Origin of the sequence: Amycolatopsis ponsaeliensis (genome assembly GCF_030182635.1) — a bacterium.
Lineage (GTDB): Bacteria > Actinomycetota > Actinomycetes > Mycobacteriales > Pseudonocardiaceae > Amycolatopsis > Amycolatopsis ponsaeliensis.
This window is the reverse complement of sequence record NZ_JAPZLD010000001.1, coordinates 457837-573179: the sequence shown is the minus strand read 5'-3', so window position 1 is coordinate 573179 and position 115343 is coordinate 457837. Positions and strand designations below refer to the sequence as shown.

The following is a 115343-nucleotide window of genomic DNA, read 5'->3' as shown; positions in this document are numbered from 1 at the left end:
CTTCGGGCGACGGAGGGGGCGATCCAGTCGGCGGCGAGAATCAGGCGGAGGGTCGCAGGGGCCGCGCCAACGCGGAACGGCCGCGCGGCGCGCCGGTCGGTCGCGCCGTTCTCCTGTTCGGATGTCGGTGGCACCGGCTCGTCACCCTTCCTTCGACCCGCACGCTTCAGCCAGCGAGCGCATCGCTCACCTGGTGGTAAAGAGCGAGCATCTTGTCCACCCCGGTGGTCTCGAGCGGCCCCACCACCGGCCGGTTCCGGTCGACGACGACGCGCAGCGTCCGGTGACCGGGGACCATCGCGGCACGCGCCGCGGTGTCGAGGAGCACCCGCAGCCCAGGCGAGCCCAGGAAGCTGACCGCGGTCAGGTCGACGATCAGCATCCGGCCGCCGAGCTCGGCGAACGCCCGGTCGACAGCGCCGCGGAGCCGGGCCACCGTCAGGCCGTCCAGCTCCCCCACGAGGGTGATCACCACGGCGTCGTCGTGCTCGCCGACCGACACGGTCAGCAACTGCTCCGGTGCGGGTACGGAAGGCATATCCCTGCCGTCGGCAGGCGTCAGCTCGTCACCGGTGCGGCTCACGGCCGAAATCCTACGCCGCCGAGTGCGGAGGCAAGGTCCGGCTCCGGTGTCATCGCGCACGCAGGTATCGAGGGGCAGGCCGGGGTATCGGCTCCTCGGGCGTGCCCGCCAGCAGCCGCTCCATCGCGTCGAAGTAGGGCGGCGCGGCGACCGTCCCGCCGAACGCCCCGTGACCACAGCTGCCGAGGTGCACCGGCGGGCCGGGGCATACCGTCCGCGGTGTCGGCCCGTCCGCGAACACCAGCGACGACACGGCGTAGTCGCCGACGCCGCCGACGAAGGCGACCGACCTGCTGTCCTGCGTCGTGCCGGTCTTGCCGAAGTCCGGCCGGTCCCACCCGGCGGCCCGGGCCGCCCGCGCCGACGTGCCGGACACGGTGTCCTTGCTCAGCCCGGCCCGCAGCGTGTCGGCCAGTTCCTTCGGGACGACGCGCTCGCAGGGCTGCCGCCGGACCGGGACCGGAGCCCCGTCGCGGTCGGTCACCGCGAGGATCGGCTCCGGCGGGCACCAGGTGCCTCCGCTCATCAGGGTCGCTGAGACGTTCGCCAGCTCCAGCGGGCTCACCGGGCTGGTGCCGAGGGTGAAGGACAGCAACCCGCGGAAGTACTTCGCTTGCGGCTGGCTGTAGCGGGGGTCCTTCGAGCGGACGTCTCCGGGATCGGTGATCGGGGCGCCACCCGCGGCGTTGGCCGCGAGGGTGCGGCGAAGGCCGAGCCGCCGGGCCATGTCGAGCACTGCCGGGACCCCGACGCGCTGTTCGAGGCCGACGAACGCGACGTTGGGCGACGTCGCGAGGGCATCGGCGAGCGTGATCGGATCCGGGTAGGTGCCGAGGTTGGTGACCGGGTAGCAGTCCGTCTGCCGGTCGACGTTCGGTGGGGTGAAGCACGCGCTGTGCGGGTTGGGCAGCGGCGTCCGGAGGCCGGCCTCTCCGGCTTCGAGAGCCGCGGCGGCGGTGAAGATCTTGAACACCGAGCCGGCGCCGAACGGATCGCTGATCCCCCCGACGACGTCCGTGGATCGTTCGCCTTCATCGGCGTCGACTCCGTAGTCGCGGTTCGCGACCATGGCCAGGACTTCGTGCCGCCGCTCCCCCGGCCGGATCACCGCCATCGTGCCGGCAACCCCCGGTTCGCCGGTGCGCACGTTTGCCTCGACCGCCTGCTTGGTCACGTCGGCGACCTTCGGGTCCATGGTGGTGCGGATGGTCAGTCCCGCGGTGGCGAGCCGATCCGCCGTGAAGCCGTGTCGTTCGAGGTAGTCCACCGCGTACGCGCAGAAGAACCCGGCTTCGGGCGTTGCGCTCAGGCAGTTTCCGGCTGGTACCCGGGGGCCGCCCGGGAGCAAGCCCAGCGCGGCGGCCTTGGCCTCGCGCGCAGCGGGGACGGGGAGCGAGCCCGCGTCGGCCATCGCGTCCAGGACGACGTCTCGCCGGGCTTTGGCCGCGGCGGGATGGGCATGGGGGTCGTAGCGCGACGGACTGTTCACCATTCCGGCGAGCAAGGCCGCCTGCGGGACGGTGAGCTTCGCGGCGCTCGTCCCGAAGTACGCCTCGGCCGCGGCGGCGACCCCGTAGACCGTCCCGCTGAACTGCACGACGTTCAGGTACCCGGCCAGGATCTCGTCCTTGGTCATCGTGCGATCGACCCGGACGGCCAGCTTCGCCTCCCGGAGCTTGCGAGCCACCGAGTTCTCCCGATCCCGCTGCTGCGCGGCGGGGTCGCCGCGGTGCACGACGTTGATCAGGAAGTTCTTCACGTACTGCTGCGTGATCGTCGACGCGCCCTGGGTGTCCCCGCCTGCGGCGTTGTTGACCAGGGCCCGGAGCACGCCCCGCGGGTCGACCGCGCCCTCGTCGTAGAACCGCCGGTCTTCGATGGCGATGATGGCCGCTTTTATGGCGGGCGAAATCCCGGCAGCGGTGACCGGCAGCCGGTATTGGTCGTACAGCACGGCGATCGGGTGGCCGTCGCGATCGGTCACAGTCGTCGTCAACGGCGGCTTCTCGGCCGCGAGATCGGCTTCGATCGCCGCGACCGAGTCGCCGACCTCATTGGACAGCAGGCCGGCACCGAGGGCCGGCGGCGCCAGCACCCCGGCCAGCAGGATGCCGGCCACCACGGACAACCCGGCCAGCCGTGCGGGTCGGAATCGCCGCATCCCGGGTCAGGCGCTGCGCTTCATCGGCGCCAGAGCACGCCGGTCTGCCTCTTCCGCGGCGGTCTCGTGCCGGCGGGCCGCTGCGTCGTCGCCAGCTGCCCTGGCGGACTGAGCCGCGGCCCGTTCGTGGTGGGCTTCCGCCCGGCGGATCGCCGCAAAAGACTCCTCGACCAGTCGCATCCACTGTGGAGTGTGACGGGGGTACCGGCGCGCTTCACCGCGGGCTTCGGCCGCCGCAGCAAGCTCCTGGTACGCCATCGCGTGGCAGTCGGCGACGTCCCCGAGCCACCGCTGCATCTTGCCCCGGTAGAGGCCGTCCGGTTCGGCGCCGGTTTCCAGCTCGACCGCGAGGCTGCGGTGCGCTCCCGCCGCTTCCCAGACCCGCTCCGCGTCCAGGCGCAGCCGGCGGACCTCCGGGAGCACCCAGGTTCCGGAGGTCTCCTTCACCGCTACGTCGGTCGTCATGTCGTGGTCACCTTCCTTCTTCCTCGCTCGGATTCCACCCTGACACGGGAAGAAGGAGTTTCAACTGACGACTGCCTTACGATCGCGGCCGCAGCCCGACCAGGGGCAGCTGCCGCGCCATCCGGCGGCGGGCGAGGTCGCTGCCGTCGTAGCGCCACCCCAGCAGCTTCCCCAGCGCGAATCGCACCACCGGGCCAGCCCGTCGGTTGCGGTGCTCGTAGCCCGCGATGACCGCGATGGCCTCGTCTTCGCCGAGGACACGGTGTTCGGCCGGAAAGCGGCACCTTCCGACGACCACCTCGACCGGCGGCCGCGCCTGGATGTTGCGAAACCAGTCGGCTCCCGCGCCCAGCCCGGCGACGACGACGTACTCGTCCCCGTCCACGCCGACGACTTCGAGCACCGTGCGGTACATCCGCCCGGACCGCCGCCCGAGGTGGGTCAGGCACAGGAAACGACGGCCGAGCAGCCACCCGAACCCCTTGTCGTACAACCGGACGGGGGCGCGGAAGACAACCCTGGCGACCCGGTTCACCGCGCGGAACCTGCGGCAGTACGGCGAAGATTCGTGACCACCGCGGTGGACTTGCCCGCGAGCACGGCGGCGACGTAGCGGTCGAGGACCGGAACCCGCGCCAGCCGCAGAGCCGCGCGCCGGATCCCGAGCTGGAGCGGGCTCTCCGGCAGGAACCAGCGAGCACTGCGGCGAGCCACCTGCTGCTTCTCCTCGACCACCGGCCGCATCAGACGCTCGTACTCGGCGAACGCGTCGGTGACCGTCTGGTTCCGCAGCAGTTGTTCACCGAGGACGAAGGCGCCGGCGACGCCGAGCGAGGCGCCTTGCCCGGCGATCAGCGAGACGGCGGAGCAGGCGTCCCCGGCGAGCACGACGCGCCCTTGGCTCCAGCGCGGCATGTCGATCTGGGCGACCTGGTCGTAGTACACGGCCTCACTCGGTGGGCACCGTCGCAGCGCGCGGGGCACCAGCCAGCCCAGCGAACCGTATTCCTCCCGCAGCGCCGCCCTCGTGTCGTCGGGCAGCCGGGGATCATCGGTGCGGTGGACGGCGAAGGCGGCGACCCGGCCGTCGCGCAGGCCGTAGAAACCCATCTGCCGCCCGATGGTGTCGGTGAGGCAGAACCGGTCGCCCACCGCGTGGTGGATCTCGGGGTCGGTGAACACGAACGCCGCGGTGTGGAACCCGAGGTACCGCAGGAACCGGTCGTCTTCGCCGAACACCAGCCGCCGCACCGCGGAGTGGATCCCGTCGGCGCCCACGAGCACGTCCGCCTCGACGACCTGGTCTCCGGCGGTCACCCGCACGCGGTCGCCCAGGTCGTCGACCGCCGTCACTCCGGCGCCGAACCGGAGGTCCACAGTGGATGGCAAGTGCTCACGCAACGCCCGTTCGAGGTCCGGCCGCATGATGCCGCACAAGCGGTCCCGCAGCGTGCGGGCAAAGGTCGTGTACCGCGCCGCCGCGCGGCGACGGCCTCGCTCGTCGAGCAGGCTCGCCTCATCCACCCGGTAGGCCAGCTCCAGGATCCGTGGCAGCACGCCCATGTCCTCGGCGGCGTCGAAACCCGCGCCGAAGAAGTCGATCATGTATCCCTGTTCGCGGGGCGCCGGAGCACGCTCAAGCACCACCACCTCGGCCCCGCCACCCGCGAACTTGTTCGCCACCGCCAGGCCGGTGATCCCGGCTCCGCACACCACGACTTTCACCGTTCTGCCTCCTTCGTTTCAGACGAGCCGCCGCAGGACTCCGGCCACCCCGGCCGGAGTCGCGTCCGGAGCCACCGCGCGGTGCATGAGCAAGCCGTCGATCGCGGCGCCGAGCACCGCCGCCGTGCCGTCGGGGTTCGCGACACCGAACTGCCGGAACCGGTCGCCGAGCACGCCCTGCAGATCGGCAAGGACCGCCGCGATGCCCGCACGCAACGTGTCGTCCCGGGTCGCGGCCAGATAGCCCTCGACGAACAACAGCGACATGGGGTCGGTGCCGGTGTACTGCTGCACCGCCGCCACCATCGCGCCGACCACCTCTTCCGACGTGCTCGCCGCGGCGAGCACGGGGCCGAGCTCGCCCGACACCGCTCGCATCGCCCCCAGCACCGCGTCCACCAGCACGGCTTGCACCGACGAGAAGTGGTAATGCACCACGCTCGGCGTGACATCGGCCCGCTCGGCCAGCACCCGGGTGCTCACCGCAGTCCACCCGCGTTCCGGGATCAGCTCGACGGCAGCGGCGACCAGTCGCTGCCGGACGGCCTCACCCCGTGCGGCGGACGGAGACGGCATCACGACCTCCTCCAGGGCGATCGCCCTGAACACTCGCCCTACACCGACCGGAATAGACTAGCACAACTATTCGTCTATGCAACAATTTGCCTGCTGATAGGATCCGGAGAATGCCGACGCGAGTACTACTCGTCGAAGACGACGTGATGATCAGCGAAGCCCTCAGCCTCGCCCTGGAAGACGAGGACTTCGCCGTGACGACCGCGGCGACCGGCGAAGACGGCTTGGAGCTGCTGGAGTCCACCGCGGTCGACGTGGTGCTGCTCGACCTCATGCTGCCGGGCATCGACGGGCTCACCGTCTGCCGCGCCGTGCGCGAGCGCGGCGACCTCCCGATCATCGTCATCACGGCCCGCACCGATACCCAGGACGTCATCGCGGGCCTCGAAGCGGGCGCCGACGACTACGTCACCAAGCCGCTGGTGGCGGGCGAGCTCGCGGCGCGGATCCGCGCCCTCCTCCGCCGGGCGGCTCCGGAACGGCCCGCCCACTTCACCCTCGGCGGACTCGAAATCCTGCCGGACGAGGAAGCCGTCCACCGCGACGGCATCCCCGTGCACCTGACGCGCACCGAGTTCCGCCTGCTGGCCGAGCTCGCCGCGGCCGACGGCAAGGTCGTCACCCGCGAGCAGTTGCTCCAGCGTGTGTGGGGTCACGACTACTTCGGCGACACGCGGCTGCTCGATGTCCACATCAGACGGTTGCGCCGCAAGGTCGAACCCGCCCCCGACACGCCGAGCCTGGTGCTGACGGTCCGCGGCAGCGGCTACCGCATCGCCCCCGAGCCGTGATCCGGCGGCTTTCGCTGCGCTGGCGGGTCGCGGCGGCCTTCGGCATCGGCCTCGCGCTGGTGATGACCATCCTCGCGGTGGCCACCTGGAACCTCACCACCGGCTACATGCTCGACCAGCGCGAGCAGAGCGTCACCCGCCAGTCCGAGGTCAACGTCCGCCTGGTCACCACCGCCCTGGCCGAACACGCCGACGACCTCGACGAGCTGCTGGCCGGCCTGGCGACCGGCCCGGACTCGTCGATCCTGCTGTCCCGCCCGACCGGCTGGCTCACCAGCGGCCGGCAGCTCGATCCCGGAGTGGTCCCGCGCGGCCTGCTCGACGAGGCCCAGCGCGGGATCACGGCACGCCAGCGGTTCGCCGCCGACGGGATCCCGGTGCTGGGAGTGGCGACACCGGTCGGCCCGGACAGCGTCTACGTCGAGCTGTACCCGCTGCTGGAGCTGGACCGCACCTTCCGCTACCTGAGCACCCTGCTCATCACCGGCACCGTCGCGGCCGCACTCTTCGGCGTGGGACTCGGCGCCTGGGCCGCCCGCCGCGCACTGCGCCCGTTGACCGCCCTGACGACCGCCGCGTCCCGCGTCGCACGCGGCGACCTCGCGACCCGGCTCCCCGATCAATCCGACCCCGACCTGGCCCCGCTCGCCGCGAGCTTCAACACCACCGCCGGGCAGCTGGAACAGCGCGTGCGCCGGGACGCGCGGTTCGCCTCCGACGTCAGCCACGAACTGCGCTCCCCCCTCACCACCATGGTGAACGTGAGCGAGGTGCTGGAACGCCGGCAGGATGCCATGCCGCCGACGGCACAACGGGCCCTGGGGTTGCTGCGAGCGGAACTGCGACGGTTCCAGCGGATGGTCGTCGACCTGCTCGAGATCTCGCGAGCCGACCAGGACGAGGCCGACAGCACCGTCGAGCTGGTCGACCTCGGCGAGCTCGTCCGCAACGTCGTCGAGAGCAGACCCGCTTGCGCGGTGCGGATCGAGACGGACCCCGCCACGCCACTGGTCTCCGCGGACCGCCGCCGGATCGACCGGGTCGTCGCCAACCTGCTCGACAACGCCGACCACTACGGGGGCGGCGCGGTCGCCGTCACCGTCCACCGCCACGAGGGCCGCGCCCGGATCGTCGTCGACGATGCCGGCAGCGGCGTGCCACCCGCTCTGCGCGAGCGCATCTTCGAACGGTTCGCCCGCGGCCTGCACGCCGCCCGCCGCGACCAGCACACCGGCAGCGGCCTCGGACTGGCCATCGTGGCCGACCACGTCCACCGCCACGACGGTCGCGTCTGGGTCGAAGACCGCCCCGGCGGCGGCGCCCGCTTCGTCGTCGAACTTCCGGAGGCCGCGTCATGAAGATCGCTCTCGCACTGCTGGCGGTGCTGTGCCTCGCCGGCTGTGGCGTGACCACCGAGGACGAGCCGGAGCCGATCACCACCCCGGTGCCGACCGCAACCCCGACGGTGACCAGCAGACCCGCTCCACCGACGCCGTGCCCGCCCGAATCGTCAGCCAGTCGTCAGGTGCAGCTCACGCCGTCGCCCACACAATGAGGGCATGACCGTCGAAACCCACCCGGCCGACGACATCACCGACGAGGTCAGCACCTGGCTGACCGGCGAGTTCGCGTCGCTGCTGCCCGCGGCCGACATCGCCGAGATCGTCCGGTCGGCCCGCACCGACCTCGAAGGACAGATCGTGCCCGAGGCCATGGGCGAGATGCTGCACCGGCTGGCCCGGTTCCGCGTCCTGCGCACGCTCGAACACGCATGACGTCGTATCGCCAGCACTGCCCGGTGGCGACCGCGGCCGAAGTGCTCGGCCAGTCGTGGACCCTGCTCGTCGTCCGGGAACTGCTGCACGGCAGCAGCCGAACCAGCGAGATCGCCCGCGGCGTGCCGGGCATGTCGTCCGCGCTGCTGGCCCGGCGGCTCAAGCAGCTCGCCGACGCCGGCGTGGTGACGCGACTGGCGTCCACCGGTGAAGGACGGTTCGCGCTGACCCCGGCCGGGCGCGACCTCGCGCCGGTGATCGAGCACCTGGGTCACTGGGGCCGGCGCTGGATGCCGCCACCCCGCAGCGGTGACCTGAAGCCGAACCTGCTGCTGCTCGACATCTGCCGGAGCATCGACCCTGCCCGGCTGCCCCGGGAGAAGGTCTCCCTGCACCTGAGGTTCGCCGAAACCCCGCCACCCCGCTGGTGGTGGCTGGTCTTGTCCTCCGGGGGTGCGTCGTCCACCGACACCGATCCCCGGCTGCCCATGGTGGCCCGGATCGACTGCACCGTCTCCGCGCTCGCGGGGGTCTGGCTCGGCCACCGGACCTGGAGGGAAGCACTGTCCGAGCACGCGATCCGGTTCGACGGAACCCGCGAGGCAGTCCGCAACACGATCGCCTGGCTCGGCCGCAACCGCTTCACCGAGTCGGCCCTGAAGGTTTCCGCATCGAACAGAATGACGGAACAACAGTTTGACTGAACCATCAGCTTCCGGGATCCGTGTCCCCCAGGGAAGACACCGAACTCCTCTGGAGGCCGACGATGAAGTCCCGGAAGCCGTGGATCGCGCTGTGCGGCGCGCTCGCCCTCGCCGTCACCGCGTGCGCTCCGCCCAACGCCCAGGTCGTGACGGCTCCCCAGGCCCCGGCGGCGACCAGCCAGGCGGCTGCGTCCGCGCCGCCGACGCTGACCGAAGGCAACCTCACCGAGACGCCGTTCGGGCCGATCAGCCCCGCCGGAAGGAAGCTGCTCACCATCGTGGAACAGACCAGCCTCCGCGAGATCACCACGTCGACCTGGGCCCTGCAGCGCTCGGCCAACCCGGCCGTCCAGGAGGCCGCCCGGACGATCATCACCCAGCACAAGGACCTCGAAAACCGCGACACCGACATCAGCACCCGGATGGGCCTGGCCGTTCCGACCCAGCCCGCCTCCGACATGCAGGCCGGGATCGACCGCATGCGCGGCGAATTCGGGGACGAGTTCGACCGGGACTACGTCAACACCCTGCGCAAGGCCCACGCCGAGGCCCTGATTCTGGTGTCCACGGTGCGCGCCGACACGCGCAACACCCTGGTCCGGCCGTTCGCGGACCTCGCGGGCGACTACATCAAGACCCACATCAACCTGCTGGAAAAGACCGGCGACGTCGACTACGCCCAGCTCCCGGTGCCAGGTCTGTGAGGCAGCGGGGTCAGCGGCGGTACGGCGCACCAGGCGCCGGCTGCCGCACCCCGGGCCGCGGCCGGTACGCACCCGGCCTCGCCGCCGGCGGTCGCGGCCGGGCACCCACCTGCACGGGCCTCACCTGCGTCCGCAGTCGCGGTCGCCGGTCAGGCGGCACCGGTACGGGCCGGTTGGCCCACGAATCGAACACGACGACCAAGCCGGCGAAGACCGCGACGATCAGGCCGGCGGGAACGCTGACCATCGCCACCACGATCCCGGCGACGAACAGCATCGGCAGCACAGCAGACAGGCAGTACGGGTCGACCTTGCCGAACATCGGCCGCGACTGTCCCTCACGCGGGCTCATGCGTGCCCCACGGCAAAATGTTTCCTCCACTCATTGTTGCAGTATGCAATACTTTATCGACAGCTGCCAGTGTCTTTGATCACCCGGACATAACAGATCAATCGGGCGGAAGGTGAAGATTTGGCGCGGCTGTTCGGCAGGTCCATGCGCGCGTCGGGCACACTGGTGGCTATGCCTCGGAGCTCCCCTGCCCTCGACGCGACGGACGTCGACGCTGTCACCGACGCGGTGCTGACCGCTTCCCGCCTGCTGGTGGCCGTGTCGGCCCGGTCGATCGCCGCCGCCGGCGACGCGATCACCCTGCCGCAGTTCCGGCTCCTGGTGGTCCTGCAGACCCGGGGCCCGCTCAAGCACGCCGACCTCGCGGAGTACCTGCAGGTCACGCCGTCGACCGCGAGCCGGATGGTCGACCGCCTGGTCACGGTCGGCATGGTCGACCGGCAGCACAGCACCGTCTCCCGCCGGGAGATCGTGCTCGCCTTGACTCGCGAGGGCACCAAGGTGGTCCGTCAGGTGACGGCGCGGCGGCGCAAGGAGATCGCCAAGATCGTCGCCCGGATGCCGGACGAGGCCCGCCACGGCCTGGTCGACGTCCTCACCGCGTTCGCCGAGGCCGGCGGCGAACCGCCCGCGTCGGCCGTCGCTCCCGAAGCCGTCTGGACCTGATCGCCGTCACCGGAATCGCGGCGCGTTCCGGCCGACCGCGTAGCCGGAGAGCAACTCGGTTAGCCCCGGCCCATCGCCGGGCAGCGGTGGAGCCGAGCGACCACCCTTGTGGCGCCCAGCTAGCACGTCGGCGACGAACTCCCTCACCTCGGCCGGGGCCGCGGTCACCCGCGTCCCGAGCCGGGCCACCACCGCCGACGGCTGGTGAGGGGTGTTCTCCAGGCAGACCTTCCAGCCACGCTCGGCGGACCAGATCAGCATGAGGTCGCGCTCGGGATGAGCGGCACAGCGGCCCGGCAGCGCGAGGTACGCCGCCGGGCGGTCGCCGAGTTCCCAGGCCGCGGCCTGCCGGGGCACGCCCACGGCCACGGCGACGGCGCGCACGTAGCCGGCCAGCCCGAACACCTCGCGGGCAGCCTCGTTGTCCAGCATCAGTGCCTCCTTTCCCGGCCGGCGAGCCGGGCGAGCATGGCGTTGTAGGAGCGCAGCGCTTCCTCGTCATCGTCGACCGCCGTGCCTTCGCCGAGGTCCAGGGCGGACCGGCGCGCCGACTCCAGCCAGGATCCGAGATCGTCGCCGCGGTCCATCGCCGACATCCAGCGGCCGATGACGAACACGGCCAGCGCCGCCATCAGGGCGTCGCCACCCACCCACATCGCCGCGCCACCCCAGTGCAGGTCCTCCACCAGGCCGGGACCCCAGTCGCGGACCACGGCCGCGTAAGCCGGAAACGGCTCGGCCGGAGTCATCATCACCACGACGCCGACGACGGCGTCCACGACCATCGCGCCGAACAGCACGACCAGCCGGGCGAGGTGGGACAGCGGCGGCCGGCCCGGCCGCACCCCGACCAGGGGCAGCAGCAAGAGCAGCCCGGAACCGAGGTAGAGCAGCTCCTCCACACCGTGCGCGAGGGGTGAGGTGAGCGCGCTCTGCAGGAACGGCGTCAGGTGGGTCCCGACGACGACCACGACGTAGCCGGCGAAGCCCACAGCCGGATGCGTGGCCACCGCAAGGGGGCGCGCAGCCCGCCCGAGAACCCGTCGCGGCCGACCCTGGACCAGGTCGAGTGGCCGGCCGAGCAGCAGCAGCGCCGGAACCACCATGATCAGCAACAGGTGCTGGGCCATATGCATCGAAAACAGGGCGGCACTATAGGCGTTCACGGCCCCGCCGACCGCGAACACCGCCAGCCCGGTCCCGGCCAGGAACGCGACCGTCCGCCCCCACGGCCAACCGGTCCGCCGGACCGCGGCGGCGACATACCCGACCGCAACCGCCGCGAGCAGGACCACGGCCGGAACCGGCAGGTCCCATTCGGTGAGCAGTGTCGACCACGTCAGCGGAGGCATCGCACCCCGATTCCCAGGCCGTCGTCACTCGAGAGCACAATTGCCATAAGCAACATTTGCATCATGCTAGTGGACGAGGGGAGGCGTTCCGACGATGACGGCATTCTCCCCCGCCCCGCGACGAGCCGAGCTCGCCGTCGGCGGTATGACCTGCGCGGCTTGCGCGGCACGGGTGGAACGGAAGCTCAACAAGCTCGACGGGGTCACCGCGAGTGTCAACTACGCCACCGAGCGGGCCGTCGTGCACACCTCCGTAGCGGACGAGGTTCTCGTGGCGGAGGTGACACGCGCCGGTTACCGGGCCGAGGTCCTCACCCGGGGGCGGCCGGAGAACCGGCCGGCCGGCGAGGTTCGCCGGATCTGGCGGCGCCTGGTGGCCGCTTTGCTGCTGGGCGTTCCCGCCGCGGACCTGTCGTCCACCCTGGCGCTGGTACCGTCGTTGCGCTTTCCCGGCTGGCAGGGGGTCGTCCTGGTCCTGGGGCTGCCGGTGGTCACCTGGTGCGCGTGGCCGTTCCACGCCAAAGCCGCGGCCGCGCTGAGGCAGCGGACGACCTCGATGGACACCCTGGTGTCGAGCGGGATCACCGCCGCCACCCTCTGGTCCGTCTACGCGATGACCCGGCCCGCGGCATCCGCCGTCCCGGACGGTGACTGGGGCCTGCTGTTGCGCCCGTCCGGCTCCCTGTACCTCGACGTCGCGGTCGGAGTGACCATCTTCGTGCTCGCCGGACGGCTCTACGAGGCGAAGGCCAAGCGCACCTCGGGGAACGCTTTGCGCGCGCTGGGCGAACTCGGCGTCAAGGACGTCACCGTGGTCGACGCCGACGGCCAGGAACAGCTCATCTCCGCAGGCGACCTGCGAGTCGACGACCGCTTCGTCGTCCGCCCTGGCGAGATGGTCGCGACCGACGGAGTCGTCGTGTCCGGCTCGTGCGCGGTGGACGGCAGCGCGATGACCGGCGAATCGGTACCCCGCGAGGTGGCGGCAGGCGACGCGGTGCTCGGCGCGACGGTCGCGATCGGCGGCCGGATCGTCGTGCGCGCCACTTCGGTGGGCCAGGACACCCGGCTGGGCCGGCTCACCCGGCTCGTCGAGAACGCGCTGTTCGAGAAGGCGCGGGTCCAGCGGGTCGCCGACCGGATCTCCGCGGTGTTCGTGCCGGTGGTCCTCGCCCTCGCGGCCGGCACTTTCGCGGTCTGGTACGCCGTCGGCGGTGCGGCCGAACCCGCTTTCGGTGCCGGGCTGGCGGTGCTCATCATCGCCTGCCCGTGCGCGCTCGGGCTGGCCACGCCGACCGCGATGCTCGTCGCGTCCGGGCGCGGGGCCCAGCTCGGTGTGTTCCTGAAGGGCCACCAGGCGATCGAGGCAGCGCGAGCCGTCGACACCGTAGTGCTGGACAAGACGGGCACGGTGACGACCGGCCGCATCGCCGTCACGGCAGTCCGTTCCCACGGTGCCGGGCCCGACGAGGTACTTCGCCTCGCGGCCGCTGTCGAGCAGGCGTCCGAACACCTCATCGCCACCGCGATCGTCGGAGAGGCGAACCGGACGATCGGCGCTGTCCCGGCGGTGACGGGCTTCAGCGCATTGGCCGGACTGGGTGCGAGGGGCGACGTCGAGGGACACGATGTGGTCGTCGGTTCGCTTCGGCTGCTCGCCGAATCAGCGGTCACGGTGCCCTCGGCCGTGGCCGCCGAGGCAGCCCGCTGCGAACAGGAAGGCTCCGGAGTCGTCGCGGTCGCTCGCGACGGCGTAGCGATCGGCGTCTTGGCGATCACCGACACCCTCCGGCCCGGCGCGGCCGCGGCAGTGGCCGAACTGCATGCCTTGCGGCTGCGCACGATCCTGCTGACCGGAGACCGCGAGCCGGCTGCCCGCGCGATCGCCGCCGAACTCGAGATTGGTGAGGTGATCGCCGAGGTTCTGCCGGACGAGAAGGCGGCGGTGATCCAGCGCCTGCGCCGGGAGGGCCGGACGGTCGCCATGGTCGGTGACGGGATCAACGACGCGCCCGCGCTGGCCGGCGCCGACCTGGGGTTCGCCCTGGTCACCGGAACCGACGTCGCGGCGAACGCCGCGGACGTCGTGCTCGTCGGCACCGACCTGACCGTGGTCGCCCGGGCCGCCCGGCTGGCCCGGGCGACCCTGCGCACGATCCGCGGGAACCTGTGGTGGGCGTTCGGGTACAACATCGCCGCTATCCCGGTCGCGGCCTCCGGACTGCTGAACCCGATGATCTCGGCCGCCGCGATGGCAGCGTCCTCGCTGTTCGTCGTCTCGAACAGCCTCCGTCTGCGCTCCTTCGACGCGGCTCGGCCTCAGAGCACCGACACCCAGTAGTCCCAGAAGGCCTGGACGATCAGCCCGGCGATGACCGCATACCACAGCGCCAGAAGTCCGGTGTGGACGCGGCGCAGCGCAGCACCGACCCGGGTGCCGTCGAGGTTGTGCAGCGTCGTGTACCAGAAGATCGCGATCGTCACGACCCATACGACCATGCAGTACGGGCACAGGGCGTGGATCCGGTACAGGCTCTGGAAGACCAGCCAGTGCACGAACACGACGCCGAACGTCACCCCGAGCTGCAGCCCCGACCACATCCAGCGCGGCGGTCGGTACCCGGTCAGCAGCGCGACGCCCACCGTCACGACGACGGCGAACGCCGCGATGCCGATGAGCGGGTTGGGGAAGCCGAACGCCGCCGCCTGCGGGCTGTCCATCACCGAACCGCAGGACACGACCGGGTTCAGCGAACAGCTCGGGACGTAGTCCGGGTTCCGGAGCTTCTCGATCTTCTCGATGGTCAGGGTGACCGCGGCGACCAGACCGAAGGCACCTCCGGCGACGTAGAGCCAGGCCAGGCCGAGGTGGGACCGTACCGCGGCGGTCACAGGTCGAGTTCCTTGTCGAGCAGGGTGCGCAGCTCCTGGCTGATCGCGGGATAGGTCGTTCCGGCCGGCCGAAACTCGGTCCCGTTGACGAACAGGGTGGGGGTGCTGGTGACGCCGGCCTTCTGCCCGTCGGCCTTGCCCTGGTCGATCCGCTGCTGGACCGCGGGCGAGGCCATGTCGCGGTGGAAGCGATCGAGGTCGAGTCCGAGGTCCTTCGCGTAGGCGTCGAAGCGAGCTTGTGCCCGCTGTTCGTCGCTGCTGACGTTCTGCCCGTCGGGCTGGACGGCCCACGACCGGTAGTCGCCGTAGAGCTTGTCGTACATCTCGCGGTACTTGCCCTGCAAGGCGGCGGCCTCGGCCGCGCGCGCCGCGGGCACCGCGAGCGGGTGCATGGGCAGCGGGAAGTTCCGGGTGACCAGGGTGATGCGGCCGGAGTAGTCGTTCACCAGCTTGCCGGTGATGTTCTGGTAGTACGCCTCGCACGCCGGGCACTGGTAGTCGATGAACTCGACCACTGTCGCCTTCCCGTCCTTCGCCTCACTCACCGTGTGGCTGTCCGAGTGCCGGAGCACGTCCGCGGCGACCGTGTCTTCACCCGTCGCGGGTGAGTCCTTGTGCTGGAACACCAGGACTCCACCGATCACCAGCACGGCGACCACGAGGACGGCGATCGTGGTCCACGCGTTGGCGGACAGTCCTTTCTTGGCCGTCACCGGGTTTTGCTTGCTTTTCGCCATCGCTCCTCGGTTTCCTATCCGTCGAAAAGAACGCGCCTGGCCGGCGGGGAACAACGTGAAAGCTCCCGCCCAGCGGATCCGGTCAGAGGTCACGCCGACGCGAGCGAGGACAGCACCGCCTGGTGCGTGAGCCAGCCGGTCAGCTGGTGGTCGCCGTCGAGCACCGGCAAACCGGTGCCGGGGGCGTTCGTCAACGCGGTCAAGGCGTCGGCGAGCGACGTCTCGCAGGTGACCAGGGGCGGCAACTCGGCCAGGTCCCCCACGGTGCCGTCGTGGTCGTCGCCCAGCGCCTCGGCGACGGCTTGCGCCGTGACGCAGCCCTGGTAACGGCCTTCTTCGTCGACCACCGGCAAGATGCCGTGCCCGGACACCGCCAGGGCGTGCGCGGCCCGCTCCAGCGGTGTACTGGCCGACAGGGGTTCGGGAAGTGGCTCGGCGACGGTTTCGACCGTCGTGGCGGCGAGCCGGCGTTCCTGCGGGTGCCGGTCGAGGTCTACGCCCCGGCGGCGCAGCTTGAGCGTGTAGATCGTGTCCCGGGAAAGCGCCCGGCTGGTCGCCGTGGCGATCACGATCGCGGTGAGCATCGGCAGGATGATCGTGTACTGGCCGGTCAGCTCGAACAGCACGATCACCGCCGTGATCGGCGCCCGCGCGGCTCCCGCGAACGCGGCCCCCATCCCGATCAGCCCGTAGACGCCCGGCGACGCGGTCAGTGACGGCAGCCACGCGTGCACGACGATCCCGAAGGCCGTCCCGCCCATCGCGCCGATGAACAGCGACGGCGCGAACACCCCGCCCGAGCCGCCGATGCCGATCGTCAGGCCCGTCGCGACGATCTTGCCCACCAGCAACAGCAGCAGGAACCCGATCAGGTACTTGCCTTCGACGGCGTTCTGCAGCACGGGATACCCGACGCCGTACATCTGCGGCAGGACCAGCAGCAGCCCACCGAGGAACACCCCACCGACGGCCGGACGCAGCCATTCCGGCCCGCGCCACACCCAGTCGCAGAAGTCCTCGACCCAGTACAGGACCCGGGTGAACAGCACCCCGCACGCACCCACGACGACCCCGAGCACGACGAAGAGCAGGTATTCGACGGGGTTATGCAGGGTGAAGGGCGGCAGGTCGAGGAACGCAGTGTTCCCGAACGCGGCCCGCCCGACCACGCTCGCGGTCACACTGGCCAGCACCACCGCGCCGAACGACTCCGCGGCGAAGTCGCGCAGGATCAGCTCCATCGCGAAGAACGGGCCGGCCAGCGGCGCGTTGAACGTCGCCGCGATCCCGCCCGCCGCACCGCACGCCACGAGCACCCGCAGGCGGGACTCGGGCAGCCGGGTGAGGCGGCCCAGGGTGGAGCCGAGCGCAGACCCGATCTGCACGATCGGGCCCTCGCGCCCGACCGAACCGCCGGAGCCGATGGTCAACGCCGACGCCAGCGCCTTCACCGCGCTGACCTGCGCGGGAATCCGGCCGCCGCGCTCGGCGACCGCGTACATCACCTCAGGAACGCCGTGGCCGCGCGCCTCCGGCGCGAACTTGTACACCAGCGGCCCGTAGATCAGCCCCGCGACCACCGGCGCGAGCAGCAGGAACCACGGCCCCAGCTCCGGGAGCCACGGGTGGGCGGCTCGACCGGCGTCGGCGTAGTCGGCCTGCCCGGAGAACAGGTGGGTGAACGTCGTGATCAGCCAGCGGAACACGATGGCGCCGAGCCCGGCGCCCGCGCCGATGAGCACGGCCAGCCCGACCAGACCGCTCCGGCTGTCCCGCAGCCATCTCCCGATCGGCTGCCGGACCGGGACCGGGACACGCCTGACCGACATGCTGTTACCTGTAGACACTATTGCATTATGCAACACTTGTTCCGATCACGCGGCGCGGTCCCCCACCTGCGCCTTCGCTCGCTGCCGGTAGGTCAGCACCGCACTGAGCTCGCTCAACCCCAGGAGTAGCACGCTCACGACGAGGTCGGTGACGACAACGCGAGCGAGCTCATACCCCAGCACGAACGGCGCGACGACGAGCCACAGCCCCAGCACGGCATTGACGACGCTGAACGCCGGGAAATCCCGGGGCACCACGGTCCGGACCAGGGCCAGCACGCCGACCACCAGCGCCACCAGCACGTCGATGCCGTTGGCGAGGCCGCCTCGCACCTCGCTGAAGTGCAGCACGTAGGGCGCGAAGCCGAGCCACAGCGCCGCCACGAAGGCCAGCGAACTGGGCAAACTCGGCGTCAACGCGCCTTCGGTGCCCGGTCCGATCCAGAAGTGCTGTTCGACACCACGGGTGACCATGATCCCTCCGGCGTTCCTCGTCGCTTACCGTTGCATACAACAACAGTTTACTCTCCTGACGAAGAACTGTCGCGGCGGCGAGGCACCGCTCTGTACCCCGCCGCCGCGTCATGACGCCGCTTCCGCCCAGGCCGGAGCCTTTCGGCACCCCGGGGTCCGCGCCCCCAAACCCATGACGCGTTCCCTCGCTCACGACGGCCGCTCCGGACCCGCCGGCGCCGGACTCCACTGTCCCGTGGAACTCTCCGGCCGGACCTGACGATTTCCTTGCGATCCTCAGCCGAGTACGAAGTAGCGCAGCCAGAGGTAGGGCGCGGCGATCAGCACCGTCAGCAGCGTGACCTGAGCGCCCTTGCGGGTGAACTCCCAGAACGAGATCGGGCTCCCCGACCGCGCCGCGATGCCGAGCATCACCACGTTGGCGCTCGCGCCGATCGCCGTCATGTTGCCCCCGAAGTCCGCGCCGAGAGCCAGCGACCACCAGAGCGCCTCCGAGTGCGCCGGATCGGGGATGTCCTGGGTGAGCGCCAGCACCAGCGGGCTCATAGTCGCCACGTACGGGATGTTGTCGATCACCCCGGACAGCAGCGCGGACACCACGAGGATCAGCATCACCGCGAGCAGCGCGTTACCGCCGGTGGCGTCGGCGGCCAGCTTGGCGAGGTTCCCGATGACACCGGTCTTGACCAGCGCGCCGATCATCACGAACAGTCCGGCGAAGAAGAGCAGGGTCTCCCACTCGACGCCGGCGAGGTACTGCTCGGGACTCGCGCGGGAGATGAGCACGAGCACTCCCGCGCCCAGCAGCGCGACGATCGAGGGCTCGATGTGGAACAGCGAGTGGCCGACGAAGCCCACGAACACCGCCAGCAGCACGACACCGCACTTGATCAGCAGGCCGCGGTCGTGGATCGCCTCGCGCTCGTTGAGCCGCATCACGTCGGCGACCCGGTCCGGGTCGACTGCGAACGATCCGCGGAACACCCAGCGCAACGCGAACGCGAACGCGACCAGTTCGATGGCGACGATCGGGGCCATGTTGACCAGGAAGTCGTTGAACGTCAGGCCCGCCCGGCTGCCGATGATGATGTTGGGCGGGTCGCCGATCAGCGTCGCCGCGCCGCCGATGTTCGAGGCCAGCACCTCGGCGATGAGGAACGGCGTGGGCTTGATGTCGAGCCGGTCGCAGACCAGCAGCGTGACCGGGGCGACCAGCAGCACGGTCGTGACGTTGTCGAGGAACGCCGACGCGATCGCGGTGATGAGCGCCAGCAGCACCATGATCCGCAGCGGCGAGCCCTTGGCCCGCTTGGCCGCCCAGATGGCGATGTACTCGAAGACGCCGGTGCGGCGCAGCACCCCGACGATGATCATCATCCCGAGCAGCAGGAAGACGACGTTCCAGTCGATGCCGGTGTCATGGGAATAGAACGCGTCGTCGGCTCCGGTCACGCCCAGAGCCAGGACCACCCCGGCCCCGGCCAGCGCCGCGACCATCTTGGGAATCTTCTCGGTGGCGATGAAGACGTAGGCGATGACGAAGACGACAACGGCGAGGATGGTGCTCATCGCACCGTCCCCCGGGTCAGCGGGGCGTCAGCGCCAGCTCCAGCAGCCGCGATGCGGAGATCACGCCCAGCAGCCGCTTGTCCTCCATGACCGCGACCAGCGGGCAGCGCAGGCGGGCCATGATCGCCGCGACCTCCACGATCGTGTCGTCGGCCTGCACCCGTGGCAGCTCCGACGGCTTCTCCGGCAGCAGCGACCGCACCGTCTTGCCGCTCAGCTTGCCCGCGGCCCGGTCGGCCATCGACTCGTCCAGCACCCCGGCCAGCGACGGGTCGTCCTGCACGTACCGCGGTACCAGGAACTGCACGACCTGTGAGGCAGGCAGGATCGAACACGGGCACCCCGACGCATCGGTCACCACGAGGCCCGGCAGCCGCCGCTCCGCCAGTAGCTGCGCCGCGGCCAGCGCGTCGGAGTCCAGGTCCACGACCGGGTAGTCCTCGGCCATCTCCACTGCGTGCATCTGCCCAGCGTACGGCGGGCGGGCCGGTTTCGTGCGGCACTATCCGGCGCTCCTTTCGGGTTCTTGACGGCCGGTAGGCAGGTTGTCCGGTGGCTCGAAGCTCAGCGCCTTCGCGACCGGGACGTCAGTGGAAGAGTGCAGGACGATGGACAACGCGATGGTGACGGTGACCAGGTCGAACACCAGCTCCGCGTCGGGGATGCCGGACTGCAGGGCGAGCAGGCCGTAGACGACCGACGCGAACCCCTTGGGCCCGAACCACGCGGCGGCGGCCCGTTCCCGGCCCGACATCTTCGTGCGCAGCAGCGACAAGGCCATCGCGGCCGGGCGGACCAGAACGATCGCCAGCACGGCGAGCACCCAGCCGCCGACACTCAGATGGGAGAGCCGGTCCGGAGTGACCAGCGCGCCGAACACCAGCAGGGCGGCGAACTTGGTGATCTCCGACAGCAGGTCGCCGAGCGGTTCGAAATGCTCGGCGGCCACCTTGTCCATCGTGGCGAGCGTCGAGCCGGCCGCGAAGGCGGCCAGGTACGGGTTGGCGTGGGTCAGGTGGCACGCGGCGTACAGCATCACCGCGATCGCGAGCGGGCCGAGGGCCTGCAGCCGGGGCTCGGCGGTGAGGACCTTGAGCCGCCAGGCGAGGGTGACCAGCGCGGGGATCGCGATGCCCAGCACCAGGCCGAGCACCAGCTCGATCCCGACCGTGCCCAGGTCGGAGTCCGCGTGGGCGGCGGTGGCCAGGAAGATCAGCACGAACGGCAGGGCGAGCCCGTCGTTGAGCCCCGAATCGACGTTCAGCAGCCGCCGCAGCCGCAGCGGGACGTCGTCGCGGCCGACGATCGCCGCCGCGAACACCGGGTCGGTCGGTGAGAGGATCGCGCCCAGCAGCAGGGCCGTCGGCCAGTCCAGCCCGACCAGGAAGTGCGCCGGCACGGCGATCCCGACCATCGTGAGCGGCATGCCCAGGCCCAGTGCCCGGCCGGAGAGCCGCCAGCCCTCCCGCAGCGCGCGGACGTTGGCGCGCTGGCCATCGGTGAACAGCACCGTGAAGAGCGCGATGTCGGCGAGCGCGGTGACCAGTGGATCGTGCGGAGCAATCTTCACCAGCCCGAAGCCGCCCTGGCCGATCAGCGCGCCGGCGAGCAGGAACAGCAATGCCGTCGACAGCACGGTCCGCGCGGCGACACCGGAGAGGGACACGCTGATGAGCAAGACGACGCCGAACGCCAGTACGAGCGCCATGGAAAATCCGTCCTCGAGTCGCGTCCTCCGTCCGCTTCGAACGAAGGGCCGACCAGACTTCCCGGCACTCCAAGCGTAAAGATGCCGCAAAAATACGCCCGGGGCAAACCGGATACGCATACCGGGCCGCCAGGGTGGGCATGCCCGCACCGCAGGATTTCGCAAAGATCGCGCGTTCCGGCTTGACACGGAGGAAACACGCTTGACCCAGCTGAAGAGCCGGCGCGGACCGGTGACGCCCAGCCGCGCGGTGCTGCTTTTCGCCTTCGCCTTCGCCGTGATGGCCGACCCGGTGTCTTCGGTCGCCTACGCCATCGAAGCCGCGCTGCGGGCGCTGCGCGGCGACCTCGCCCTCCTGCTTCCCACGATGGCGCTCGTCGTCGGGATCGTCGTGCTCGTCATCGTCAACTACCACCAGCTCGTCGCCCGGTACCCCCAGGGCGGCGGTGCGGCCGCCGCGACCGGGGAGGCGTTCGGCGAAGGCACCGCCTTCGTCCCGATCGGCGCGCTGATCGTCGATTTCGTGCTGACGATCGCGATCAGCTCGGCAGCGGGCGCGTCCGCGGTGATCGCGTTCTTCCCGGCCCTCGCTCCGTGGCGGGTCCTGATCGCGGTGCTCCTCGTCGCCGGCGTCGCGGGCGGCACCTGGTTCGGCCACCTGGGTCGCACGGTGTTCGCGCTGATGACGGTGGCGTTCATCGTGCTCACCGTCGTGGTCCTGGTGTCGGCGTTCTTCGTGCCCGCTCGGGCTGCCGCGGCACCCTCGCCCGATCCCGGCCACTCCCCGCTCATCGCGGTCGCACTCGCCTTCCCGGTGGCGATGGCGCTGGCCACCGGGATCGAGGCGCCATCGTCGGCGATCGCCCAGCTCGGGCAGCTCGACGACCGGGGGCGCCGCCGCTTCGGCCGGGTGACCCTCTGGCTGACGCTCGGCGTGGTCGGCACGAGCACCCTGGGCCTGACGGCGCAGGCGGTCCGTCTCGGCGTCGGGGTCCCGCACGAGGACACCACGCAGATCGCCGAGCTCGCGCGGGCCGCGACGTCGACATTGGTCTTCGCGGCTTTCCAGCTCACCACCGCGCTGCTGCTGCTTTCCGCGGCGAGCTCGTCGTTCCAGGCCGGGCCCGGGCTGTTCAAGGCACTCGCCCGGCACCACCACGCCGACGGCACGAGCACGGGCATCCTGCCGGCGTGGCTGGGCCGGACGAACAGCCACCACACGCCGTACTGGGGTGTCGTGGTCTTCATGACCGCGGCGGCTCTGGTCACCGCGGCCGCGGGCGGCCGCGACCAAGAGCTGGTGCTCTTCTACGCCGCCTCGGTGTTCGTCAGCTTCTTCGCCGGCTTGGTGGCGATGGCGCGATTCTCGTGGCGGGAACGCCGGTTCGGGTTCCTGGTGATCAACGTCGCCGGGGCGCTCGCCGTGGCCTTCACCCTGGCGGTGAACCTCACCCGCGGCGACCCGGTCGTCTCGATCGCCGGCGCATTGCTCATCGGCGCCGCCCTGTATGCGCTGTGGGTGCGGTCCGGGCGGCCGCGTGGCATCCGCAACGTCGCCGCCGAAGCCGAAGGGGACGACTGAAACCCAGCTGCCCGGCTCACGCACCGGCGCCCGATCCGTGTGCCGTGCAGGGCTTTCCCGGAGTGTCCTATGTGGCCGGAGACGGCGGTCACCAGGCCGGCGAGTCCGCCTACCGCACCGGCGCGAAGGGCAACCCGGTCGAGCTGAACCCCAGGCAGACCGCGGCAGCCGACATCCAGTTCGTCAACGTGCACAACCACCCCGACGACATCTGCCGGCCGACTCCCGCGCGCGGACTACGCATCTACCTGCCGCAGGAGACCGTGCGTCCAGCCTGACCCGCACCACCTTCGAAGGAGTTCTCGGAGTAACCATGGTCAGGCGTTCGTCCGCGAGTGCCCGACCGTGCACCTGGTCATCGGAGTGATCGGCAACTATTCATCGTCGGTTCGTTCGGCATGCTGCTTGGCGCCGTCGGTCAGGCGCTGTACTTGCACGAGCGGCACCGGCTCAACGGCGCCCGGCCAGCAGCCGGTCTGGCAGCAAGACCGCCTCCGCTGAAGCGCAACCCAAGTCCCCGAAGTCGGCGCTAGACAGTCGCGACGGATGATCCGCCGCGGAGGACAGATGCGATCGACGTCACCGGGTAGGGCGATCGGAGCGCTGATCTTCGTACTGGCCGGGTTCCTGACGATATGACTCTCCGCGGACGCTGCCGGCATCGTGTCGGCTGCCGCGTCACCGGTCGTGCTCCCCGCGCCTGCGGGCCCGGAACACAGCCGCAGCGCCGACCGCCCACGCGACCAGCCACAAAGGTCACTCCACAGGCCGGCGACTCGCTGGTCGAACACATACGGCGACAGCAACAGCCAGACCCCGGCCAGGAAGGCCGTGGCGTGGGTGGCGGCGAACACCACGCTGCACCGCGCCGTCACCGGCTCCGCGCGGCACACATCACCGACGAGAACGCACTCGAACAAGCCGCGATCGCCGACATCGAAGCAGCCCAATTCTCCGTCTCCTCCGACAGCGAACTCGGCGTCGCGCAGGTCCGCCAGGAAGAGCAGGACCACGTTCGTGGCGACGCCGTCGCTGCCATTCAGTGGTTCGTCGATGCGGGCGGTGTGATCGATGACCGTTCCGGTATTGAGTTCGTTGAAGCTACAGAGTCCGTGGTCGAGATCGACGAACGCGGCGTACCGCTCTCGGCCTGGCCTCAATTCGCCGCACTCTTCCCGCTGTGCACCTGCGGCGCGGACACCTGTGATCAATGCAGCGGCTTCCAGGTGACACCACGAACAGCAGTAGCCCTATGGACCGCCGCCGGGGTCCTACCGGATCAGGCCTACGACGATGTGCTCGAACACGGCGACGAGTCCGTCGACGACACTGGCGCCTGGTCCGTGTTCGACGAATTCCCGCGAATTACCTGGCGACAGAACGCCGTCTGGCGCCGACAAGCCGCACGCTCCTTCGACGACATCAGCGACGACCTCGCCGCCGGCAACTGGCCCCGACCCCGCTGCCCAGCCGAAGAAATGGCCCTGCACCTCATCCTGCGCTCCGCTGAAGCCACCGTCGGCGACGACTGGGCCGACTTCACCAAACGCTACGCAGACCTGCCCGAACACGACAACGACCACGACTGGGACATGCTCGCCGAAACACTGCTCCAAGACATCGACATACTCGCGCTCTTCAGCAAGCAACTCGACGGCATCGAAGACCCCGACTCCGAACAAAACCGAGAACTCGGTATCGGCGACTACCGGCCACAAGCCTGGTTCGAGCCGTTCCTCGACATGGACGCACGAGACCCACGACGGCCCTTCCGCCGCTGATCGAGATCAACAGCCGGGGACACCGAACCGCGTGGGGCGTCCACCAAGTACCTTCAGCACATCCGCCGAGCACTCCGCCAGAGTCCTGCCCGCCAATTGCCGGGCAACGCCGAGCCGAGGCGGCCGGACCGAGGTGCGGCACCTGGAACGGTCGATCGACACCCTCGCCGAGACACCGGCACCACCATGATCAACCTGGCCTCGGATCCGGCGCGAGACCTTCCGCAAACGCATGGATCGCTCCATGAGCGACGCTGTCATCTTGACCAACGGATACCGCCGGTCATCGTGCTACGGGGCGTTGATGGCGGTGAGCATGCGGGTGAGCTTCCATGGACGGCGTCCCCAGATCCGGCCTTCTCCTGGTTCACGAAAGCAGTGGGCGGCAGCGCCGCGATGAGCGGAAGCACGCCGCCCTCGACCGCGAGCAGCGCGTGGCGACGCCGCACCGGCCACGGGCGCCCGGCGGCCCTGGCGATGTCATGGCCGTGCATCAGGCATTCCACGAGCAGGTGACACGCCACCGTCGACGGCGGCAGGCGGACACCTTGCAGCCAATCGACGGTGACTGCTCCCGAGCGCGACACGACGTCGTCGAACTCGGTGGCCAGCGCGCCAATGCGATCAGCGAGTGCGGCCGGGTCCCGTTCGCCGTCCTCGGCCAGCAGCTTCGCGTTGACCTCGGCCATTCCCGCCGCCGTCACCACGGCTTCCGGGACCGGTCTTCCGGCGATGGCATCGGTGTCGAAGCGAAAGACATGCGACAGATGGGCGGCGACATCGCTCACCGTCCAGGTGCCGACCGAAACGGAGTCGGCGTCAGGGATGCTGCGCACGCAGTCTGGCGAGGCCGGGGACGATGTCGCGCACCGCCGCGCGGGCCTGGACCAGGGTGTCCGCCATCGGTTCACTTCCGCGGCGGGAGCGCTCTGGCGGTGGTCGTGCCCACGGCGAGCCATCGGGACAGCTGACGCTTGGTGCGCAGATCGTCGCCGTCGATGTGCAGCCAGCCCTGAATCGCTCGACCTTTCATCTCCATCGGCTGTGCGTTGGTGGTCGCGAGGAGACGGTCGGCGCGTGCGGGATCGACCCGCACCAGAAGGCCGCCTTGGCTGCTCGCCGCCACTGCCATCTTGCCGGCGACGAGAAAGGCGAGTCCGCCGAACATCGCCTGTTCGGTCACCGGCGAGCCGTCCGCCAGCAGTTCCCGGACCCGGTCGGCCAGGTGCACGTCGTAGGCCACTACGACTCCCTTGACGTATTCCGCCGGACGTCCCCGCGAGCCGAAGGCGCGAACCGCCAGTCGCGGATCGCCGCCGCGAACTCCCCGGGTGCGTCGGACTGCACGAAATGGCCGGCGCCTTCGACGATGACGGTGTGGTGGTCGGCGAAGAGCCGCTCCCATCGCTGTCGCTCTTTGGCCCGGAAGGCGATGTCGGCGTCGCCCCACACGATGAGCGTCGGGAGGTCCGCGAGATCGGCGAGGCCGGCCTCGACACCGGCGAGAAAGGCGCGGCCGGCGGTGATGTGCCGGGGAAGCACGGCCGAGGCGGCACGTCGCTCGAGAGTGGCGAGAGCCTGCCGGTAGTGGGCCATCTCGCCGGCGGTCGGCTTTCGCAGCCGGTGCCCGGCCGGGATCATCACGTTGACGAACAGGTTGAGCCGCCTTGTCAGTTCGCGTCCGACCGGTCCACCCAGGAGGCGGGAGGCCAGTTCGACGGGCAGATCGCCGTTGAGTGGCCACGCCCAGGTGTTCGCCAGGACAAGGCGATCGAACGTGCCCGGCCGCTGCTGGGCCGCGGACAAGCCGATCGGGCCTCCCCAGTCGTGGGCGACGAGGGTGGCGTCCGACAGGCCCAGGTGGTCGAGGAACGCGACCACCACGGCGGCATGGTCCTCGGGGAGAAAGCGATATCCCGGCCGGGCCGAGGACAGCCCGAAGCCGGGGTAGTCCAGGGCGACGCAGCGGAACCGCCCTCGCAGGGCGCGGATCACGTCGCGGTACACGAACGACCAGGTCGGGTTGCCGTGCAGGAACAGCAGTGTCGGCCCGGACCCTTCGTCCACGTAATGCACCGTGTGCCCGTCGATGGTGACGAAGCGGCTCTCGAAGGGGAACAGCTCGTCGTCCACCCACACCGGCCGTCCCATGACCACGCTCCTCTCGTAGCTCGACTGGATATTGTCAGGCATGCTTGAGATTGTAAAGTGGACGCTATGAGTCGAAGCTACGGCCAGTACTGCGGTCTCGCCCGGGCGCTCGACGTCGTGGGCGACCGGTGGAACCTGCTCATCGTCCGCCAGCTGCTCATCGCTCCCGCCCGCTACCGCGAACTGCTCGACGGGCTCCCCGGCGTGGCCACCAACCTGCTCGCCGACCGGCTCCGCGATCTCGAGACCGCCGGAGTGGTCGAGCGGCGCCTGGCCGACGAGGGCAACGCCATCGTGTACGCGCTTACCCCGTGGGGCGCCGAGCTGCGGGAGCCGGTCGAGGACCTCATCCGCTGGTCCACGCCGCTCATGGCACGCGGGCCGGGCGGCGACCGCTTCCACGCCGAATGGCTCCTCGTCGCCCTCCCGGCCCTGCTCGCCGGCCAGACGCCCGCCCGCCCGGCATCGACGGTGGGAATCGCGGTCGACGGCGAGCTGCTCCAGGTGCGTACAACGCGCTCGGGCATCGAGGTAAGCCGGCATGACGGTCGCGATCTCGACGCCGTCGTGCGCGCCGACCCCTCGATCGTGCTCGGGCTGACAGCGGGCGCGCTCACCCTCGACGACACCCGCGGGCTCGTCGACATCGACGGCGACGAAGCCGCCGTCCGAGCCATCTTCAACACCCGACGCGCCGACGTCGGAGGCTCCGCGCGCCGATGACCACTCACGCCGCATCGGGTCAGGGGACGATGATGAGGAGATGACTGCCGGCTCCCGGGCTCATTCGTTCAACTTGGCTGCTGCCCAGTACGACGCGAGCCGTCCGTCGTATCCGCCCGCGCTCTTCGACTTCATCGAGGAGTGCGCGAGCCGGCCTCTGGCAGGCATCCGCGTCGCCGATGTCGGCGCGGGCACCGGAATCGCGTCGACCCTCCTGCGCCAGCGGGGCGCTGATGTGATCGCCGTCGAGCCTGGGGAGGCGATGGCCACCGCATTTCAGCGGGCGCTCCCGGGCGTGCCGATCGTCCGGGGTGACGGCAACGCCCTCCCCCTCGCCGATTCCTCGCACGACCTCATCACGTATGCACAATCCTGGCAATGGACCGACACCCCCCGTTCCGTCCCGGAGGCGCTACGTGTCCTGCGCCCCGGCGGCGCGCTCGCGATCTGGTGGAACACCACCGCTTTCGACGTGCCATGGATCCGTGCCCAGCACGAGCGCATCGCGCACCACTGCGGAGTGCCCCCGCGTTCCGCGGTGCGTCCCGACGACAGCGAAGCTGTCCGGCTCGCGGGCCTCGCGGGACTGCGGGTCGCGCGTCGACACATCCGCTGGCAGCGAACGGTTCCCCTCGACACGCACCTCGCCAACATCAGCAGCCGCTCGGCCTTCCTGGTCCTCGACCAGACCACAAACCGCGCCTTTCTCGCCGAGGAACGCACGCGACTACGTGAAGCTTTCCCCGACGAGACAGTGGAAGAGACCTATGTCGTTGATCTGCTGGTAGCCGCTCGTCCGTGACTTGGCGCTGTCTCCATGCTCGCCAGGCATCCGGACGGCAGGCCCGGATCGACTTCAACGCGGCGAGATTTCGCCGCACCCAAGTTCCGCCTGTTCACATCACAAGGTGTGTCGTCGCCGACGAATTGACAGCCGTGGAAGTACGTCGCACCCTCGGTTCGATGACAGGTCGCGGTGCCCGGTCGGTCCGGCCCCGTTCACCCCGGGCAGGCGCCGCCGGTCGGGCGGCTCCCGAGTGGACCGAACTCGTCGAAAGCGAACGTAGGGTCGGGGAACTTCTCCAACGCTTCCTCGGTCCGCTCAACTCCCCGCGGACCGCTCTCACGCCGCGCTCATCGAGCGCCGTACCGGGCGATGAGCTGGGTGGCGACGTCGTCGATGTCGGCCGCGGTCAGGGTGGGCGTGCTCGAGGCAGGCAGTGGGAGGCGCCGGTCTCGGGACACGAAAGCCGTGGCGAGTCCGGCGGCCGCGGCTCCGGTGATGTCCCAGCCGTGGGCGGCGATCAGGATCGCGTCGGCCGGAGCGACCTGCTCGGTCCGCAGAACAAGCTGGTAGGGCTCGGGCGCGGGCTTGAGCTGACCGACCTGGTCGGCGGAATACACCGCGTCGATCAGCGATCGCAGGCCGGCGTTGCGCAGTTGCTCCTCGGCCACAGCCGAGACGGAGTTGGTCAGGGTGACCACGCCGAACCCGGCGGCACGCAGCCGGCTGATCGCGTCGTGCACCTCGGGGTGGGCCGGGAGTTTGCGCAGGCGTTCACCGAGTTCGCGCTGGTGATCAGGAGTGGCCGTGCGACCGTGGGCCACGGCGATCGGGGGCAGGCAGGCCGCGGCGATCTGACCGAATGGGTGGTAGTCCCGGGCGGCAGTCAACGCCAGGGCGTTGTGGATCATCAGATCGAACCAGTCCCGCCGGGCCCTCGGGTCGCCGGTGAGGTCGGCGAAGAACTCGTCGAGCGCGGCCAGGTCGAGCAGCGTCTCGTTGACGTCGAACACGCACAGCACGGGAACCTCCAGAGGTATGATGGGTGCCGTACCAAGAAGGTACGATAGTTGTCATACCTTTGTCGAGGAGGTTCGCGTGGATATGCCCGTGCCGCCGATTGGCGAGGTCGATCTCGGGCAGGTGTTCCGCACGCTGGCCGACCCGTTGCGCCGCGCGGTGATCGCCGAACTCGCTGCCGACCTGACCGACGGCGAGCGCGCGTGCTCCTCGTTCCCCATGCCGGTGACGAAATCGACGAAGACCCACCATTGGCGAGCACTGCGCGAAGCCGGGCTGATCGTGCAACGCGATGCGGGCAACGGCACCTTCGTCCGCTTGCGCCGAGCCGAGTTCGAACAGCGGTTCCCCGGCCTGCTCACCACCGTGACCGTACTCACCCACCAACCCCAGAGCGCGCCCCACCACAGCGCGATCGGTAGCGCGAAAACCTGACCACCGGTGTGGTCGACCGGCCCGCCCCCATTGCAGCTGTGGTCGTGTTGCGTTTCCGAGCGTGACGGCGATTGCCATTACGCGGATCGGGTCGCCTTGCCCTGGACCACCAGAGGGAATTGCGGTGGGCCTACGCCAGCATGTCGTCCGAGGACACTCGGGAGCGTCGGCGAATACGCAGGCGGGCAAGCAGAACACCGACGCCCACAAGCACCAAGAGGCCCAGCACCAACGGCACTGGCCCGGCCCGGTCCACCAATCCGGCGAGTACTGCCTGCACCTTGCCGGCGCCGTCCACGATCGGGTCCTCAGCCGACCCATCAGCGTGGAACAGACGCAGTTCGTACACCCCGTAGTAGCCGATGTAGAGGCCGGCCAGTACCAGGATCGCGCCGCCGATGCGGTTGACATACGGCAGAACGCGCCGCACCCACGTGGTGACCGCGGTGCTCGCCAGGGCGACCGACACCGCCAGTACACCGACCACAAGAGCCATCCCCAGCCCGTACACCAGATACGCCGCAATACCGGTGACCAGCGAACCACTGCGGAACGTCTGACTGGTCACGGCCAGGAACGGCCCGATCGTGCAGGACAGCGACACCACAGCATAGGCAAGACCGTAGCCGAACATCGACTTCAGCCGCGCGGTCGGCGCACCCTTGCGAGGTTTCGGGACGAGCAGCGTGATCTGTTTACCCGCCAGCATCCACACCCCGAGCCCCACCATGACGACACCGACCACCACGGTCACCGCCGGCAGGTACTCCTGCACCGAGGTGCCCAGTGGCGCCACGACCAGGCCGAACGCGCCGAACACGGTCAGGAAACCCAGTGCCATCAGGCCGGTGACAGCCAGCGCCCGCCACACCGCGGCCATCGTGGCACGCGACTCCCCCGCGACTGCCAGCGTCAAATAGGCGGGCAGCATCGCGAATCCGCACGGGTTGACCGCGGCGACCATGCCCGCCGCCAGCGCGAAACCGAAGATGTCGAGATTCATCTCAGGCGGCGGTCAGCGCGGTGACCCGGTCGGTCAGCGCGGATTCGGACAGTTGCTGCTTGACCACGTCGATCTTTCCATCCGGGCTGATGAACGCGTACGCGGGCTGTTGGGTAACCCCGAATCGGGTCCAGATCGCCGCATCCAGATCAGCCAGGTGGGTGAAACCACTGACCTTGTATTCGGTGACGAACTTCCGCATCGCGGGCAGCGCGTCCTGGGCAGCGACCCCGACAAAGGTGACCTTGCCGGCGGTGGCCTGCGCCGCGGCCGCCACCCTCGGTGCCTCCGCACGGCACTTCGGGCACCACGGGGCCCAGAACCACAGCACGACCTTCTTCCCGGCCAGGCTCTCGCCCGAGAAGCTCTGCCCGTCCACGGTCTGCACGGTGAACTTCAAACGGTCGGATACCGGCACCGACGCGCTCGTGGATGTGGCCGTCGGCGCGCTGGTCGTCGCCCCGGGCGCGTTGGTGCCGGGTGCGGTCGAGCTCGTGGGCGCGCCGCACGCGGCGAGCGGAATTGTGAGAACCACGGCGAGCAGAGCTCGTGCGGTTCGACGGCGAAACATCGGCGACCTCCTTGGGCTGAGAGCCGATCCTTGCGCACCGGCCGCATTGTCATTGCAGAGCAGCGTTGCCGTGTAAGGGATCCGTAAGACTATTCACCGGGTTCGGCGGTATGCCGCGATACCGGCTCGCGGCAGGTTGGAGACGCAAGCACATCCATCGGGCCACGTCGCGGCCCCGGTAAGGGAGGACTCCTCACTGTGCATGTCGCACTGGTTCGCCGTCTGATCGCGGAGCTGGCCGGCACCGCAATCTTGTGCACATTCGGTATCGGCGCAGCCGTGGCGGTCACTGCCGCCTCGGCCGGCGGCGGAGGGCTGCTGATCGTCGCGCTGGCGCACGGTCTCGCGCTCGCCGTGGCCATCTACGCCTTCGGCGCGACATCCGGCGGCCACTTCAATCCCACCGTCACCCTCGCCCTGGCCGCGCGCGGCAAGTTCGCCTGGCGCGAGGTTCCCGGATACCTGGTGGCTCAACTTCTTGGCGGATTCCTCGCCGCGGTACTGGTCTACGCGGCGTACACGAACACCGCACTCGACGCCGGCCTCGGCGCGACATCCTTCGGACCGAGCGTCTCCTTCGCACAAGCCATGCTCGCCGAAGCCGTGGGCGCCTTCATCCTGGTCACCGCCGTGTTCGCGTTGGCCGTCGCGCCGGACGCACCACGAGGCGTGCACGGGTTCGGCATCGGCTTGGCGTTGGCCACCCAGATCATGGTGTTCGGACCGCTCACCGGCGCATCGGTGAACCTGGCCCGCACCCTCGGCCCCGACGTCGTGCTGTCCCTGGCCGGCCGGAACGTGCCCCGGTCCCAACTGGCCGCATACCTCGTCGCACCCCTCGTGGGTGGCCTGGCCGCGGCGTTCCTGCACGACCTCGTGACACGTCGCGCATCAGCGAAAACCGTGACCACGGAACAGGTATGACACGCGATGGCTGACAGCCCGCCGCCCGGAAACCCGCTATCACAGTTACAAGCACACCTCGAAGCACACCTGGTCTGTGCACGCACCTGCCAAGCAGCAGCCCAAGGCTGGCTGATCGACGGCATATCCGTCACCTTCTCCAGTCACCGACTGGCTGAAGGTGACCACCTGAGCGTCCACCCTGACCCGGACAGGGCCTCGGGGACGCGATGCTGGTGTTGCGGTAACCAGTACCCGGATACGGAACTGATCCGCCTGAGTCAGCATCCAGAAGTAGGCGTGTGCCTGGCGTGCGCGCGATGGCTTCGACGACGTGCCGTCCAACGCCACGACGACACCAATCCCTCGCCAACAGCCGGCTGAAGGCCGGAATCCGGAGAGTCCGCGCCGAGATGATCCGGAAGGGCCGGCACCAACGCAGCCTGCTCGGCCGCCCGCTGCGTTGGATCGACCGCCACCTCCCATAGCCGACAGTCGATACCCCGATCCGGCTGACGCCACTGCACAACTCTGGCGATCACCGCCGGCAGTAGGCCGGGCAGGCACCTGTTGCGCGTGGCTGAGCGACACAGCGCCCCACCGTCGCGGGTGTCGGCAGCACCGCTGGACGGCGGCGATCGGTAGCCTGCGACAGCGTCATCGACAACGCGATCGTGACCGCCACCAGATCGAACACGACTTCGCTGTCGGCGATCTCCGGCTGCAGCGCCAGCAGCCCATACACCACCGACGCGAACCCCTTCGGCCCGAACCACGCCGCCGTCGCCCGCTCCCGGCCCGACGACGTCCGCAGCAACCACAGTGCCATCGCCGGCGGGCGCACCAGCACGATCGCCACCACCGCCAGCACCCAGCCGCCAACGCTCAGGTGCGACAACCGTTCCGGGGTGATCAGCGCGCCGAACACCAGCAACGCCGCGAACTTCGTGATCTCCGACAGCAGCTCGCCGAACGGCTCGAACTGCTCCGCGGCGATCTTGTCCATCGTCTCTGTCGTGGAACCCGCGCAGCGCGGCGGTCTCGCGGGCGGTGTTGGCCGGCAATCGACTTCATAGAACGGGATCCCGCGCAGCTGCGGGAGCCGGTAGGCGCGGGCGTCGAACCCGGCGGCGAGACCGCCGTCCGCGGCCGCCTCGGAATGCGCGGGATCGGAAATGTCCTGGGTGAGCGCCAGGACCAGCGGGCTTATCGTCGCGACGTAGGGGATGTTGTCGAACACCCCGACAGCAGCACCGAGACCACCAGGATCAGCATGACCGCGAGCAGAGCGTTGCCCCGATGGCGTCGGCGGCGAGCTGGACCAGCTCGCCGATCACCCCGGCCTTCACGAGCGCGCCGATTATCACGAACAGCCCAGCGACAGGCACGCCACCGCCTCGATGAACGGCATGGTCATCCCGCCGGTGACCACACCCAGCACCATGCAGTCCGCGAGCGCCTTCCGCCGAATGACGATGGCCTGACCACGATGGCGAGTAGCCACGCGCCCAGGCGGGCCTGAGGGACGCGGCTCGTTCGGAGCCAATGCGGTCGAATAGGCCGACGGACACGGCAAGACCGAGCTGAACGCGCAGCATAGCGGCGACCGTGGAGGGCAACGCCGGATCGGTTCGAGAACGGTGCAGGTCCGGGAGTCTCCAGCACCGATCACCTCCGCTTGTCGATGCTGGACACAACGTTCGGGGATCATGGATAATTTGGCAATGGAGACGCGCCGGTTGCAGTTCCTTTTGGAACTCTCTCGCCAGGGGTCGATGCGAGCGGTGGCAGACGTACTCGGCACCACCACGTCGACGGTCTCGCAGCAGATCGCTGTGCTGGCCAAGGAGACCGGCGCGCCGCTGCTCGAACCCGACGGGCGCCGGGTGCGCCTGACACCGGCGGGGCGACGGCTGACTGAGCACGCCGTGACGATCCTGGCCGCCGTCGAGGCCGCCCGCGCCGATCTTGACCCACACGCCGAGCCGGCCGGCACCGTCCGCGTCGCCGGGTTCGCCACGGCTGTGCGGCGCTCCGTGCTACCTGCGATCGCCACCCTTGCCGAACAGCACCCCCGCATGCACGTCATCGTCAGCGAGTACGAGCCCATCGAAGCGCTGACGGCGCTGATTGCGGACGAGCTCGACCTCGCGCTCGTCTACGACTACAACCTCGCGCCGGCCACCGTGGACCCCGAACTCGCCGTCAATCCGCTGTGGAGCACACCATGGGGTCTCGGCGTCCCGGCGGCGGACGTGCGCCGGGTACGCGGCAAAGGCACCCTTGCGATCTTCGACGCGTTTCGCGACCACGACTGGATCGGCAACTCCCGAAACAACGCCGACGAGGACGTGTTTCGCGCGCTGGCGTCCACGGCCGGGTTCACCCCGCGGATCACGCATCGCGCGGACAATCTCGACCTTGTGGAAGACCTCATCACCGCCTCCGGTCACGGTGTCGGACTGCTGCCGATGGACCGCCCTACCGGCTCCGGAGTGGCCGTTCTCGCGCTCGCCGGTCCGGACCTCACGCAACGGGCGTTCGCGTGCACCCGCCGGGGCCGTGCCGCATGGCCTCCGCTCGAGTCGGTACTGAAACTGCTGGCCAAGTGACGATCGCGCCCCGACCGGCTCGGTTGGTCACCTCGCGGCCAGGGCAACAAGTTTGAAGGCTGGTCGGCTGAGCGCCCCACCATCCGCCGATTGTTCAACCTGGCCAAGTTCTGCGCGTTCGGATGCTCGCATTCCGCCCCGATCACGAGTTGACCGGCTCGAGCTCGACCAATCGCCGCTGTGAGGTCTCCGTGCCCAAGACCAAGAGCACGACCGTCGCCACCAGCACCGGCAGCGTCGTGGCGATCGCCGCTATCTCAAGGCGTGGAACGCCACTCACGACCAGTGGCCCCAGCATGCCGCCCGCCTTCGTCATCGCGGCCACCAGCCCGGTTCCTCGTGCTCGCAACGAGGTCGGGTACTGCTCGGCCGAATACGGGGACAGCATGGCGATCATGCCGGCGCTGCTGGCGAAGATCGCCGCAAGGAGCACGAAAAGGACAGCTGCCGCGGCTCCCTTCCCGACGGCCAGTGCGAACGCCCCCAGCGCCAGGGTCGCGACGAAACCGACGACCGCCAACGATCGGCGGCTACTCCACCGGCCGTACATGTACGCGGCGCAAAGTGTGCTCGGTATGGCGAACAAGGACGCGAAGAACAACGTCGAAGACACGTTCTCGCTGAGCTCCCCGCTGCGCAGGAACGTCGGGAGGAACGTCACGAACCCCCAGTTGATGATCCCCCAGGCGAGACCGTAGGCGGCGACGGCAACAGTGCGCCGCCGGTACGGCGCGACCAGCAGAGTTCGTAACGACAGACTCTTCGGCGCGACGGCGAACCGGGTCTCGGCGGCCGGAGGGCTCCCCGCGACGATGCCGTACTTGGCCATCACCCGGTGGGCCTCCGCCACGCGTCCTTGCGCCAGCAGGAATCGGGGTGACTCGGGGATCCAGCGGCACATGACGAGCAGCAGCAACCCAGAAGGCAGACCGAGCAGCCAGAGCGAGCGCCAGCTGAACGACGGGATCAGCAGGGTGGCCGAGCCGCTGGCGACCAGGTAACCGCAGGCCGCACCGATCCCGCTTTGGAGGACCACCAGCGCACCGCGACGTTTCGCCGGGATCGACTCCGACGTCAGCGAGTAGACCGTCGGCAGCATGCCGCCCGCCGAAGCGCCCATCAGGAAGCACATCACCAAGTTCAGCTCGAAGCTCGGCATGAACCCGCAGATCGACGTGCTGACGAAGATGAGCCCGGAGAACATCAGGGTCGCCCGCCGGCCGATCAAGTCGGCGGCGTATCCCCACACCATTGAGCCGATCACGGTGCCGACGATGGCGGTGAACGGCAACAACGACGTCTCACTGGTGGTCAGGCCGTACTCGTGAGCCATGCCGGGCACCACAAAACCCAGACTTGCGGGCTTCATCGTGTCGACCACCAGACCAAAGGTGAGCAGGACGATCAGCCAGAGGTGGGATCCGGTCAGCGGGGCGTCGTCGATCGCGTGGAAGGCGGCGCCAGCCGATGCGGGTGCCCGGGTCCGCAGGCCGCGCGGTGGCACCACCGCGACTCCGCCGAGGACGAGCCCGATCACGATGAACCCCATGCCGGCCCACATCGTGTCCGACATCGGCATACCGGCCATCATGAAGTGGTGGTGCCGGCTGTCGAGGTAGTCCGGGAAGTGCAACAGGACGCCGATCGTCACCAGAACGGCGCCCATGGGGAAGAGCCTCGCTCGCAACGTGCCCATTTACTCTCCTTCGCGGGTGCGGAAAAAGTGTCATGGAATTTCGCTCGCAGTCGTCCGGCGCGGTCGATCGCCGGGGAGCGGGAGGCGACGGAGGGTCGGGCTGAGCTGCGATCCGGCGGCGACGAGCGCCAGCACCGCCGCGCAGACGAGGATTCCCGTCATCGCGTCGCCGGTGACGGCGAGGATCGTCCCGCCCAGCACGGGGCCGGCCGCCGCGGCCAGGTCCGCGCACCCGCCGACCACCCCGCTGAGCCTGCCGCGGATCTCGTCCGGGGTCAGCACCAGTTGGTAGGTCATCACCGTGGTGTTCGCGACGGGCATGAGCACGGCGGCGACGCCGAGCAACGCGCCCGCCGGCACTCCTTGCGACGCGAACGCCAGCGCCGCGGCCGAGCCCGCGAAGATCCACGACGACCCGATGAGGATGACCGGGGCCGGTAACGCGGCATGCAACCGGCCGGCAACCGTGGCGCCGAGGACACCGCCGGCGCCGAAGCAGGCCATCATCAGCCCGATTTCGCCGGGGTGCACGTTGCTCTCGCCTGCGACGACCAGGATCACGATGACGAGCGCGTGGAACGCGAGGTTGACGAAGACCATCCACACAACGGTCGCCCTGATCCCGGGCTGCCGGAACAACCAGCGGAAGCCGTCGAGGAGTCCCTGGTGTCCGGCCTCGTCCGGCGCGGACGGCGGCAGGCGGCGGGGCAGCCGGAGCAGCGTCAGCGCGGCGAACGAGACCGTGAGCATCCCCGCACCGACGGCAAACGGAAGCAATTCGTGCAGGCCGAAGGTGAAGCCGGCGAGCGCGGGGCCGAGCAGCAGTGCGGCGAACGGGCGAGCCGCGTTCCGCGCCAGCGCGTCCGACAGCTGGGCAGCGGGAACGACCTGGGACAGCGCCGCGTGCTCGGCGGGCTGGAACACCGCGCTGAACGCGCCTTCCACCACGGCGACCACGAGGAGCTGGCGGATCGAGTACGCGTCGAGCAGCAGAGCCGCGACGACGCTCGCCATCGCGGCCGCGCGCACGCACTGGGCGAGGACCATCAGCCGCTTGCGATCCCACCGGTCGGCGATCGCCCCGGCCGGCAGGTTGACGGCCATGCGTGCCAACGCCAGTACCGACGTGACCAGCCCGATCTGCACGGCGGTTCCCGAGTGGGCGATGATCAACAATGGAAAGGCGATGAAAGCGCTTTCGCTCGCCAGCTCCGAAAGCAGCATGCCGGTCCAGAGAGTGGTGTACGCACGGTTGCGGGACAGCCGGCCCGGCTCGACCGTGTTCACGACGTCCGTCCGTTGCCCCGCGCCATGGAACCACCTGTCCGTTCGATGTCCGATGCCTGCCGCTCTCTGACCGGCGAGCGCACACCGAATCCTCATCGAGGTTCCCGCGGCGCGGCCAGGTCCTTGACGCGACGGCTAAATTGCCAGGCCCGGTTTTCGCAGTCCTTCCGCGGAACAGCGGGTGACCTGCGTGGTTTCGCCACGGCTCAACCCGCTTGCCTGCACGGGTCGCGCGTCGGGATCGTGGTGCGGCAAGACCGGGGCCGTTCCGCCCCACCCGGCACGCATGCGGAATGGAAGTGACGTGCTCACCAACAGGACAACCACCTCTGCCCGCCCGACGTCCCCGGACAGCGCCCTGACCCCGGTGCCGTGGTGGCCCGTGCTCGGCCTGTCCGGCGTTCTGGTCACGCTGCTGCTCGCCCTGTCGGCCCGGCACGGCTACCACCTCGACGAGTTGTACACGCGCGTGGCCGGCCGGCACCTCAGTTGGGCCCAGATCGACCAGCCGCCGCTACCGGCTTTCGTGGCATGGCTGGAAACGACTCTGTTCGGCGACACCCTGGTCGCGTTCCGCCTCGTCCCCGCCCTGACGGTCGCGGGCGTCGTCGTGCTCGCCTGCCTCATCGCGCGGGAGCTGGGCGGCGGACGCCGGGCGCAGGTACTCGCGACGGCTGCCGCGGCAGGGTCCGGCCTGATCTTCCACACCGGGCACATGCTGGGCACCAACACCTTCGACCTGCCGGCGTGGGTCGCGGTGTGCTGGCTGGCGATCCGGCTGGCCCGCACGGAGAACCCCCGGCTGTGGTTCGCCATCGGTGCCGTGGTCGGGCTAGGGCTCTACGCGAAGTACCTCATCGCCCTGCTCCTCATCGCGCTGGCGGTGGGACTGCTGCTCTGCGGGCCGCGCCGGCTGCTCCTCAGCCGATACCCGGTCTTCGCGGCTGTGATCGCGGTGGTACTGCCCGCGCCGGTCCTGGTGTGGCAGATGACGCACGGCTGGCCCCAGTTCGAGATGGCCGCCGCGATCTCGAAAGCGCTGGAGAACCTGGCCGTCGTATCGTTCCTCCCGTTCCTGGTGCTGCTCATCGGGCTGTTCCTCGTACCGGTGTGGATCGCCGGCCTGATCGGCCTGCTGCGCCGTCCTCAGTGGCGGCAGTATCGCTTCGTGGGCGTGGCCTTCCCCGTCATGATCGCTCTGCTGCTCGTCACCGGCGTCGGGTCCAACTACGCGTCCGGCCTGCAGTTCGTCCTGCTCGCCGCCGGCTGCGTCGTCGTCGAGGGGTGGTCCCGGACGGTGACCCTCAGGTCGCTGGTCACGGCGGCGGTCGCTGCCAACACGGTCACGTCGGCCGTGTTGGCGCTGCCTGTGCTCCCCCTCGACGTCTACGCCGGCAACCCAGTGCTGGAGCAGCTGTCCATCGGCCAGCTCGACCAGGCGGCCTGGCCAGAGCTGGCCGCCCAGGCCGCGGCCGTCTACCGGTCGCTGCCGGCGGAGGAGCGCGCGCACACGGTCTTCTACGGCAACCACTACGGCCAGGCGGGCGCCCTCGACAAGTACGGTCCGGAGTACGGGTTGCCGCAGGCCTACAGCGGCCACAACTCCTACGCCGACTTCGGCGTTCCGTCCGAGGACAAGACCGTTGTCATCGCCATCGGCGTCGACCGGACGGTGTTCGCGGGCCTGTTCGCCTCCTGCGAGCCGCACGGCAAATTCCAGGTCGACCTCCCCGTCGACGACCGGGGCCAGGAGTTCCTGGTGTGCCGGGGGCCGCGCGAGCCGTGGTCGCAGATCTGGCCGAAGCTGCGGTGGATCGGCTTCCAGTGCCCATACACCACCAAGCCGGTGACCGCGAAGAGCGAGACCGGCTGCGAGTGAAGGTCGCCCCAGCGGAAAGCCTCCGAAGCCGGTCTTCGGAGGCTTTCCGCCGCAGGAGAGACGGTGGGAACGCTCAGGCCGTTTGCCTGGCGTCGGCGGACAGCGCGTCGCGCAAGGCGTTGCGGTCGACCTTCCCGTTGGCGTTGAGGGGAAAGTCTTCGCGGTGCTGCAGGCGCTCAGGCACCATGTGGATGGGCAGGCGCTCGCGCAGCCACTGGGTGACCTGCCGCTCCGGTAGCGCGAGGCCGGTGTAGCACCCCGCCAGTCGCACGGCTTCCCCGTCTCGCAGCGCGATCACCACCGCCTGGGTGACCTCCGGGTGCCGGGCGAGCACCGACTCGATGTCACCCAGTTCCACGCGGTAGCCCCGGATCTTGACCTGGTGATCCAGCCGTCCGATGTGGACGAGATCGCCGTTCTCGTACCGCACGCGGTCGCCCGTGCGGTAGAAGTGCTCCTCGCCGGGCACGCCGCCGCCGTGGTCGACGTACCGGTCGCCGTCGCGGACCAGGAACCGCCCCCGGTTGTCCTCCTCGTCCACGTAGCCACCGAACCGCTGCGACCCGCGCACGCACAACTCGCCTTCGGCCGACTCATGCCCCTCCGCGTCGACGATCACCGCGTCGAGGAAGCCGTACACCGGTCCGATGGGGACGGTGTCGTTCGTGGTTGCCGGCCATCGCGCCGGGTCGGGCGGCAGCCGGAACTCCGTGCACGCGACGGTCAGCTCGGTCGGACCGTACACGTTGTCGATCGGGGCGTCCGGGGCGATCGCGTGCCACGCTTTCGCCTGCCGGTAGGTGAGCTGCTCGCCGATGAAGACGCTCTGCCGGAGGCTGGTGCGCTTGCCGGGCGGCAAGGTGCCGAGGCTCGCGCTCGCCGACACCGCGGACGGGACCGAGAACCAGTGGGTGATCCGCCGGTCGACCAGGTAGTCGATCGGGCTCAGCAGCTCGCGGCGCTGCGGGCAGACCAGGGTGGCGCCACCGCCCCACGTGACGAACAGGTCGAAGATCGAGGGGTCGAAGGTCAGGTCGAACGTCTGGGAAACCCGGCAACCCGGTCCGATCCCGTAGCGGGCGATGTTGTGCGCGACGTAGGGTGCCACGTTCCGGTGCGTGATCGGCACGCCCTTCGGCCGGCCGGTGGAGCCGGACGTGAACAGCACGTAGGCCACGTCGTCGAGGTCCGCGCGGTAGGCCGGCGCTTCATCCGCCGGCGCGGTCAGCACGTCCTCGTCGGTCAGTGGCAGGGCCGTGCCGACCGTGTCGACGAGTTCACCCTCCAGCTGCCCGGCTCCGGACTCGTCAGCCACCAGGACGTCGGGCCGCGCGAGCGCGCAGATCATCTCGTTGCGCTCCACGGGGAACCGCGGGTTGAGCGGCACGACCGCGGCTCCGGCCCGCAGCGCGGCGAGGTAGCCGGCGAAGGCGACGACACTGCGGCTCGCCAGCAATGCGATCCTCGCCTGCCCGGGGCCGTCCGCCGGCGGCAGGTCCGCCGCCAAGGCCTCGACGGCGCGGTGCAGTTGCGCGTACGTCAGCTCCCGGTCGTCGACCTCGAGCGCGACGGCGTCGGGGAACCGCCGCGCCGAGTCCGCGAAGCGCTGGTACAGCGTGGGTGTGAGTTCCTGGTTCATTTCAGGCTTCCTCGTCCTTCCTGCGATGGCCGGTGCCGGCCCGCCGAGCCAGCCGGCCGGTGATCTGCACGTGGTCGACGGCGCCGGTCTCCGGGTCGCGGCCGAACCGGCCGAGCAGTGGCGTGGGGCCCACGGTGGTGAACCGGAGGTCCGCCAAGCAGGTCAGTTCCGTTGCCGGCTCCGCGTCCACGGTCAGGAACAGTCGTCCGTTCTCGGCCTCGATCGTGTAGGTCGTGTCCCCGTTGCAGTACCGGCCGGCGCACTCGGCGCGACCGGCGACCGGGTCTCGCGGCTCGGCCGGCGCCACCATCGAGCAGCTACCCACGGCCAGGCCGCTCGCCCGGAGCCGCTCGACCAGCGCGTCCCAGAGGAACACGCCGTTGCTCGCGTTGGTCACCAAGGCGACGACCGTTCCGCTGTCGGGCTCGGCGCGCAGGTGGCACCACGTCCCGTCGCCGGTTCCGTCGTGGCCGAACCACCGCGCGCCCGTCCCGCGGTACAGCGACCAGCCGAGTCCCCAGCCGTCGGCCAGGCCGAACGGTCCGGCGGTCAGCCCGGCCGTTTGGTCGTTCCGCATCGCCTCCGCGGTGCGCCGGTCCACCGGTCCGGCAGCCGTGGGAAGGTGGGCCGCGGCGAAGGCGACCAGGTCCGCGGCTCCGGCCGCGAGCGCGGCGACCGGTTCCTCGAGGGCGGTCACGGTCTGCTCGGCGACCGGCAGCACCCTGCCGCCCGGTCGCACCACGTGCCCGGTGACTGGCGGCCTCGCGGCGCCCAGGGCGGACGACGGGGTGATCCCCAGTGGCCGCAGCAGGATCGACTCGACGGCCTCCGCCCAGCTCATCCCGGTGATCGCTTCGACGAGGCAGCCCGCGAGCAGGTAGCCCGCGTTCGAGTAGGAGAACGCGGTACCCGGCGGGTGCACCAGCTCCGGAGCGGGGCCGCCCTCAAGCCAGCGACGCCGGTCCGTACCCGGTGCTTGCTCTCCGAGGTTCGCGACGAGTCCGCCGGTGTGGCTGAGCAACTGGCGCGGGGTGACCTGCCCGGCGCCCGACGTCGCCGATCCCAGCTGGGGCAGGTACTTCGCGACCGGCTGGTCGAGTTCGACGTCCCCGTCTTCGGCCAGCAGCATCACCAGTGTCGCCGTGAACGGCTTCGTCAGCGATCCCACCGGGAATGCGGACGTCCGCGCGACCGGGTGGCCGGTGCCGGCGGTTTCCTCCCCCGCCTCGGCGGTGACCGTCCGGCTCCGCCACCGCACGGCCAGCTGCGCTCCCGGTACGCCGTACTCCCGGACGAGTCCGGTCAAGAGCCCGGACAGGTCGTCCGCGTCCACCGGCCACGTCACGAGTCCACCACCTCGCCGAGGTCCGGGTCGCTGTGCCGGGCGAGCGCGCCGAGCGCCTGGCGGAACTCCGCGGCCACGCGCTCGACGGTGGCCCGGTCGTGCACGTTGACCGAGTAGTGCCAGTCGAACCCGAGCCGGCCGTCCTGCGCCGCGCCGACGACCTCCAGTTGCTGGACCACCCGCTCGCCGGAGTCCTGTTCCTGCCCGATACCTTCGTGGAACGCGTGGTAGAGCGACCGGCCGTCGGTACGGGTGATCTCGTCGATCCGGCTGTGGTAGTTGAAAAGCACCGGCGGTGCGGCACGTTCGGCCAACGCCGCGGCGGGCGCCCCGGGGCGGCTGAGGTAGCGCAGCGCGCCGTGGCTCAGGCCGTTGGCGGGCACGGCGCGCAGGCTCCTGCGCACGGCCTTGACCACCGCGGGCCAGTCGGCCTCCCCGGCGGGTTCCGGTACCTCCAGCAGCACCGGGTACGAGCTGGTGAACCAGCCGACCGTGCGAGACAGGTCGATGTCGTCGAAGAGCTCCTCGCGGCCGTGCCCCTCCAGCTCGACGAGGACCCGGTTCTCGCCCGTCCACCGGCACAGGGTCCAAGCCAGCGCGCCGAGCAGCACGTCATTGACGCGGGCCCGGAAGCGCCCGGGCGCGGCGTGCAGCAACGCCGCGGTCTCGGCCCGGCTCACCGAGACCCGCAGGATCCGCCGGGACGACACCAGGTTCGGCCCGCTGCCGTCAGTGGGCAGCGCGGTGCCCTCCGGCAGCGCGCTCCAGTGGCCGAGGTGGTCGTCGAAGCCGCCGTCCGCGACGTGCCCGGCCAGCTGGGTGGCCCACTGCCGGAACGAAGTCGTCTTGGGGCCGAGGTCCACCGGTTCGCCGGCCACGGTCTGCCGGTACGCGGTGTCCAGGTCGTCGCTGAGCATCCGCCACGACACGGTGTCGATCACGAGGTGGTGCGCGGTGACGTGCAGCCACGGCCGCCGTCCGCTTCCGAGGTCGAAGAGCAGTGCGCGCAGCAGCGGCCCGTTCGACAGATCCATTGTGGAGTCCGCTTCGACAGCCAGCGCTTCCATCGCTGCCCGGCCCCCCGCTTCGTCCACTGTGGACAGGTCGTGCCGATGGAGCACCTCGCCGGGTTCCGCGGGAGCGTTGTACTGCGCCCACTCCCCGTTCTCGCGCGTGAATCGCATCCGCAGGGCGTCGTGGTGGGCCAGCACAGCGGCGAACGCCGCCCGCAGCGCTTCCTCGTCGACCTCGTCGACCAGCTCGACGAGCAGGGACTGGGTGAGGTGGTTCGGGGCCACCGAGTGCCGCTCGAAGAACTCGCGTTGGATGGGCGTCAGCGGGACGTCGCCCTCGATCGGCGCCCGCGTCGCCTCGGCCTGGTCCGCCCGGCCCGCCACCGTGGCCAGTTCCGCGACCGTCGGATACCGGAACAGGTCGTTCGAGGAGACGAGCAGGCCCGCCCGCCGGCTTCGGAAGACCACCTGGATGCTCAGAATGGAGTCACCGCCGAGGTCGAAGAAGTCGTCCGTCACGCCGACCCGGCGTACGCCGAGCACCTCGGCCCAGATCGAGGCCAGGGTCTCCTCAGCCGGGGTTCGCGGAGCGAGGTACGGCCGATCCGCCGACTCCGTCGCCGGGGCGGGCAGCGCCCGGCGATCCACCTTCCCGTGCGGCGTCAGGGGCAGCCGGTCGATGACTTGGAAGGCCGACGGCACCATGTAGTCCGGCAGCTTCCCGGCGACGAACCGGGCGAGGTCCTCCGGACGCAGGTCGGTAACCGCCTTCGCCACGGCGTAGGCGACGAGACGCTTGCGGCCCGGCTGGTCCTCTCGTGCGACGACGGCGGCCCGGGCGACGCCGGCGTGCCCGGTGACGGCGGCCTCGACTTCGCCGAGCTCGATCCGGAACCCGCGGATCTTGACCTGGTCGTCCGTCCGGCCGACGAATTCGAGGTTCCCGTCGGCCCGGCGGCGCATCAGGTCGCCGGTGCGGTACATCCGGGCGCCGGGTGGCCCGAACGGGTTGGCCACGAACCGCTCGGCAGTCATCGCCGGCCGGGTCCAGAAGCCGCGGGTGAGGCCGTCACCGGCGATGTACGCCTCGCCGGCCACTCCCGTGGGGACCAGGTTCAGGTCACCGTCGAGCAGGTGTACCGCGGCGTTGGCGACGGGGTGCCCGATCGGGACGACCAGGTCCTCGAGTGCGGCCTTCTCCACCGAGAAGCAGCTGGTGGTCACGGCACATTCGGTCGGCCCGTACGCGTTGACGATCTCCAGGTGGGGCAGGTGCTCGAGCACCCGGTCGCAGTGGGCGGGCGACAGTGCCTCCCCACCGACGACGACCTTTCGCAGCCCGGCGAGGATCCCCGGATCGGTGTCCGCGACGGCGTGGAAGAAGCCGGCCGCGAAGGACATGGCTTCGACGTCGTGGGACTTCAGGAAATCCTCCAGCTGGTCGACCGAGCGGAAGCCGCCGGGCCGGACGACCAGGCACGCCCCGGTGAGCAAGGCGTTCCACAGCTCGTTCTGGGCGGCGTCGAAGGAGACCGAGTGGTGCTGGGCGACGCGGCCGGCGCCGCCGAAGGTGTGGGCACCGGCCGGGAGCACCAACCGGACCAGGCCGCGGTGGGTGAGCATCGACCCCTTCGGCACACCGGTCGAGCCGGAAGTGTAGATCAGCCCGGCGAGGTTGTCCGGACGGACGACCACCGCGGGCGCCACCGGCGGCCGCGCGGCGATGGCGGGCCGGCGTTCGTCCAGGTGCACCACCTCGGCGCGGGTCGGCGGCAGGTCGCCGGCCCGCCCGGACTCGGTCAGTACCAGGGGGATCGCCGTGTCGTCGAGCATGTGCGACAGCCGTTCCGACGGATAGCCCGGGTCGAGCGGGACGTAGGCCCCACCCGCCTTCAGCACACCGAGGATGGCGGTCACCAGCTCCGGGCCGCCGTCGAGGTAGAGCGCGACCGGCACCTCCGGGCCCACGCCGTGCTCGATCAGCTCGTGGGCGAGCCGGTTGGCCCGGGCGTCCAGCTCCGCGTAGGTCAGCCGGTCGGTACCGCGCACGACGGCCGGCGAGTCCGGGTTCTCCCGGGCCCGCTCGGCGAAGATCTCCTGCAGGCACCGCTCCGGGTACGCACCTGCGGAGTCGTTCCACTCGACGAGCAGCCGCCGCAGCTCCGCGTGCCCGGCCACGGGCAGCGCCCGTAGGGACCGCTCCGGAGCTGCGATCATGTCCTCCAGCAGCCGCAGCAGGTGGTCGGCCAGCCGTCGCCCGGTCGGTTCGTCGAACAGGTGCGGGTCGTAGCCGAAGCGGATGTGCAGCACTTCGCCGAGGTAGGCGACGCAGGTGAGCGGGTAGTTCGACGTCTCCGCGCTCGTCGCCTCCCGGGCCTGGAGGCCGTACTTGCCCGCCGCGTCGTCGTCGTGCGGGAAGTTCTCGTAGACGACGACGCTCTCGAAGAGACCGCTCCCCTGCGGGATTTCGCTCCATTGCCGGATCTGCGCCAGGGACACGTGTTCGTACTGCCGCGCGTCAACCTGGTCTTCCTGCATGTCGCGCAGCCAGGTCAGCACGTCCAGGTCGCGGTCCAGGCGGACGCGCGCCGGGATGGTGTTGATGAACAGCCCGATCATCTCGTCCGCGCCGGGGAGCTCGGCCGGCCGCCCGGAGACGGTCGTGCCGAAGCACACGTCCTGCTCACCGCTGTAACGCGACAGCAGCATCGCCCACGCGCCCTGCAAGACGGTGTTCACCGTCACGCGGGCGCCACGGGTGAAGTCCTGCAGCCGCCGGGTGTGCTCCGGAGACAGCGCCAGATCGAACCAGGCCGAGTCGCGGGACTGGTGGGCGCGCACCGGAGCGCGGTCGTAGGGCAGCGGCGTCGGGGCGGTGAACCCGGCCAGCACCCGGCTCCAGTGTTCCGCCGCGGCCTCCTGATCCTGTTCGGCCAGCCACCGCACGTAGTCGCGATAGGGCCGGCGGGTCTTCGGGGTGACCACTCCGGTACCGGCGAGGACGGCGTGCTCTTCGTAAACCTCGGAGAGCACATCCGTGAAGCTCCAGCCGTCGAGCAGGATGTGGTGGGACGAGCAGAGCAGGTACACGCTCGTGCCGGAAAGGCGGGCGACGTGCAGCCGCAGCAGGGGCGGCCGGGACAGGTCGACGCCGTCGCGCGCGCAGTCCTCCCAGAGCTGCCGCTTCCGGTGCCGCTGCTCGATTTCGCTCAGTCCCGTCCAGTCGTGGTGGGTCACCGGGATCCGGGCCTCGCGGTGGACGATCTGGAGCGGTTCGCCGGTTTCCGCGCCGGCCACCGCGGTGCGCAGGATCGGCGTCCGGTCGGTCACGCGCTGCCAGGCCCGCGCGAGGAGCCCGGGATCGGCCACGCCGTGCAACTCCACCCCGAAGTGCGTCAGGTAGATGTCGGTCTCGTGGGCGCCGAGCGAGTGGAACAGCAGCCCGCTCTGCATGGGTGTCAGCGGGTAGACGTCCTCGACGAGCCGTCCGTCGCCGGCTATCCGGTCCACACCATCCTGGTCCAGCCCCGCCAGCGGGAAGTCCGACGGGGTCCGGCCGCCGGCGCCGGGCCGCGCGCAGTGTTCGACGATCCGCTCGAGGGCCGTGACGAACTCACCGGCCAGCCGCGCGATCGTGGGCTCGTCGTGGACGGCGGTCGAGTACTCCCAGTCGAACCGGAGCTCACCCCCGCGTACGACGCCGATGACCTCGATCAGGTTGTCCCGCAACACGTCCTGCCCGCGGTCTGCGACCGGGCTGGCCAGCCATTCCCGGTAGAGCCCGGTGCCGTCCTCGGCCACGTCGACGTCGAAGCGGCCGTGGTAGTTGAAGCCGACCTGGCAGCCGCGCCCCCGCCCGAGCGCGGTGTCCGGGCGGAGGTGGCGCAGCACGCCGTAGCCGAGTCCGGCCGCCGGGATCGCGCGCAGCTGTTCTTTGACCCCCTTGAGGATCGTGGCCCAGCCCGGGCCGGGGACCCGTAGCGCGACCGGGAACACGCTCGTGAACCAGCCGGCCGTGCGGGAGAGGTCGATGCCCTCGAACAGGTCCTCCCGGCCGTGCCCCTCGAGTTCGACGCCGACCGTGTCGCTGCCCACCCAAGCCGACAGCACCGTGACGAGCGCGCTGAGCAGCACGTCGTTCGCCCGCGTCCGGTAGACGTCCGGGACGTCCTGCAGCAGCGCGCGGGTAAGGCCTGCGTCGAGGCGCACGGAGACGGTGGCCGCGGTGCCGGCCGTGTTCTCCCCCGGCCGGTCCACCGGGATGCCCGGCGTGCCGGCCACCGACCGTTCGACCCCGGACCAGTACTCGAGCTCGCCGTCGAACCGGCCCGCGGCCGCCGCTTCGCACAGGCGGTCCGACCAGTCGCGGTACGAGCTCGTCCGCGGCTCCAGCCGCACGTCGTGCCCCAGCACGGCCTGCCCGTGAACCGTGTCCAGATCGGACAGCAGCACCCGCCACGTCACACCGTCGACCACGAGGTGGTGGGCGGTGACGAACAGCCGTGGCCGCCGGGAGGGGCCGAACGTGAAGAGCACGGCGTCGAGCACGGGCCCGGTGCCCGGCCGCAGCGCCGCCTGCGCGGCCGCGACCGTGTCGCACACCGCCTGGTCCTGTGCATGTTCATCCACAGTGGCGAGATCCACGATTCGCGGCAGCACACCGGGCACGGGGTCCGCGTAGTACTGCCGCCACCCGCCTGCCGTCCGCTCGAAGCGCAGCCGGAAGGCGTCGTGATGGTCGAGCACGGCCGTGAACGCGGTAGCCAGCGCGCGGGTGTCAACGCCGTCGGAGAGTTCCAGGAACACCGATTGGGCGAAGTACGCCGGGGCGTCCGGGTGGCTCTCGAAGAACTCGTGCTGCACCGGGGTCAGGGGGACGGCACCGGTCGCCGGGCCGGACACCGATCGCGGCGTCTCCGCCACGGTGACCACACCGGCCAGGTCCGCGATGGTCTGGTGCAGGAAGATCTGCTTCGCGGTCAGGTGGAGACCCGCGCGGCGGGCGCGGGACACCACCTGGAGCCCGAGGATGGAGTCCCCACCGAGGCCGAAGAAGTTGTCCACGATCCCGACCTCACCCGGGTCGGCGCCGAGGACCTCGGCCCAGATGCCGGCCAGTACGGACTCGGTGCGCGTGCGAGGCGCCGCATAGCGGTCCGCGGTCCGCTCGGTGCGGTCGGGAACCGGCAGCGCCCGCCGGTCGAGCGTCCCGTTCGGGGTCAGCGGCAGCACACCCAGCCGTACCAGGGCGGACGGCACCGCCGGGTCCGGCAGGGTCTCCGCCAGGAAGGCCCGCAGCTCCCCCAGGTCCGGCGCGGGCTCCCCGGCCGGCACGAGGTAACCGACCAGCCGGTCGCGGCCCGACTCGTCCCGGCGGACGGCGGCGGCCGCGGCGGCGATCCCGGGATGGCGCGTCATCGCGGTCTCGACCTCGCCGAGTTCGACCCGGAACCCGCGCACCTTGACCTGGTCATCGGCGCGGCCGGCGATCTCCAGGGTGCCGTCGGCCCGCCGTCGGCCGACGTCACCGGTCCGGTACAGCCTGGCCCCGGGGTCGACGGTGAACGGATCGGGCAGGAACCGTTCCCGGGTGAGCTCGGGACGGTTCAGGTAGCCCTGGGCCACTCCGCCGCCCCCGATGTGGATCTCTCCGAACACACCGGCCGGGACCGGGCGACCCAGCGGATCCAGTACGTGCACCCGGGTGTTCGCCAGCGGGCGTCCGATGGGGACGATCGCCGCGGTGCCGATCCCGTCGGCCCGCGGCTCGAACACCGTGGAGTCGACCGTGGTCTCGGTCGCGCCGTAGTTGTTGGTGACGACCGTGTCCGGGCCGAGCCGGTCGAGCACCCCGACGCAGTCTTCGGTCAGCCACGGCTCGGAGCCCACGGCCAGCACCCGCACCGAGGCCAGGCTTTCCCCGAGCCAGGTCAGCTCCTGGTCCAGGACCTTCAGCAGCGACGGCGTCGTGACCATGATCTCGGGCGCCTGGGCGGCCAGCAGGGCCGCCAGCGCCGGCGGGTCGGCCAGGGTGTCCGAGGGGCACACCACCAGTTCGCCGCCGAACAGCGTGGACAGCAGGAAGTCGCCGAAGAACAGGTCGACCCCGAGGCTCGACACCGACAAGCACCGGCCGCGCAGGCGAGTCAGGCCGTACCGGGCGTCCCACGCCCGCACCATGTGGTGAACGTTGCGGTGGCTGACGAGCACTCCTTTCGGCGTGCCGGTCGAACCCGAGGTGTAGACGACGTAGGCGAGATCGTCGAGGGTCACCGCGACCTCGGGCGGCCCGGCCGGGAACCGGTCCACCGCGGGCCATTCCTCGTCGAGGCACAGGATGGTCGCCGGGTGTCCCGCGACGCGGTCCCGCACTGCCCGTTGGGTCAGCACCACCGGCGCGGCGGCGTCGGCCAGCATCGTGTTCAGCCGCTGCGGCGGGTAGTCCGGATCCAGGGGCACGAACGCGCCCCCGGCCTTCAGCACGCCGAGCAGGGCGACCACCGCGTCCACGCCGCGGTCGAGGCAAACCCCGACCAGAACTCCGGGGCGGACGCCGAGGCTCGTCAAGTGGCGCGCCAGCCGGTCGGCGCGCCCGGCCAGCCCGGCGAAGGTCAAGCGCTCTCCCCCGCAGCTCGCGGCCACCGAGTCCGGGGTCCGCGCGGCCTGCTCGTCGAAGAGTTCGTGCGCGCAGCGAGCCGGTCCGTACCGCAGCGCCGGGCCCTGCCACCCGGCGGTCAGGTCGTGCCGCTCGGCGGCGGTCAGCATCGGCACCGCGGACATCGGCCGGCCGGGGTGGTCCGCGAGCCCCGCCAGCAGCACGAGCAGGTGCCCGCTCAGCCGCTCGATCGTCGCGAGGTCGTACAGGTCGGTGCTGTACTCGAGGTAGCAGGTGAGCGATTCGGCGCCTTCGAAGAAGTCGAAGGTCAAGTCCAGTTTGGACACCGTGATCGGCGGCTTGACCTCCGCCACTTCGAGCCCGGGAAACCGCGGCGGGACGGGCTCGCGCTGGAGGTTGACCATCAGCTGCACCAGCGGCGGCCGGCTCGGGTCCCGCTCCGGCCGCAGCGCCTCGACCAGGCGCTGGAACGGCACCTCGTCGTGGTCGAAAGCTTCCAGCAGCGTGGTGCGTACCCGGCTCAGGAACTCGGTGAAGGCCAGGGCCTCGTCGACCTGTGAGCGCACGACCACCGTGTTGATGAAGAGGCCGATCAGGTCCTCCACTTCACGCCGTCCGCGCCCGGAGGTCACGGTCCCGACGGCGATGTCCTGCTCGCCCGAGTAGCGGCTGAGCAGGAGCGCGGTCGAGGCCGCCAGCGTCATGAACAGGGTCGCGCCGCTCTCGCGGGCCAGGTCCCGCAAGCGGGACAACAGGCTCTGCGGCACCTCGAAGACGTGCACCGCGCCCGAAGAGGTGCGTACCGGCGGACGTGGCCGGTCCGTGGGCAGCTCGCAAGCCTGCACTCCGTCCAGCCGGTGGCGCCAGTACGTCAGTTCGCCGTCCAGTGCGGTTCCGGCCGCCCGGTCGTGCTGCCACGCGGCGAAGTCCGCGTACTGCACCGGAAGCGGCGGCAACGCGGCCGCCGTCCCGTTCAGTTCGGCAGCGTAGAGCTCGGCGAGCTCGGCGAACAGCAGGGTCGAGGACCAGCCGTCGCACACGAGGTGGTGCATGCTCAACCGCAGCACGTGGTCCCGCTCCCCCAGCCGCACCACGGCAGCCCGGAACAGCGGGCCGCCCCGCAGGTCGAACGGCGCGTTCATGTCGGCCAGCAAATGGCCCGCCAGCGCGGCCTCGGCATCCGGCCCGGCGAGGTTGACCAGGGGAACGGTTACCGGCGCGTGCCGGTGCACCACCTGGACACCGCGGCCGTCGACCGCGTCGAAAGTGGTCCGGAGCGCCTCGTGCCGCTCGACCACCCGGTTCACCGCGGCGACGAGCGCCGCCACGTCGAGTGCACCCTGCAGTCGCAGCGCCCACATCGCGTTGTACTCGACGCTACCCGGGTCCAGCTCGGCCAGGAACCACAGGCGCTGCTGCGCGGGCGACATCGGCACGGGCCCCGGGCGCGGCACCGGCGGGATCGGCTGGACCGCGGCCGGCGCGGATTCGCCGGCGAGCTGCCGCCGAACCAGCTCGCGCAGGTGGTCGGGTACGTTCGCGAGTTTGTCCTCGAGAGACGGCACGGGAGTTCCTTTCGAGCCCGGCTTCAGTCGCCGGCCGCGGGGACGGACAGCAGTTTTTCGAGCACCCGGTCCTGGATCGTCTCGGCCAGTTCGGCGATCCTCGGCCGGTCGAACAGGTCCTGGGGGGACAGGTCCACGGCGAAGGCCTCCCGCATCCTCGCCACCAGGCGGATGCTGGTGAGGGAGTCCCCGCCCAGGCGGAAGAAGTCGTCTTCGACGCCAATCCGGTCGACGACGAGCACCTCGGACCAGATCCGGCACAGGGCCTGTTCGGTCGGATTGCGAGGGGAAACAGGCTCGGCGCCGCCCGGCACCGCGAGGGTCCGGTGCCCAGCCTCGCCGCCGTCCGGCCGGAGCTTCTTCACGAGCAGGAACGCCGACGGAACCAGCGCGGCCGGCAGGAACTCGGCGAGGTACGCCTTCAGCACGCGACCGGACGGTGCGGGTGTTCCGGGCCGGGGCACCACCTGGGCGACCAGCCGCTTGGTCCCGGCATCGTCCTCGCGCACGAGAACCGCCGCGCCGGTCACGTCGTCGCGGCGCGCCAAGAGGTTCTCCACCTCGCCCGGCTCGGCTCGGAGGCCGCCGACCCGCACCTGACGGTCGGTCCGCCCCGCGAACTCCAAGGTCCCGTCCGCCCTCCACCGGGCGAGGTCCCCGGTCCGGTACAGGCGGCAGCCCGGCGGCCCGAAAGGGTCCGCGACGAAGCGGTCCGCCGTCCGGTCCGGACGGCGGAGGTAGCCGCGGGCCACGCCGGGTCCCCCGACATAGACCTCGCCGGTCACGCCGGCCGGGACCGGCGAAAGCCTGGCGTCCAGGACATGGATCCGGGCGCCCGGGATCGGTTCTCCGATCGGGACGCGGTCGTGGCCGGTCCCGGGCTCGACCGCGCACGTGGTGACGACGCCCCCGGCTTCGGTGACGCCGTAGCCGTTGACCAGCCGGCGGCCGGCGGCCCAAGCCTCGGCGAGGCCGGCGGTGAGCGGCTCGCCGCCGACACGGACGGTCCGCAGCTCCGGCAGGACCTCGGGCTCCCAGGTACGCAGGACGCCGAGCGGGACATCGGCCGCCGTCACGGCGTTCGCCCGGAGCCACTCGGCCGAGACCTGCTGCCCGGCGGGCGCGACCACGACGGTGCCTCCGGTGGCCAACGTGGCGAAACCCTCCACGGTGACACCGGATCCCGCCGGCCGCTGCAGAAAGACCCGCTCCGGTTCGGCCCGCCACGCCTCGGCCGCGCCCGTGACCGCGGTGGTCAGCGAGCCGTGTTCGAGAAGCACGCCGACCGGCCGGCCGTCCGGTCCGGACGTGTACGCGACCTGGGCGAGGTCCCGCGGCCGGGAGGTCCGGCCGGGGTCGGTCCCCGGCTGCCCGCCCGCCCGGTCGGGGGTCAGTGTCCGCCCGCCGGCCGCGGCGATCCGGGCCGCGAACCGGTCGTCGGCCAGCACCACCAGCGGCCGGGCCTCGGCCAAGACGGCGCTCAGCCGGCGCCGGGGGTGGTGCGGGTCCAGCGGCAAGCAGGCGGCTCCGGACTTGAGGACACCCAGCGTCGCGGCGACCAGATCCGGGCCCGGCTCGAAGGCGAGCCCCACCGGCACGTCACCTCCGGCACCCAGGTCGATCAGGTGGTGCGCGAGCCGGTTCGCCGCGCGGTCCAGCTCGGCGTACGAGAGCCGCCGGTCACCGAGTTCGACGGCGATGGTGTCCGGACAGCGCGCGGCGCGCTCGGCGATCACCTCGTGGATCGCGCGGCCGGGCGGCCGGCCGGTACCCGTACCGGCCCAGTCGGCCAGGATCGTCCGGCGTTCGCCCTCGGTGAGCGTGGTGAGCCCGGCGATGGCACCGGCGTCGGCGAAGGAACCCAGCAGGACCAGGAGGTGCTCGAGCATCCGCGCCACCGTGGCACGGTCGAAGAGCTCGGCGTCGTAGATCAGCCGCATCACCGTCGGCTCACCGGGGAACACGCAGAGGCCGAGCGGGAAGCTCAGGCCGAACTCGACGTCGAAGGAGACCAGCCGGTGGCCGGCCGGCCGCGGCCCCCGGTCGAACGGGTAGTTCTGGAAGACCACGATGCTGTCGAAGAGGCTCACCCCGGCCGGCAGATCGCCGCATGCCTGGATGCGGGACAGCGGCAGCCAGGCGAACTCGCGGCAGGCCACCTGGTTCCGCTGCAGCTCGCGAAGCCAGGCGCCCAGGTCCCGGTGGTCGTCGACGGCCACCCGGGCCGGTGGGGTGTTGATGAGCAGCCCGACGACCGGACGCGCGTCGTCGAGGTCGGCCGCGCGCACGGACGTCGTGCTGCCGAAGCACACGTCGCGCTCGCCGCTGTAGCGGGACAGCAGGATCGCCCACGCTCCCTGGACCACCGTGTTCATCGTCAACCCGGTGCGGCGGGCGTACGCGGTGAGTGCCGACGCCGTCGCGCCCGGCACGGTCAGCTCGACCGACTCGGTGGCCCGCGGCCGGTGGCCCGCGGCCGGCTGCCGGTCGGCGGGCAGCTTCGTCGGCGTGGCGAAGCCGCCGAGCTGCTCCCGCCAGAAGCCCTCGGCCTCGGTGTGGTCCTGCCTGTCGAGCCAGGTGGCATAGTCGCGGAACGCCTGGCGGGCAACGGGTTCCGGCGAACGTTCGTTCCGCAGGGCGGCGTAGTGCGCCAAGACGTCCTCGATCACCTCGGTGGAACTCCAGCCGTCGAGGAGGATGTGGTGGATCGACCAGACCATCGTGACGCTGGTGTCCGTGACCCGGGCGATCGTCAGCCGCGTGAGAGGGGCCCGGGTGAACTCGACCCCGGCAGCCCGGTCGTCGTCGAGCAGCCGGCGCAGCTCCCGGCCCCGCTCGCCGTCGGAGCGCGATCGCCAGTCCAGCCTGGTGACGGGCATGGTGACCCGGCGGTGCACGATCTGCAGCGGGGTGTCGACGCCCTCCCAGATCACGGCGGTGCGCAGCACCGGGTTCGCGGCCACGGCCAGCTGCCAAGCCCGCTCCAGCGCCCCGGGGTCGTCAACGCCGTCCACGGTGAGGGTGAACCGGATCAGGTGCAGGCCGGGATCGCGCGCCAGCAGGGCGTCGAACAGCATCCCGCTCTGCATGGCCGTCAGCGGATAGGCGTCTTCGATCTCGCCGCCGGCCCCGGCGAGGTCACGGACCGCGGGCGGCAGACCGGCCGGCGATGCGTGAACGCCACGCGGAACGTCCACCGGCGGAGACTGCACCCCCGCGATCGCGGCCAGGTCCGCGACGGTCGGCCGGGCGAAAACGTCCGCCGCGGTCAGGCGAATTCCACGGGACCGGGCCAGGGACACCACCTTCATGGCGAGGATGGAATCCCCGCCGAGGGAGACGAAGTTTTCGGTCACGCCGACCCGCCTGGCACCGAGCACTTCAGACCAGAGCTCGGCCAGCAGCCGTTCGGTTTCGGTCCGCGGCTCCGTGAACCCGGCCGCGTCGACCGGTCCCGGGTCCGGCAGCGCGGCTCGGTCGACCTTGCCGTTGGCGTTCACCGGCAGGCTCTCCAGCACGACGAACCGGGACGGCACCAGGAAACCCGGCAAGCGTCCGGAGAGATGGCTCCGCAGCCCCGGCTCGTCGACACCGGCCTGCTGCCCCGTCGCGACGTAGGCGACCAAGCTCCGGGTCGCGCCGGCCGCGCGGGCGACCACGACGGCGTCGGAAACCCCGGCGTGGGAACGCAATGCCGTCTCGATCTCCCCGGGTTCGATGCGGAAGCCGCGGATCTTCAGCTGAGCGTCGGCCCGGCCGAGGAACTCCAGCTCGCCGTCGCCGTTCCAGCGCACCCGATCGCCGGTGCGGTACAGCCGGCCTCCCGGGGTGAAGGGGTCGGCGACGAACCGCTCCGCGGTGAGCCCGGGGCGGGCGAAGTAGCCGCGCGCGACGCCGTCCCCGGCGAGGTACAGCTCGCCCCGGGTGCCGGCCGGGACCGGCTCCAGGAAGGCGTCGAGCACGTAGGCCCGCATGTTGTCCAGCGGCCGCCCGATCGGCAGGCCGCTCGACGGGACCCGGTCGCGGTCCAGGTGGTGCGCCGTCGCGAAGGTCGTCGTTTCGGTCGGCCCGTACCCGTTGACGATCGTCGTGTCCGGACAAGCGGCCCGCACCCGCTCCACGGCGGCCGGCGATGGCGCCTCTCCGCCGGTCCAGACCTCGCGCAGTCCGGCGAAGCACTCGGGCGACTCGTCGGCGAAGTGGGCGAACAACCCGGCGGTGAGCCACATCGCGGTCATCCGGTGCTCGGCGACGAGGTTCGCCAGCAGCCGCGGGGTCAGCTCGGCGGGGGCGACGACCACCCGGCCGCCGGCGAGCAGCGGCGTCCAGAGTTCGTAGGTGGCGGCGTCGAAGGCGTGCGGGGAGTGGAAGAGGACGGACCGGTGCGCCCCCGTGCGGAACCGGTGGTCCCACGCCAGGCTCGCGACGTTCCGGTGGGTCACCGCCACGCCCTTCGGCGTGCCGGTCGAGCCGGACGTGTACATCACGTACGCCAGCTGTCCCGGGTGGACAGTCACCGCCAGGCCATCCGGACGCGCGCCGGCGGCGGACGTTTCGTCCATGATGACGACCGGTGTACCGGCCGCACGGGCTTTCTCCTCCATCTCCTGATCGGTGACCACGACGACCGCGCCGGTGTCCTCGAGCACCCAGCGGATCCGGTCATCCGGGTAGCTGTCGTGCAGGGGCACGTAGGCTCCACCGGCCTTGAGCACGGCGAGCATCGTCACGACGGCGTGCGGCGACCGGCCGAGCAGGACGCCGACCCGGGACTCGGCCCGTACCCCGGCGGCAACCAGCCGGTGCGCCAAGCCGTTCGCGCGGGCATCGAGTTCGGCGTAGCCGAGCGTGGTACCACCGGCGACCACGGCCGGCTCCCCGGGAACGGCGCGCACCTGTTCGGCGAACAGCTCCGCCACGCTCCGGTCGCCCGGGTAGGGGGCCGCCGTGTCGTTGCGGTCCACGAGGAGCCACCGCCGCTCCGGCTCGGTCAGCACGGGCAACGCGGCCGCCGTGCGTCCAGGGTCAGCGAGGGCGCCCGCGAGCAGTACCTCGAAACGCCCGGCCAGCCGCTCGACGGTCTCGCCGCCGAACAGCTCCCTGGGGTACCGGATCGCGAAGCCGAGCTCGCCGCCATCATCGGTGAACGTCACCGCCAGCTCGGCCCGGCCCCCCGGTCCACCGACACGCGCCACCACCGTCCGCGTTCCCGGCGGGGTCGTTTCCCGCACTGTCTCGAGGAACGCGCCGAACGAGCCCCCATTGTCCACGGTGGACTGAACCTGGTGGAGGTCGTCGACCGCGCCCACCGTGATGTCCGGCCGGTCCGCGTACCGCGCGAGCAGCACCAGGTACGCGGCCACCAGGATCGGGAACGGGTCTCCACCGAATCCGCGAAGCGCGTCGATGAGCTCCCAGGACAGCGTGCGCCGGAGCATTTCCGGTGTTCCCGGGCGGGATCCGCCGATCGGCAGGTGTACCGCGGTCAGGCCGTCGTGGTCATCGGTCATGACGCCGTCCTCCCTTCGCCCGGGTCACTGGTTCCCGCCGGGTTCCAGCGGCTCGCCGTGGCACAGCGTCTCCGCGTATCCGAACACGTAGCCCCTCCCGACTTCGACGGGTCGCAGGCGGCCCAGGTCCGCGTCGATCCCGTCGAAGATCTCCAGGGACGCCTGTCCTGCCCAGATTTCGGTGAACTCGACGCCGGTGACCTTCGAGGTGACCAGTTGGGACAGTGGCTGTTCCCCGGGCAGCCAAGCCGGGAACATCCGCGTGTGCACCAGCGGCACGGTGTGCAGCGGCGGCGGCTCGGCGATCGGCCCGGAAACGTTCACCGTCGCGGTGACGATCCGTTGCCCGTGCACCGACGCCGTGCCGGTGAATCCGCCAGGGGCGCCGAGCCGCGGGCCCGCCTCGCCCACCCGGACCGGCATCGTCTGGTGGATGACGCCGAGCTGCTTGGGCATGCCCTGGACCCAGCCGCGCAGCATCGGCACCGGCTGGTCCACCCAGGCGTAGGGGCAGCGCGCCAGCGGCCGCCCCCGATGGGAGCAGCCGAGGAGGATCAGGAACTCCCCGAACCGGCAGCGGTCGGGCACGGCGAGCTCCGCCCCGGACGCCGAGCACCACTGCCACTGGGCGAACACCGCGGCGGCCGCACCGGGATCGGTGCCGGCGTCGAGCTCGGGGGGCAGGAACGCGGCCGCCACGGCGGGGTCCACGCGGTAGTCCACCATGATCACCTCGCCGGCGAAGTGCCATGGAGGCGGGGTGAGCGCCGCCGATCCGCCTGAAGGCGACAGCGGCAGGCTGTAGCCGGACGGGCCGGCGCCGATGGCGGTGGTGAAGCTGGATGTCATGACGGGTTCCCTGTCGTGGTCCAGGCGCCGGCCAGCAGCGACGCCGCCGTGGCCAGGCGCTCCGGTGGGTTGAAGCTGTACGCGAGGCGGATGCTCGGCCGGGTCACCTCGCCGAACCGGGACCCCGCGGCCACCGTCACCCCGGCGTCCGCGGCCGTCGACACCAGTTCGGCTTCCGATCGTCCGGCGGGAAACCGGAGCCAGAGGAAGAAGCCGCCCGCCGGCCGGTCGAACTCGGCCCGACAGGCCGGATTCGCCCGCAGTGCTGCCACGAGCGCGTCGCGGCGGGTTTTGAGCTCCCGCCGCAACCACCGCAAGTGCCGGTCGTAGTGGCCGTCCCGCAGGAGGACCGCGACGGCCAGTGACGTGAGGTGGTTCAGGCACCCGCCGCTGACGAACAACCCGCGTCGCACGAGCCGGTCGGCCACCGAGTGGTGGGCCTGCAGCCAGCCGAGCCGCAATCCCGGCGCCAGCGTCTTCGCGAATGTGCCGAGGCGGACGACCCCGGCGTGGCGGGCCAGGGCGGCCAGCGAGCTCGGTGGGGCGGTGTCGGCCAGCGTCAGCTCGGCGTAGGCGTCGTCCTCGACGACCAGCAGGTCGTGCCGGGCCGCGACGGCCAGCAGTTCCTCCCGGCGGGCCAGGTCCAGCGTCGTCCCGGTCGGGTTGTGGTGCGTCGGGTTGACGTAGGCGAACGCCGGCGTGCCGCCCGCGGCCCGGACGGCGCTCAGTGCGTCGTGCAGGGCCCGCGGGGACATGCCGCCTTCGTCCCCGTCGACCGCACGCAGCCGCAACCCCTGGTCGGTGATGATCCGCCGGCCGAAGTCGTACGACGTCCGGTCGGTCAGCACCACCTGTCCCGGCACCGCCATGGCGGTGCTGACCAGCTGGAGTGCCTGCGAGGTGCCCGCCGTGATCAGCACCTGGTCCGGGTCGCACCACCGGCCGTCCGCCGCGGTGGCCCGGGCCGCGACGCACTCGCGCAGCAGCCGCGCGCCGGGGTCGGCGCCGTACCCGAGCGCGGCCGAGCCGAACTCTTCCAGCGCCTGGCCGTAGGCGTTCTTGAGCAGGTCGACCGGGAGCAGCGCCGGGTCGAGGTAACCGGGGCCGAGGTCCACCGCGCCGGGCGGCGGGACGGCCTGCACCACCTCGGGGCGCCACTGCCGGGAGTGCGACAGCGGTCCCGCCGCACTGGCCGGCGGTGAGCCGGCCGAGAGCAGGGTCATCCGTCCTCCAGCAGTACCGACCGCAAAGCCTGGCCGGCCCGGGCGATGGACAGCGGGCTGCGGGACAAGGCGATGCGGAGCGTGTGGTCGCCTTCGGACGGACGGGCCCAGTGGAACTTCTGGCACGGCAGCGCGTACAGGTTGTGCGAGCGCAAGGCGGACCAGACGTCCAGCCCGAGGCGGGAACCCACGTGCAGCCGGTCCACGCTCACCCTGCTGTGCTCGTCGACGAACCAGGTGTCGGGGACATCGGCCAGCCTGGTGCGCAGAACCGCGCGGTTCTCGGCGATGAACCGGTGCAGGTCGGTGAGCCCACCCTCGGCGGCGTCCGCGGCGAATCGCCTGACCAGCAACAGGATCAGGGGGGAAACGCCGAGCAGGATGTCGGAGTGGATCTTGGCCAGTGGCAGGCCCGCGTTGGCCGAGAAGGCCAGCCAGCCGATCTTGAGCTCCAGGGTCGGCCACAGCTTGCCGGTGTCCTCGATGACCACCCAGCGGCAGCCACTGGCTTCCAGCACCTCGTAGTGGTCGTACTGGGCGTCGGGGTCGAACCCGCGGAACGACGTGTCCAGCGTCAGCACCACGTCGTGCTCGGCGCACTGCTCGGCCAGCCGGCGCAGCCGCTCTTCACCCAGCACCCGGCCGGTCGGGTTGTTGGGCGTCGTGACGAACACCGCGCCGACCGAGGCGAGCAGTTCGGGTGTCAGATCGGCGTCGTGGATCTGCTCCTCCTCCACGGGCACCAGCCGCAGGCCGACTCCCCGGAGGATGTCCGGGATGTTGTCGAACGTCGGGTGGATGAGGGCGATCGCGTCGGTCCCGGTGACCAGGGACCGGGCGTAGATCTCCATGGCCAGCGAAGACGAGTAGCAGCTGAGCACCCGGTCACCGGCGGACGGGTGGCTGCGCTGGCCGAGTGCGGTGAAGAACATGTCGCACGCTTCGCGCTCGATTTCGGCGACCGGCCGCTCGGCGGCCTCGGCGAACATGTCGGGCAGCTCGCCGATGACCTTGCTCTGGGCCGGCGTCAGCTCCTGCCGGGCGTGGCCGTCGGCCAGGTTGAGGGGGCTGTTCAACGCCAGGTACTCGAACTGGGTCAAGTTCTCGACGGGCACGTCGCCCGACCGCGAAACGGCCGGGGTCTGCAGCATTCTGTTCACAAGCACCTCACGAGTGGAAGGTTGGGCGGTTCGTGCTTGGAGCTCCCGCGGCGCGGGAACTCACCGGAGACCGGAAGGCCGCCGGGATAGGAAGGCCATGTGTTCGATCACGATCGCGGCCGGCGGGTTCCGACCGGGGCAGATCAGTAGATGACGCGGGATTCGGCCGAGACGCGGTTCGCTCGCGACCGGCGGAGGTCCCGGGTGATGTTCAGCCGGCGCAGCCAGCGGTCGGAGCCGTCGAACCGCGCACGGAACGGCTTGCGGCCGTGCACCATCCGGTAGTTGTCGACGAAGACGATGTCCCCCGGTGCCAGGACCACGCCGGTGATCGCCGCGTCGATGGCCGCGCAGATCTCGTCGAACGCCGTCTTCTCCTCCCCCGCCGGGAGTTCGGGCATGAAGGCGGGGTCGAGGCGCAGGTAAGGCGAGTCGGGCGCGCCGAACAGGACCGCCACGGGCTCCGGCTCGGACAGTGCCCGCTCCACCTGCGCGTAGCTGCGAGCCCGGAGCTCGGCCACCCGCGGGTCCTCGTCGCCGTCCTCGCCCTGGTTGCCGGACCGGTGCGAGTGGTCCGGAATCACGGGAAAGCGCTTGCCCGACAGGACCTCGCGGGCCGCGTCCCCGACCTTGACGTCGGCGATGTCGGCCATCGTGGTCTCGACCGCGTCCGGATTGCGCAGGCACATCAGCCCGAGGTAGTCGGTGCGGAGCGGGTGGTACGCGTCTTCGGTGTGCCAGGTCAGCAACTCCTCACTGCCGGAGCCGATCTGCTCCTTCTCGTGTCCCTTGATCGGCAGGACGTCGTGCATGGTGTAGCCGTCCTGCTGGGTCGCCCACGCGATCGGCTCGCCGAGAAGGCAGGAGATCAGGAAGAAGGCGATGTCGTGGCGCAGGGTGGGGGACGGCACCGGCTTCTCTGCCCAGTGCGCCGGCGTCGGGCCGATTCCCGCGTCGTCGACCGGCAGGCCGGATATCAGCAGCGCGCCGTGTGCCTCGGTGAGGCGGTAGTCGTTGACCGCCGCGCGGATCCGGCGCGGCAGTTCGTCGGCGTAGAGCCGGCTCTCCTTCTGGAATTCGAGCGACTCGACCGTTTCGCAGCGTCCGGACACCTCGCGAGCGATCGCGTCGATCGCGTCGATGTCCGCTTCGTTCAGCCGTAGTTCCAGCACCCTTGGTGTCCTCCATGACGTCGGTGGTGGTGGCTGTTCGAATCCTGCTCGACGGCACTCCCGGAGACCACGTCCTTGACTCGCCGGCGAAACTGGGTGGTCGGGTCGGCCGGTCAAGCCGCCGGCCCTCCGTTCCGGTCGCGCGCGTCCGCTTCCGGGAAGACGAACCGCCGGAAGGCCCAGAACCGGAAACCCGTGGCGAGCAGCACGCCCAAGACCTGGCCAGTGAAGAAATTGGCCAGTGCCTGGGTGGCCGGGCCGACCCGGGGCACCCGGATTCCCAGCAGATAAAGCGAAACGGCCTGCGGCAATACGGTGAGCGCCACCCCGATCGCGCTGCACACCAGGAACAGCGTCAGCTCACTGCGCCACGGCCGCCCACCTCGCGTCCGGAACGACCACTCGCGGTTCAGGCCGTAGGAGGCCAAAGTGGCCACGACCACCCCGATGACCCTAGCGGTCAGCGGCTTCTCCCCGAGCACCGTGAGCTTGAGGGTGTACACGACGCCAGTGTCGGCGACCCAGCAGAGGGCGCCGGTCACGGCGAACTTCAGCAGTTCATCGAGTTTCCCCGGCCACCACCGGGAAGGGCCGACCGGCCACCTGAAGGCGGCGGGCCGCCGGGCTTGCCGCATCGCGATCATCAGCACCTGCGCCGGGTCGGGACGACACCGGTCCGGCGGCCGTCACGGAGCGGCCGGGGCACCGGCCGCTGTCATCCTCGCCGGGACCGGCGGACCGGCACCACGTCCTTGCCTTCCCCGTGAAACACGCGGGCCGGCCCAGGTCACCCGTTCGGCGGCAAACCTCGTACTACCCTCGAACTCCACCCTGCACTACCGACGTCGCGCGGCCGTGGTGGTTCCCTCAAAGGGAAGCCCTTCCCGCACCGGGGCTTCTCCGCAGGGTTCCCCCACGACACGGGGAACACGCCGGCCCGCGACGCCTGACCCCCAGCAGGTTCCCCGCGGGCCGGCCCCACCCGGGGCCGGTCAGCCCCGCAGGTAGCTCAGCACGGCGAGCACCCGGCGATGCCCACAGGCCTCACTGAGATCGAGTTTTGTGAAGATCGCCCCGATGTTCTTGGCGACGGCCGCCTGGCTGACGCACAGCGCGGCGGCGATACCCGAGTTCGTCTTGCCCTCCGCCATCAGCCCCAGCACCTCGCGCTCCCGCGTGGTGAGCCGGTCGAGCGGCCGGTCGGGACGACGCCGGTCCAGCAGTTGCCGCACGACGTCCGGGTCGACGACAGTGCTGCCCGCCGCGATCCGCTCCACCGCTTCGACGAGCTCGATCACGGCCCCGACCCGATCCTTGAGCAGGTATCCGAGGCCGCCGCCGGCGGCCACGTCCAGTTCGAGCAGCTCGAACGCGTACGCAGTCGCCACGTACTGGGTGAGGACCAGGATGCCGACGTTCGGGTGGGCCGCGCGCAGGGCGACCGCGGCCCGCATCCCCTCGTCGGTGAAGCCGGGCGGCATCCGCATGTCGGTCACGACGACGTCCGGCCGGTGCTCGCCCACCGCCACCAGCAGGCGCTCGGCGTCGCCGACCGCGGCGACGACATGGTGGCCGAACCGCTCGAGGAGTTCGACGAGCCCTTCACGCAGGAGGACGGAGTCCTCCGCGAGGACTATGCGCAGTCCGGTGGGTACCACGGGAGCTCCACGATCAGTTCGGTCGGTCCGCCGTGCGGACTGCGCAGCATGAGCCTGCCGCCCACCACGGCGACGCGGTCGGCCAGCCCCTGCAGGCCCGAGCCGCCGCCGGGGTGCGCTCCGCCGAGTCCGTCGTCGACGATCGTCAACACGAGTCTGTCCCGCAGCCGGCGGCCGGTGACCTCCGCGCGCGCCGCCCCGCTGTGCTTGACGACGTTGGCGATCCCTTCGCTGACCGCGAAATAAGCCACGGCTTCGACCGCGGCGGCGAGGCGCCCGGGCACCGTGACACGCACGCTCACCGGGATCGCGCAGCGGTCGGCGATCTCCACCACCGCGGCCTCGATCCCGCGGTCGGTGAGGATCTGCGGGTGGATGCCCCGGATCAGGTCGCGCAGCTCGGCGAGCACTCCTTCGGCCTCCCGCCGGGCCTTGGCCACCAGGCTGCCCCCGGCGCCCACCGTGCCGCGCAGTTCCAGCTCCGCCACGCCGAGGGTCATCGTCAGGGCGACCAGCCGTTGCTGCGCGCCGTCGTGCAGGTCGCGCTCGATCCGCGCGCGTTCCGCCTCGAAGGCGTCGACCAGCCGCGTCCTCGACCGCGTCAGCTCCCGGACGCGCGCGGCGAGTTCGGCATCCCTCGGAGTGAGCAAGAGCCGGGCGAACGAGGCCTGGCCGGCCGCGATCACCGTGACCGCGTACGCCGCGACCGGCAACAGCACCAAGCCGGCCAGCACGACCACGGCCCGGCCGTCCATCGTGGTGACCGGCCGGCCGAGGATCACCAGGGGTTCGACGCCGGGAAGCAGTTCCAGCACGGGCGCAGCGATCAGGAGCACCGCGACGAGCGCCAGCACCACGCAGGCGAGGTCCAGGAACGGGAGAACGACGGTGAACGCGATGGCGTAGCCGAACTCCCGCCAGGTCGCCGCCTCGCCCAAGCGGACCAGCGCCCACGTCACCATCCGGGGGAGGACGAGCAACGCGTGCGGGTCCTCGACCGGCTCCCGGTCCACCAGCCGCAACCGCCGCCGCTCGGCGCCGGCCAGCGGAACGGCCAGTACCGCATCGGTCAGCAGGATCGCCACGACCACGGTCAGGAATCCGGGCGCGGTGTCCACCAGGCTCAGCCAGTTGTCCATCACGACCAGGATCCCGGCGGCCACGAGCGCACCGCAGGACAAGTAGCCGAACGACCGCCACGGCCACGCCGACGTCAGGAACCAGCGCGGGCCACGAGCCATCGCCTGCCACCCGTTGCCGGGCGCCCGATCGGACTCGGCGCACCCACGGTCTCTGCCCACGACACTCTTCCCTCGTCTCGGAAACCCATCGCCGGTGGAACCGCCGGTGGGTGTGGAAGCCAGTGCGTCCACACCCATCCGGTCAGCCTTCCGCCGCGGCGTCCATCGCTTCGGCCAGGCTCCGCGGCCTCAAGTCGGTCCAGTGCGCACTGACGTGGTCGAGAGCCGACTGCCGGTCGGTCTCCGCCAGCGCGACCGTCCAGCCCGCCGGCACCGGCGCGAACGACGGCCACAGCGAATGCTGACCCTCGTCGTTGACCAGCACCAGGTAGCGGCCATCGGGATCGTCGAACGGGTTGGTCATGTGCTCATCCCTTTCTTCACAGCCCGAACCGGCTGGCCGGCACCGCACTTCGGCGCCGGGCCGATCCGTGGATGACCTTCGCCGAGGCGGGGGCCACGGCGTGGGGTATTCGTGCCTGCTCATCGAGCCCGAGCAGCGCCATGCCGAGCGCGGTGAGGCTGTGCAGTGCCGTGTTGCGGGTGCGTTCGGTGGTCACGAGTCCCGCACGCCGCAGCACGGTCGCGTGCTTGCTGGCGCCGGCCAGCGAAACACCGAGCCGCTCGGAAAGCTCACTGGTGGTGCAGCTGACCGTGAGCACGCGCAGCGCCGCCGCCCGGGTGTGCCCGACAAGCGCGCCCAGCGCCTTCTCGTGCACCCGTTCCCCGTCGTTCATGGCAGCGATCACCGTGCCGCCGATCGGCACCGAGAACACCAGGGCCGGCCTGCTCGTCCGCCCGTCCTCGGCCGGCACCACGCGCGCCGCGCCGCGGAGGAACAGCGACGGGCTGAGGACGAGACCGTGTCCGTCCAGCCGCACCTCGGCGTCCTCCTCGGCGGGCACCTCCAGGTAGGGTGGATTCCACCGGATCTTGGGATGCAGCGTGCAGAGCAGCCCGTCGACGCCGCGAGCGATCGCGATCCGGCCCCGGGCTTCCCGCACGGAGTCGAGGTGGTCGCGCACGCCGTCCCAGTACGGGATGACGGCGGCCTGGCAGAACTCGAAGACCGTCGCCGTCAGTCGCTGCCGGACGGCATCGTCTTCGCCGCCCTCGCCCGACCGGTCGAGCAAAGCCAGGAGTTCGGGCACCGGCCGCCGTTCGGCGATCAGGTGCCGTACCGGTCCCAGGCCCGGGCCCAGCTGCCGGCTCACCTGCTTGCGCCAGCCGATGAAGGCCGCACCTCCCTTGTACCCGAAAAGATCAAGCGCAAAGACGCTTTCGACCACCGGCCCCAGATTCGACACCATGCGCAAACCGGCCAGATCGTGCGCCGTGAAATGAATTCGCAACATGCAGACCCCCAAGAAGATCCTCGAATTCGCCACCGCGTCCGGTTCCAGGCCCAGGACGACACGCCTGTTCGGTGCGATGACACGAATTCGTCTGCGTCGGATCGATTCGATTCTTTCGACCTCTTGCTGTTCGGTTTTTTCTGACACCTCCCGATCGAGGGCCGACGAATGCGACACCAGCCGGGGTTCCCACACCACCGCACCACCGGGTCCGCCCCATCGACGATCGTCAGTCTCCAGCGGAAGCGGTGTTGTGCACAGGCATCGACCTGCGCGAACAAACAATTCCAGCACAAACCTCCGCCGAACAGCGGAGTCGGCTGGGCCGGATGCCGCAAACTCACTAGTGATCTCACGGAACCAAGATGGTGTTACATGGCAACATCCAGGGCATCGGGGGCCGGGCGAGGGGCGCCGATCGGACGGACGGATGAGGAGCGACTGGTGGGGCGTCCGGAACGAGCGATCGACACCACGGCAGGACCGGTGCAACAGTTCGCACTCGAGTTGAGAACACTTCGCCACTCGGTCGGAAAGCCGAGCTACCGAGAATTGTCTCGTCGCTCGCACTATTCGCTGACCGCGCTGGCCGCGGCCGCCAGGGGCGAAAAGATGCCGACCATCGAGGTCACGCTGGCTTACGTCAAGGCGTGCGGAGCCGACCCGGCCGTATGGTCCGCCCGGTGGCGGGCCGCGGCCGACGCACTGGCGTCCGAACCGTCGTCCAGGCAGGAGCGGAAGCCGCCGTACCTGGGCCTGACCACCTTCGAACCCGCCGACGCGAACCTCTTCTTCGGCCGCCGGCCACTGGTCGAGCAACTGTGCGAAAACCTGGCCGAGTCGTCGTTCGTCGCGGTCTTCGGCCCGTCCGGGAGCGGAAAGTCCTCCCTGCTTCGCGCCGGCCTGATCCCCGCGTTGCGGGAGCGGGATCCCGACGTGACGACCGTGCTGCTCTCCCCCGGCGCGCATCCTCCGGCCGATCTCGTCGCGCCAGGAGACCGGACGAAGCGCCTGGTCGTCGTGGTCGACCAGTTCGAGGAGATCTTCACCCTCTGCCAGGACGCCACGGAACGGACCGCGTTCATCGAGGCGCTGCTCATGGCAGTCGAGACCGACGACCGCGTCCAGGTGGTACTCGGCGTCCGGGCCGACTTCTACGGGCGCTGCGCGGACCATCCGCCGCTGGTGGAAGCCCTGCGGGACCACCAGGTGCTGATCGGCGCGATGACCGAGGAGCAGCTTCGCTCGGTGATCGTCAACCCCGCCGAGCACCAGGGACTCAAGGTGGAAGCGGGCCTGGTCGAGACGATCGTCGCGGAGGTCGCGGGCCAGCCGGACGCCCTGCCGCTGGTGTCCCACGCGCTCCTGGAGACGTGGCACCGGCGCCGGGGCCAAACCCTCACCCTCGCCGCGTACCGGGCCGCGGGCGGAGTCCGGGGCGCGATCGCGAAGACCGCGGACCACGCATACCAGGACTTCGGCCCCGAGGAGAGGCAGCTCGCGAAGGAGGTGTTCCTCCGGCTGACGGCGCTCGGCGAGGGGACCGAAGACACGCGTCGGCGGGTCGACCACGAGGAACTGCTCGGCACCGGCAGACGCAAAACCATGGCCGCCGTACTGGAACGGCTCGCGCAAGCCCGCTTGGTCGCCCTCGACGAGAACACCGTCACCGTGACGCACGAGGCGCTGATCCGGGGCTGGCCGGCCCTGCGGTCCTGGCTCATCGAAGAACGCCAGCTGCTACGCAGCCATCGGAGCCTGACCGAAGCCGCCGCGGAATGGGACCGGCACGACCGTGAAGGCAGTTTCCTGTACCGCGGACTGCGACTGGACACCTACCACGACTTCCCCGAGAACCGCCTGAACGACCTCGAGCGGGCGTTCCTGTCCGCCGGCCGGACGACGAAGTCGCTCGAGCGGGCCGAGCGCCGCCGACGCCTGCGCCTCACCACGATCAAGGGCGCAGCGATGGTCGTCGTGCTGCCCGTCCTGGTTCTCCTGGTGATCGTGCAGATCAACTGGACGGCAGGCGAACGCGACATCGCCCAGTCCCGGGAGCTCGCGGCCGCTGTGCGCAGCCAGCTCGATCGTGATCCCCAGCTCGCGCTGCTGCTGGCCGACGAGGCCGTGAACCTCTCGCCCACAGCCGAGGCCGTCGCGGCGCTGCGCCAAGCCATCGCGGACGACAAGGTCCGGGCCGTCACGCCGACCGGCCACGGCCCCGCGTTCGGTGTGGCGTTCAGCCGGTCCGGCCGGCTGGTGGCCACCAGCGGGGCGGACGGCACAGTGCGGCTGTGGCCAACGGGCCAGTCGGTGGCCCCGGCGCCACCGCGCCTGCTCCGCGGACTGCGCGGACCGGCGTCGGCCCCGGTGTTCAGCCCCGACGACCGGTACCTGGCGGCGGCCTCCCCGGATGGCACCATCGCCGTGTGGGACCCGGCCCACGCCGACGTTCCGGCACGCCTGCTGCGTGGTCACGACGGCGAGGTACGCGGCGTGGCGTTCAGCCCGGACGGCCGTCGGCTCGCGAGCGCGGGTCAGGACGGCACGGTCCGGATCTGGGACCTGGCCGATACCGAGCAACCGCAGGTGCTGCGACAGCCTGCGGCGGCGCGGTCCGTCGCGTTCAGCCCCGACGGGCGGCAAGTGGCCGGCGGAGGCAGTGACGGCGTGATCCGGCTCTGGCCCGTCACCGGGGACGCGGCGCCCCGGACCCTCACCGGGCACGGCGGAGCGGTGGAGACCGTCGCGTTCAGCCCCGACGGACAGGTACTCGCCAGCGGCGGCACCGACAGCATGGTCCGGATCTGGCACCTCGCCGGTGATCCCCAGCCGCTGGCTCTCGCCGGGCACAACGGAACGGTGGAGACCGTCGCGTTCAGCCCCGACGGACAGGTGCTGGCCAGTGGCGGCAGCGACGGCATGGTCCGCGTCTGGAGTGCCACCGGAAACATCGATCCACTCGTGCTCAGCGGCCACACGGGAACGATCTGGGGTGTCGCGTTCAGTCCGGATGGCAACCAGGTGGCGAGCGTCGGCCAGGACGGTGTCCTACGGACCTGGGACCCAGCCGGGCTCGGCGGGCAACAGACGCTGAGGACGGGGCACGGTGCGGTGTCCGACGTGGTACTGAACGGTGAACAGGTGGCTGCAGGCGCCGACGACGGCACGGTCCACGTCTGGGACCTCACCACCGGCCGGGACGCGGTCCTCACCGGCCACGTCGGCGCGGTACGCAGCATCGCCTACAGCCCCGACGGCCACCAACTCGCCAGCGCCGGCGACGACGGCACCATCCACCTCTGGAACCCCACCACCGGACAGCACACCACCCTCACCGGCCACGTCGGCCCCATCCACTCCCTCGCCTACCAACCCGACGGCCACCGGCTCGCCAGCGCCGGCGACGACGGCACGGTCCACGTCTGGGACCTCACCACCGGCCGGGACGCGGTCCTCACCGGCCACGTCGGCGCGGTGTGGAGCGTTTCCTTCAGCACTGACGGCGGTTGGCTGGCCAGCAGCGGGCAGGACGGCACCCTCCGGCTGTGGCAGCCGGACGGCAAGGGCGAACCCGTGGTCCTGCGCAGCATCGGCGCGGCGGTCAGCCAGATGGCGTTCGTGCCCGACCAGCGCCTGATGACGGCCGACACCACTGGCGTCGTCCGCATCTGGCGCTGCGCCGTGTGCTCGGGTCCCCCCGAGCTCCGCCGGCTGGCCCGGGAACGGAAGATCCGCGAACTCACCCCGGCGGAACGGCAAACTTTCCTGCCGGACGGTAAGACGTCGAACTGACCGTCAACCGCCACCCGGCGCACCCCCGACGTTTCACCTCAGGACGAAACAACGCCCCCCACAGCGGTCCCGACGTTTGACGTGGACGTTTTTCCCAGCGTTCAAGCAGCTTGTCGGCAGCCCGGGCGGAGACGAACACTGCTCTACGAACCGGCGCTCCCTTTTCGGTGACGGCGGGCCGTAAGGAAATCAGTGTTCCGCATACCCTGGAGGCACTCGAACGATGGACCTGGACAACATCATCGTCGGAGCAGGACCGGCGGGCCTGCAGCTGGCCTATTTCTTCGAGCGAGCGGGCCGGCCGTACCTGATCCTGGAAAAGGACGACGGTGCAGGAAGCGCTTTCGAAACGAACCCGCGCCACCGCACCATGATTTCCTTCAACAAGATCAACAACTACTTCCCGGAGCCGGAGTTCAACCTCCGCCACGACTGGAATTCACTGCTCTCAGACGATGAGAGCATGCTTTTCCGGAACTTCTCCCAGGACCTCTACCCCGCCGCGGACGACTACGTCCGTTACCTGCGCGCCTATCGCGACCGGTTCGGCCTACGTGCGAAGTTCGGCGAACGGGTCGCCCGGATCAGCCGTACCGCGGACGGGTTCGCGCTGCGGACGGAGAGCGGCAACACGTACTCGTGCCGCCGCGTGTTCATGGCCACGGGGGCCTGCGCGCCACTGATCCCCGACGACATCGACGGGGTCGACCTGGTCGACACCTACGAAGAGCACGACCTCGACCAGGAGCTCTACAAGAACGCCAGGGTCGCCGTCATCGGCGCCGGCAACTCGGCCTTCGAGGTCGCCAACCACCTCGCCGGACACGCCGCCATCGTCCACATCATGACCCGCCGGCCCGCCCGGCACGCGTGGAACACACACTTCCCGGGCGACCTCCGGTCCGTGAACAACACGATCCTGGACATGTACCAGCTCAAGTCGCTCCACGCGACCCTCGGCTTCCGTCCCAAGACGATCAAGCCGAAGGCCAGCGGCGGGTTCACCGTCGTGGCCGAGGAAGACTATCCACATTGGACGACCCCGGGAACCGGGCGGGTCACGATGCACTACGACCGCATCATCGTGTGCACCGGCTGGCGGTACGTGGACACCTCGCTGTTCGACTCGGACTGTACCCCGGAGGTCGACCAGCGCGGGAAGTTCCCGATCCTGGGGCCTGACTGGCAGACCAGCGTGCCCGGGCTGTACTTCGCCGGTACCGCCACGCAGGCGCGGGACCGCAAGGCGGCGTCGGGGTTCATCCACGGGTTCCGCTACAACGCCAAGACCCTTTTCCACCTCGTGGAGCGGGAGCACTACCAGGAGCCGCTCCCGGGTGAGCAGCGTGACCTGCGCACGGCGGCCGACCTCGATGAGCTGGCGGAAGCGGTGATCCGCCGTGTGAGCACCACGTCCGCGCTGTACCAGCAGAACGGACAGCTCTGCGACGCCATGGTTGTCGGGGATGGCACGGTGGATGTCCGGCGCGAGCTGCCGATCGAATGGGTCCTGCGTCAGGAGGAGTTCGCCAGCCGGCCCGACCTCGTCTTGTTGTCCCTGGAATACGGGTTCCACCAGTACGCCGGCCACCTCGAACCGGTGTCGTTCATCCACCCCGCGGATCCCACGAAGCCCGAGTGCAGCGCGTTCCTGCACCCGGTGCTGCGCTGGTACCGCAACGGCGAACTGCAGGAGAAGGTCGACCTCACCGAATCCCTCGTCGTCAGGTACGACATGTACGACTACGACGAGAACCACGACTCGGCACATCTCAACCGCGTGAAGAACCTGTTCAACCGGGTGCATCGGGTGACGCCGGAGACGTTCACGGAACGGTCCTACCTCCCCGACCAGGAGACGGCGGTGTTCCGCCCGTGGACGGCGGAGGAGATCGAGCAGCGTTCGGCGCAGCAGCCGCACGTCGAGTCGCCCTGCCACTACGCGAACTGATCCGACCACGGAGCTACCCTCTCGCGCCGCAGGCCGAGAGGGTAGCCCGCGTTCTGCTGCCTCGGCGTCCCGTTGCCGGACCAGGCGAAGTGACCAGCGAGCCGTCCTCAGGACCGTGCCCGGCACCCAGACACCGCACACTCAGGCAGTCAGCGTCGGTCACCGTGGCCCCGGCCCGGCCGGCCGGGTGATCGACCCGACCAACATCGCGGCCGCCGAGACGACGATCAGTCGGCTGCAGCCCGTGCCCCGACGGTTTAGTGTCCGGGCACGCTACACCTTGCGTCTCATGCCGAGTCCGAGGTTTGCGCAGTACACGGCGTGGGGTGAGCCGGGGGTGGTAGCCCGGCCCACCCCGACGTCCGACCCGCTACCGGCGAGCGATGACGCAACGTGGCAGTGCCACTACAACCTCTCGAAGCAGAGCGCAGCGGGTTAACGGTACGTAGCAACTAAGTCGGCTGATCCGCTTCACGCGGACTCCACCATGAGCCGCGGATCGTGCTGTGATGATCGCCACTTCCCATCATTTTGTGTTCGTACACACTGGGAAACAACCACCATATGTGTCCTCGGTGGACTAAACCAGTGCGCGCACAGGCCACCCCCGGTCACCAAACACAGTCCCGGCTTTCAGCGGCGAAGTCACCGTGCGCGTCGAAAAAACAGCCCGCGACGCCCTCTCTTCCCGGACACTCGGCGGCACGAACCGTCTGCGCCCGGCGTTGGCAGGGGTCCGCAAAGGACCGTGCAGCATTGCCTCGACTCCGTCGCCGCCACAGTGGGCTTCGAACCTCTTGAAGGATGGCATCGGCCGCCCTTACCTTCGGCCAGGCCTGCCTCGTGTGGCGCCTGCGCAGCCCCCGTGCTCAGCCTGACGCACCCAACACCGCCCGTAGCTGACCGGATCCGGCTGATCTCCGCTGAACTCACGACCCCAGTCGGTCCTCGTAGGCATCCTTCGACGACCGGGGACCCCGTCATCACGAGCCAGTCAGTCGTGTCCGAGCGCCTCGATTCCAGCGCGCTGCTCGCCGGCCAGGGTGGTGATCCAGGTATCGAAGTCCTGCAGCACCGCCAACTGAGGTCCGCGCGCGGGCTCGACGTGCGCACGCTGCCCGGTGTCCAGCTCGAGCACCAGCCGACGCCCGTCCTGCCAGGCCGCGGTGACGTGCAGGGCACGACGGCGAACGATCGCAAGGTCGAACGCCGGCAGGTTCGATTCCGAGCCGGCCGAGGTGACGATCGGACGGATCCAGATGACGTCAGGATCGTCGTCGTCCAGTCGCGTGTGTCGGCCGAGAGCGGCGCGGAACACTTCCCGGCCCTCGTCGAACACGACAAGTTCTCCGCCAGGAAGGTCGTCTCCGGCGTCGTCGCCGCGACCGGCGAGCAGGTCCTGCAAGCGGGCCATGAGCTCTACCGAAGAGAGCGGCTGGCTGTCGATCATACCGTCACGACCTCCTCGATCGGCCGTGGGGGCCGAGCAGGTCGATGTCGTCGGCGAACATGACTTCGTTGCTCGAGCTGGTGAACGTCGCGATCTTGAACGGGTCGCGTGTGGCCTTCGATACCGAGTGGCTGCCGGCCGGGTTGATCGCGCCGAAGGTGTCCGCGTTGGCGCCGTAGTAGTCCGCGCGGGCGAGCAGCTTCTCGGGCTGATCCCACACCAGGCTCGGCTTCGACTCGAGCAACGAGGTCTTGCGGACGCGCAGGAACACCGAGCTCGCGCCGCCGCTAAGCTTGTCCTCCCCTTCGCTCATGCCGACGCCCTGGTGCGTGCCCATCGTCGTGCGGCGCTCGGTCGAGGCCAGCACCCCGGTGGCCAGCATCGCCTTCAGCCCGGCAGCCGTCGTCTTGTGCACCAGCGACCGGCCAGCGACGGCGGTGCTGAGCTTCGGGAGCGAGTTGCCGACATCGAACCTGCTCCAGGTCAGCCAGCCGGCCGAGCGTTGCGGCGCCGGGTCGTAGCCAGGACTGCCGGCCAGCGCGGAACCGTCGGGAAAGCCGGCGGCCTTGGCGACCGCGTCGCGCAGCACCTGCACCTTCGCGGGCAGGGCGCGGGTATGGGCTTCGAGCTGAATACCCTTGGCGAAGCCAGCCAGCTGCGAGTCGGTCATCCCGACGGCCTCGTGGGCGCGTTCGTAGAAAATCTCCTGCCGGACCATCTCCTCGAGGTGCTCCCCCGTCACCCGCGCCGCAGCGACCTCGGCGTGCTTGCCCAAGCTCTGCGCGGTGACGTTGGCGGTCAGGTAGCTGTACTCGCCCTCCTCGCGGGTCATGGGGCGGTTGGCCAGATTCAGTTGTCCGAGGCGGCGGACGAGCTCGGGGCCGTGGCCCTCACCTGCGGGTGCGATGACCTCGAGCCGGCCGCGCAGCGAGTACTCGGTCTTCGCCGGGTCGTTGACGCTGTAGGGGCGGTAGACGGCCTGGAATCCATCGCCGAGGTCGATGGCGTACTCCTTGCCGAGGACGTCCGGATCCGGCTCGTCTCCCTCATCCGGCACTCCCCCGGCGGAGAAGCGTGCTTCTGCGATCTCGCCGAGGACTTCGACATGCCGCAACCGTCGCTGAGCCACCACCTGCGGGTGCTCGTCACCGCCGGCGTGCTCTCGCGTGAACGTCGCGGCACCTGGAGTTGGTACAGCCTGGTGCCCGAGCCCCTCGAGACCCTGGGCCACCTGCTTCGTGAAGGCGGCCCGCTCGCTGACCGGCCAGCGCCGATGATGGACGTGGAGCGCGACAGCCGCTGCTGAGGCGAGGATGCGGCTGGCGGCTGCGCGGTTCGCTGGCGAACGGGAGGTAGGTGTTGATCCCTACGGCAATCGCAGATTTTTGGCCGAGGCGATGAACTCCAGCCGGGCCACCGTCTCCTCGCCGTACGCCTGCCCACGGCGTCGACGCTGAACCTTCGACCCGACTCGTAGGTCAAGCCTCGATCCGCCCGGGCACCACCGGCTGAACCTGGTGCACGGTGCCGGCGGCGTTCGAGGTGAACTCCACACCCCGCTCAACCAACCGCTCACGCAGCTCGTCGACGCTCTGGACCAGCAGGTCAGGCAGGGCGTAGTACTCCTCCAGGATGGCGCGGGCCAGGTCGTTGTCGGTCACCGCGGCGTCGTAGCGCACCTCGTCGCCGTCGATGGTGATGTCGAAGGCGAAGAACGCGCAGCACGCCTTTTCCCGCGCGGCCAGATCCCGCACCCACTTCTCGATACCGGGCTCGGCACGGAACCGGAACCGGATCCCCTCCGGCATCCGTTCCCGTCCGAGGAAAGCCGCATGGGTGAACAGCCGCCGGTACTCGGCCAGCCGCTCGACGTCGGTGTCCGGGGCATCGGTCATGTCGCACACGATCGGGGTGGCAACGTCCGGGATCTGCATGGTCGAGCTCCCTGTCATCGTCTTGTCTCCTGCTCGACCCGAGTCTAGAGTCTGGACCATAGTCCAGAGTCAAGAGGTGAACCCGTGAAAATCGGACAAGTCGCCAAACAGGCCGGCGTCAGCGTCGACACCGTCCGCTTCTACGAACGCCGCGGTGTGCTGCCCACGGCGGGACGCAGGCCATCCGGCTATCGCGTGTTCGACGAGTCCACAGTAGAACGAATCCGCATGGCCAAAGCCCTGCAAGACATGGGCTTCACCCTGGACGAAGTCATCGACGCCTTGCACTCCCACGACACAGGCGACGCCACCTGCGACAGCGAACGCTGGCGCCTGGAAGCTGTGATCGACAGACTCGACACCAAGATCGCCGACCTGCAGCGCGCACGTCACCACACACAGGGCATCCTCGAAGGCTGCCGAGCCGGCCACTGTCAACTCGCCCTCGGCAGCACCTGAACTGCAAGAGTGCACTGACCGTTACCCGGCGGATCAGCGAACCGCACCTTCGCGAGGAGCCGTGAACGTTCGCCCAGCCGGTCCACCGTTCGGGCCATTTACCGCAGCAGAGCTCCATGCTAGGCACGCGCAACCGGGTCTGCCGCTCAGCGGCGACGGCTGAGCTTTCCGGCCCAATCGGTTCCGGGCGGAAATTCGCGCAACGGGGAACGTGCAAACGAGAATAAATCACCAAGGTCCGACCTTAGGGCAACCTTGATTGACAGCGCGCGGTAGCGCGAGAACGCTGAATCGGCGGAACAATTCGGTTCAGCTATTCGAGGGGAATCAATTTCTGGATCCAGGCGATCAATGTAACGCCTAGCCGGCCATGCTGGCGAGACCTGCACGCTCACCAGTAGCGCTGACGACAAGCATCTGCACAGCTTATTTTCTGACACCTGAAATAATCACAGTTTTCCGGGCACGGCGAATCGAGCATGCGTTCCCACGGGTCGCATGCAGAAATCTCGCGCCCGCGTCATGAGGAGGGCATGTGAATCTCAGACATTGGCCGGTCGCCGTCGTGGCCGGCTTGATCGCGAGTGTCGTGGTCGTTCCGACAAGCGGTGCCGCCCTGGCCGCGCAACCGAGTGGGACGGCGATAGCCGCCGGAGGGACCGGCGCCGCGGCGCCCCGCGCCGTTCAGGCTCGCGGAGTCGCGGGACTGGTGGCGCCTCCGGCGGGACGTGACTACGTCGCACTGGGGCAGGATGGCCGGCCGGTCAATGCGGGGTTGCCCGCGGCCGTGCCGAAGGTCGCCAAGCCCGCGCCCAGTGCGCTCGGCAGGAGCGCGGGTGGACCGAACTCGGTCACCGCGCCGCGGCCGCTGACGCCGCCGGGCACGACCAACGCGAACTTCAACGGCATCACCCAGTCTGCCGGTGGCGGCGCGCAGCCGTCCGACGTCAACGCGGCCTCCGGCGCGACCCAGATCGTCGAGACCGTCAACCGCCGGTTCACCGTCTACAACAAGACCGGCACCCAGCAGTGCACCAACACCCTCGCCGGGTTCCTCGGTGCCACCGAGGACGTGTTCGACCCGCGGGTGCAGTACGACAACGTCAACAACCGGTTCAGCATGGTCGTCACCCTGACCCCACCGTCGGCCACCGGGGCCGCCGCGCTGTACGTCGCGGCCAGCCAGACCGGGGACGCGTGCGGCGGCTGGTGGGTCTACCGGCTGACCTTCAATGGCAGCCTGTACCCGGCCGGCACCCTGCTCGACTACCCGCAGCTCGGCCAGGACCGGGTCGCGCTGCTGCTGTCGACGAACAACTTCCACCCCAGCTTCATCAACTCGACGGCGTTCTCCATCTCGAAGGCGCAGGTCTATGCCGGCGCCTCGGTGAGCTTCCCGGCCTTCTCCGTCAGCTTCACCACGCAACCGGCGACCGTCGGCGGCAACCCGATACCGGCGACGACCAACAGCTACTTCCTCGCCTCGGTCGCGGGCACCGGCTATCAGCTCTACCGCATGACCAACTCCGCCGGGCCGGGGACGACGCTGACCCTGCAGGCCACCGTCAGCTCGACGTTCAGCGTGCCGCCGCGGCAGGTCAACCAGCCGGGCGTCACCACGAAGCTCGATCCGAGTGACGGCCGGATCGTCTGGTCGCCGTACCAGGTCGGCAACTTCATCTGGTTCACCCACGGCATCGCCATCGGCAGCTTCCCCGGCATCCGCTACGGCGCGATCCGGCTCAGCGACAATGTCCCGTTCGTGGCGCTCGCCTACCGCAGCGGCACCAGCGACGACTTCAACCCCTCCATCGGGGTGTCGGACGCCGGCGGGGGCGGCGCGAGCAACTACATCTGGCTCAACTGGGCCTACACCGACACCGCCGCGAACATCGCCACCTCGGTCACCGTCGACGGGGTCCTACCCGGCGGCGGGGTGCCGAACCTGATCGGCACCGGCACGGTCCTGGTCAACGGAGCGGCCACCACGACCAACACCCGCTTCGGCGACTACTCGTCAGTGTCGGTGGAGAACACCTGCACCGCCGTCGTCGCGCAGCAGTACTTCGCCACCGGCGGCAACTGGAACACCCGCATCGGCCGGCTCAGCTTCTGCTGACCCACCCTGTCACCCGATGGGACGCCTCCGCGCGGAGGCGTCCCATCCGTCTACCCTGCGAACCCCGGCCGAGGAGGCTCGAGATGCGTCCCAGGTTGCTGTTGTCGGTGACCGTGCTGCTGCTCCTCGGTGGCTGTGGCGCCAGCCCGCCGGCCGGGGAGCAACCGGCACCGCCCGGCGGCGAGGGCACCGGCACGGCGGCCAGCGGCAGCCCGTCTGCGAGCCCCTCCTCGTCACCCGGCACCGGCGGCTGTGGATCGCGCAGCCTGGTCGCGACGGTCCGGCAGCAACCCGCGCCCCAATGCCTGAACGTCGGCGACGTCCTGTATGTCACCACCGAGACCTCGCCGCAGCAACCGTGGAGCTTGCCGGTCAGCTCCGACGAATCGGTCCTTCAGTGCCTCCCCCGGCAACTCTCGGACGGCGCCACCACCGCGACCTGCACCGCCCGGCAGCGCGGCAACGCAACGGTGACCACGACGACCGCCGCCTTCGCCGGCGACCCGCACGGACCGCCCCAGACCCAGTGGGAACTCCACGTCCAGGTCGGGTGAATGCCCAGTGGGGGGCCCCCCCCCACCCCGGGGGCCCCCCACTCGGGGCTGTCAGCGGATGCCGACGCTGGTTGCGTAGGTGTCCTGGTCGTTGGCGATCGACGCGTTCGGCGCACCGGCCTGGCAGGTGCCCGGCGGGGTGCCGGGGGTGCCGGTGCCGGGGCAGAGGAACAGGTCCGGCGGGCGGGTGTCCGACCAGACCGGGTACGCGGCGCGGGCGGTGACGGCGATTCCGGCGTAGTCACCGTAGAACGTGCCGGCGAACTGAGTGGGCGGCGGCATGCTGCCCGACGTCGCCCGGGTGTGCGTGAAGCCGGGCCCGGCCGCGGTGGACACCGTGATGTCGGAGAACCCGGTGGTCTCGTCGGCGCCGTACTGCCGGTCGTAGTAGCTGACCGCGAAGGTGCCGTCGGGACTGAAGGCGGCGCCTTGCCAGAACTGGTCGGTGCGGGCCTGGCCGCCCGCGGTGGTCACCACGGGCAGCTGCCGGACGTCGGCGGTACCGCCGGTGAACGAGGCTCCGGCGTTCGCGGACGACGACAGGACGATGTCGTTGTTGCAGGTGCCGTTCTTCACCCCGGTGTAGGTGTTGATGCCGGTGGCGGGGTTGAACCCGGTCGGGGTGCAGCCGGTGTTCTCGTTGGAGTTCCGGTTGATGTACGAGCCGTAGGTGACGAGGATCCGGTTGGGCCGCTTCGGGTCGACACCGCCGATCGGGTAGTTGCTCGCGCGGAACACCGAGTTGGCCGAAGGGCCCTTCTCGGGAACGCACGCGCGGCCGGGGTCCTGGCCGTTCTGGTAGGTCGCGCAGTCGGGCAGCTCGTGGTAGTTGCCGACCAGCACCGGTGCCGAGAAGCTCTGGCCGCCGTCGGAGGAGCGGGCCAGCAGGACCTGGTTGTGGTTGTCGGTCGCGTTCGCGGTGGCGTTGTTGAAGTTGTTGAACACCACGTACAGCGCGCCGTCCGGGCCGACGAACGGCTGCGAGTCCTGGTTCTGGTTGCATCGGCCCCGCGGTGTCGGGAAGCCGAGAGCGTTGGCACACAACGGCGTGTCGGCACTGACCAGCACCGGCGCGGAGAATGTCTCGCCGTAGTCGGCGGAGTAGGCCTCGTAGATGTAGCCGGTGCCGTCGTCGGCGAAGGTTGTCCAGGACACGTACACGCGGTCGCGGAACGGGCTGCGCGGGTTGTTGTCGACGGTCAGCAGTTGCTTGTCCAACAGGAAGTTCCCGGCGCCCGCGGTGTCGTCGTGGGTGGCGACCGGACGGCCGGTGAAGTTCCAGGACGCCCCGTTCGTTCCCGTCGAGCGGAACACCAGGAACGCGCTGGACTGGTCCGGGTTCGGCGACACGGCGCTGCCGCGGTTGAACACCTGACACGACAGGTAAGCGTTTCCCCGGGAGTCCCAGGCCACCGACGTGTCCCCGCCGGACTGCCAGTACTCCCGGGGAGCGCCGCCGAAGTCGTTGCCTCGGCTGAACCCGTTCGGTGTGGTCGCGTCGGCCCACGTCCGGGTACCGTCGAGGGAGTAGCTGACGCCGCAGGTGCCGTCGCCGCGGCGGTAGTCGTTATAGGTGGCGATGACGTGATCGGGGTTGTTCGGGTCGGCGGCGGCCCAGGTTTCGTTCTGCGCCTGCGCTCGGCCCTGCAGGTCCGGGTCGGTGAGGTTCAGGCAGTTCTGGTTGACCTTGACGTTCGCCCCGTACCGGTTCGCGCATGGCGACGCGGCCGATGGCGTGGCGCGGTTCGGCGCCAGCGCGCGAGCGGCGTTGGCCGGGTCTTCGCCGTTGAGGACGGTGGACAGCAGGCCGGAGACGTGGCGCTGCTGCACGGGGTTGAGCTGCTGGTAGCCGAACGGCTGGGCGGTGGCCGGAGCCACGGCGAACACGCCGAGCGCGGCCGTACTCAGAATCGTCACACTGATCGCGGAAATAGTGCGGGGACGCGACACAGGCGTACTCCCTTGCTTGACCGGATTTTCCGGTGCGCGGCCAGCCACACGAATCAGCCATGCCTTGACCGCCGCTGGGATCGTCGCCACGAAACACCCAACCGTTACCAACCCTGTCGACTGTCCATTCAAGACAAGGTAAGCGCACAGCCAACTCATCCCCCGTTCAGCCGCCACCGAAGGTTCTGGATCGGTCGAGCCATCGCTACCGCTGAAACAGTTGTCGCGCGTCAGCAATTACGTGAATTCGCCCATAAATATCCAATCGGGACAGTTGATCTGCCAAGTCCTCCACATGGCGGATTTACCGCGAGGAATCCGAGTGGCTGGATCGACAGTCGTCATGGCCCGCAGCGGCGACCCCGCTGCCCGCCTCACTGCCTCACCTCACCGGAGAAGGTGAACGCGCCATGCCGCTTTCCCGAAAACTCCTCACCGCCACAGTTCTGCCGGCCATCGTGGTCGGTGGCCTCCTGGTCTCCGCGACGTCCGCGTCCGCGAACGTCGCGGTGACCCAGGTCAGCTCCGATCCGTTCACCGACGCCCAAGCCCAGCACAGAACCGAGGTCGAACCCGACACGTTCGCGTTCGGCTCCACGATCGTCTCCGCCTTCCAGGTCGGCCGCGTCTCCGGCGGCGGCTCCTCCGACATCGGTTTCGCCACCTCCACCGACGGCGGTACCACCTGGACCCAGGGCTTCCTGCCCGGCACCACCGCCAACACCGGCGGCCCGTGCGGCCAGATCAGCGACGCCGCCGTCGCCTTCGACGCCAAGCACAACGTCTGGCTGATCTCCTCCCTCGGTGTCAACTGCCCGAGCGGCACCCCGGTGTTCACCAGCCGCTCCACCGACGGCGGCAAGACCTTCGGCAACCCCGTCACCACCGCCACCGGCTCGCTGGACAAGAACTGGATCGTCTGCGACAACACCACGACCAGCCCGTTCTTCGGCAACTGCTACACCCAGTACGACATCACCAGCTCCGGCGACTCCATCCGGATGAAGACCTCCAGCGACGGCGGCCTCACCTGGGGGCCGGCCCGCGCCCCGTCCGGCACGCACACCGGGCTCGGCGGTCAGCCGGTCGTGCAGCCCAACGGCACCGTCGTGGTTCCGTACCTGTCGCTCAACGACCAGATCCGCAGCTTCCGGTCCACCAACGGCGGCGCGAGCTGGACCTCCACCGTCCAGGTCGCCGCGATCAGCCACCACGACGCGGCCGGCGGCCTGCGCGAAGAAGCCCTGCCCAGCGCCGAGATCGACAGCGCCGGCACCGTCTACGTCGCCTGGTCGGACTGCCGGTTCCGGTCCGGCTGCCCGAGCAACGACATCGTGCTGAGCAAGTCCGCCAACGGCACCACCTGGACCAGCCCGGCGCGCGTCCCGATCGACGTCACCACCAGCACGGTCGACCACTTCGTCCCCGGCATCGGCGTCGACCCCTCGACCTCCGGCACGAGCGCCCGGATCGGCCTGACCTACTACTTCTACCCCAACGCATCCTGCATCGCCGCGACCTGCCAGCTCGACGTCGGCTTCATCTCCTCGACCAACGGCGGCACCAGCTGGAGCACCGCCACCCAGGTAGCCGGGCCGATGAACCTGTCCTGGATCCCGAACACCTCCCAGGGCCGGATGTTCGGCGACTACATCTCCACCTCGGTCCGGGCCGGCGGCAACGCGTTCCCGATCGTCCCGATCGCGTCGGCACCGAGCGGATCGACCTTCACCATGGGCATGTTCGCCCCGACCGGCGGCCTGCCCCTGACCGGCGGCGCCCGCCGCAATGCCGACACCCCGGCACTGCAGACGGCGGCCTCGCAATCCGTGGTGACCGCCTTCTGACCGCGGCACCGTGACCCCGACCCGCGTTGTGGAGGCGACGCGGGCTCGGGCGTGCCGGTGGAGAATCGACGGGTCGGCACATCCTCGCGAGGCCGGCATCGCAGCCGACGACCTGTGCGATCGACCGCATGAGACAGTGGTCCGGTGAAGCCGTCCGCCTCGCCGACGGGTCCTCAGCTCGGGCTTTCGCCGTGGCGATTCGTAGTCTCCTTCGGCGCGGTCAGCCTGCTGATGGACTTCGTCTACGAAGGTGCCCGCTCGATCACCGGTCCGCTGCTGGCCGGGCTGGGTGCCTCGGCCACGATCGTCGGTGTGGTCACCGGGGCGGGCGAAGCCGCGGCGCTCGGGCTCCGCCTGGTATCCGGGCCGCTGGCCGACCGCACCCGCCGCTTCTGGGGCCTCACGATCGGCGGCTACGCCCTGACCGCCATCAGCGTGCCTCTGCTCGGTCTCACTTCCATCCTCTGGGTGGCGTGCGCCCTGGTCATCGCCGAGCGGGTCGGCAAGGCCGTGCGCTCCCCGGCGAAGGACACCCTGCTCTCCCACGCCACCGCCGTCACCGGCCGCGGCCGTGGGTTCGCCGTCCACGAGGCGATGGACCAGGTCGGCGCCCTGATCGGGCCGTTGACCGTCGCCGGAATCCTCGCGGCGACCGGCGGCTACGGCGCGGCCCTCGGTGTGCTCGCCGTGCCCGGGGCAGCAGCGCTCGCCCTGCTGCTATGGCTTCGCGGCCGCGTACCGGACCCGGCAGCGTACGAAACCACCAGCACATCGGCGAAAGCGCACCCCACCACGGACAAGCCGACGCGTCTCCCGCGAGCGTTCTGGGTGTATGCGGGCTTCACCGCCGTCACGATGGCCGGGTTCGCCACCTTCGGGGTGCTGTCGTTCCACCTCGTCGAGCGCCACCTGCTCTCCCCCGCCCTGGTACCGGTGCTCTACGCCGCGGCCATGGCCGCCGACGCACTCGCCGCCCTTGTGACCGGCTGGTGCTACGACCGCATCGGCCCCCGCGCGCTCGTCGCACTCCCGCTGCTGGCCGCGGCGGTGCCGCTGGTGGGGTTCACCAGCAGCATCGGGCTGGTGGTCCTCGGCTCGCTGCTGTGGGGCGCCGCGGTCGGCGTTCAAGAATCCACGCTCCGCGCGGTCGTCGCCGACCTCGTCCCCGCCCCACACCGAGCCACCGCCTACGGCGTCTTCGCCGGTGTCCTCGGCGTCGCGACCCTGGGCGGCGGCACCCTCACCGGCGCCCTGTACGAGCACTCCCTCCCCGCACTCATCATCACCGTCACCGCCATCCAGGGCGCCGCATTGGTACTCCTGGCCGCCACCCGGATCCGTCCCCGGTAGCCCGGCTACCTCCGCCGACCGCCATGACCGGAGAGGCGGCGTAGAAGCACGAGCCTGGTTCCTGCTGACGTCCCTACCCACTCCGCTCCTCTTGACCGGCGCCTGAGAGAAAGAACCATCAGCGGATCCGGCGGCCGGTCTCCACACAGGAGTAGCCGCCGAGTTTCTCCACCTCCGCCAGGAAATCCGCCTGCTCAAGCAGTGTCCACAGTGGGCGGAGCTGGTCACCGTCGAGGTCCCGGGTTCGGAGCACGAGATCGTACGGCTCCTGCGCGACCGGCACGAAATCCAGCCCGAACGCGCGAGCGGCGGCGAGGATGCCGAGGCCGGTGTCCGCGCGGCCGGCCGCGATCGCCGCGGCGACGGCGAGGTGGGTGTGTTCCTCTCGGGCGTAGCCAGGCACGTCGGCCGGGTCGATGCCGCGCTGGGCCAGCTCGTGGTCGAGCAGGACGCGGGTGCCCGCGCCTCGCTGGCGATTCACGTAGCGCAAGCCCAGCCGGGTGAGGTCGCCGATGCCGGTGAGCCCGAGCGGGTTGCCCGCGGCGACCAGCAGGCCCTGGTCGCGGTGGACGAGCCGGACGACGGCGACGTCTGCGTCCGGACCGAACAACTTGTCCACATAGGACAGCTGGGAAGACTCCGCCGTCGCACCCGAACGGCTCGGCGACTACCTGCGGCGGCTCTCGCAACTGTACGAGGAGTTCGGCTACGCCAGCGACACCGGGCCCAGTCTCTACGGCCACTTCGGGCAGGGCTGCGTGCACACCCGCATCCCGTTCGACCTCTACAGCGCCGACGGCGTCGCGACCTACCGCCGGTTCATGGAACGCGCGGCCGACGTCGTCGCCGAGTTCGGCGGCTCCTTCTCCGGCGAGCACGGCGACGGCCAGTCCCGCGGCGAGCTCTTGCCGAAGATGTTCGGCGAGGAGATCGTCACAGCCTTCGGGCAGCTGAAGGCGATCTTCGACCCGGACGACCGGATGAACCTCGGCAAGGTCGTCGCTCCCTACCGGCTGGACGAGAACCTGCGCCTCGGCGGCAACTGGGCGCCGGCCGATCCGCAGGATCTGCACTTCCGGTTCCCCGACGACGGGCGCTCCTTCGCCCAAGCCGCCAACCGCTGCGTCGGCGTCGGGCGGTGCCGCCAGCACACGACCAGCGGCGGTCAGGTCATGTGCCCGTCGTACCAGGTGACCGGCGAGGAAGAGCACTCGACGCGCGGCCGGGCTCGGCTGCTGTTCGAGATGCTCGACGGGCACGGCGACAGTCCCGTCGGCGACGGCTGGCGCTCCACCGAAGTCCGCGACGCCCTCGACCTCTGCCTGGCCTGCAAGGGATGCAAGACCGACTGCCCGGCCAATGTGGACATGGCGACGTACAAAGCGGAGTTTCTCAGCCATCACTACGAACGGCGCCCGTGGCGGCGGCCGCGCTCGGACTTCACGATGGGTTGGCTGCCCGCTTTCGCCCAGGTCGTCGGCAAGCTGCGCGCCGGAAGACCGGTCAACGCCCTGACTCACACCCCCGGCCTGAAACGGCTGGCCACGCTGGCCGCCGGCGTCGAGAACCGTGAGATCCCGCTGTTCGCCGAAGAGACGCTGCAGCAGCGGTTCGCCCGGCGCCGCCCGACCGGCCAGGGCACCCGCGGCACCATCCTGCTGTGGCCGGACACCTTCACCGGCACCTTCCACCCGCACGTCGGGCAGGCCGCGGTCCGCGTCCTGGAAGACGCCGGGTGGCGGGTCACGATGCCGCTGACGCCGATATGCTGCGCGCTCACCTGGATCTCCACCGGCCAGCTCGGCGCCGCCAAGCACATCCTCGCCCGCACCGTGCGCGAACTGGCGCCGCACCTGCGGGACGGCGGGTTAGTGGTCGGCTTGGAACCCAGCTGCACGGCCGTGTTCCGCTCCGACGCGTTCGAGCTCTTCCCCGGCGACCAGGACGTCCGGCGGCTGCGCGCGCAGACCGTCACCCTCGCCGAGTTGCTCACCGAGCACTCCCCCGGCTACCGGCCGCCGCCACTGGACGCGAGAGCGATCGCGCAGATCCATTGCCACCAGCACGCTGTCATGGGCTGGGACGCCGACCAGGAGCTGCTGAAAGCCGCCGGCGTCGACGCCGAACACCTCGACTCCGGGTGCTGCGGCCTGGCCGGCAACTTCGGCTTCGAGAAAGGCCACCTCGAGGTCAGCGAAGCTTGCGCCGAGCGGGTGCTCCTGCCCCGGGTGCGCGAGGCGGACGGCGACACGGTCGTCCTGGCCGACGGCTTCAGCTGCCGGACGCAGATCCACCAGCTCGACAGCAACGACCGCGAAGGCATCCACCTCGCCGAACTGCTCGCCACCGGGCTGGGCGACGATCCGGCCCGCCCGCAGCCGCCCAAGCGCGCCGCGAAGCTCGCCGGCCTCGCGATCGGCGCCACCGCTCTCGGGGTTGTCGTGCGGCGCCTCACGCGCCGGAGGACGCGATGAAGGCCCGGCGGGTCCCGACCCGTGCGTGCCGTGTGGGGTGGCGTGCTGCTGGCCGTTTCCCGGTCGGTTTTCCGGGAGCGACGTGAGCAGGCGCAGGTCGGGACCGCTGGGCGTGCGCCACGTGGTCCAGGCGGCCGTCACGCTGGCGAAACCGCAAAGCACCCGGTGGATGTGGACCATCGATGCCGCGCACGGCGTGAGCATGCTCGGGCTGGCCGCCGCGGCACCCCGGTGGCGGACCTTCGCCCTGACGAGCGCCGCCGGCGCCACCACCTGGGCGATCGCCGCCCGCACCGCTCGGTAGAGAGGCAATCCTATGACGGACACCCGGCACCAAGTGGTCGTCGTGACCGGCGCCAGCGGCGGGATCGGCCGTGCCGTGGCCCGCGCGTTCGGCGCCCGGCACGCCCGCGTCGCGCTCCTCGCCCGCGGCGAGCAAGGCCTGAAAGCGGCCGCCGACGACATCCGCGCCGCCGGCGGTACCGCGCTGCCCATCCCGGCCGACGTCGCCGACGTCGAGCAGGTCGAAGCCGCCGCCGACCGCGTCGAGGAGGAACTCGGGCCGATCGACGTGTGGGTGAACGTCGCGTTCACCTCGGTCTTCGCTCGCTTCGCCGACATCCGGCCGGAGGAGTTCCGCCGCGTCACCGAAGTCAGCTACCTCGGCTACGTGTACGGCACCATGGCCGCCCTCAACCGGATGAAACCGCGGGACCGCGGCGCGGTCGTGCAGGTCGGCTCGGCCCTCGCCTATCGAGGGATTCCGTTGCAGAGCGCCTACTGCGGCGCGAAGCACGCCATCCAGGGCTTCCACGAGTCCCTGCGCTGCGAGCTGCTGTCCGAGCGCAGCGGCGTGCACGTGACGATGGTGCAGATGCCCGCGGTCAACACCCCGCAGTTCTCGTGGGTGCTCTCGCGGCTGCCGCACCACGCCCAGCCGGTTCCGCCGATCTACCAGCCCGAGGTCGCCGCCCGCGCGGTCATATACGCCGCGGACCACGCGCGGCGGCGCGAGTACTGGGTCGGCGGGAGCACTGTCAGCACACTCATCGCCAACGCCGTCGCGCCCGGCATCCTCGACCGCTACCTCGCGAAGGCAGGCCTGAGGTCCCAGCAGACCCCCGACCCCAAACCGGCCGGCCAGCCGGCGAACCTGTGGAAACCGGCCGATGGCGCGGGCGGGCACGACTACGGCGCCCACGGCGAGTTCGACGGCAAGTCCACCCCGCGCAGCCTCCAGCTGTGGGCCGGCCGGCACCACGGCCTGCTCGCCGGATGCGGCGGCGCGGCCGCCGCGGCCGGCCTCGCGTGGTGGCGCCGAGCCCGGTAATGAGCAGCTGGCAAGACTTCCCGCCGCACGTCCTGCGCGAATACGCGCTCCTGGCCGACGGCGAACGCGGCGCGCTCTGCGGGCCGCGCGGTGGCATGCTGTAGCGCCACGACGGCCGCTTGGTGGTGGACTCCACCAAGCGCATGCCCAGCTCCGACTCCGCATCGTCGACCACGTCGACCTCGGCGTCCGGCGCTTGATTGCCAGTGCTGCCGACATTCGCTTCACTCCTTCACTTCTCGGGTTGTGAAGGGCACCCTGGTCACCGAGTGGTGTCGGCCGCCGGTGACCAGGAGATCGTGGCCACGCCATGCGTCTTGACCAGCACGGCCGTGTCCTTGCCGAACTCGGGACGGTCAGAGCCGGTCGGCCAGTAAGCGAAGGTGGGTTCGCGGTCGCGGGCTTGGTGGTCCCATGCCTGGATCTGGTCGACCATCGCGGTGGCGGCGGCTTCGCCGTGCGTGCCGTAGGCACGCGCGCCGAACTCCGCTCCGCCGCCTTCGAGAAGAGGGCGGACGGCCAGGTAGGCGAACGAGTCGCCGTGCACGGCGCCGAAGGGGAACCACCCCTTGCGTTCGGCGGCCAGGTCGGTGCCCTCGTCGACAGCCAGCTTGCAGAAGCCGGGCAGGAACACCGCGAGCCACAGGTGCAGGTCGACAAAGGACACCCCGTGCTTGATCGTGACGCCGGACCAGGCTTCGGTGCGCTCGGTCGCCAGCACCCCGTCCAGCAGATCCAGCCCGGCCGGGACGTCGCCCTCGAAGCGCAGCTTGACGTGGTGTCCGTTGCGGTCATGCAGCAGGAAGACTCGTTCATCGCGGGCGCCTTCGCCCTGCATCGGGACGAACCCGGCCACCTCGGACGAGCCGCTCACCAGGTGGTCACCCTCGCGGCGGAAGCCGATGACACGGGTGATTCCGTTCATTCGCAACGGAACGACGATCGTGCCGCCCTCAGACAGGTGCTCCAGCCACGCCGGTGCCAGATCCCATGCCCCGGCCGTCACGAGGATCGCGTCAAACGACTCATCCAGCCCAGGCAGCGGGTTCTCGGCGTCGGCAAGCACCACGTCGACCTGGTTGCCGTATCCGGTGGCGTCCAGCAGCGCGCGGGCGCGGTCGGTCACCTCCGAGTCGATGTCTACGCTGACGACCCGACCGTCTGGACCGACGATCTCGGCCAGCAGGGCGGCGTTGAACCCGCCGGACCCGATCTCCAGCACGCTCATGCCCTGATCGAGCGTGGCCTGCTCGATCATCCGCGCCTGGATGTAGGCGGCGCTGATGGAGGAGATGATCACGCCGTCCGGGTCGCGTTTGATCGCGACCGAGTTGTCGACGTTGTAGGTGACGTCCAGCGGGGTGCCTTCGGCGACGAACAGGTGCCGGGGCACCGTGCGGAAGGCTCGAGCCACCAGCGGCGAGGTGATCATCTTGTTGGCGAGAAGCGTGTCCACCAGCGCATCGCGGAGCTCGGCGGCGCTGGCGTCTTTACGTCGGAGTGTGTTCACGCAGTTACCCTTTCAGAGGGGTAGGACAGTTTCTGGGTCTGCGCGACCGAACGGGCCGGAAGCGCACCGCGGCCCCTAGTGAGGGCGCTTCGAGCGCCGTGACGGTCGACCGACCAGCGGCAGCCGGATGCCTGCTGGTGCGGTTCGTGGACGAACTGTCGGCGGCGACCAGGTGCTGGTGGGCGATGGTCTACACCGGCGAGCCGGCGCAAGCGCCTGGTCCCTCGCACGTCCTCCATCACCAGTACTGCTGAGTCGCTCGGGCTATCTCAGGACCGGACAATCTTCATGCGCTCACATCGAGAGACACGTGCCATCGATGACCGATGCCCACGGTGGCCGTCGATCTGCCCACCTAAAGGCGTCCACCCCGGCGGGCCAGGCGCCATCTGAGGCCACGAAGTCGTGCGGGGCTTGGCGAACTTCCGCCAGGGGACACTTCGGCGGTGCTCGGGGACTTCACGTCCAACGCCCGCGACGCCGAGCTGGAAGCGCACATCGTTGAGCAGCACCCGTGGGACATGCCGGAGGTGAGTGCCGTCGAGCTCGTACGAGGCTCCTCCGACTACGTCCGGTGGCTCGAACAGGTGACGATCTCAGAGGCCTAGTAGGCGGTGTAGACCCGGCTCGCTGTACCGATCACGCGTCGTTGCGCGCAAGCGGGTCGAATCCGTTCTCCAGGTAGACGGTCCGGTCGGTGCGCACAACGTCGAGGCACACGGCGACTCGCCGCGCCAGGTGCGGCTGCAGCATGCCCGTGCTCTCGGCGCGGGTGCAGAACTTCCAGCGTTTCAGTTCCGGGTCGGCCAGGCGCAGCGAGGCGATCTGGTCCTCGTTGAGGACGCCGCCGTCGAATACGTGGTTCTCCAGCGCGGGGCGGCCGTCCGGCTGTGGCGGAACCCAGTCGACGACCAGCAACCGACCGGGCAGCACGTCGAGCCCGACTTCTTCCTTGATCTCGCGGAGCGCGGCGGCCCACGGCGACTCACCCTCGTCGAGTCCGCCGCCAGGGATCTCCCACGTCTCGGAGCCATAGTTGGCCTCGACGAGCAGGACGCGGCCCACGGCATCGCGCAGGATGACGCCCCCGCTCGAGATCTGCTTGGGCAGCGTGGCGTAGTACTCGGCGGGCGGCAGCCATCCCTTGGTCATGCGCCGCGACGCTACCCAGCCTGCCGAGCCCGCCGGACGCCGGTGTCAGGTACGGAACGGGCGGGAGCTCGACCAGCTGGTCACCGACCAGTTCGAAGGTCCGGCCGCACCGCGGGCATCGCAGCTGCGCGTCGAGGGTCTCCGCGCAGCGACAGACCCAGCCGATCGCGCAGGCTCGCTTGCTGCTCGTCCTGGGCGTCATAGTGCCCGCCGCAATCGGCAGCCGACGATGTTGACAGCCTGTTCTCGCCGGAGGGCCAGCACGGGTTCAGATGTACCTTTTGTTGTCAGCTGGCCTTGATCTCCCTGTCACGGCACCGTCGTCCGTGCAAGATCCTTCCGGACGAACCAGAGAGGATACCGACCTCGCAGGCTGGGCTTTTTGTGGGCATCGTGCTTCACTCAACACATGCCCAAAAAAAGCCCAGTAGAGGACGAGGTGATCGCCGCGCTCGGGCGGCTGCTACGCCGCGGCCTGCCGGTCACCCCGGCCAGCGCGGACACGGTCCTGCTCGACCTGCGCGGCATCGTGGCCAGAGCGGTCGACCCCGCCGATGAGGCCAGCCGCACCGCGGCACTGGACGGAACCCTGCGCGGTCTGCTCGCCCGCTTCCCCGACACCCGCTACGCCCCGGCGGCCCGCGCCCTGTTCGGCCTGCCCCCGGCCGCGCCCGGCCAGAACCTGACCGTCCGCCGCGACCTCGCGGCCGAGCAGGCCGGGCACGAGGTGCACCACTTCCGCAAGCGGGTCGAACCCCGGCTGATCGAGAAGGTCGCCTGGGAGCTGCTGGCCGACGCTGACCGGTTCACCCGCTCGCCGCTGATCGCGCCCCGGCTCGCGCCGGTCGCCGAGCGGCAGCCGGTTCAGGCGGACCCGTTCGCGTGGGAGGTCGCCGAGCACGAGGAACACCTGTCCCGGCTGTGGTCGGCGATCTACGCCGCCCGCGCCGAGCTGCTCGCGCTGGAACGGCTGATCAGTCTGGACGCCGACCGCATCGACATCGGCCACCAGGCCGTCACCGCGGCCTGGCGCTGGGCGGTCGCCCGCGCCGAGGCCATCGGCTACACCACCGCCTTCGCCCCCGACCTGGCGGTGCGCGAGCTGGTCGCGCTGGCCGGCTGGACCCCGGACCTGACCGACCCGCAGGTCTCCCGGCTGACCGAGGCCGCAGGCGGCGGCGCCAGCCGCGAGCAGTTCGTGCACGCCCTGCACGGCGAGACCGGGCTGGGCAACGCCTGGACCGAAGGCTTCCTAACCCGCACCACCCCATCCCCCGAGAAGAACGGACAGTATTCGTGACCAGCACCAACCCCGCTCTGGCGGCCGCGCTGGAGACCGCGGCGGCCGGCGACCCGCGCCGCTACGTCATCACCGGCGGGCCGTCCTCCGGGAAGGACGACTTGATCGCGGCGGTGCACGCCGCAGGCATCCCGTGCATGACGCAGGAACCCGGCCGGGAGATCTACCGTCGGCACCGCGAGCGGCTCGGGCGGCACCTGCTCAAAGAGGACCGGCGCGACTACTCCCTCGAAGTGCTGGACGCCTTCGTCGCCGAGTACACCGCCCACACCCACGGCGTCCGGTTCTACAACCGCGGCATCCCCGACGGCTACGGCTGGGAAGGGTTCTTCGGACTGAAGCCGACCACCGAGCTGGAGGACGCCACCGCCCGCTACCGCTACGACCAGGTCTTCGTGCTCGACCCGCTGGACACCTTCGAGGACCCCGACGACATCGTCTGGGCCCGCGAACGGGAGATCCGCCGAGTGCACGAGCTGATCGTGCAGGGCTACTACGACGCCGGCTACGAACCGGTGTTCGTCGAGCCGAACTCCGCGACGGCGCGGCTGGACTTCATCTGCGCCAACCTGCGCCTGCCCAAACCCAGCCGAGGAGCGTGATGTCGTTGTCCCGCAACGGCACAACCGGAACACCGGGCCTGCTGGTCTCCCCGAACAGCGTGCTGGCCAACGCGCTGCTGCGCTCGATCGACATCCTGCGCCCCCGCGTGCTGGCCGCCCGCCCAGCGCGGATCGAGTTCGTGGTCGGCACCCAGATCAACGGCGCCCCACACCTGGGCACGAACCTGGTGCAGACCGCGGCGTTCCTGCTCGCCAAGATCGCCCGCCGTGAATTCTCCATCGACACCGTCGTCCGCTTCGGCGCGCTGGACAACGCCCCGCACGACGTCATCCTCGACCCCGAAACCCACCACGCCTACCAGCAGACCTATGTCCACGCCCTGGGCAAGGACGGCATCGGTGAGCTGATCGAGCGCTACTACCGGGCGTTCTTCGACTCGCTCTCCGAGGCCACCGACACCGACTACGTGGTGGAGACCTACACCGACCAGCAAGCCAGCCCCGCCTTCCGCGCGGAGTTCCTGCGGACGCTGGAGCGGCTGGAGGACATCCGCTGGTGGATGGCCCCGTCTCACGGTGTCGTGCACGTGCGGGTGCCGTGCCCGGCGTGCGGATGGGCCGAGAAACGCGGCGACCGCACCAAGCTCGTGCACCTGGACGAGGACGGCGCCACCTTCACCGCGGTCTGCTTCGACCACGGCCCCTACGAGGCGCACATCGACCCCGACGACGACACCCCGTACCTGGATCTGGCGACGCTGTACCGGAACCTGGTCAAGGAACGCGCGCTCGGCCGCGACGGCAGCACGCTGCACGTGATGATGAAGGGCGGCGACTGGACCTTCGGCTGCCAGCTCGTCGACGGGGCACTCGGCGCGCTGGGCACCCCGCCGGAACGGGCGCCGTCGCGGATCTTCACCCCGCAGGTGCTCGCCCCGACCGGAGCGAAGCTGTCCAAGTCCCTGCTGCGCGAACGCGGCGCCGACACGCTCCCGGCCGACGTCGAGCCGTGGATGCTCGACACCACCGCCTGGCCCGGCCCGATCAACGACTACGTCGACGCGCTGGTCTGGCTGGTCGGGCAGCTGCTGACCGACCCGAAGCATTTCTTCCGCTCGTTCACCGTCAAGGAACTAGGCCGCCTGATGACCGCACGCCCCGCCGAGACCGTCGTCCGCGCCCACGAGATGGGCATCTACAAGCGCTACTTCGACCTGATCGCCACCGGCCGCAAGACCACCGAGATCCGCGTCAACGACTCCAGCCGCCGCAAGATCAAGCAAGGGTCGCTGATCCGGTTCCGCTGCCAGGGCGATCAGGTCCTCACCCGGGTCACCACGGTCAACCGGTACGCCAGCTTCGAGGAGATGTTCGACCACCAGGACGTCGCCTCGGTCAACCCGACCGCGACCCGCGATGACCAGCTGGCCAACATCCGCCAGATCTACCCGCCCGAGCGCGAAGCGCTCGGCGTCGTCGCGATCGGCATCGAGCTGGTCGACCCGCCCCGGCCCGCCTGAGCCGCGGCGGGAAGGTCCCCGGCGCTCGCCGACACCGGGGGCCGGGGACACCCACCGCCTCGGACCTCGGTGCCCGGGGCGAGGATCATCCTCGCCTGATCAGCGCTTCAGCGCCGAAAACCGGCCCGTATCCCGGCCACCACGGCGGGATACGGGCGGCGCCACCATCTCGTGCACGATCGAGCACAACGGCGAGAAGGTGAAGGCGAACTCCAGCTCCGGCGACTACGCCGTCGTGACGTGCGGGTAGGCACCTCGACTAACCTGCACGGCTGAGGCCGGGACGCGTGCGGCTTCCCGGCCTCACTGTTTGCAGTAGCCTGGTGCTGTACCTCTTCGCGGAGGATCGCCCCCGGGTAGCTCCCGGGGGCACGCGGAGAGGTCGACTCCGCGAATGAGGTGGTTCACATGGACCATGCCGAGATCGGCGAGCGCCTGGGTAAGATCCGCCGCCGCCGCGGCCTGAGCATCGACACTGCCGCTGGCCTGGCTGGCATCTCCAAGCCGTACTGGTCGATGTTGGAAAACGGCAAGCGGCGCTTCGAACGCCGCGGGCTCCTGGAGGACTTAGCCGGCGCGCTCGGCTGCGCCGTCTCGGACCTCACCGGCCAGCCATACCTACCGGGCGACAAGCTCAGCGCCGAAGCGCTAGCCACGTTGCCGCCCATCTCCGTCGCCCTATTCGACTCGACACTCGACGACGTGCCCCAGGACATCCGCGTCCGCCCAATCGGTGAACTCGCCCGGCTAGCGGCGCGCGCGAACGCCGCCTCTGCCGACTCGCGCTACGGCCTGGCGGGCCACGCCCTCGGCGACCTGCTAACCGAGCTACACGTGCACGCCGTGACCGGAGACTCAGACACCAAGCGCGCCGCATTGCGCGCCCTCACCGAAGCTTGCATCGTCGCCATCGGCGCCGCCCGCACACTCGGGAACAACGACCTGGCGGCCATCGCCGCACGCCGCGCTCAGGACGCGGCTGCCCGGCTGGAAGACCCAGCACTCGGCGGATTCGCTGCCATGTCCGCATCGGTAGTCCTGGGACGGATGGGCGCGCGCTACCGGGCTCAGCGAGTCACCAGCGTAGCCCTCGACGCCGTGAGCGGAGCTGACCCGGACGCCTCCAACACCGCGCCCGCAGAGGCGGCCGGGATGTTGCATCTGGCGTCAGCGCAGCTTGCCGCCAAGGACCACGACGCCGACAGCGCCAACACCCACATCGAGGTCGCGGCCGAGCTGGCGGCCCGCACGGGCGAGCGGAGCACGCTGCACTACGACTTCGGCCCGGCGAACGTCCAGGCGTGGAGCTTGTCGCTTGCCGTCGAACTTGGCATCGGCCCGGAGCGTGCAGAACAGATCACGCGGGCGGAGAACTACGACATGGGTCTCAGGTCAGCCGAACGCAAGGCGGCACTGCACTTCGACCTTGCCCGAGCCTTCATGCAGGCCGAGGGTGCCCGTGATGGCGACGCAATTCGGCACCTTGATCTCGCAGACCGGGTGGCGCCCCTGCGGATCCGGCACGATCCCATCGCCCGTGAAGTGGTCGCCGAGCTCGACCTCCGTGCTCGTCGACGAGCATGGGAGCTGGACAGCCTGAAGTCACGCCTTCAGGTGAGTTAACAGATTGTGAACCTCCCGCGCTGAGTCACGCTTAGCGTCATCGGCGTGACGGCGCGCGATGGTGAGATGCCCGCTCTTGAGGCGGGCGGTGAGAGTGACCGGTGTCCTCTACTGGACCGGCCCGAAAATGAACCCACCCGCTCCGCGCCGTCACGCCCCAACCAGTACGACGTGTTCTCCCGGGCGGCCAACGCTGGGAACGTGTGGGTGAGCGGCCTCGGCGTCGACGCGGGAAGCGCAGACGTGAGCGTCGTGGATCCCGAGTGGAGTGGCGGTAGCGATCTCGCGCGTGCGCTGTTCTACGCCCACCTAAGCACCGGCGTGTACGCGGTCCACAACGCCCGGCTGGTACGCCGATGAACCCGCCAAGCCAACTGGTCATCGCTACGGAGGGGTGACGACAGTGAGGTTGGGCAGGGCGGCAGCACCGACCACAACAGTGCCGCGACCGACCGGACCCGACCCGATCAAGGGCACACCCGCTCGACGTTCGCTCGTCATAACCCAGAGAGGTTACAAACCCCGCGTTTTAGTCTTGTCACATCAGGTCGTTACCAGCGAGGTAATACGCAATTCTGTCTGCCCCAGCCTGGTCGGCACGCTTCTGATTCGGCGATGCACCGCAAACACGAACGTGAGGAACGCACGATGACAGTGGATGTCGAAACGCTGGCGACGCTGCTGCCGACCACGTTCGCCGGTCTCTTCACGGTCGCTTTCGCCTGCGGCCAATTCTGCCAGTGGGCAAGCAGTCGAAAATCGGCTCGTGTCGGCGAGAGTCGCCAACCAGAAGGCGAGCAGCCCGCGGAGATCGGGGGTGATCGCCGATGACGACGGCTCCGACGAATCCGTTCGCGTTTCTCTGGGACGAGCCAGCGATCGAACCGCTCACCACGTTAATGGCACGTGGCTGGGAACTCCAGCCAGAATTCGACAACGACGGCCGACTCGAACGGTTCACCGGTGCGCGCACGTGGGACGAAGACGGGTTCGTCGACGCGCTGCGCGTCAAAAGCGAGACCGACGCCGCCGCCATCCGCATGGACCGCGCCGGCGGGAAGGTCTGGGAGCGCGAAGGGGACGCCCTCGACGTCCTGCACCAGCTCGTCGACCTGCCCGCACCCAACGACCCGCTCGCACCACGGCTCGTGGTGGGCTCGGCCCCGCGGTTGTGGACGCCGTGAGGTCGCCGTGGGCGCGGCGGCGCGCACAACGGCAGCTCGCCATCGTCCGCGCGCGTCAGGTGCTGGTCTCTCTGCCCGACATCGACTGGCACGACCCTCAGTCCGAAGAACAGGGCCGCCAGCAGCTGTACAACGTCGCGGCGATAGTCGATCGCGCGCTGGGCGGTGTCCGCGCCGGCTCGGATGAAGCGCAGGCGCTGAAATACGCCCAGGCCTGGCTGACGGCGTGGCTGCAAGGCTGGGGAGACCCGGCACTGATCCCGACGGCCCACGCCGCCCCGATGTACGAGCGTCTCGTAGCCGCCATGCGCACGGTCTCGCTCCGGCTGGCGTCGGGCGGAGACGCCGATCCACCACCCAATCCGGACGATCCGGAAGCCCGACGTGAACTCCAAAGGCTCGGCCCGGACAGGTGACACCCCCTCCCTCCAGTCCGGTCCGCGCGCCTCGACCGAACGCGAACTGCCAACCTCCGGGCGGTCGAGGCGCACCCAACGTGAACATCCCCAAGCTGGAGCGCGCTCGACGATGGAAGACACCTCAACCACAACACCGCTGCGGCATGACGGCTCGTCCACCAGTCCGCATTCGGCACGGGCCGATCGAACCCGACCGCGGGTTTGCGGAATCATCGCGCCTCCGACCGACCGGCCGGTAGCGACCATGCTGCGCTCGCCCTCCACGAACCATCCGCGCACCCACCGCCTCGACCTCGGCACGTTCGACTCAACAGGTGTGCTCGCACCAGCGTGCGCTTCAGCGGACTCCCGTCGGGACGCCATTGAGGCGGCGCGAGTCCGCAACCCGCAGTACCGCGTCACCTCCGCCGCGGCAGTCACCTGCGAAAACCTTAGATGCAGCGATGACAACGCCGGCACCGACGCAACTGACGATGCGATCGGGCCCCCGGATCTCCCGGAGCCGCCATGCCGGTGACCGACGGCGCACGACCCGAGCCCTACTGGTTGAGCACCATCCGCGCGCGGGCTCTGCATGACTACCTCGACTCGAGAACACCCACCGCGGTGCTCCGCTACGCCGCGCGGCATTGGCCGACCCGCGACCGCGACTGGCCATTCACCATTCACCCCCTACAGCAGGTACTGGACGACGATCCTGATGGCGAAGACCGACACCGACACCGGCGAACTCGCCCATGCCCTCGGCACGGAACTGCAGGCCCACCGCGAGCAACGCGGCTGGTCCCGCCCAGCAATCGCGGCCTGCTCCGACGGCAACGTCTCGACCAAGAGCCTCCAGTCCATGGAGAAGGCCACCCGATCGGTGACCATCCGCCAGCTGGAGCTGGCCGGGCACCTCTACGCGATCCGGCCGTCCGAGCTGCTGCTGCGCGCCGAACGCCGAATCTCGTGGGAGCCGACCGGAGTGGCCGTTGACCTCGACATCCTCGCCGAATGCCCGCATGACGCCCTCCGCCCCGCCGCCCAGTGGGCTCGCCAGGAACGCGACACCGGATCCCTCACAGCGCGGCTGCTGGCTCCCGTCGAGCTCGCTTCCCTGGCGGGACGCTGCCGACTCGACACCGCCGAACTGACCATGCTGCTGACCACCCAGGCCCCGGTGACCCGATGACCACCTCACACCACGTCCTGCCCGACGCGCGCCCCGCCGGACAGCACCTGCCTGCTCCGCCGCCCCCACACACGGCCCCCGCGCCCACCGGCAACCCGACCTCCCACCGCGCGGAACGTGCTGCACCGTGGTGGACACCGTCCGGCGTCGACCATAACCGGATCAACCTGGCCTTCTTCTACGATGCCTGCCGCGAAGCCAAAAACAGCGACAACCGCGACGTTTCCTGCGTCAAATTCGCCCACGACAACGAACTTGACGCCGCCCTGCTGCTGGACGCTCGCGTGCCGGGCGCGCGGGCCGTGTTCCGGTCCGAGCGAGCGTTTCTCGACCGCGCGGCCGCCTACCTCGTTGCCCGCCAGGGAGTCAGCAGCATCGTGGTCGCGGGCGCGGGCCTGCCCCACATCACCGGTGACGACGACCTGCACTCCGTTGTCCGCCTGCGCGAGCGGGCGACCCGCAACCGCACGCAGAACACCTCCCGCGCGAACGTGATCTACGTCGAGCGCGACCCGCTGACCCTCGCCCACCTGCGCACGATCGCCGACCCCGACAACGGCGTTCATGTCGTCGAGGCCGATCCCTGGGATCCCACCGCGATGTGGGACACCCTCTACAACACCACCAGCGAAAGCCCGGGACTGGTCTCGCGCGACGACGACCATGTGGCGTTGCTGCTGGGCGGAGTGATGTCCTTCCACGGTGGCAGCCGCGCCGAGGTCGCCCAGGTGGTGCAGGACCACTTTGCCCGGTTGCCCGACGGCGCGTTCCTGGCCATGACCCACCTGCTGGTCCCCGACCATTCCGAGATGATCGCGCAGGCACGCGAATTCGAGACAGCGCTGCGTATCTACGGTCCGGGAACCGGGAGCCTCGCGACCCGCGGCGAGATCGAGGCGATGATCGCCGGCACCAACGTGGTGACGCCAGGCATCGTCCCGGCGTTCGGCTGGTATCCCGAAGGTCCGCCGAACCCGCCGGTGTGTGGGCACTTCGCCGCCGCGGTCCTCGCCCAGAAACCAGGACCGGACAACGACCTGCCAGAGCCCCCATGGCGGCCGCAACCAGAAGCAGCCGGAAGAGCACGATCCTGTCCTGCCCCTGCGGCGCCGCGATCACCGAGATCATCGACGAGGGTGTGAGCGCCGAACAGGCCATCCTCGCCTGCGAACAGACCGCTTTACAGATGCTGGCTTCGGGAGCGCGGTTCTACGTGCGCTGGCACGACACCGCCCACACCCCGACCGACGCGGCCGCCGAACTCGGCCTGATCGCCCGGCAGCTGCGGACCACCCTCGCCCTGCTCGAACAACTGCTGGCCGAGAGCCCACCCGAGCACGGGACGCCGGGGCTGCTGGCCGGACAGCTGCGGTCATGGGCTCACGCCTACGGGCAGACCGCCGCCCACCTCTACCGGGAAGCAGAACGTCTGGACACCGCTGCTCCGGTCGATCACCTGGTCGGCAGCTCCAACCCTCCCGTTTGTCCCACACCAAATCTGACCAAACCTCAACGAAACCGAAGTGAAGTAAGGAGCTTTGTACTCATGCTGGGCAGGGGTAGCGACGCGAAGAAGTACGCCAAACTGGAGGAGAAGTTCGAGCAGGGAAAGATCAGCTACGACGAGCTGGTCGAGAAGAGCGGGAAGGTCCTCGCGAAAGAGCAAGCCAACTGCTCCCACAGCACCACCGCCTACGACGAGTCGACCGGCACGACGTGGTGCGCCAACGACTCCTGCGGTATCCGGGTGAGCTGAGTGCGGCATGGAGCTCCCGTACACCCTCGGCGACGACCCCGCAGCCATCGAGACAGTAGAAGCGGAGACCAACCGCCCGGACCCGGCCCGGTGGCCGGCGATGACCACCGGCGACGATCGTCTCCGCCAGACCTACCGGCCGCTCGGACAGCTGATCAAACCGGTCGAAGTCGCGTTCATCAAACACAAAGTCCACCTTTACGCCCGCACCGCAAGGCTCCCACAGCCGGACAGCAGCCGCGTGGGCGTGCGGCAACCGGTGCGGGCGCATCGTGCACGGCTCGGGTGGGGATGTCGGTGAGTCTCGTCCACGGGCACCTGCCCGAACCCGCCCAGCGGGTGTATGAGCTGCTGGCCGATCACCCCGGGCCCGACACCACCGCCACTCCCCTGGCCGACGCCCTCGACCTGACCGAACCCACCGTCACCGCCGCGCTGCAGCTACTGCACACCGCACACCTGATCCAACGCCGGTCCGGCCAGCGGTACGCGCTCGCCGACCGGTTCCGCCAGCACGCCACCCACCTGCGTGGCCGGCTTCCACTGTCAGTCCGCAACACCCAGCGTGCCCGCCTGATCGACTGGTACGCCGCCACCGCAGCCGCCACGGTCCCGCTCCTCGCGCCCGACGCCCACCGGTTCAGCCCACCGGTCGCGCACGACGCCGTCCCGCACACCCACACCGACGACCACGCCGCACGCACCTGGTTCGGCGGGGAACACCGCGTGCTGCGCGCCGTCCTGACGACCGCACTCGACTGGCACTGGGACAACGTCGCCGTCGAGCTGGCCGAAGCGATCTGGCACCTGGCCCGCCCCACCTATCACCACGACGACCTGGTCCACGCCCAGCAGGCCGGTCACACCGCCGCCCACCGTGCCCACCCGGGCATCGCCGCGGTCTTCGGCGCCCGCGAAGCCGCCGGCCTGGCCGACCTCGGCCGCCACGACGACGCCCTGGCCGCCATCGCCGACGCGACCTCCCTCGCCCACGACACCGGTGACTCCCGGGTGCTCGCCCTGGCGCTGTCGCTCAGCGGCCGTGTCCGGCTCGCCGCTGGGCACCCCGACGACGCACTGCACGAGTTCACCCTCGCCCTGCGTCACCAGCGGCGCCTCGCCGACGATCACCACGGGCACGCCGTCCTGCACCGCCGGATCGGGCAGGCCTACCTCGCCCGCGGCCGCGTCCACGACGCCGTCCGCCATCTACGCGACTCGAGCGAGGAGATGACCCGGACCGGTCATCCGCTCGGCGCCGCCCGGGCCGCGACCTACCTGGCCGAGGCGCTCATCGCCACCCGCCGCCCCGGGGTGGCCCTGGCCGAGCTCGGCCGAGCGCGCCGCCGGATCCGTGACATCGCCGCGCTGCGCTACCACGTCGGGCTCGACCTGGCCGCCGCCCGCGCCGCCTACCACCTCGGCGACACCGGCATCACCCACCGCCTCACCGACAACCTCATCCACCAGCTCACTCACGCCGGCCCCGGCGCCGCCGCCGACCTCCACGCCGCCACCCATCTGCGCGACCAGGTCGCAGCGCCACCGTCGGGATCGGCGGCCGATCACCACGACCACATGCGGGGCCCCTCTCCCCCGCGAACAGGCCGGACGTAGTCGCCCGGCTACTGGAATACCTCGCACAACGGGCCGGCAAGCCGGACGGGAACCACCTCGAGCCGGCGACGCTGGAGCGGCCCGAAGACCGGACAAGACGAATCGACGAGAGAACGGAACGACCCAAACCGTGATCCGAGCTACCACTCAGCCGGCGATCATCGCTATCGCATACGCGCTCCGCAGACTCCGTGAGGAACGCGGCCTCAGCCTTCGCCATGTCGCCAGGACGGCGAAAATCAGTCCGTCCAAACTGTCAGCTCTGGAAACCGGCGGCCGCCGACAGGAAGCCACGATGGTGGCTTATCTCCTCGGCATCATCGGAGCCTCCGAAGCCACACTGAATCAGCTCATCGACATCGCGGATCGCGTCGACGATGCCGACTTCTTCGATCCGACCGGGCGCGATGAGAGCGTGCTGCGCGACGGGTTCGAGCAGTTGTCAACGCAGGTGTTCGAGTGGTCTCCGACGTTGTTCCCGAAGAGGCTGCGTTCCGCCGGCTACTCCAAGGCAATCCAAGAATCCGGCCTGCCCAACCTCGGCACCACCGTGGGTGACCTTGTGCCGGTAACGGCTCGCGTCTGCTCGGCGGACGGGTCGGAGCCGCTGTACACGTTTCTCCTCGGCGAAGCTGCCACACGGCCCGACGCCTTCTCACCGAGCGTGCTCTGTGACCAGATCGAGGAAGTGGCGACGGCGTCAAAACTGCTGCGTATTTCCGTCGGCCTTGTCCCGGCATCCTTCTGCCCACCCGGTCTAGTCGAACCGTTCACCCTGTACGAAGACGACGCCGACGCTTTCGGTGTTGCCATACAACATCACCGCGGCGCAGCTTTTCTCACAAGTCAAGCCTCCGTGAAGGCCTACGCGGAGACCGCCAAGTGGCTACGCGGCGGCCTCGCCGAAAACCCATGGCCATGACCGACTCCACCGCCGGCGCGCTGCCCTCCATCGGCGCGCCCTGTCCCACTCGACCTCGCGGCCGTCCGCAGCCTCTCGCCGACCGTGCGAGCCGCTTCGGTCCGCTCGTCGTCGTACCGGCCGAGCGCCTCGTCGACGGTGTCCTGGTCCGTGCGGTCGCGCCATCGAGCGCCGCGCGGGCACCCTCGGCAGTCGCCAGCGGCATGAGCGTCGCGTTGAACTTCAGCTCTTCGAGCTGTATGGCGGAGCTCCTCTCGTTCGTTCTTGCCCTACAACCGTTAATTGGTTTCAGGGCCGAACAGACAGGCGCTCAGCCGCGCGTGAACTCCTCCGGCGGGTCCGGTGCCCAGCCTGCGGGCGACGACCTTACGCCGGGAAATCAGCTCTCTGCCGTCACCCCGTACACGAAGGGCCCCTCCGACGACGGGAGATCCTGGTAGCGCTGGTCGATCTCGGCCGCGGTCGCCGGCTGGGCGGCGTGCGGGTCGAGCCAGGTGCCGATGGGCAGGTTGCTGCCACTGGCACTCGCGCCGGAGGTGGTGATGGTGCCGTCGTGGTTGTCGGTGACGGCGATGCCCCAGTTGCTGCAGAAGGTCTCGATCTCGGCGAAGTTGCTGCCGGTCCATTCGATGATCGGGACGACCTGGGGTCGCGGGGTGACGTAGCGGATGGGCATGGAAGGTTCCTCTCCTCGCTGCGCGCTGAAGTTCGGGTCGGCGGCGAGAGCGTCGACCGAGTAGGTGATGCCGACCGTCTTGCCGTCCCCGCGGCGTTCGGCGCGCAAGTAGCCGCCCAGGTTGGTGTAAACCAGCTCCTGTTCGCTGTTCGGGATGGCCCGGTAGAGCAGGAGGATGAAGTTGCCCGGCGAGTTCTGGCCGACGTAGTTCAGGCTGAACCTGTTGCTGTCGTACGACTCGCCGAAGAACGTCTGTACGCCCTCGGGTGTGGTCGAGGTGGTCATCTGGAGTTCGTCGAAGGTGTTCGGGGTGCGTATGTAGCTCGTCATGCCGGTGGTTCCTCCTGTGCCGGGTGTGTCGGATGACAGAGTCGGAGCGCAAGCTGAGGTGTTACGCCCTGCGTCTCGCTCACGCGGCCGCCGCCGCTTCGGTGCGGCGGCAGTCCGCGCAGTCGACGAGCGGCCAGTCGGCGGACCCCGAGCAGCGGACCGAGCGCGCCGCACAGGGCGGCGGGCAGGCCACTGCGGTCGGCAAGCCGGTGCACCCGCTGATCCGGGCCGGCAGTGATCGGCGGATCGGCGTGGTGGTGAGGAGTGCTTCCTGACGCTTCTCGTCGAGCGGCTCGGTCATGCGGGGGTCTCCTCGGTCGCTGTCGCCGGCTCACCTGCCTTGGAGCGAGCCGGGTCCAGGTGTAGTGATAGACGTCGCCGGGCAGCCACGTGCGGATCAGGCGGTGCCGCTCAGGGATGGCATGGTCCTTCTCTGCCCGGAGCTGCCAGGCGTCGCGGCCGACGATGGCGAGGTCGTCGAGCTTCACGTCGAGGCTGAGGCTGTGCTCCACCAAGGCCGGACGCGGGTTCTTCGGCTTGGGGGTCTCTGCCGGCTCACCGGGTCTCGACCGCCTTCCACGGCCCGGGTACGCCGTCGACGAGGTCGCGGCGGTGCAGCACGGCGGAGTAGTCGCCGTCGATGGTGCGGCGCGCGGTCAGCTCGGACACCGGGCCGACGACGGCGGTGGGGCTGTCGACGAACCCATAGCCCCACTCGGTGTCGCTACCGGCCTGCTCGGTCCAGCAGAACTTCAGCAGCGCTTCGCGGGTGCGGTCGTCGGCAGTGACGTCGAGGGCTTCGACGAGTTCCATGCGGATGGCCGCGGTGCTGCCGCGGCCGGGGCTAGCTTCGATGGCGCTAGCGGCGTGGCGATGTCACCGCCGCTGCCACCGCCGTTCGCCTTGAGAGTGATCCTCGCGAGTGTCACGAATTTGTCCTGTCGTTGGTGGGTTTCTGCCAGGTGAGCTCGGACTTGTCGACGCCGGTGATCGTGTATTTGACCGCGCCGGTGTGCTCGAATTCCTGCGTCACCGAGATGTTCAGGCCGTACAGGCGGGCCAGCTCGACCGCGGCCCTTCCGGTCTCCGCGGCGGCGGCGCGCTTCGGAGCGTCGTCGTGCACCGGCGCGCCGCGGCCCTCAGCGACCCGGGCCTCGCCGTCTTCGATGTAGGGCACGCCCTCGCGGACCACTCGGCCATTGGAGACGGCGACGTCGTCCTTCCGCATGATCGCGTTCGCGGTGTCGATGACTCGTTCAGCAGCTCCGCCCGGTAGCCGGCGGCTTCGCGGGTGGGGATCGCTGCGGCGGCGTCGATGTTCCGCTTGTGCATGTAGCCCTTATCGAACGGGTGCCTTCGGGGACGGCAGGGCCGCGGCCGGTGCTACCAACACTGGGCTGGGGCGCGACGAAGGCGGGACCGGTGCTCAGCTACGACCGGACGCGCGGACGCATCGGTGCCGTCCGCGAGCTACGACCGCGGGACCTTCACCGTGTACCAAGCCAAGCGGACCACTGTCGCGGTGGAACTCAGGCATCAGCACGCCACCAGCTACTCCACCGCCCCCGACACACTGAGCCGCTACGTCCGAACCGTCGACCGGGATCAGCTGCGCGTCCTGCACGCGCTCGACATCGTCAACAGCCATTGCGCCGGCCCGGTTATCCAGCACAAACGGGCGGATCGACCCACGTCAACGTGTGAGCAATAGCGCTTGCCGGCGGCGCTGCGACATCTTTCGCGCCGCGCACATGCTGCCTGCCGCGCATTACTTCGAACCCAATCATCCGAGAACTCTCCCCGCAATCCCCGAACTTCCCTGTCTACCGTGACCACCGCCCGCGGCGACACCACCACGCCGAGGCCTACCCGAAAGCAGCAACATGCTCCGCTCAGGGCGCCGGTGCGCAGTTCGTAGAACAACGAACAGGCGCCGCGGTTCACGATCGTGACGTACACCGCTCTTCAACAGTTCCCGGTTGCGTTGTCGTGCGGTCGCAGTAAGGTGCACGCCGGGCACGTTCTGTCATCTCGACAGGACCTGGAGTAGGGGAAACAGCATGCTTGATGTCGTGGCGTCGTCATGACCGCACCACACCGTGACCTGCGGCTGATGCAACAGCAAGCCGGCGAACTCGACGCTCAGCTGGCCGCCACACGACACACCGCACGCTCAGCCGACCAGCTGATCACCGCGACCGTGACCGGCCAGGAAAAGCTCATCGACCTGCGCATCGACGACCGCGCCCTCCACGGCACCCACGTGCAGAAACTCGGGCTGAGCATCGTCGAAGCCGTCCGCAACGCCCGCACCGCCGCCCGCGCATCCTCGCTACCGCACCTCAACGCCCTGTTCGGCAAACCAGCGCCCCCACCACCCCCACCCCGCCCCGCAGCGCCGCCGCAGGCCGCCGCACCGGAACCCACCCACCGCGCCGCCGCGCCAGCCGACGACGAGAACTTCGAAGAGCTCGACTTCCTCACCGACGACGAGCCGGAAGCCGGGGGTGGTCGCTGGTGAACAGCGAAGAGAAGCTCTACCACCTCGCGAAGGAAATCGACGCCCGGGTAGCCGCCGTCGAGCAGGCCGCCAAGACCGGAGAACGCCTACCGCTCGTCCAGAGCATCGGCGCCGACCTCGGCACGGTCACCGTCGACGGGATGGGCGGCCTGATCTCGGTCGACCTCGCCCGCGACGCGGTCGCCGGCCAAACCAGCGCGAGCCTCGCCGGGCACGTCCTGCGGGCCATCACCAACGCCGAGTCCGCGGCCACGACCCGGCGCAAGAACATGCTCGACGACGCGGCACGGGAGACCCGATGAGCAGCGGCAACTTCAACCCACTGGGCAACGCCGCGGCCGGCTCCGGATTCGAGGTCTACCCCGACGCCCTGCGCAAAGCCACCGACGACATCTACACCGCCCGCGACAAGGTCGCCGGGTTCGGCAGTGAGGACCTGGCACAGATCGTCCTGCGCGACGACGACGTCGGGATGCTGGGCGTCCAGGCGAACGTCGTGCACATCTTCAACGAAACCATCGCGCACATGCGGGACAAGACCGACAAGGGCGCTATGCAGCTGGAGCGGCTCGCCGAAGCACTCGATAAGGCGGCCGACTACTACGAAACCCAGGACGAGGCGGACTTCAAGCGGCTGCGTGATCAGGAGAAGGGGCTGAACTGACCATGACGACACCGCCGCCCGCCCCGCCCGATCCTCGAGCGCAGCCGCAGCCCTACCCCGAAGACGCCGACGCGAAGATCCGGCAGATCGCGGAGATTTTCGGGCAGGACAACGTCCTGCGGCTGCTGGGCGACGTCCGCAACCGGCTGCTCGGCAACGCGCTGCAAGTCCAGTCCATGGCGATGGAGTTCGCGCAGAAGAAGAGCCTCGGCGACGCCGGCGACGATGTCGCCCAAGCCGTACTGGCCGTGGCCGGTACCTGGAGCGGTCGTGGCGCGGCGCAGTTCACCGGCTACGCCGGCATGGTCAAAGACGCGCTCAAAGGACAGCAAGACATCGTGGCGAGCATGTCCGGAGTCCTCACCGAGATCGCCGGCTGCATCATCGACACCTACGCCAAAGCCATCGAGTTCATCGGCAACTGCGCCGTCGAGCTCGGGAAGGTCGGCTACAAGACGATCATCGCGATCGCGACGGCGGAGATCCCGATCGTCGACGTCATCACGTCAAAGGAGGTGGTGGACACCGTCGCGGACGCGTTGTTCGAGCTCGTCAAATCGGTAAGCGACTTGTTCGCCCACACCTTCCAGACCCTGGGCAAGTTCCGCGGGCAGGCCATCGCGCTGGTCCAGGCCAACAGCAAGTTTCCCAACATGCCGCCGATGCCGGGCGACTCCGGTATCGACGACCAACGGCAGTGGCGTATCGACCCGTCGGCGGCGCCGGCATGAGGGCATCCGTGATCGTGTGCGCGACGCTGCTGTCGGCGAGCCTGCTGGCCGGCTGCGGACCGTCGAAACCGGACCGGCTGCTCTCTCAGCCGCCGGCACCGGCGCAGACCGGTGTGCCCCTGCCACTGGACCAGGTCGACAACCCGGTCGACTTGACGAAGTTCGACTCCGACCCCTGCAGTCTGCTGACCAAGGAGCAGGCCGCGGCCGTGGTGGCCGATCCGCCGAACGGGATGCAGCCGTCCCGGCGGACAAGCCTCCCGGCGTTCGGGTGCTCCTGGCCGAACCCAGCCGGCGCTCAGATGGTGGCGTTGAAGCCGGTCCAGAGCCCGAAAACGCTCACCGAACTCTCAACGTCCACGCTGAAGAACAGCGGCGAACTGGAACCGTGGACCGAGACGTCGATCAGCGGCCTCCCCGCCGTCGTCTACCACCAGTTCCATCTCGCGGAAGAGTGCTCGATCTCGGTCGAGGTCACCGAGGAGCAGATGCTGACCTTCGAGATCGAGGGCAAAGATCTTCGCGATAGCTACTGGGACACCGACCGCTGCGGCGGCGTCGCCAAGATGGCCGAGTTCGTCATCGGCAACCTCCGGCACGGCTGACACGCGCGCCGAGCCGGGCGTCGATCCGCAGACGAGACAACCCCTGCCCTGCCTCGGCGCCGCGCTGTTGCGGATTCGTCCAGTCGCGAACCCGCAACAGCGACCGGCCCCCGTCCGATATCGAGTGGACGTCGCTCGATCCGCCGAACTCTCGCGAGAACGAGCTCCTGCGGCACTGCAACGTCAACGCCCACGCACGTACCACTGCGCTCAGGATGTGCGCAGTCAGGACGAGAGTCTCACGGGCACCACGGCACCTGCGGTGTTCCCGCACCTCCGGGGCCGGTGTGCTGCTCCACCTCCCACAGATCCCCGCGAACCCACCCATAGGTTCCGCCGCGGTACGACCAGCCCCACGGATGACCGTCGGAGGCGCCACGCTTACACGAGACCCAGAATGTGGCTCCGCGCGCGATCGTGCCCAGGACCGGGCCGTTGACCGGACGCGCCCGGATGCGGGCCCCATCGGCGATTGCGACGACACCGATCCACGCCTGCGCTGTCACCGCGGAGGCCGGATACGACGACCGCGGTGCCGCGTCGGTGTCCGTCGGCCAGACGAGGCTGCCATCCGGAGCGACCGCCGGAACTCCAGGATTGCGTGCTACCTCGCCCGGCAGGCCGACGTCGGGCTGATCAGGATCCGCTGCCGCGGCCGAGGACACCGGAGGCATCATTGTCCCCTGCGCCGGGGCGGCCGTGGCCAACAGCGAACCGGTCAACGCGCCGGCGGCGAGGACGGACGCCGCGGCACGCCGCGCCATCGAGGCGTGAAGAGTTACTGACATGAAAGAACTCCTGTCGAGAAACGTCGCGTCGACGTGACCGGACAGGGGACGCTCTGCCGAGCACAGGCAACAGGCTCACGAACCGGCGCGCAACCACACCACCCGCCGAACAGCGGGCAGTAGTTCTCACTACAGACCAGCCAATTCCTGACACTGACTCATGGCCGGCGCGTGAGGGATGTACGGCTCGGGAGAGGTGCCCTCCCCTGCGACCTCTCCCGAGCCGAGAACCGTTCTCCGCCTGGGGGTAGCTGCGGAGAAGGTCCTCAGAAGGGTCCGAAGTGGTCACTCCCGTCTGGACCTCTGTGGATCACCTTCTGAAACCAGAGTGCCCCAGAAACACGTAATTCGCCACAACTGTGGCGAATTTTATCGTGATAACTTTCGGTGTCGGATCCTGCGCGAAACGCAGCACCCACGATGCCCTCCCCGACACGCGACCGGCCCGGCCGGACGTGGCTGCTGCCCAGTGCAGCAGACCCGCGGCCCGGGGCAAACCCACAGTCCACAAGGGACACGCTCGCCATGCTGCGCCCCGGCTTGCCCCGGACCCGCCGGGCCCGCTGGCGAAGGCCGCGTCCACGGCCCACCCCGGGCCGCGGTCACCGAGGAGGAATCCGTGTTGAAGTACTTCGTTTCCACCCACCGCACTCAAGGCGCCCGGGACAACGACTTCACCAGCATCCCGGGCACGGAATTGGTCGATCTCACCGGCGAATGCCACGACGACCCGGACTCGCCGATCTGCGGCTGCGCCCGCAGCTTCGTCGGCATCACCAGCCGGCGAGCCTGCACCACCGCCGAGGTCACCGAAACCGACATGACCGCCGCGGAATACATCGGCCACTTCCACGCAGGCCTGCTCGCACTCGGCTGGAAAGACAACGCCGACACCCGCAACGGAGTCATCGACGCCACCGTCGAACTGCTCCTGCTCGCCGCCATGTGGCCGGCCGGCACAGTCGTCGAACGCCGCGGCCGCGAGATCCGCGTGCGGTCCTTTCCCGCCCACTGGCGATGAGGCCTTCGCCTCTCCTAAGCCAGTCTCGCCCGCTCATACCCAGGAGTGCTCATGTCCGATTCCACCGACGCGCGACGAGCTCGCGCGTTCCTCCAGCACGCCGCCGAACCCACCAACCCGTGCATCGCCCGCTACGTCGCCGAGATCGGGCCCGTCGACGCCGCCCACCACATCTGCGAGCGCACCGCGCCAACCGACGTGCTCGCCCAAACCCGTCCCGGCGCCAACTGGATGCTCGCCGAAGCCAGCCTGCGCACCGCAGCACAGCTCGGCGCCCGCTTCGTCATCCCCGAAGACGACGACTGGCCGGCCGCCGACACCTTCGCCGGCCTGAGCACCCTGGCCGCCGACGACGACAGCTGCGGCGGCGCGCCCCTCGGCCTGTGGGTCCAGGGCGAGTCACGACTGGACGACCTCGCGGCCGCGCGCTCCGTCGCGATCGTCGGGTCCCGGGCCGCGACCGAGTACGGCGAGCACCACGCCGCGGAACTCGCCTACGCCCTGGCCTCGCGCAACGTCGCGGTGTGGAGTGGCGCCGCCTACGGAATCGACGGGGCCGCCCACCGCGGCGCGCTCGCGACCGACCATCCGGCCAGCACCGTCGCGGTCCTGCCCTGCGGGCTCGACACCGGATACCCGGCCGGACACGTGGGCCTGCTCAAGCGGATCGCCGCCGCCGGCGCCATCGTGTCCGAGTACCCACCTGGCGTCCCGCCCGCACAGCACCGATTCCTGGCCCGCCACCGCCTCCTGGCCGCGCTCACCAGCGCGACAGTCGTCGTCGAAGCCGGCGTCCGCAGCGCCGCCCGCCACGCCGCCCGAACCGCCGCCGCACTCGGGCGACCGGTCCTCGCAGTCCCAGGCCCGGTCACTTCCGCGGCATCCGCCGGCTGTCATCAGCTGATCCAGGACGGCACGGCACGGCTGGTCACCAGCGCCGACGACATCCTCGACGCGATCGACGCCGAGACGGAGACGGAGACGGACCGGGAGCCGGAGGGCGCGGCCGCGGCGGGTGAGACCGGCCGAGGCTAGCGCGCACCCCAACGGCGGCCCCGACCTCACGAGGACCGGTCGCCCGTCGCCCGTGACGGGCCGCCGTCAGGCGCGCGCTCAGGCGGTGGCGGCTCACCCGCCCGTTGAGCCGCCACCGCCCTCCCACGCCGCGTGCGGGAGGGCTGAGCGACGGGAGCCCCTTCACCGTGACCAGCTACCTGACCCCCAGCGAAGCGATCGGCTTCCTGCCCGACACCCGCTCCGACACCCTGTTCGTCATCGGCTTCCCCACCCGTTCCACCGACCCGGTCACACCAGCGGTCCTGGCATTCCCCACAGCCGACATCACCACCCTCCACACCCCGGCGATCGCCAAGCACATCCACGACCAGCTCCCCACCGGCAGCAACGCCGACCTGCTGATCGTCGTCGTCGGCGACCGCCAGGAGCCCCGACAGCTGCCGCACCGGGCCGCGATCGCTGCCCTCGAGGCCGCGCTCCGGCCCGCCGGGCACACCGTGGCCGGCTGCTACTGGACCCCGCACACCCAGCCCGGCGCCATCCTGCGCGACTACCGCGAACCGCACCGCATCAGCGCCATCCTCCCCACCACCACACCCCTGGACCTCACCCCGCCCCTGCGGATCGTCGCCGACGCCGCCCTGCCCTGGGGACTGCCGTTCACCGACCGCGGCGACACCATCCCCACCCGCCTCGGCCGCTTCGCCCGCGCCGTACTGCCCCTGCTCGTGCGCTGCGACGACCACACCCACGACATCGTCGAGCAGGCCATCGACGACGCCACCCGCGGCGAGTTCCCCGACAACGAGAACGGATTCGCCGTCACCTGCGCGCTGCGCGACAACACCATCTACGCACCGCTGCTCATGCCGTCCGTCGATCTGGATCTCCGTCGTATCGAACAGCTGTGGATGGCGCTCCACCGCGGCGCCGTCGACCGGACGATCCGGGCCAAGCTCGCCGCGCTCATCGCCGCCAGCGCCCTGCGCCGACGTGCGCGGCACTTCGCCGCCTACGCGCTCGCCCACGCCACCGCCGCACCCGGCGCAGGCGCCCTCGGCGTGCTGCTCCAGCAGCGCACCGAAGGTGTCGCCCTCGACCGGGAACTCCAGCACCTCGCTGCGCGCGTCGCCGGATCGCGCCCTTAGCCACCCCAGCACCGATTACCGGCCTCGGGTAGTCCGCACACCACTCCCGCGCGAGGCCAACTGAATGAGCCGGGAATCCCCGAGTTCGGCACACCTTCCCCCTGGGCGAGCCGAACCCCGGTTCGGGCTGGCCGGGGCAGCGCACGTGCCGCGCTGCCCCGGCCAGCCCCTCTTCTCGTTCGTGCTCATCCTCGGAGGTTCGATCATGCCCCGCTCATCAGCTCTCAGCGACATCGAACGAGGGATCCTCGAAGACGTCGCGCTGGGACTGAGCAACATCCAGATCGGGTTGAAGCAGCACCGCTCACCCGAGACGATCCGCACCCACATGAAGAACATCTTCGCCAAACTGAAAGCCCGCAACCGCGCGCACGCCGTCGCCATCGCCTACGCCACCGGCATCCTCCGATGCCCGGTGCCGCACCTCCCACTGGCACAGGCGATATCGCGACGGACCTTCCCGGCACCGAGCCGACCGGTTCCGAAGCGACGGCACCACGAACCCCCCGGCCGCCGACCGCTCCGTTGACCGCGAGCCCTCTGCGAGAGGACCACCATGACCGACCCGAGCCAACCCGCCAGTGGGCCGAGCTACCTCGACGACCCGGACTTGGCGCTCGTCATCGACCCCGCCGACGCCGGCGCCGACGCCGTGATCGCCGACCTTCTCGCCCGAGACCCGGTGGACGCCGAGATCATCGTGCGCGGCGCGGCGATGTTGTCCGCCGCCGGCGCAGGAACCGCCGCCGAGTGCCTCGCCGCGTCGATGACCTGGCTCTACGGCTGAACCGACGGCACATCGCGCCACCCCAGGCACACCGTCGACAACGCCACGCTGAGTGCCACCCGCCGACGAGTTACCGCCCTCGGGCTATTGACACACCGCACCGTTCTTCCTCGGCCAGCGCGCCTTTGTCCTCAACGCCCTCAGTGATCACACCCCCGCCGGTCAAGCCGCCCGCAACCGCCGGGTACCTCGACCTTGCTGCTGCCGCGGGTCATCCGCGCGCTGCTGGCCGACCTCACCGACACCGAAGTCCTCGAGGTCAGCCGGTGGCATTCCCTGGCCGGCGAACCGCTCCCCGACGACCGACTGCACACCCGCCCACCCAGCCAGTCCCTGCACCCCGACAGCACGATCACCTCGATCCTCGGGTCCACCGGCACGCCCGGCCTGCTCACCTTGGCTCACCGCGGTGTCCTGACCGTCGAAGACCTGCCCGAGTTCTCCGCCCCCACCGTCGACGCACTGCGTCCGGCCCTGACCGACGCCACCGTCACCATCGCAACCGCGGGAGGCAGCGTGTCCCGCCCGGCCGGAGCACGGATCGTGTTCACCGCGCAGGACTGTCCCGGCAGGTGCCTCCAAGTCGCCGACTGCCGCTGCACTGCCGCGCAGCGGGCCCGCTACCTCGCGCGGATCCCGCGCTGGCTGCTGGCCCGCACCGACCTGTTCGTGCAGCAGGTCACCGTTGCCGCCCCGGATCCGTCGCTGCCGTCGCTGGCGTCCGTCCGTGACGGCGTCACCCGCGCCCGCGAACGGGCACGCCGCCGGTGGGGCACCACACCCGAGCCCGGTGCCGAAGCCAGGTACGCGCAAGCCGTCGCCGGGGTTCCTCGTAACGCGATACGCGAGCTGGATGACGCTGTCGACTTGGGCCATCTGTCGATCCGCACCGCCACGCGGTGCTTGCGTCTGGCCTGGACGTTGGCCGATCTGGACGACTGGCCACATCCGAGCATCGCCGCCATCCACTACATCCTCGCAGGCCGGCAGCGCGCTCATCAGCTGTTGCGGACTCCCGCTCCGCGGTGACCCGTGAGGCCGACTTCGGCGGGCGTCTGCGCGCTGTTGAGTCGTAACAAGAAAGGCCAAGCGGAGAAGGAACGCGCGGCAGATCGGAGGAGGGCGGTGCTGGTGTTCCGGTCGGGCCGACGCACTCTAGCGGAGCCTGGCGCCGGCGGAAGCCCGCGCACTCGCAACTTCAGCTGCGGCTGAGCAGGTAGGCGGACTTGCCGCCGACGCGAGCGGCCCCGCTCGGGCGAGTGCGTCCCGACCGGGACACCCGCACATCGCCTCTCTCCACACCTGAACGGCAATCGAGGACGGCGCGGTGTGCGGGATTCGCGGCCGGTCACCGAAGTTCCCCGGTGACCGGCCGGCCCGTGTGAAGGAGCCCGTGTGACCAGCACGATGGATCTGCCGACCCAGCGCACCGACGAAGCCGACACCGTCACACCGGAAGTCGAGCTCGCACCGTCCGACCTCGAGGGCGCCGTCACCGAACCCGACGACGTCGAGGTGGCGCCCAGCGAAAACTCGCTCGCCGCGCTGTCGGAGGAAGAACTGGCGGCGTTGCACGCGCAATGGGACGCCGAGATCAACACCATCATCCACATCAACCCGGCCGACGCGCTGCTCGCCGACAACGTCCGCACCGAGAACGCCGAGGCGGACCCGGCGACCACGGCGAACTTCAAGAACAACGGCATCAACACCGCGACCAACGGCTACCGCAACTACGAGACCGGCATCGTCATGATCACCGAGGGGCAGCGCCGGTTCAACAACGCCCGCGAAGCGGGCGTCAAGCTGCCGGTCTGGATGAAGACCCCACCGCCGGCCGACGAGCGCAAGGCCACGATCGAGCGGATCGTCCGCCAGCTCGAGGAGAACGACCTCCGCAAGCCGCTGACCCTCGGCGACAACGCCCGGGCCATCCAGCAGCTGGCCGCGTTCAACCTCACCCCCGCGGGCATCGCCCGCAAGCTCGCCCGCGGCAAGAACGGCACCGCCTACGTCAAGCAGGTGCTGCAGGCCGGGGAGAGCGAGCTGGCGCTCAAGGCCACCGAACGCTTCGACCTCGACCTGGTCCAGGCCGGGGTGGTCGCCGAGTTCGACAACGCCGGTGACCGCGAGACCGCCACGGAACTGATCCGCATCGCGCGCACCGAGCCGAACAACTTCCAGGTGTTCGCCCAGGCCAAGCGCGACGAACACGCCGCGGCACAGCGGCTCGCCGCCCTGGTCGCGAAGCTCACCAGGGAGCTGACCGCCACCCGGGTCACGATCTTCGAGGGCAGCCTCACCCCCGACGCCGGCCAGGCCCGCTCGCTCGATCGGCTGCGCCCCAGTCCCGAGGACGCGCCCTACACGACGCTGACCGCGCAGGACCACGCATCCTGCCCCGGCCACGGCGCCTGGATCGAGGACGACCACCACGACGAGAAGGGCGATCGCGTTCCGGTGGCCGTCTACGGCTGCGCGGACTTCCGGGCCCACGGCCACGCGCTCAGCCACGCCCCGACCGGGCGTGTCGACCTCACACCCCGCGCCACCGGCACGCCCAGCGCCGGCGACGACGGTGGCGCCGCCACCGGTGAGGAGAACGACCTCGCGGCCGCGCGGGCCGCGCTGGCCGCCGACGAACGTGCCCGCACCGAGGCGCGGATCATCCGCCGATGGGTGCGCAAGAACAACGAGCTGATCGACGCCTCCGAAAAGCCGCGGCGCAAATGGCTGGCCGAGTTCGCCCAGCGCAAGACCGCGCCCAAGGGCGCGCAGCTGTTCCTCGCCAAGCAGAAGGCCCACGGCGGCTACGAGCTGCGCCGCGCGTTCAACCAGAACCACGCCCTCGCACGCCAGCTGCTCGGCATGCCCGTCGGCAGCACGGTGACCGACCTGTCCGAGAAGGTCGCCACCGCATCCACGCCGGGCAAGGCAACCGTCTACGACATGTTCCTCACGTTCTGCGCGATGGAGGACGCGCTCTCGCGCAACGCGTGGCGGTACCCGCAGCAGGCGGCACAGGAGTACATGACCGCGCTCGTCGGCGCCGGTTATCCGGCCTCCGGCGTCGAGCGGCAGATCATCGAACCGCAGAGCGAGCGGGACGTCATCGCCGCGGCGCTCGGTGAGACCACCGCCGGCGGCTCCGACACGGCCGAGCCGAGCGACGGCGATTCGCACGTGGATGCGGAGATCGGCGACGCGACCCACGACCGCGAGAGCGCGAGTGAGCTGGGCGACGGCGCCGCGCAGGAACTCTCCGA

107 protein-coding genes and 2 pseudogenes (2 of these 109 only partly in view) are annotated in these 115343 nt (G+C 70.1%); 58 read left to right on the top strand and 51 right to left on the bottom strand.

Going from position 1 to position 115343, the window contains the following annotated elements; translation table 11 throughout:
* The 7 genes from QQ657_RS02570 to QQ657_RS02540 form a co-directional block, all read right to left on the bottom strand.
* A protein-coding gene (locus QQ657_RS02570; RefSeq protein ID WP_284740377.1) for an ATP-binding protein crosses the window boundary here: on the bottom strand, positions 1–134 show its beginning. The gene continues 394 nt to the left of window position 1, outside the view; the window shows 134 of its 528 coding nt (coding positions 1–134); the start codon lies at positions 132–134; the stop codon falls past the left edge of the window.
* A gap of 32 nt (positions 135–166) precedes the next feature.
* On the bottom strand, positions 167–583 hold the full coding sequence (locus QQ657_RS02565; RefSeq protein WP_284740376.1) for an STAS domain-containing protein: 417 nt from the start codon (positions 581–583) through the stop codon (positions 167–169).
* A gap of 49 nt (positions 584–632) precedes the next feature.
* The gene (locus QQ657_RS02560; RefSeq protein WP_284740375.1) at positions 633–2744 is read right to left on the bottom strand and encodes a transglycosylase domain-containing protein; all 2112 of its coding nucleotides are present in this window, start codon (positions 2742–2744) and stop codon (positions 633–635) included.
* A 6-nt stretch (positions 2745–2750) separates the two neighbouring features.
* On the bottom strand, positions 2751–3209 hold the full coding sequence (locus tag QQ657_RS02555; RefSeq protein ID WP_284740374.1) for a hypothetical protein: 459 nt from the start codon (positions 3207–3209) through the stop codon (positions 2751–2753).
* 76 nt (positions 3210–3285) lie between these two features.
* Positions 3286–3744: a nitroreductase family deazaflavin-dependent oxidoreductase gene (locus QQ657_RS02550; protein WP_284740373.1), complete on the bottom strand. Its 459-nt coding sequence runs from the start codon at positions 3742–3744 to the stop codon at positions 3286–3288.
* A complete protein-coding gene (locus tag QQ657_RS02545; RefSeq protein ID WP_284740372.1) occupies positions 3741–4934 on the bottom strand; it encodes an FAD-dependent monooxygenase in 1194 nt (397 codons plus the stop codon). Before QQ657_RS02545 ends, QQ657_RS02550 begins: the two co-directional genes overlap by 4 nt.
* Before the next feature lie 18 nt (positions 4935–4952).
* A complete protein-coding gene (locus tag QQ657_RS02540; RefSeq protein WP_284740371.1) occupies positions 4953–5510 on the bottom strand; it encodes a TetR/AcrR family transcriptional regulator in 558 nt (185 codons plus the stop codon).
* A gap of 110 nt (positions 5511–5620) precedes the next feature.
* On the opposite strand from QQ657_RS02540, the gene QQ657_RS02535 reads away from it, so the two are divergent.
* The 6 genes from QQ657_RS02535 (at position 5621) to QQ657_RS02510 (ending at position 9484) form a co-directional block, all read left to right on the top strand.
* Positions 5621–6301 carry a response regulator transcription factor gene (locus tag QQ657_RS02535; protein WP_284740370.1) on the top strand — a complete coding sequence of 227 codons (681 nt, stop codon included), beginning with the start codon at positions 5621–5623 and terminating at the stop codon, positions 6299–6301.
* A complete protein-coding gene (locus QQ657_RS02530; RefSeq protein WP_284740369.1) occupies positions 6298–7659 on the top strand; it encodes a HAMP domain-containing sensor histidine kinase in 1362 nt (453 codons plus the stop codon). Before QQ657_RS02535 ends, QQ657_RS02530 begins: the two co-directional genes overlap by 4 nt.
* Positions 7656–7856 (top strand): hypothetical protein, encoded by a 201-nt coding sequence (locus tag QQ657_RS02525; RefSeq protein ID WP_284740368.1) that lies wholly within the window; start codon positions 7656–7658, stop codon positions 7854–7856. Before QQ657_RS02530 ends, QQ657_RS02525 begins: the two co-directional genes overlap by 4 nt.
* 4 nt (positions 7857–7860) lie before the next feature.
* A complete protein-coding gene (locus QQ657_RS02520; protein WP_284740367.1) occupies positions 7861–8076 on the top strand; it encodes a hypothetical protein in 216 nt (71 codons plus the stop codon).
* The gene (locus tag QQ657_RS02515; RefSeq protein ID WP_284740366.1) at positions 8073–8780 is read left to right on the top strand and encodes a winged helix-turn-helix transcriptional regulator; all 708 of its coding nucleotides are present in this window, start codon (positions 8073–8075) and stop codon (positions 8778–8780) included. The genes QQ657_RS02520 and QQ657_RS02515 overlap by 4 nt, the downstream gene beginning before the upstream one ends.
* A 62-nt stretch (positions 8781–8842) precedes the next feature.
* Positions 8843–9484 (top strand): DUF4142 domain-containing protein, encoded by a 642-nt coding sequence (locus tag QQ657_RS02510; RefSeq protein ID WP_284740365.1) that lies wholly within the window; start codon positions 8843–8845, stop codon positions 9482–9484.
* 10 nt (positions 9485–9494) lie between these two features.
* Here QQ657_RS02510 and QQ657_RS02505 read toward each other — a convergent pair whose 3' ends face one another.
* A complete protein-coding gene (locus QQ657_RS02505) occupies positions 9495–9836 on the bottom strand; it encodes a hypothetical protein (protein ID WP_284740364.1) in 342 nt (113 codons plus the stop codon).
* A 171-nt stretch (positions 9837–10007) separates the two neighbouring features.
* Between QQ657_RS02505 and QQ657_RS02500 the strand changes: the two genes are divergently transcribed.
* Positions 10008–10502 (top strand): MarR family winged helix-turn-helix transcriptional regulator, encoded by a 495-nt coding sequence (locus QQ657_RS02500; protein ID WP_284740363.1) that lies wholly within the window; start codon positions 10008–10010, stop codon positions 10500–10502.
* A 6-nt stretch (positions 10503–10508) separates the two neighbouring features.
* Here the strand turns inward: QQ657_RS02500 and QQ657_RS02495 are convergent, their stop codons facing one another.
* On the bottom strand, positions 10509–10934 hold the full coding sequence (locus QQ657_RS02495) for a DUF6292 family protein (RefSeq protein WP_284740362.1): 426 nt from the start codon (positions 10932–10934) through the stop codon (positions 10509–10511).
* Positions 10934–11854 (bottom strand): cytochrome c oxidase assembly protein, encoded by a 921-nt coding sequence (locus QQ657_RS02490; RefSeq protein WP_284740361.1) that lies wholly within the window; start codon positions 11852–11854, stop codon positions 10934–10936. The genes QQ657_RS02495 and QQ657_RS02490 overlap by 1 nt, the downstream gene beginning before the upstream one ends.
* A 94-nt stretch (positions 11855–11948) precedes the next feature.
* On the opposite strand from QQ657_RS02490, the gene QQ657_RS02485 reads away from it, so the two are divergent.
* On the top strand, positions 11949–14195 hold the full coding sequence (locus QQ657_RS02485) for a heavy metal translocating P-type ATPase (RefSeq protein WP_284740360.1): 2247 nt from the start codon (positions 11949–11951) through the stop codon (positions 14193–14195).
* Here QQ657_RS02485 and QQ657_RS02480 read toward each other — a convergent pair.
* The 7 genes from QQ657_RS02480 to QQ657_RS02450 all read right to left on the bottom strand — a co-directional run bounded on the left by QQ657_RS02480 (position 14174) and on the right by QQ657_RS02450 (position 21063).
* A complete protein-coding gene (locus QQ657_RS02480; protein ID WP_284740359.1) occupies positions 14174–14746 on the bottom strand; it encodes a vitamin K epoxide reductase family protein in 573 nt (190 codons plus the stop codon). The two genes, QQ657_RS02485 and QQ657_RS02480, sit on opposite strands and share 22 nt — an antisense overlap.
* On the bottom strand, positions 14743–15483 hold the full coding sequence (locus tag QQ657_RS02475) for a DsbA family protein (protein WP_284740358.1): 741 nt from the start codon (positions 15481–15483) through the stop codon (positions 14743–14745). The genes QQ657_RS02480 and QQ657_RS02475 overlap by 4 nt, the downstream gene beginning before the upstream one ends.
* 89 nt (positions 15484–15572) lie before the next feature.
* Positions 15573–17312 (bottom strand): chloride channel protein, encoded by a 1740-nt coding sequence (locus tag QQ657_RS02470; protein WP_284740357.1) that lies wholly within the window; start codon positions 17310–17312, stop codon positions 15573–15575.
* Between the two features lie 45 nt (positions 17313–17357).
* Complete coding sequence (locus QQ657_RS02465; protein ID WP_284740356.1) at positions 17358–17786, bottom strand: SPW repeat domain-containing protein; 429 nt, start codon at positions 17784–17786, stop codon at positions 17358–17360.
* Between the two features lie 276 nt (positions 17787–18062).
* A complete protein-coding gene (locus QQ657_RS02460) occupies positions 18063–19355 on the bottom strand; it encodes an ArsB/NhaD family transporter (protein ID WP_284740355.1) in 1293 nt (430 codons plus the stop codon).
* A 16-nt stretch (positions 19356–19371) separates the two neighbouring features.
* Complete coding sequence (locus QQ657_RS02455) at positions 19372–19818, bottom strand: CBS domain-containing protein (RefSeq protein WP_284740354.1); 447 nt, start codon at positions 19816–19818, stop codon at positions 19372–19374.
* Between the two features lie 39 nt (positions 19819–19857).
* The gene (locus tag QQ657_RS02450) at positions 19858–21063 is read right to left on the bottom strand and encodes a cation:proton antiporter (RefSeq protein ID WP_284740353.1); all 1206 of its coding nucleotides are present in this window, start codon (positions 21061–21063) and stop codon (positions 19858–19860) included.
* 202 nt (positions 21064–21265) lie between these two features.
* Between QQ657_RS02450 and QQ657_RS02445 the strand changes: the two genes are divergently transcribed.
* The 3 genes from QQ657_RS02445 (at position 21266) to QQ657_RS02435 (ending at position 24426) form a co-directional block, all read left to right on the top strand.
* The gene (locus QQ657_RS02445) at positions 21266–22645 is read left to right on the top strand and encodes an APC family permease (protein ID WP_284740352.1); all 1380 of its coding nucleotides are present in this window, start codon (positions 21266–21268) and stop codon (positions 22643–22645) included.
* 44 nt (positions 22646–22689) lie between these two features.
* A complete protein-coding gene (locus QQ657_RS02440) occupies positions 22690–22923 on the top strand; it encodes a DUF4232 domain-containing protein (RefSeq protein ID WP_284740351.1) in 234 nt (77 codons plus the stop codon).
* A gap of 558 nt (positions 22924–23481) precedes the next feature.
* The gene (locus tag QQ657_RS02435) at positions 23482–24426 is read left to right on the top strand and encodes a hypothetical protein (RefSeq protein WP_284740350.1); all 945 of its coding nucleotides are present in this window, start codon (positions 23482–23484) and stop codon (positions 24424–24426) included.
* A gap of 257 nt (positions 24427–24683) precedes the next feature.
* Here QQ657_RS02435 and QQ657_RS02430 read toward each other — a convergent pair whose 3' ends face one another.
* From QQ657_RS02430 to QQ657_RS02420, 3 genes are all read right to left on the bottom strand, one after another.
* Positions 24684–25262, bottom strand: a complete 579-nt coding sequence (locus tag QQ657_RS02430) for a maleylpyruvate isomerase N-terminal domain-containing protein (protein WP_284740349.1) — start codon at positions 25260–25262, stop codon at positions 24684–24686.
* Positions 25263–25333: 71 nt separating this feature from the next.
* On the bottom strand, positions 25334–25669 hold the full coding sequence (locus QQ657_RS02425) for a TfoX/Sxy family protein (protein WP_284740348.1): 336 nt from the start codon (positions 25667–25669) through the stop codon (positions 25334–25336).
* Entirely contained in the window at positions 25669–26619 is a 951-nt protein-coding gene (locus tag QQ657_RS02420; protein ID WP_284740347.1) for an alpha/beta fold hydrolase, read from the bottom strand. The genes QQ657_RS02425 and QQ657_RS02420 overlap by 1 nt, the downstream gene beginning before the upstream one ends.
* Positions 26620–26643: 24 nt before the next feature.
* Here QQ657_RS02420 and QQ657_RS02415 point away from each other — a divergent pair, with 24 nt between their 5' ends.
* The gene (locus QQ657_RS02415) at positions 26644–27300 is read left to right on the top strand and encodes a winged helix-turn-helix transcriptional regulator (RefSeq protein ID WP_284740346.1); all 657 of its coding nucleotides are present in this window, start codon (positions 26644–26646) and stop codon (positions 27298–27300) included.
* Positions 27301–27340: 40 nt separating this feature from the next.
* Entirely contained in the window at positions 27341–28102 is a 762-nt protein-coding gene (locus QQ657_RS02410; protein ID WP_284740345.1) for a class I SAM-dependent methyltransferase, read from the top strand.
* 332 nt (positions 28103–28434) lie between these two features.
* On the opposite strand, the gene QQ657_RS02405 is transcribed toward QQ657_RS02410, so the two are convergent.
* Positions 28435–29106, bottom strand: coding sequence for a haloacid dehalogenase type II (locus tag QQ657_RS02405; RefSeq protein WP_284740344.1), 672 nt, complete (start codon positions 29104–29106; stop codon positions 28435–28437).
* A gap of 82 nt (positions 29107–29188) precedes the next feature.
* Here QQ657_RS02405 and QQ657_RS02400 point away from each other — a divergent pair, with 82 nt between their 5' ends.
* Positions 29189–29539, top strand: coding sequence for an ArsR/SmtB family transcription factor (locus QQ657_RS02400; RefSeq protein WP_434056709.1), 351 nt, complete (start codon positions 29189–29191; stop codon positions 29537–29539).
* 130 nt (positions 29540–29669) lie between these two features.
* Here QQ657_RS02400 and QQ657_RS02395 read toward each other — a convergent pair whose 3' ends face one another.
* Positions 29670–30542: a cytochrome c biogenesis CcdA family protein gene (locus tag QQ657_RS02395; protein WP_284740342.1), complete on the bottom strand. Its 873-nt coding sequence runs from the start codon at positions 30540–30542 to the stop codon at positions 29670–29672.
* A 1-nt stretch (position 30543) separates the two neighbouring features.
* Positions 30544–30921: a redoxin family protein gene (locus QQ657_RS02390; RefSeq protein ID WP_284740341.1), complete on the bottom strand. Its 378-nt coding sequence runs from the start codon at positions 30919–30921 to the stop codon at positions 30544–30546.
* Positions 30922–30931: 10 nt separating this feature from the next.
* Between QQ657_RS02390 and QQ657_RS02385 the strand changes: the two genes are divergently transcribed.
* Both QQ657_RS02385 and QQ657_RS02380 read left to right on the top strand, forming a co-directional pair.
* Positions 30932–31189, top strand: a complete 258-nt coding sequence (locus tag QQ657_RS02385) for a hypothetical protein (RefSeq protein WP_284740340.1) — start codon at positions 30932–30934, stop codon at positions 31187–31189.
* A 122-nt stretch (positions 31190–31311) separates the two neighbouring features.
* Positions 31312–32037: an MIP/aquaporin family protein gene (locus tag QQ657_RS02380; RefSeq protein ID WP_284740339.1), complete on the top strand. Its 726-nt coding sequence runs from the start codon at positions 31312–31314 to the stop codon at positions 32035–32037.
* 517 nt (positions 32038–32554) lie between these two features.
* Here the strand turns inward: QQ657_RS02380 and QQ657_RS02375 are convergent.
* From QQ657_RS02375 to QQ657_RS02370, 3 genes and pseudogenes are all read right to left on the bottom strand, one after another.
* A complete protein-coding gene (locus QQ657_RS02375) occupies positions 32555–33193 on the bottom strand; it encodes a class I SAM-dependent methyltransferase (protein ID WP_350310631.1) in 639 nt (212 codons plus the stop codon).
* Positions 33167–33395, bottom strand: a pseudogene (locus tag QQ657_RS56615) (SLC13 family permease); the annotation flags it as partial. The gene QQ657_RS02375 and the pseudogene QQ657_RS56615, both read right to left, overlap by 27 nt.
* The gene (locus QQ657_RS02370; RefSeq protein ID WP_284740337.1) at positions 33380–33520 is read right to left on the bottom strand and encodes a hypothetical protein; all 141 of its coding nucleotides are present in this window, start codon (positions 33518–33520) and stop codon (positions 33380–33382) included. The pseudogene QQ657_RS56615 and the gene QQ657_RS02370, both read right to left, overlap by 16 nt.
* A gap of 220 nt (positions 33521–33740) precedes the next feature.
* Between QQ657_RS02370 and QQ657_RS02365 the strand changes: the two genes are divergently transcribed.
* Entirely contained in the window at positions 33741–34628 is an 888-nt protein-coding gene (locus tag QQ657_RS02365) for a LysR family transcriptional regulator (RefSeq protein ID WP_284740336.1), read from the top strand.
* A 142-nt stretch (positions 34629–34770) separates the two neighbouring features.
* On the opposite strand, the gene QQ657_RS02360 is transcribed toward QQ657_RS02365, so the two are convergent.
* Together QQ657_RS02360 and QQ657_RS02355 are read right to left on the bottom strand one after the other, a co-directional pair.
* Positions 34771–36324: an MFS transporter gene (locus QQ657_RS02360; protein ID WP_284740335.1), complete on the bottom strand. Its 1554-nt coding sequence runs from the start codon at positions 36322–36324 to the stop codon at positions 34771–34773.
* 30 nt (positions 36325–36354) lie between these two features.
* Positions 36355–37611 carry an MFS transporter gene (locus tag QQ657_RS02355; RefSeq protein ID WP_284740334.1) on the bottom strand — a complete coding sequence of 419 codons (1257 nt, stop codon included), beginning with the start codon at positions 37609–37611 and terminating at the stop codon, positions 36355–36357.
* 304 nt (positions 37612–37915) lie between these two features.
* Here QQ657_RS02355 and QQ657_RS02350 point away from each other — a divergent pair, with 304 nt between their 5' ends.
* The gene (locus tag QQ657_RS02350) at positions 37916–39490 is read left to right on the top strand and encodes a glycosyltransferase family 39 protein (protein ID WP_284740333.1); all 1575 of its coding nucleotides are present in this window, start codon (positions 37916–37918) and stop codon (positions 39488–39490) included.
* Between the two features lie 73 nt (positions 39491–39563).
* On the opposite strand, the gene QQ657_RS02345 is transcribed toward QQ657_RS02350, so the two are convergent.
* The 13 genes from QQ657_RS02345 to QQ657_RS02285 all read right to left on the bottom strand — a co-directional run bounded on the left by QQ657_RS02345 (position 39564) and on the right by QQ657_RS02285 (position 66034).
* Positions 39564–41129: an amino acid adenylation domain-containing protein gene (locus QQ657_RS02345; protein ID WP_284740332.1), complete on the bottom strand. Its 1566-nt coding sequence runs from the start codon at positions 41127–41129 to the stop codon at positions 39564–39566.
* 1 nt (position 41130) lies between these two features.
* Positions 41131–42474, bottom strand: a complete 1344-nt coding sequence (locus QQ657_RS02340) for a serine hydrolase domain-containing protein (protein ID WP_284740331.1) — start codon at positions 42472–42474, stop codon at positions 41131–41133.
* Positions 42471–51668 carry a non-ribosomal peptide synthetase gene (locus tag QQ657_RS02335; protein ID WP_284740330.1) on the bottom strand — a complete coding sequence of 3066 codons (9198 nt, stop codon included), beginning with the start codon at positions 51666–51668 and terminating at the stop codon, positions 42471–42473. Before QQ657_RS02335 ends, QQ657_RS02340 begins: the two co-directional genes overlap by 4 nt.
* A gap of 23 nt (positions 51669–51691) precedes the next feature.
* The gene (locus QQ657_RS02330) at positions 51692–57178 is read right to left on the bottom strand and encodes a non-ribosomal peptide synthetase (protein ID WP_284740329.1); all 5487 of its coding nucleotides are present in this window, start codon (positions 57176–57178) and stop codon (positions 51692–51694) included.
* 24 nt (positions 57179–57202) lie between these two features.
* Positions 57203–58027: an enduracididine biosynthesis enzyme MppR gene (gene mppR, locus QQ657_RS02325; RefSeq protein ID WP_284740328.1), complete on the bottom strand. Its 825-nt coding sequence runs from the start codon at positions 58025–58027 to the stop codon at positions 57203–57205.
* Entirely contained in the window at positions 58024–59250 is a 1227-nt protein-coding gene (locus QQ657_RS02320; RefSeq protein ID WP_284740327.1) for an aminotransferase class I/II-fold pyridoxal phosphate-dependent enzyme, read from the bottom strand. Before QQ657_RS02320 ends, mppR begins: the two co-directional genes overlap by 4 nt.
* The gene (mppP, locus tag QQ657_RS02315; protein WP_284740326.1) at positions 59247–60401 is read right to left on the bottom strand and encodes an enduracididine biosynthesis enzyme MppP; all 1155 of its coding nucleotides are present in this window, start codon (positions 60399–60401) and stop codon (positions 59247–59249) included. Before mppP ends, QQ657_RS02320 begins: the two co-directional genes overlap by 4 nt.
* Positions 60402–60553: 152 nt before the next feature.
* The gene (gene gntD / locus QQ657_RS02310) at positions 60554–61582 is read right to left on the bottom strand and encodes a guanitoxin biosynthesis L-enduracididine beta-hydroxylase GntD (protein ID WP_284740325.1); all 1029 of its coding nucleotides are present in this window, start codon (positions 61580–61582) and stop codon (positions 60554–60556) included.
* Positions 61583–61695: 113 nt separating this feature from the next.
* Positions 61696–62217: a GtrA family protein gene (locus tag QQ657_RS02305; protein WP_434056713.1), complete on the bottom strand. Its 522-nt coding sequence runs from the start codon at positions 62215–62217 to the stop codon at positions 61696–61698.
* 357 nt (positions 62218–62574) lie between these two features.
* Positions 62575–63225, bottom strand: a complete 651-nt coding sequence (locus QQ657_RS02300) for a response regulator transcription factor (RefSeq protein WP_284740437.1) — start codon at positions 63223–63225, stop codon at positions 62575–62577.
* Positions 63216–64541: a sensor histidine kinase gene (locus QQ657_RS02295; RefSeq protein WP_284740324.1), complete on the bottom strand. Its 1326-nt coding sequence runs from the start codon at positions 64539–64541 to the stop codon at positions 63216–63218. Before QQ657_RS02295 ends, QQ657_RS02300 begins: the two co-directional genes overlap by 10 nt.
* 82 nt (positions 64542–64623) lie before the next feature.
* Positions 64624–64845: an MbtH family protein gene (locus QQ657_RS02290; RefSeq protein ID WP_284740323.1), complete on the bottom strand. Its 222-nt coding sequence runs from the start codon at positions 64843–64845 to the stop codon at positions 64624–64626.
* Positions 64846–64861: 16 nt separating this feature from the next.
* Complete coding sequence (locus QQ657_RS02285) at positions 64862–66034, bottom strand: ArsR/SmtB family transcription factor (RefSeq protein WP_284740322.1); 1173 nt, start codon at positions 66032–66034, stop codon at positions 64862–64864.
* A 414-nt stretch (positions 66035–66448) separates the two neighbouring features.
* Between QQ657_RS02285 and QQ657_RS02280 the strand changes: the two genes are divergently transcribed.
* Both QQ657_RS02280 and QQ657_RS02275 read left to right on the top strand, forming a co-directional pair.
* Positions 66449–69631 (top strand): nSTAND1 domain-containing NTPase, encoded by a 3183-nt coding sequence (locus tag QQ657_RS02280; protein WP_284740321.1) that lies wholly within the window; start codon positions 66449–66451, stop codon positions 69629–69631.
* A 223-nt stretch (positions 69632–69854) separates the two neighbouring features.
* Entirely contained in the window at positions 69855–71582 is a 1728-nt protein-coding gene (locus tag QQ657_RS02275; RefSeq protein WP_284740320.1) for an NAD(P)-binding domain-containing protein, read from the top strand.
* Between the two features lie 994 nt (positions 71583–72576).
* Here the strand turns inward: QQ657_RS02275 and QQ657_RS02270 are convergent.
* Together QQ657_RS02270 and QQ657_RS02265 are read right to left on the bottom strand one after the other, a co-directional pair.
* Entirely contained in the window at positions 72577–73032 is a 456-nt protein-coding gene (locus QQ657_RS02270; RefSeq protein WP_284740319.1) for a hypothetical protein, read from the bottom strand.
* Positions 73033–73036: 4 nt separating this feature from the next.
* Positions 73037–74089, bottom strand: a complete 1053-nt coding sequence (locus tag QQ657_RS02265) for a hypothetical protein (protein ID WP_284740439.1) — start codon at positions 74087–74089, stop codon at positions 73037–73039.
* Here QQ657_RS02265 and QQ657_RS02260 point away from each other — a divergent pair.
* A complete protein-coding gene (locus QQ657_RS02260) occupies positions 74012–74338 on the top strand; it encodes an ArsR/SmtB family transcription factor (RefSeq protein ID WP_284740436.1) in 327 nt (108 codons plus the stop codon). The two genes, QQ657_RS02265 and QQ657_RS02260, sit on opposite strands and share 78 nt — an antisense overlap.
* Positions 74339–74510: 172 nt before the next feature.
* Here QQ657_RS02260 and QQ657_RS02255 read toward each other — a convergent pair whose 3' ends face one another.
* A complete protein-coding gene (locus tag QQ657_RS02255; protein WP_284740318.1) occupies positions 74511–74966 on the bottom strand; it encodes a hypothetical protein in 456 nt (151 codons plus the stop codon).
* Between the two features lie 84 nt (positions 74967–75050).
* Here QQ657_RS02255 and QQ657_RS02250 point away from each other — a divergent pair, with 84 nt between their 5' ends.
* The 3 genes from QQ657_RS02250 to QQ657_RS02240 all read left to right on the top strand — a co-directional run bounded on the left by QQ657_RS02250 (position 75051) and on the right by QQ657_RS02240 (position 78098).
* A complete protein-coding gene (locus tag QQ657_RS02250) occupies positions 75051–75425 on the top strand; it encodes a MerR family transcriptional regulator (RefSeq protein WP_284740317.1) in 375 nt (124 codons plus the stop codon).
* Positions 75426–76212: 787 nt separating this feature from the next.
* Positions 76213–77544, top strand: coding sequence for a hypothetical protein (locus QQ657_RS02245; RefSeq protein WP_284740316.1), 1332 nt, complete (start codon positions 76213–76215; stop codon positions 77542–77544).
* Positions 77545–77627: 83 nt separating this feature from the next.
* A complete protein-coding gene (locus tag QQ657_RS02240) occupies positions 77628–78098 on the top strand; it encodes a hypothetical protein (protein ID WP_284740315.1) in 471 nt (156 codons plus the stop codon).
* Positions 78099–78149: 51 nt separating this feature from the next.
* Here the strand turns inward: QQ657_RS02240 and QQ657_RS02235 are convergent, their stop codons facing one another.
* The gene (locus tag QQ657_RS02235; protein WP_284740314.1) at positions 78150–80015 is read right to left on the bottom strand and encodes a sialidase family protein; all 1866 of its coding nucleotides are present in this window, start codon (positions 80013–80015) and stop codon (positions 78150–78152) included.
* A 443-nt stretch (positions 80016–80458) separates the two neighbouring features.
* Between QQ657_RS02235 and QQ657_RS02230 the strand changes: the two genes are divergently transcribed.
* Entirely contained in the window at positions 80459–81895 is a 1437-nt protein-coding gene (locus QQ657_RS02230; RefSeq protein ID WP_284740313.1) for a sialidase family protein, read from the top strand.
* 144 nt (positions 81896–82039) lie between these two features.
* Positions 82040–83245, top strand: a complete 1206-nt coding sequence (locus QQ657_RS02225; RefSeq protein WP_284740312.1) for an MFS transporter — start codon at positions 82040–82042, stop codon at positions 83243–83245.
* A gap of 118 nt (positions 83246–83363) precedes the next feature.
* Here QQ657_RS02225 and QQ657_RS02220 read toward each other — a convergent pair whose 3' ends face one another.
* Positions 83364–83864 (bottom strand): substrate-binding domain-containing protein, encoded by a 501-nt coding sequence (locus tag QQ657_RS02220; RefSeq protein ID WP_284740311.1) that lies wholly within the window; start codon positions 83862–83864, stop codon positions 83364–83366.
* A 22-nt stretch (positions 83865–83886) separates the two neighbouring features.
* On the opposite strand from QQ657_RS02220, the pseudogene QQ657_RS02215 reads away from it, so the two are divergent.
* From QQ657_RS02215 to QQ657_RS02200, 4 genes and pseudogenes are all read left to right on the top strand, one after another.
* Positions 83887–84231, top strand: a pseudogene (locus QQ657_RS02215) (FAD-binding oxidoreductase); the annotation flags it as partial.
* On the top strand, positions 84226–85719 hold the full coding sequence (locus QQ657_RS02210; RefSeq protein ID WP_284740435.1) for a (Fe-S)-binding protein: 1494 nt from the start codon (positions 84226–84228) through the stop codon (positions 85717–85719). The pseudogene QQ657_RS02215 and the gene QQ657_RS02210, both read left to right, overlap by 6 nt.
* An 82-nt stretch (positions 85720–85801) precedes the next feature.
* Positions 85802–86023: a hypothetical protein gene (locus QQ657_RS02205; RefSeq protein WP_284740310.1), complete on the top strand. Its 222-nt coding sequence runs from the start codon at positions 85802–85804 to the stop codon at positions 86021–86023.
* 12 nt (positions 86024–86035) lie between these two features.
* Entirely contained in the window at positions 86036–87049 is a 1014-nt protein-coding gene (locus QQ657_RS02200; RefSeq protein WP_284740309.1) for an SDR family oxidoreductase, read from the top strand.
* A 262-nt stretch (positions 87050–87311) separates the two neighbouring features.
* On the opposite strand, the gene fxlM is transcribed toward QQ657_RS02200, so the two are convergent.
* Positions 87312–88559, bottom strand: a complete 1248-nt coding sequence (gene fxlM, locus QQ657_RS02195) for a methyltransferase, FxLD system (protein WP_284740308.1) — start codon at positions 88557–88559, stop codon at positions 87312–87314.
* A gap of 446 nt (positions 88560–89005) precedes the next feature.
* Here fxlM and cutA point away from each other — a divergent pair, with 446 nt between their 5' ends.
* Positions 89006–89167, top strand: coding sequence for a divalent cation tolerance protein CutA (gene cutA / locus QQ657_RS02190; protein ID WP_284740307.1), 162 nt, complete (start codon positions 89006–89008; stop codon positions 89165–89167).
* Positions 89168–89198: 31 nt separating this feature from the next.
* Here cutA and QQ657_RS02185 read toward each other — a convergent pair whose 3' ends face one another.
* Positions 89199–89711, bottom strand: coding sequence for an NUDIX domain-containing protein (locus QQ657_RS02185; protein ID WP_284740306.1), 513 nt, complete (start codon positions 89709–89711; stop codon positions 89199–89201).
* Positions 89712–90120: 409 nt separating this feature from the next.
* Between QQ657_RS02185 and QQ657_RS02180 the strand changes: the two genes are divergently transcribed.
* From QQ657_RS02180 to QQ657_RS02115, 14 genes are all read left to right on the top strand, one after another.
* Positions 90121–91011 (top strand): hypothetical protein, encoded by an 891-nt coding sequence (locus QQ657_RS02180; RefSeq protein WP_284740305.1) that lies wholly within the window; start codon positions 90121–90123, stop codon positions 91009–91011.
* On the top strand, positions 91008–91613 hold the full coding sequence (locus tag QQ657_RS02175; protein WP_284740304.1) for an AAA family ATPase: 606 nt from the start codon (positions 91008–91010) through the stop codon (positions 91611–91613). The genes QQ657_RS02180 and QQ657_RS02175 overlap by 4 nt, the downstream gene beginning before the upstream one ends.
* A complete protein-coding gene (locus QQ657_RS02170) occupies positions 91613–93094 on the top strand; it encodes an ASCH domain-containing protein (protein ID WP_284740303.1) in 1482 nt (493 codons plus the stop codon). The genes QQ657_RS02175 and QQ657_RS02170 overlap by 1 nt, the downstream gene beginning before the upstream one ends.
* A gap of 408 nt (positions 93095–93502) precedes the next feature.
* Entirely contained in the window at positions 93503–94717 is a 1215-nt protein-coding gene (locus tag QQ657_RS02165) for a helix-turn-helix domain-containing protein (protein WP_284740302.1), read from the top strand.
* Positions 94718–94762: 45 nt separating this feature from the next.
* Positions 94763–95077, top strand: coding sequence for a hypothetical protein (locus QQ657_RS02160; RefSeq protein ID WP_284740301.1), 315 nt, complete (start codon positions 94763–94765; stop codon positions 95075–95077).
* 288 nt (positions 95078–95365) lie between these two features.
* Complete coding sequence (locus QQ657_RS02155; protein ID WP_284740300.1) at positions 95366–95548, top strand: hypothetical protein; 183 nt, start codon at positions 95366–95368, stop codon at positions 95546–95548.
* The gene (locus QQ657_RS02150) at positions 95545–95901 is read left to right on the top strand and encodes a hypothetical protein (protein WP_284740299.1); all 357 of its coding nucleotides are present in this window, start codon (positions 95545–95547) and stop codon (positions 95899–95901) included. The genes QQ657_RS02155 and QQ657_RS02150 overlap by 4 nt, the downstream gene beginning before the upstream one ends.
* Complete coding sequence (locus QQ657_RS02145) at positions 95898–96317, top strand: hypothetical protein (RefSeq protein ID WP_284740298.1); 420 nt, start codon at positions 95898–95900, stop codon at positions 96315–96317. Before QQ657_RS02150 ends, QQ657_RS02145 begins: the two co-directional genes overlap by 4 nt.
* A 703-nt stretch (positions 96318–97020) precedes the next feature.
* On the top strand, positions 97021–97494 hold the full coding sequence (locus QQ657_RS02140) for a hypothetical protein (RefSeq protein WP_284740297.1): 474 nt from the start codon (positions 97021–97023) through the stop codon (positions 97492–97494).
* Positions 97491–98636, top strand: coding sequence for an SAM-dependent methyltransferase (locus tag QQ657_RS02135; protein WP_284740296.1), 1146 nt, complete (start codon positions 97491–97493; stop codon positions 98634–98636). Before QQ657_RS02140 ends, QQ657_RS02135 begins: the two co-directional genes overlap by 4 nt.
* Positions 98633–99250, top strand: a complete 618-nt coding sequence (locus tag QQ657_RS02130; RefSeq protein WP_284740295.1) for a hypothetical protein — start codon at positions 98633–98635, stop codon at positions 99248–99250. Before QQ657_RS02135 ends, QQ657_RS02130 begins: the two co-directional genes overlap by 4 nt.
* A gap of 7 nt (positions 99251–99257) precedes the next feature.
* A complete protein-coding gene (locus tag QQ657_RS02125; protein ID WP_284740294.1) occupies positions 99258–99551 on the top strand; it encodes a hypothetical protein in 294 nt (97 codons plus the stop codon).
* Positions 99548–100867 carry a tetratricopeptide repeat protein gene (locus tag QQ657_RS02120; RefSeq protein ID WP_284740293.1) on the top strand — a complete coding sequence of 440 codons (1320 nt, stop codon included), beginning with the start codon at positions 99548–99550 and terminating at the stop codon, positions 100865–100867. Before QQ657_RS02125 ends, QQ657_RS02120 begins: the two co-directional genes overlap by 4 nt.
* 130 nt (positions 100868–100997) lie before the next feature.
* A complete protein-coding gene (locus tag QQ657_RS02115) occupies positions 100998–101789 on the top strand; it encodes a Scr1 family TA system antitoxin-like transcriptional regulator (RefSeq protein WP_284740292.1) in 792 nt (263 codons plus the stop codon).
* Positions 101790–102168: 379 nt separating this feature from the next.
* Here the strand turns inward: QQ657_RS02115 and QQ657_RS02110 are convergent, their stop codons facing one another.
* The gene (locus QQ657_RS02110) at positions 102169–102795 is read right to left on the bottom strand and encodes a hypothetical protein (protein WP_284740291.1); all 627 of its coding nucleotides are present in this window, start codon (positions 102793–102795) and stop codon (positions 102169–102171) included.
* A 32-nt stretch (positions 102796–102827) separates the two neighbouring features.
* Here QQ657_RS02110 and QQ657_RS02105 point away from each other — a divergent pair, with 32 nt between their 5' ends.
* Positions 102828–103070: a hypothetical protein gene (locus tag QQ657_RS02105; protein WP_284740290.1), complete on the top strand. Its 243-nt coding sequence runs from the start codon at positions 102828–102830 to the stop codon at positions 103068–103070.
* A gap of 280 nt (positions 103071–103350) precedes the next feature.
* Here the strand turns inward: QQ657_RS02105 and QQ657_RS02100 are convergent, their stop codons facing one another.
* Positions 103351–103608 carry a hypothetical protein gene (locus tag QQ657_RS02100; RefSeq protein ID WP_284740289.1) on the bottom strand — a complete coding sequence of 86 codons (258 nt, stop codon included), beginning with the start codon at positions 103606–103608 and terminating at the stop codon, positions 103351–103353.
* Positions 103609–103720: 112 nt separating this feature from the next.
* Positions 103721–103987 carry a hypothetical protein gene (locus QQ657_RS02095; RefSeq protein WP_284740288.1) on the bottom strand — a complete coding sequence of 89 codons (267 nt, stop codon included), beginning with the start codon at positions 103985–103987 and terminating at the stop codon, positions 103721–103723.
* 891 nt (positions 103988–104878) lie between these two features.
* On the opposite strand from QQ657_RS02095, the gene QQ657_RS02090 reads away from it, so the two are divergent.
* The 12 genes from QQ657_RS02090 to QQ657_RS02030 all read left to right on the top strand — a co-directional run.
* A complete protein-coding gene (locus QQ657_RS02090) occupies positions 104879–105316 on the top strand; it encodes a YbaB/EbfC family nucleoid-associated protein (RefSeq protein WP_284740287.1) in 438 nt (145 codons plus the stop codon).
* A complete protein-coding gene (locus QQ657_RS02085; protein ID WP_284740286.1) occupies positions 105313–105618 on the top strand; it encodes a hypothetical protein in 306 nt (101 codons plus the stop codon). The genes QQ657_RS02090 and QQ657_RS02085 overlap by 4 nt, the downstream gene beginning before the upstream one ends.
* Positions 105615–105980, top strand: a complete 366-nt coding sequence (locus QQ657_RS02080) for a hypothetical protein (protein WP_284740285.1) — start codon at positions 105615–105617, stop codon at positions 105978–105980. Before QQ657_RS02085 ends, QQ657_RS02080 begins: the two co-directional genes overlap by 4 nt.
* Before the next feature lie 2 nt (positions 105981–105982).
* Positions 105983–106711: a hypothetical protein gene (locus tag QQ657_RS02075; protein WP_284740284.1), complete on the top strand. Its 729-nt coding sequence runs from the start codon at positions 105983–105985 to the stop codon at positions 106709–106711.
* Entirely contained in the window at positions 106708–107316 is a 609-nt protein-coding gene (locus QQ657_RS02070) for a DUF3558 domain-containing protein (RefSeq protein ID WP_284740283.1), read from the top strand. The genes QQ657_RS02075 and QQ657_RS02070 overlap by 4 nt, the downstream gene beginning before the upstream one ends.
* Before the next feature lie 1407 nt (positions 107317–108723).
* On the top strand, positions 108724–109125 hold the full coding sequence (locus QQ657_RS02065) for a DUF7715 family protein (RefSeq protein WP_284740282.1): 402 nt from the start codon (positions 108724–108726) through the stop codon (positions 109123–109125).
* 51 nt (positions 109126–109176) lie between these two features.
* Positions 109177–110160, top strand: coding sequence for a DNA-processing protein DprA (gene dprA / locus QQ657_RS02060; protein WP_284740281.1), 984 nt, complete (start codon positions 109177–109179; stop codon positions 110158–110160).
* 167 nt (positions 110161–110327) lie between these two features.
* Positions 110328–111290: a DUF4192 family protein gene (locus QQ657_RS02055; protein ID WP_284740280.1), complete on the top strand. Its 963-nt coding sequence runs from the start codon at positions 110328–110330 to the stop codon at positions 111288–111290.
* A 181-nt stretch (positions 111291–111471) separates the two neighbouring features.
* Entirely contained in the window at positions 111472–111819 is a 348-nt protein-coding gene (locus tag QQ657_RS02050; RefSeq protein WP_284740279.1) for a response regulator transcription factor, read from the top strand.
* A 27-nt stretch (positions 111820–111846) separates the two neighbouring features.
* Positions 111847–112077 carry a hypothetical protein gene (locus QQ657_RS02045; RefSeq protein ID WP_284740278.1) on the top strand — a complete coding sequence of 77 codons (231 nt, stop codon included), beginning with the start codon at positions 111847–111849 and terminating at the stop codon, positions 112075–112077.
* Positions 112078–112272: 195 nt separating this feature from the next.
* A complete protein-coding gene (locus QQ657_RS56610; protein ID WP_350310621.1) occupies positions 112273–113106 on the top strand; it encodes an ATP-binding protein in 834 nt (277 codons plus the stop codon).
* Positions 113107–113472: 366 nt separating this feature from the next.
* Positions 113473–115343 carry the 5' portion of a hypothetical protein gene (locus QQ657_RS02030; protein ID WP_284740277.1) on the top strand. Its footprint extends 64 nt past the window's final position, so the window shows 1871 of its 1935 coding nt (coding positions 1–1871); the start codon lies at positions 113473–113475; its stop codon lies beyond the right edge, outside the window.

Excerpts from the sequence above, each read along its gene's own strand:
- QQ657_RS02460 (WP_284740355.1), bottom strand. The coding sequence starts at position 19,355 with ATGAGCACCATCCTCGCCGTTGTCGTCTTCGTCATCGCCTACGTCTTC.
- QQ657_RS02500 (WP_284740363.1), top strand. The coding sequence starts at position 10,008 with ATGCCTCGGAGCTCCCCTGCCCTCGACGCGACGGACGTCGACGCTGTC.
- QQ657_RS02140 (WP_284740297.1), top strand. The coding sequence starts at position 97,021 with ATGGCGAAGACCGACACCGACACCGGCGAACTCGCCCATGCCCTCGGC.
- QQ657_RS02360 (WP_284740335.1), bottom strand. The coding sequence starts at position 36,324 with ATGGGCACGTTGCGAGCGAGGCTCTTCCCCATGGGCGCCGTTCTGGTG.
- QQ657_RS02100 (WP_284740289.1), bottom strand. The coding sequence starts at position 103,608 with ATGGAACTCGTCGAAGCCCTCGACGTCACTGCCGACGACCGCACCCGC.
- QQ657_RS02210 (WP_284740435.1), top strand. The coding sequence starts at position 84,226 with ATGAACCTCGGCAAGGTCGTCGCTCCCTACCGGCTGGACGAGAACCTG.
- QQ657_RS02510 (WP_284740365.1), top strand. The coding sequence starts at position 8,843 with ATGAAGTCCCGGAAGCCGTGGATCGCGCTGTGCGGCGCGCTCGCCCTC.
- QQ657_RS02560 (WP_284740375.1), bottom strand. The coding sequence starts at position 2,744 with ATGCGGCGATTCCGACCCGCACGGCTGGCCGGGTTGTCCGTGGTGGCC.
- QQ657_RS02185 (WP_284740306.1), bottom strand. The coding sequence starts at position 89,711 with ATGACCAAGGGATGGCTGCCGCCCGCCGAGTACTACGCCACGCTGCCC.
- QQ657_RS02540 (WP_284740371.1), bottom strand. The coding sequence starts at position 5,510 with ATGCCGTCTCCGTCCGCCGCACGGGGTGAGGCCGTCCGGCAGCGACTG.
- QQ657_RS02240 (WP_284740315.1), top strand. The coding sequence starts at position 77,628 with ATGCGTCCCAGGTTGCTGTTGTCGGTGACCGTGCTGCTGCTCCTCGGT.
- QQ657_RS02070 (WP_284740283.1), top strand. The coding sequence starts at position 106,708 with ATGAGGGCATCCGTGATCGTGTGCGCGACGCTGCTGTCGGCGAGCCTG.
- QQ657_RS02230 (WP_284740313.1), top strand. The coding sequence starts at position 80,459 with ATGCCGCTTTCCCGAAAACTCCTCACCGCCACAGTTCTGCCGGCCATC.
- QQ657_RS02125 (WP_284740294.1), top strand. The coding sequence starts at position 99,258 with ATGGAGCTCCCGTACACCCTCGGCGACGACCCCGCAGCCATCGAGACA.
- QQ657_RS02045 (WP_284740278.1), top strand. The coding sequence starts at position 111,847 with ATGACCGACCCGAGCCAACCCGCCAGTGGGCCGAGCTACCTCGACGAC.
- QQ657_RS02200 (WP_284740309.1), top strand. The coding sequence starts at position 86,036 with ATGACGGACACCCGGCACCAAGTGGTCGTCGTGACCGGCGCCAGCGGC.
- QQ657_RS02305 (WP_434056713.1), bottom strand. The coding sequence starts at position 62,217 with ATGCGGCAAGCCCGGCGGCCCGCCGCCTTCAGGTGGCCGGTCGGCCCT.
- QQ657_RS02110 (WP_284740291.1), bottom strand. The coding sequence starts at position 102,795 with ATGACGAGCTACATACGCACCCCGAACACCTTCGACGAACTCCAGATG.
- QQ657_RS02465 (WP_284740356.1), bottom strand. The coding sequence starts at position 17,786 with ATGGTCACCCGTGGTGTCGAACAGCACTTCTGGATCGGACCGGGCACC.
- QQ657_RS02515 (WP_284740366.1), top strand. The coding sequence starts at position 8,073 with ATGACGTCGTATCGCCAGCACTGCCCGGTGGCGACCGCGGCCGAAGTG.
- dprA (WP_284740281.1), top strand. The coding sequence starts at position 109,177 with ATGTCCGATTCCACCGACGCGCGACGAGCTCGCGCGTTCCTCCAGCAC.
- mppP (WP_284740326.1), bottom strand. The coding sequence starts at position 60,401 with ATGCTGCAGACCCCGGCCGTTTCGCGGTCGGGCGACGTGCCCGTCGAG.
- QQ657_RS02470 (WP_284740357.1), bottom strand. The coding sequence starts at position 17,312 with ATGTCGGTCAGGCGTGTCCCGGTCCCGGTCCGGCAGCCGATCGGGAGA.
- QQ657_RS02330 (WP_284740329.1), bottom strand. The coding sequence starts at position 57,178 with ATGACCGATGACCACGACGGCCTGACCGCGGTACACCTGCCGATCGGC.
- QQ657_RS02080 (WP_284740285.1), top strand. The coding sequence starts at position 105,615 with ATGAGCAGCGGCAACTTCAACCCACTGGGCAACGCCGCGGCCGGCTCC.
- QQ657_RS02135 (WP_284740296.1), top strand. The coding sequence starts at position 97,491 with ATGACCACCTCACACCACGTCCTGCCCGACGCGCGCCCCGCCGGACAG.
- QQ657_RS02090 (WP_284740287.1), top strand. The coding sequence starts at position 104,879 with ATGACCGCACCACACCGTGACCTGCGGCTGATGCAACAGCAAGCCGGC.
- QQ657_RS02555 (WP_284740374.1), bottom strand. The coding sequence starts at position 3,209 with ATGACGACCGACGTAGCGGTGAAGGAGACCTCCGGAACCTGGGTGCTC.
- QQ657_RS02345 (WP_284740332.1), bottom strand. The coding sequence starts at position 41,129 with ATGAACCAGGAACTCACACCCACGCTGTACCAGCGCTTCGCGGACTCG.
- QQ657_RS02525 (WP_284740368.1), top strand. The coding sequence starts at position 7,656 with ATGAAGATCGCTCTCGCACTGCTGGCGGTGCTGTGCCTCGCCGGCTGT.
- QQ657_RS02490 (WP_284740361.1), bottom strand. The coding sequence starts at position 11,854 with ATGCCTCCGCTGACGTGGTCGACACTGCTCACCGAATGGGACCTGCCG.
- QQ657_RS02475 (WP_284740358.1), bottom strand. The coding sequence starts at position 15,483 with ATGGCGAAAAGCAAGCAAAACCCGGTGACGGCCAAGAAAGGACTGTCC.
- QQ657_RS02170 (WP_284740303.1), top strand. The coding sequence starts at position 91,613 with ATGTCGTTGTCCCGCAACGGCACAACCGGAACACCGGGCCTGCTGGTC.
- mppR (WP_284740328.1), bottom strand. The coding sequence starts at position 58,027 with ATGACATCCAGCTTCACCACCGCCATCGGCGCCGGCCCGTCCGGCTAC.
- QQ657_RS02535 (WP_284740370.1), top strand. The coding sequence starts at position 5,621 with ATGCCGACGCGAGTACTACTCGTCGAAGACGACGTGATGATCAGCGAA.
- QQ657_RS02365 (WP_284740336.1), top strand. The coding sequence starts at position 33,741 with ATGGAGACGCGCCGGTTGCAGTTCCTTTTGGAACTCTCTCGCCAGGGG.
- QQ657_RS02290 (WP_284740323.1), bottom strand. The coding sequence starts at position 64,845 with ATGACCAACCCGTTCGACGATCCCGATGGCCGCTACCTGGTGCTGGTC.
- QQ657_RS02255 (WP_284740318.1), bottom strand. The coding sequence starts at position 74,966 with ATGCAGATCCCGGACGTTGCCACCCCGATCGTGTGCGACATGACCGAT.
- QQ657_RS02505 (WP_284740364.1), bottom strand. The coding sequence starts at position 9,836 with ATGAGCCCGCGTGAGGGACAGTCGCGGCCGATGTTCGGCAAGGTCGAC.
- QQ657_RS02165 (WP_284740302.1), top strand. The coding sequence starts at position 93,503 with ATGGACCATGCCGAGATCGGCGAGCGCCTGGGTAAGATCCGCCGCCGC.
- QQ657_RS02400 (WP_434056709.1), top strand. The coding sequence starts at position 29,189 with ATGCCCGTGCCGCCGATTGGCGAGGTCGATCTCGGGCAGGTGTTCCGC.
- QQ657_RS02150 (WP_284740299.1), top strand. The coding sequence starts at position 95,545 with ATGACGACGGCTCCGACGAATCCGTTCGCGTTTCTCTGGGACGAGCCA.
- QQ657_RS02275 (WP_284740320.1), top strand. The coding sequence starts at position 69,855 with ATGGACCTGGACAACATCATCGTCGGAGCAGGACCGGCGGGCCTGCAG.
- QQ657_RS02420 (WP_284740347.1), bottom strand. The coding sequence starts at position 26,619 with ATGCCTGACAATATCCAGTCGAGCTACGAGAGGAGCGTGGTCATGGGA.
- QQ657_RS02395 (WP_284740342.1), bottom strand. The coding sequence starts at position 30,542 with ATGAATCTCGACATCTTCGGTTTCGCGCTGGCGGCGGGCATGGTCGCC.
- QQ657_RS02155 (WP_284740300.1), top strand. The coding sequence starts at position 95,366 with ATGACAGTGGATGTCGAAACGCTGGCGACGCTGCTGCCGACCACGTTC.
- QQ657_RS02410 (WP_284740345.1), top strand. The coding sequence starts at position 27,341 with ATGACTGCCGGCTCCCGGGCTCATTCGTTCAACTTGGCTGCTGCCCAG.
- QQ657_RS02450 (WP_284740353.1), bottom strand. The coding sequence starts at position 21,063 with ATGGCGCTCGTACTGGCGTTCGGCGTCGTCTTGCTCATCAGCGTGTCC.
- QQ657_RS02180 (WP_284740305.1), top strand. The coding sequence starts at position 90,121 with ATGCCCAAAAAAAGCCCAGTAGAGGACGAGGTGATCGCCGCGCTCGGG.
- QQ657_RS02105 (WP_284740290.1), top strand. The coding sequence starts at position 102,828 with ATGACAGAGTCGGAGCGCAAGCTGAGGTGTTACGCCCTGCGTCTCGCT.
- QQ657_RS02270 (WP_284740319.1), bottom strand. The coding sequence starts at position 73,032 with ATGATCGACAGCCAGCCGCTCTCTTCGGTAGAGCTCATGGCCCGCTTG.
- QQ657_RS02455 (WP_284740354.1), bottom strand. The coding sequence starts at position 19,818 with ATGCACGCAGTGGAGATGGCCGAGGACTACCCGGTCGTGGACCTGGAC.
- QQ657_RS02320 (WP_284740327.1), bottom strand. The coding sequence starts at position 59,250 with ATGACCCTGCTCTCGGCCGGCTCACCGCCGGCCAGTGCGGCGGGACCG.
- QQ657_RS02280 (WP_284740321.1), top strand. The coding sequence starts at position 66,449 with ATGCCGACCATCGAGGTCACGCTGGCTTACGTCAAGGCGTGCGGAGCC.
- QQ657_RS02485 (WP_284740360.1), top strand. The coding sequence starts at position 11,949 with ATGACGGCATTCTCCCCCGCCCCGCGACGAGCCGAGCTCGCCGTCGGC.
- QQ657_RS02495 (WP_284740362.1), bottom strand. The coding sequence starts at position 10,934 with ATGCTGGACAACGAGGCTGCCCGCGAGGTGTTCGGGCTGGCCGGCTAC.
- QQ657_RS02075 (WP_284740284.1), top strand. The coding sequence starts at position 105,983 with ATGACGACACCGCCGCCCGCCCCGCCCGATCCTCGAGCGCAGCCGCAG.
- QQ657_RS02415 (WP_284740346.1), top strand. The coding sequence starts at position 26,644 with ATGAGTCGAAGCTACGGCCAGTACTGCGGTCTCGCCCGGGCGCTCGAC.
- QQ657_RS02520 (WP_284740367.1), top strand. The coding sequence starts at position 7,861 with ATGACCGTCGAAACCCACCCGGCCGACGACATCACCGACGAGGTCAGC.